125 protein-coding genes and 1 pseudogene (2 of these 126 running past the window's edge) are annotated in these 111738 nt (G+C 65.2%); 65 read left to right on the forward strand and 61 right to left on the reverse strand.

Translation table 11 applies throughout. From position 1 onward, the window contains the following. The 8 genes from MYCSP_RS13560 to MYCSP_RS13595 form a co-directional block, all read left to right on the forward strand. A protein-coding gene (locus MYCSP_RS13560; RefSeq protein ID WP_088413976.1) for an MFS transporter crosses the window boundary here: on the forward strand, window positions 1-428 show its final stretch. 1078 nt of this gene lie to the left of the window's left edge; the window shows 428 of its 1506 coding nt (coding positions 1079-1506); the start codon falls outside the window, past its left edge; its stop codon occupies window positions 426-428. A gap of 47 nt (window positions 429-475) precedes the next feature. After that, window positions 476-1045 (forward strand): GNAT family protein, encoded by a 570-nt coding sequence (locus tag MYCSP_RS13565; RefSeq protein WP_088413978.1) that lies wholly within the window; start codon window positions 476-478, stop codon window positions 1043-1045. Between the two features lie 160 nt (window positions 1046-1205). Beyond that, window positions 1206-3242 carry a DUF2502 domain-containing protein gene (locus tag MYCSP_RS13570; RefSeq protein WP_088415618.1) on the forward strand — a complete coding sequence of 679 codons (2037 nt, stop codon included), beginning with the start codon at window positions 1206-1208 and terminating at the stop codon, window positions 3240-3242. Between the two features lie 56 nt (window positions 3243-3298). Continuing rightward, entirely contained in the window at window positions 3299-3889 is a 591-nt protein-coding gene (locus MYCSP_RS13575; protein WP_083018956.1) for a class I SAM-dependent methyltransferase, read from the forward strand. Window positions 3890-3971: 82 nt separating this feature from the next. Continuing rightward, window positions 3972-4529, forward strand: a complete 558-nt coding sequence (gene mug, locus MYCSP_RS13580) for a G/U mismatch-specific DNA glycosylase (protein WP_088413982.1) — start codon at window positions 3972-3974, stop codon at window positions 4527-4529. A gap of 148 nt (window positions 4530-4677) precedes the next feature. Next, on the forward strand, window positions 4678-8241 hold the full coding sequence (car, locus tag MYCSP_RS13585; RefSeq protein WP_088413984.1) for a carboxylic acid reductase: 3564 nt from the start codon (window positions 4678-4680) through the stop codon (window positions 8239-8241). 52 nt (window positions 8242-8293) lie between these two features. Further along, on the forward strand, window positions 8294-11845 hold the full coding sequence (car, locus tag MYCSP_RS13590) for a carboxylic acid reductase (RefSeq protein ID WP_088413986.1): 3552 nt from the start codon (window positions 8294-8296) through the stop codon (window positions 11843-11845). Between the two features lie 91 nt (window positions 11846-11936). Continuing rightward, window positions 11937-12437, forward strand: coding sequence for a nuclear transport factor 2 family protein (locus tag MYCSP_RS13595; protein WP_088413988.1), 501 nt, complete (start codon window positions 11937-11939; stop codon window positions 12435-12437). Here MYCSP_RS13595 and MYCSP_RS13600 read toward each other — a convergent pair. Further along, entirely contained in the window at window positions 12434-14176 is a 1743-nt protein-coding gene (locus tag MYCSP_RS13600) for an N-acyl-D-amino-acid deacylase family protein (protein WP_088413990.1), read from the reverse strand. The two genes, MYCSP_RS13595 and MYCSP_RS13600, sit on opposite strands and share 4 nt — an antisense overlap. A gap of 117 nt (window positions 14177-14293) precedes the next feature. On the opposite strand from MYCSP_RS13600, the gene MYCSP_RS13605 reads away from it, so the two are divergent. After that, window positions 14294-15052 (forward strand): ferritin-like domain-containing protein, encoded by a 759-nt coding sequence (locus MYCSP_RS13605; protein ID WP_088413992.1) that lies wholly within the window; start codon window positions 14294-14296, stop codon window positions 15050-15052. On the opposite strand, the gene MYCSP_RS13610 is transcribed toward MYCSP_RS13605, so the two are convergent. Together MYCSP_RS13610 and MYCSP_RS13615 are read right to left on the reverse strand one after the other, a co-directional pair. Then, window positions 14991-15311 carry a 2Fe-2S iron-sulfur cluster-binding protein gene (locus MYCSP_RS13610; RefSeq protein WP_083018523.1) on the reverse strand — a complete coding sequence of 107 codons (321 nt, stop codon included), beginning with the start codon at window positions 15309-15311 and terminating at the stop codon, window positions 14991-14993. The genes MYCSP_RS13605 and MYCSP_RS13610 overlap by 62 nt on opposite strands. Then, window positions 15308-16216 carry a metal-dependent hydrolase gene (locus MYCSP_RS13615; protein WP_070910488.1) on the reverse strand — a complete coding sequence of 303 codons (909 nt, stop codon included), beginning with the start codon at window positions 16214-16216 and terminating at the stop codon, window positions 15308-15310. The genes MYCSP_RS13610 and MYCSP_RS13615 overlap by 4 nt, the downstream gene beginning before the upstream one ends. Window positions 16217-16397: 181 nt before the next feature. On the opposite strand from MYCSP_RS13615, the gene MYCSP_RS13620 reads away from it, so the two are divergent. Both MYCSP_RS13620 and MYCSP_RS13625 read left to right on the forward strand, forming a co-directional pair. Beyond that, window positions 16398-17126 carry a TetR/AcrR family transcriptional regulator gene (locus MYCSP_RS13620; RefSeq protein ID WP_083018525.1) on the forward strand — a complete coding sequence of 243 codons (729 nt, stop codon included), beginning with the start codon at window positions 16398-16400 and terminating at the stop codon, window positions 17124-17126. Continuing rightward, entirely contained in the window at window positions 17123-18493 is a 1371-nt protein-coding gene (locus MYCSP_RS13625; RefSeq protein ID WP_088413994.1) for an ABC1 kinase family protein, read from the forward strand. The genes MYCSP_RS13620 and MYCSP_RS13625 overlap by 4 nt, the downstream gene beginning before the upstream one ends. Here the strand turns inward: MYCSP_RS13625 and MYCSP_RS13630 are convergent. Further along, the gene (locus MYCSP_RS13630) at window positions 18490-18921 is read right to left on the reverse strand and encodes an SRPBCC family protein (RefSeq protein ID WP_083018528.1); all 432 of its coding nucleotides are present in this window, start codon (window positions 18919-18921) and stop codon (window positions 18490-18492) included. The two genes, MYCSP_RS13625 and MYCSP_RS13630, sit on opposite strands and share 4 nt — an antisense overlap. Beyond that, a complete protein-coding gene (locus MYCSP_RS13635; protein WP_083018530.1) occupies window positions 18903-19925 on the reverse strand; it encodes an SDR family NAD(P)-dependent oxidoreductase in 1023 nt (340 codons plus the stop codon). The genes MYCSP_RS13630 and MYCSP_RS13635 overlap by 19 nt, the downstream gene beginning before the upstream one ends. 132 nt (window positions 19926-20057) lie before the next feature. Between MYCSP_RS13635 and MYCSP_RS13640 the strand changes: the two genes are divergently transcribed. After that, the gene (locus MYCSP_RS13640) at window positions 20058-20552 is read left to right on the forward strand and encodes a DUF1942 domain-containing protein (protein WP_088413996.1); all 495 of its coding nucleotides are present in this window, start codon (window positions 20058-20060) and stop codon (window positions 20550-20552) included. Window positions 20553-20636: 84 nt separating this feature from the next. Here the strand turns inward: MYCSP_RS13640 and MYCSP_RS13645 are convergent, their stop codons facing one another. Continuing rightward, window positions 20637-21392 carry an FkbM family methyltransferase gene (locus tag MYCSP_RS13645; protein ID WP_088413998.1) on the reverse strand — a complete coding sequence of 252 codons (756 nt, stop codon included), beginning with the start codon at window positions 21390-21392 and terminating at the stop codon, window positions 20637-20639. 64 nt (window positions 21393-21456) lie between these two features. Between MYCSP_RS13645 and MYCSP_RS13650 the strand changes: the two genes are divergently transcribed. Then, window positions 21457-21996, forward strand: coding sequence for a GNAT family N-acetyltransferase (locus MYCSP_RS13650; RefSeq protein WP_083018536.1), 540 nt, complete (start codon window positions 21457-21459; stop codon window positions 21994-21996). On the opposite strand, the gene zapE is transcribed toward MYCSP_RS13650, so the two are convergent. Continuing rightward, window positions 21965-23011 carry a cell division protein ZapE gene (gene zapE / locus MYCSP_RS13655; RefSeq protein WP_070910496.1) on the reverse strand — a complete coding sequence of 349 codons (1047 nt, stop codon included), beginning with the start codon at window positions 23009-23011 and terminating at the stop codon, window positions 21965-21967. The genes MYCSP_RS13650 and zapE overlap by 32 nt on opposite strands. A gap of 33 nt (window positions 23012-23044) precedes the next feature. On the opposite strand from zapE, the gene MYCSP_RS13660 reads away from it, so the two are divergent. From MYCSP_RS13660 to msrB, 4 genes are read left to right on the forward strand one after another with little or no spacing between them, the layout of a single operon-like run. After that, a complete protein-coding gene (locus MYCSP_RS13660; protein ID WP_088414000.1) occupies window positions 23045-23827 on the forward strand; it encodes a pyrimidine reductase family protein in 783 nt (260 codons plus the stop codon). A gap of 28 nt (window positions 23828-23855) precedes the next feature. After that, a complete protein-coding gene (locus MYCSP_RS13665; RefSeq protein WP_083018540.1) occupies window positions 23856-25409 on the forward strand; it encodes an alpha/beta hydrolase in 1554 nt (517 codons plus the stop codon). 46 nt (window positions 25410-25455) lie between these two features. Further along, window positions 25456-26823: a glycosyltransferase family 87 protein gene (locus MYCSP_RS13670; protein WP_083018542.1), complete on the forward strand. Its 1368-nt coding sequence runs from the start codon at window positions 25456-25458 to the stop codon at window positions 26821-26823. Further along, entirely contained in the window at window positions 26780-27169 is a 390-nt protein-coding gene (gene msrB, locus MYCSP_RS13675) for a peptide-methionine (R)-S-oxide reductase MsrB (protein WP_207547382.1), read from the forward strand. Before MYCSP_RS13670 ends, msrB begins: the two co-directional genes overlap by 44 nt. A gap of 75 nt (window positions 27170-27244) precedes the next feature. Here msrB and hemQ read toward each other — a convergent pair whose 3' ends face one another. Genes hemQ through hemE form a run of 3 tightly spaced genes read right to left on the reverse strand, consistent with a single transcriptional unit; the run spans window position 27245 to window position 30406 of the window. Beyond that, window positions 27245-27940: a hydrogen peroxide-dependent heme synthase gene (gene hemQ, locus MYCSP_RS13680; RefSeq protein ID WP_088414002.1), complete on the reverse strand. Its 696-nt coding sequence runs from the start codon at window positions 27938-27940 to the stop codon at window positions 27245-27247. Beyond that, window positions 27933-29294 (reverse strand): protoporphyrinogen oxidase, encoded by a 1362-nt coding sequence (locus tag MYCSP_RS13685; protein WP_088415620.1) that lies wholly within the window; start codon window positions 29292-29294, stop codon window positions 27933-27935. Before MYCSP_RS13685 ends, hemQ begins: the two co-directional genes overlap by 8 nt. A gap of 11 nt (window positions 29295-29305) precedes the next feature. Beyond that, entirely contained in the window at window positions 29306-30406 is a 1101-nt protein-coding gene (hemE, locus tag MYCSP_RS13690; protein ID WP_162266239.1) for a uroporphyrinogen decarboxylase, read from the reverse strand. Between the two features lie 106 nt (window positions 30407-30512). Between hemE and MYCSP_RS13695 the strand changes: the two genes are divergently transcribed. Next, window positions 30513-31049, forward strand: a complete 537-nt coding sequence (locus tag MYCSP_RS13695; protein ID WP_070910762.1) for a DUF3000 domain-containing protein — start codon at window positions 30513-30515, stop codon at window positions 31047-31049. Window positions 31050-31071: 22 nt separating this feature from the next. Then, window positions 31072-32274, forward strand: a complete 1203-nt coding sequence (locus MYCSP_RS13700) for an HRDC domain-containing protein (protein WP_083018547.1) — start codon at window positions 31072-31074, stop codon at window positions 32272-32274. Window positions 32275-32345: 71 nt separating this feature from the next. Here MYCSP_RS13700 and dxs read toward each other — a convergent pair whose 3' ends face one another. From dxs to MYCSP_RS13720, 4 genes are all read right to left on the reverse strand, one after another. Then, window positions 32346-34271: a 1-deoxy-D-xylulose-5-phosphate synthase gene (dxs, locus tag MYCSP_RS13705; RefSeq protein ID WP_070910503.1), complete on the reverse strand. Its 1926-nt coding sequence runs from the start codon at window positions 34269-34271 to the stop codon at window positions 32346-32348. A 21-nt stretch (window positions 34272-34292) separates the two neighbouring features. Next, the gene (gene nhaA, locus MYCSP_RS13710) at window positions 34293-35618 is read right to left on the reverse strand and encodes a Na+/H+ antiporter NhaA (protein WP_088414006.1); all 1326 of its coding nucleotides are present in this window, start codon (window positions 35616-35618) and stop codon (window positions 34293-34295) included. 101 nt (window positions 35619-35719) lie between these two features. Next, window positions 35720-36886: a class I SAM-dependent RNA methyltransferase gene (locus MYCSP_RS13715; RefSeq protein ID WP_083018551.1), complete on the reverse strand. Its 1167-nt coding sequence runs from the start codon at window positions 36884-36886 to the stop codon at window positions 35720-35722. 10 nt (window positions 36887-36896) lie between these two features. Next, window positions 36897-38891, reverse strand: coding sequence for an APC family permease (locus tag MYCSP_RS13720; RefSeq protein WP_207565796.1), 1995 nt, complete (start codon window positions 38889-38891; stop codon window positions 36897-36899). Window positions 38892-39011: 120 nt separating this feature from the next. Here MYCSP_RS13720 and MYCSP_RS13725 point away from each other — a divergent pair, with 120 nt between their 5' ends. Next, the gene (locus MYCSP_RS13725) at window positions 39012-39704 is read left to right on the forward strand and encodes a potassium channel family protein (RefSeq protein ID WP_088414008.1); all 693 of its coding nucleotides are present in this window, start codon (window positions 39012-39014) and stop codon (window positions 39702-39704) included. Then, window positions 39701-40360: a potassium channel family protein gene (locus MYCSP_RS13730; protein ID WP_070910507.1), complete on the forward strand. Its 660-nt coding sequence runs from the start codon at window positions 39701-39703 to the stop codon at window positions 40358-40360. The genes MYCSP_RS13725 and MYCSP_RS13730 overlap by 4 nt, the downstream gene beginning before the upstream one ends. 7 nt (window positions 40361-40367) lie before the next feature. On the opposite strand, the gene MYCSP_RS13735 is transcribed toward MYCSP_RS13730, so the two are convergent. Together MYCSP_RS13735 and MYCSP_RS13740 are read right to left on the reverse strand one after the other, a co-directional pair. Further along, on the reverse strand, window positions 40368-41111 hold the full coding sequence (locus tag MYCSP_RS13735) for a DUF3159 domain-containing protein (RefSeq protein ID WP_083018558.1): 744 nt from the start codon (window positions 41109-41111) through the stop codon (window positions 40368-40370). Continuing rightward, window positions 41112-41483 carry an OB-fold nucleic acid binding domain-containing protein gene (locus MYCSP_RS13740; protein WP_030093774.1) on the reverse strand — a complete coding sequence of 124 codons (372 nt, stop codon included), beginning with the start codon at window positions 41481-41483 and terminating at the stop codon, window positions 41112-41114. It lies immediately after the preceding gene. Between the two features lie 159 nt (window positions 41484-41642). Here MYCSP_RS13740 and MYCSP_RS13750 point away from each other — a divergent pair, with 159 nt between their 5' ends. Next, window positions 41643-42305 carry an alpha/beta hydrolase family protein gene (locus tag MYCSP_RS13750; protein ID WP_088414012.1) on the forward strand — a complete coding sequence of 221 codons (663 nt, stop codon included), beginning with the start codon at window positions 41643-41645 and terminating at the stop codon, window positions 42303-42305. Window position 42306: 1 nt separating this feature from the next. Here the strand turns inward: MYCSP_RS13750 and sigI are convergent, their stop codons facing one another. Further along, the gene (sigI, locus tag MYCSP_RS13755) at window positions 42307-43185 is read right to left on the reverse strand and encodes an RNA polymerase sigma factor SigI (RefSeq protein WP_088414014.1); all 879 of its coding nucleotides are present in this window, start codon (window positions 43183-43185) and stop codon (window positions 42307-42309) included. 143 nt (window positions 43186-43328) lie between these two features. On the opposite strand from sigI, the gene MYCSP_RS13760 reads away from it, so the two are divergent. Together MYCSP_RS13760 and MYCSP_RS13765 are read left to right on the forward strand one after the other, a co-directional pair. After that, complete coding sequence (locus MYCSP_RS13760; RefSeq protein WP_088414016.1) at window positions 43329-44189, forward strand: NmrA family NAD(P)-binding protein; 861 nt, start codon at window positions 43329-43331, stop codon at window positions 44187-44189. Between the two features lie 41 nt (window positions 44190-44230). Further along, window positions 44231-44635, forward strand: a complete 405-nt coding sequence (locus MYCSP_RS13765) for a nitroreductase family deazaflavin-dependent oxidoreductase (protein WP_083018619.1) — start codon at window positions 44231-44233, stop codon at window positions 44633-44635. A 24-nt stretch (window positions 44636-44659) separates the two neighbouring features. On the opposite strand, the gene MYCSP_RS13770 is transcribed toward MYCSP_RS13765, so the two are convergent. Further along, entirely contained in the window at window positions 44660-45409 is a 750-nt protein-coding gene (locus MYCSP_RS13770; protein WP_083018567.1) for a DUF3710 domain-containing protein, read from the reverse strand. Further along, on the reverse strand, window positions 45409-45879 hold the full coding sequence (gene dut, locus MYCSP_RS13775; protein ID WP_165609672.1) for a dUTP diphosphatase: 471 nt from the start codon (window positions 45877-45879) through the stop codon (window positions 45409-45411). The genes MYCSP_RS13770 and dut overlap by 1 nt, the downstream gene beginning before the upstream one ends. Between dut and MYCSP_RS13780 the strand changes: the two genes are divergently transcribed. Then, on the forward strand, window positions 45872-46384 hold the full coding sequence (locus MYCSP_RS13780; RefSeq protein WP_207547375.1) for a DUF3093 domain-containing protein: 513 nt from the start codon (window positions 45872-45874) through the stop codon (window positions 46382-46384). The two genes, dut and MYCSP_RS13780, sit on opposite strands and share 8 nt — an antisense overlap. A gap of 33 nt (window positions 46385-46417) precedes the next feature. On the opposite strand, the gene MYCSP_RS13785 is transcribed toward MYCSP_RS13780, so the two are convergent. Further along, the gene (locus tag MYCSP_RS13785) at window positions 46418-46720 is read right to left on the reverse strand and encodes a DUF4193 domain-containing protein (RefSeq protein WP_005057245.1); all 303 of its coding nucleotides are present in this window, start codon (window positions 46718-46720) and stop codon (window positions 46418-46420) included. Window positions 46721-46921: 201 nt separating this feature from the next. Between MYCSP_RS13785 and cei the strand changes: the two genes are divergently transcribed. Beyond that, window positions 46922-47569 (forward strand): envelope integrity protein Cei, encoded by a 648-nt coding sequence (gene cei, locus MYCSP_RS13790; RefSeq protein WP_070910765.1) that lies wholly within the window; start codon window positions 46922-46924, stop codon window positions 47567-47569. On the opposite strand, the gene MYCSP_RS13795 is transcribed toward cei, so the two are convergent. Further along, the gene (locus MYCSP_RS13795) at window positions 47566-48375 is read right to left on the reverse strand and encodes an inositol monophosphatase family protein (RefSeq protein WP_083018621.1); all 810 of its coding nucleotides are present in this window, start codon (window positions 48373-48375) and stop codon (window positions 47566-47568) included. The two genes, cei and MYCSP_RS13795, sit on opposite strands and share 4 nt — an antisense overlap. Window positions 48376-48534: 159 nt before the next feature. Here MYCSP_RS13795 and ppgK point away from each other — a divergent pair, with 159 nt between their 5' ends. Both ppgK and MYCSP_RS13805 read left to right on the forward strand, forming a co-directional pair. Further along, window positions 48535-49338, forward strand: a complete 804-nt coding sequence (gene ppgK, locus MYCSP_RS13800; protein WP_088414022.1) for a polyphosphate--glucose phosphotransferase — start codon at window positions 48535-48537, stop codon at window positions 49336-49338. A 151-nt stretch (window positions 49339-49489) separates the two neighbouring features. Next, a complete protein-coding gene (locus tag MYCSP_RS13805) occupies window positions 49490-50890 on the forward strand; it encodes an RNA polymerase sigma factor (protein WP_070910514.1) in 1401 nt (466 codons plus the stop codon). Window positions 50891-50973: 83 nt separating this feature from the next. Here MYCSP_RS13805 and MYCSP_RS23150 read toward each other — a convergent pair whose 3' ends face one another. Next, complete coding sequence (locus MYCSP_RS23150; protein WP_070910515.1) at window positions 50974-51168, reverse strand: hypothetical protein; 195 nt, start codon at window positions 51166-51168, stop codon at window positions 50974-50976. Window positions 51169-51349: 181 nt separating this feature from the next. On the opposite strand from MYCSP_RS23150, the gene MYCSP_RS13815 reads away from it, so the two are divergent. The 6 genes and pseudogenes from MYCSP_RS13815 to MYCSP_RS13840 all read left to right on the forward strand — a co-directional run bounded on the left by MYCSP_RS13815 (window position 51350) and on the right by MYCSP_RS13840 (window position 55753). Next, window positions 51350-52288 carry a hypothetical protein gene (locus MYCSP_RS13815; RefSeq protein WP_083018573.1) on the forward strand — a complete coding sequence of 313 codons (939 nt, stop codon included), beginning with the start codon at window positions 51350-51352 and terminating at the stop codon, window positions 52286-52288. A gap of 20 nt (window positions 52289-52308) precedes the next feature. Then, on the forward strand, window positions 52309-52518 hold the full coding sequence (locus MYCSP_RS13820; protein WP_070910767.1) for a hypothetical protein: 210 nt from the start codon (window positions 52309-52311) through the stop codon (window positions 52516-52518). 49 nt (window positions 52519-52567) lie between these two features. Beyond that, window positions 52568-53124, forward strand: a pseudogene (locus MYCSP_RS13825) (methylated-DNA--[protein]-cysteine S-methyltransferase). Between the two features lie 67 nt (window positions 53125-53191). Further along, window positions 53192-53674: a DUF4126 domain-containing protein gene (locus tag MYCSP_RS13830; protein WP_083018574.1), complete on the forward strand. Its 483-nt coding sequence runs from the start codon at window positions 53192-53194 to the stop codon at window positions 53672-53674. Continuing rightward, window positions 53671-55047: an FAD-containing oxidoreductase gene (locus MYCSP_RS13835; protein WP_088414024.1), complete on the forward strand. Its 1377-nt coding sequence runs from the start codon at window positions 53671-53673 to the stop codon at window positions 55045-55047. The genes MYCSP_RS13830 and MYCSP_RS13835 overlap by 4 nt, the downstream gene beginning before the upstream one ends. Window positions 55048-55081: 34 nt before the next feature. Further along, on the forward strand, window positions 55082-55753 hold the full coding sequence (locus MYCSP_RS13840; protein WP_088414026.1) for a VOC family protein: 672 nt from the start codon (window positions 55082-55084) through the stop codon (window positions 55751-55753). Here the strand turns inward: MYCSP_RS13840 and MYCSP_RS13845 are convergent. Then, window positions 55742-56572, reverse strand: a complete 831-nt coding sequence (locus tag MYCSP_RS13845; RefSeq protein WP_088414028.1) for an LLM class F420-dependent oxidoreductase — start codon at window positions 56570-56572, stop codon at window positions 55742-55744. The two genes, MYCSP_RS13840 and MYCSP_RS13845, sit on opposite strands and share 12 nt — an antisense overlap. A 57-nt stretch (window positions 56573-56629) precedes the next feature. Here MYCSP_RS13845 and MYCSP_RS13850 point away from each other — a divergent pair, with 57 nt between their 5' ends. From MYCSP_RS13850 to MYCSP_RS13860, 3 genes are read left to right on the forward strand one after another with little or no spacing between them, the layout of a single operon-like run. Continuing rightward, on the forward strand, window positions 56630-57031 hold the full coding sequence (locus MYCSP_RS13850) for a RidA family protein (protein ID WP_070910522.1): 402 nt from the start codon (window positions 56630-56632) through the stop codon (window positions 57029-57031). A gap of 33 nt (window positions 57032-57064) precedes the next feature. After that, the gene (locus tag MYCSP_RS13855; RefSeq protein WP_083018583.1) at window positions 57065-57793 is read left to right on the forward strand and encodes a FadR/GntR family transcriptional regulator; all 729 of its coding nucleotides are present in this window, start codon (window positions 57065-57067) and stop codon (window positions 57791-57793) included. After that, window positions 57790-58455 (forward strand): sterol desaturase family protein, encoded by a 666-nt coding sequence (locus MYCSP_RS13860; protein ID WP_088414030.1) that lies wholly within the window; start codon window positions 57790-57792, stop codon window positions 58453-58455. The genes MYCSP_RS13855 and MYCSP_RS13860 overlap by 4 nt, the downstream gene beginning before the upstream one ends. Here the strand turns inward: MYCSP_RS13860 and MYCSP_RS23330 are convergent. The 4 genes from MYCSP_RS23330 to MYCSP_RS13880 form a co-directional block, all read right to left on the reverse strand. Further along, a complete protein-coding gene (locus tag MYCSP_RS23330; RefSeq protein ID WP_088414032.1) occupies window positions 58452-58619 on the reverse strand; it encodes a hypothetical protein in 168 nt (55 codons plus the stop codon). The two genes, MYCSP_RS13860 and MYCSP_RS23330, sit on opposite strands and share 4 nt — an antisense overlap. Continuing rightward, a complete protein-coding gene (locus MYCSP_RS13870) occupies window positions 58619-59047 on the reverse strand; it encodes a hypothetical protein (protein ID WP_070910526.1) in 429 nt (142 codons plus the stop codon). Before MYCSP_RS13870 ends, MYCSP_RS23330 begins: the two co-directional genes overlap by 1 nt. Beyond that, the gene (locus MYCSP_RS13875) at window positions 59040-59936 is read right to left on the reverse strand and encodes a DUF692 domain-containing protein (RefSeq protein ID WP_070910527.1); all 897 of its coding nucleotides are present in this window, start codon (window positions 59934-59936) and stop codon (window positions 59040-59042) included. The genes MYCSP_RS13870 and MYCSP_RS13875 overlap by 8 nt, the downstream gene beginning before the upstream one ends. A gap of 62 nt (window positions 59937-59998) precedes the next feature. Then, window positions 59999-60376: a DUF952 domain-containing protein gene (locus tag MYCSP_RS13880; protein ID WP_083018587.1), complete on the reverse strand. Its 378-nt coding sequence runs from the start codon at window positions 60374-60376 to the stop codon at window positions 59999-60001. A 161-nt stretch (window positions 60377-60537) separates the two neighbouring features. On the opposite strand from MYCSP_RS13880, the gene MYCSP_RS13885 reads away from it, so the two are divergent. Both MYCSP_RS13885 and MYCSP_RS13890 read left to right on the forward strand, forming a co-directional pair. Continuing rightward, window positions 60538-60732, forward strand: coding sequence for a DUF7455 domain-containing protein (locus MYCSP_RS13885; protein WP_083018589.1), 195 nt, complete (start codon window positions 60538-60540; stop codon window positions 60730-60732). A 62-nt stretch (window positions 60733-60794) separates the two neighbouring features. Continuing rightward, window positions 60795-61766 (forward strand): YihY/virulence factor BrkB family protein, encoded by a 972-nt coding sequence (locus MYCSP_RS13890; protein ID WP_088414034.1) that lies wholly within the window; start codon window positions 60795-60797, stop codon window positions 61764-61766. On the opposite strand, the gene MYCSP_RS13895 is transcribed toward MYCSP_RS13890, so the two are convergent. Continuing rightward, window positions 61763-61996, reverse strand: coding sequence for a DUF3039 domain-containing protein (locus MYCSP_RS13895; RefSeq protein ID WP_070910531.1), 234 nt, complete (start codon window positions 61994-61996; stop codon window positions 61763-61765). The genes MYCSP_RS13890 and MYCSP_RS13895 overlap by 4 nt on opposite strands. Before the next feature lie 25 nt (window positions 61997-62021). Between MYCSP_RS13895 and MYCSP_RS13900 the strand changes: the two genes are divergently transcribed. The 3 genes from MYCSP_RS13900 to MYCSP_RS13910 all read left to right on the forward strand — a co-directional run bounded on the left by MYCSP_RS13900 (window position 62022) and on the right by MYCSP_RS13910 (window position 64321). Next, a complete protein-coding gene (locus MYCSP_RS13900; protein WP_070910532.1) occupies window positions 62022-62414 on the forward strand; it encodes a DUF3099 domain-containing protein in 393 nt (130 codons plus the stop codon). Between the two features lie 147 nt (window positions 62415-62561). Then, window positions 62562-63533: a sigma-70 family RNA polymerase sigma factor gene (locus MYCSP_RS13905; RefSeq protein WP_005057210.1), complete on the forward strand. Its 972-nt coding sequence runs from the start codon at window positions 62562-62564 to the stop codon at window positions 63531-63533. Between the two features lie 101 nt (window positions 63534-63634). Beyond that, window positions 63635-64321, forward strand: coding sequence for a metal-dependent transcriptional regulator (locus MYCSP_RS13910; RefSeq protein ID WP_083018593.1), 687 nt, complete (start codon window positions 63635-63637; stop codon window positions 64319-64321). Here the strand turns inward: MYCSP_RS13910 and MYCSP_RS13915 are convergent. Then, window positions 64318-65376, reverse strand: coding sequence for a DUF4192 domain-containing protein (locus MYCSP_RS13915; protein WP_088414036.1), 1059 nt, complete (start codon window positions 65374-65376; stop codon window positions 64318-64320). The genes MYCSP_RS13910 and MYCSP_RS13915 overlap by 4 nt on opposite strands. Window positions 65377-65496: 120 nt before the next feature. Next, window positions 65497-66240 carry a hypothetical protein gene (locus tag MYCSP_RS13920; protein WP_162266240.1) on the reverse strand — a complete coding sequence of 248 codons (744 nt, stop codon included), beginning with the start codon at window positions 66238-66240 and terminating at the stop codon, window positions 65497-65499. Window positions 66241-66363: 123 nt separating this feature from the next. On the opposite strand from MYCSP_RS13920, the gene sthA reads away from it, so the two are divergent. The 4 genes from sthA to MYCSP_RS13940 all read left to right on the forward strand — a co-directional run bounded on the left by sthA (window position 66364) and on the right by MYCSP_RS13940 (window position 70847). Then, window positions 66364-67815, forward strand: coding sequence for a Si-specific NAD(P)(+) transhydrogenase (gene sthA / locus MYCSP_RS13925; protein WP_083018599.1), 1452 nt, complete (start codon window positions 66364-66366; stop codon window positions 67813-67815). A gap of 138 nt (window positions 67816-67953) precedes the next feature. Further along, on the forward strand, window positions 67954-68943 hold the full coding sequence (locus MYCSP_RS13930) for a proteasome assembly chaperone family protein (protein WP_083018601.1): 990 nt from the start codon (window positions 67954-67956) through the stop codon (window positions 68941-68943). Between the two features lie 54 nt (window positions 68944-68997). Next, entirely contained in the window at window positions 68998-70080 is a 1083-nt protein-coding gene (locus tag MYCSP_RS13935; protein ID WP_083335861.1) for an alpha/beta fold hydrolase, read from the forward strand. 83 nt (window positions 70081-70163) lie between these two features. Further along, entirely contained in the window at window positions 70164-70847 is a 684-nt protein-coding gene (locus MYCSP_RS13940) for a PhzF family phenazine biosynthesis protein (RefSeq protein ID WP_070910538.1), read from the forward strand. A gap of 27 nt (window positions 70848-70874) precedes the next feature. Here the strand turns inward: MYCSP_RS13940 and nrdR are convergent, their stop codons facing one another. Together nrdR and MYCSP_RS13950 are read right to left on the reverse strand one after the other, a co-directional pair. Next, window positions 70875-71339 (reverse strand): transcriptional regulator NrdR, encoded by a 465-nt coding sequence (gene nrdR / locus MYCSP_RS13945; RefSeq protein ID WP_070910539.1) that lies wholly within the window; start codon window positions 71337-71339, stop codon window positions 70875-70877. A 130-nt stretch (window positions 71340-71469) separates the two neighbouring features. Next, window positions 71470-71973, reverse strand: coding sequence for a LysM peptidoglycan-binding domain-containing protein (locus MYCSP_RS13950; protein ID WP_083018625.1), 504 nt, complete (start codon window positions 71971-71973; stop codon window positions 71470-71472). 228 nt (window positions 71974-72201) lie between these two features. On the opposite strand from MYCSP_RS13950, the gene lexA reads away from it, so the two are divergent. Next, window positions 72202-72876 (forward strand): transcriptional repressor LexA, encoded by a 675-nt coding sequence (gene lexA / locus MYCSP_RS13955; RefSeq protein ID WP_070910540.1) that lies wholly within the window; start codon window positions 72202-72204, stop codon window positions 72874-72876. Here the strand turns inward: lexA and MYCSP_RS13960 are convergent. Next, window positions 72873-73406 carry a GNAT family N-acetyltransferase gene (locus MYCSP_RS13960; RefSeq protein WP_088414040.1) on the reverse strand — a complete coding sequence of 178 codons (534 nt, stop codon included), beginning with the start codon at window positions 73404-73406 and terminating at the stop codon, window positions 72873-72875. The two genes, lexA and MYCSP_RS13960, sit on opposite strands and share 4 nt — an antisense overlap. A gap of 6 nt (window positions 73407-73412) precedes the next feature. After that, window positions 73413-74567, reverse strand: coding sequence for an acyl-CoA dehydrogenase family protein (locus tag MYCSP_RS13965; protein ID WP_070910770.1), 1155 nt, complete (start codon window positions 74565-74567; stop codon window positions 73413-73415). A gap of 110 nt (window positions 74568-74677) precedes the next feature. On the opposite strand from MYCSP_RS13965, the gene MYCSP_RS13970 reads away from it, so the two are divergent. Next, window positions 74678-77002: a molybdopterin guanine dinucleotide-containing S/N-oxide reductase gene (locus tag MYCSP_RS13970; protein ID WP_083018605.1), complete on the forward strand. Its 2325-nt coding sequence runs from the start codon at window positions 74678-74680 to the stop codon at window positions 77000-77002. Here the strand turns inward: MYCSP_RS13970 and hflX are convergent. Genes hflX through MYCSP_RS13995 form a run of 5 tightly spaced genes read right to left on the reverse strand, consistent with a single transcriptional unit; the run spans window position 76999 to window position 81295 of the window. Further along, complete coding sequence (gene hflX, locus MYCSP_RS13975; RefSeq protein WP_088414042.1) at window positions 76999-78393, reverse strand: GTPase HflX; 1395 nt, start codon at window positions 78391-78393, stop codon at window positions 76999-77001. The genes MYCSP_RS13970 and hflX overlap by 4 nt on opposite strands. 46 nt (window positions 78394-78439) lie before the next feature. Next, on the reverse strand, window positions 78440-79318 hold the full coding sequence (gene dapF, locus MYCSP_RS13980; protein ID WP_070910544.1) for a diaminopimelate epimerase: 879 nt from the start codon (window positions 79316-79318) through the stop codon (window positions 78440-78442). Then, a complete protein-coding gene (gene miaA, locus MYCSP_RS13985; RefSeq protein ID WP_088414044.1) occupies window positions 79315-80244 on the reverse strand; it encodes a tRNA (adenosine(37)-N6)-dimethylallyltransferase MiaA in 930 nt (309 codons plus the stop codon). The genes dapF and miaA overlap by 4 nt, the downstream gene beginning before the upstream one ends. Further along, the gene (locus tag MYCSP_RS13990; protein ID WP_083018611.1) at window positions 80244-80915 is read right to left on the reverse strand and encodes a class III extradiol ring-cleavage dioxygenase family protein; all 672 of its coding nucleotides are present in this window, start codon (window positions 80913-80915) and stop codon (window positions 80244-80246) included. Before MYCSP_RS13990 ends, miaA begins: the two co-directional genes overlap by 1 nt. Beyond that, complete coding sequence (locus tag MYCSP_RS13995) at window positions 80912-81295, reverse strand: DMT family transporter (protein WP_088414046.1); 384 nt, start codon at window positions 81293-81295, stop codon at window positions 80912-80914. The genes MYCSP_RS13990 and MYCSP_RS13995 overlap by 4 nt, the downstream gene beginning before the upstream one ends. A gap of 242 nt (window positions 81296-81537) precedes the next feature. Here MYCSP_RS13995 and MYCSP_RS14000 point away from each other — a divergent pair, with 242 nt between their 5' ends. Beyond that, entirely contained in the window at window positions 81538-82800 is a 1263-nt protein-coding gene (locus MYCSP_RS14000) for a DUF349 domain-containing protein (protein ID WP_083020073.1), read from the forward strand. Here the strand turns inward: MYCSP_RS14000 and MYCSP_RS14005 are convergent, their stop codons facing one another. From MYCSP_RS14005 to MYCSP_RS14020, 4 genes are read right to left on the reverse strand one after another with little or no spacing between them, the layout of a single operon-like run. Next, complete coding sequence (locus tag MYCSP_RS14005) at window positions 82801-83403, reverse strand: Rv2732c family membrane protein (protein ID WP_070910549.1); 603 nt, start codon at window positions 83401-83403, stop codon at window positions 82801-82803. After that, window positions 83400-84923 carry a tRNA (N6-isopentenyl adenosine(37)-C2)-methylthiotransferase MiaB gene (gene miaB, locus MYCSP_RS14010; RefSeq protein WP_088415622.1) on the reverse strand — a complete coding sequence of 508 codons (1524 nt, stop codon included), beginning with the start codon at window positions 84921-84923 and terminating at the stop codon, window positions 83400-83402. The genes MYCSP_RS14005 and miaB overlap by 4 nt, the downstream gene beginning before the upstream one ends. A gap of 23 nt (window positions 84924-84946) precedes the next feature. Next, entirely contained in the window at window positions 84947-85375 is a 429-nt protein-coding gene (locus tag MYCSP_RS14015) for a hypothetical protein (protein WP_083020075.1), read from the reverse strand. Further along, window positions 85339-85806, reverse strand: a complete 468-nt coding sequence (locus tag MYCSP_RS14020) for a hypothetical protein (RefSeq protein WP_162266367.1) — start codon at window positions 85804-85806, stop codon at window positions 85339-85341. Before MYCSP_RS14020 ends, MYCSP_RS14015 begins: the two co-directional genes overlap by 37 nt. A gap of 182 nt (window positions 85807-85988) precedes the next feature. Here MYCSP_RS14020 and gluA point away from each other — a divergent pair, with 182 nt between their 5' ends. From gluA to MYCSP_RS14040, 4 genes are read left to right on the forward strand one after another with little or no spacing between them, the layout of a single operon-like run. After that, on the forward strand, window positions 85989-86717 hold the full coding sequence (gene gluA, locus MYCSP_RS14025; RefSeq protein WP_070910552.1) for a glutamate ABC transporter ATP-binding protein GluA: 729 nt from the start codon (window positions 85989-85991) through the stop codon (window positions 86715-86717). After that, window positions 86717-87703 (forward strand): glutamate ABC transporter substrate-binding protein, encoded by a 987-nt coding sequence (locus tag MYCSP_RS14030; RefSeq protein WP_088414048.1) that lies wholly within the window; start codon window positions 86717-86719, stop codon window positions 87701-87703. The genes gluA and MYCSP_RS14030 overlap by 1 nt, the downstream gene beginning before the upstream one ends. Continuing rightward, window positions 87700-88383: an amino acid ABC transporter permease gene (locus tag MYCSP_RS14035; RefSeq protein ID WP_070910554.1), complete on the forward strand. Its 684-nt coding sequence runs from the start codon at window positions 87700-87702 to the stop codon at window positions 88381-88383. The genes MYCSP_RS14030 and MYCSP_RS14035 overlap by 4 nt, the downstream gene beginning before the upstream one ends. Then, window positions 88380-89321: an amino acid ABC transporter permease gene (locus MYCSP_RS14040; protein WP_083020079.1), complete on the forward strand. Its 942-nt coding sequence runs from the start codon at window positions 88380-88382 to the stop codon at window positions 89319-89321. Before MYCSP_RS14035 ends, MYCSP_RS14040 begins: the two co-directional genes overlap by 4 nt. Here MYCSP_RS14040 and MYCSP_RS14045 read toward each other — a convergent pair whose 3' ends face one another. From MYCSP_RS14045 to MYCSP_RS14055, 3 genes are read right to left on the reverse strand one after another with little or no spacing between them, the layout of a single operon-like run. Then, a complete protein-coding gene (locus MYCSP_RS14045; RefSeq protein WP_088414050.1) occupies window positions 89322-89774 on the reverse strand; it encodes a nuclear transport factor 2 family protein in 453 nt (150 codons plus the stop codon). 14 nt (window positions 89775-89788) lie between these two features. After that, window positions 89789-90676: a pyridoxamine 5'-phosphate oxidase family protein gene (locus MYCSP_RS14050; RefSeq protein WP_088414052.1), complete on the reverse strand. Its 888-nt coding sequence runs from the start codon at window positions 90674-90676 to the stop codon at window positions 89789-89791. Between the two features lies 1 nt (window position 90677). Next, entirely contained in the window at window positions 90678-91139 is a 462-nt protein-coding gene (locus tag MYCSP_RS14055) for a VOC family protein (RefSeq protein ID WP_088414054.1), read from the reverse strand. Between the two features lie 145 nt (window positions 91140-91284). Here MYCSP_RS14055 and MYCSP_RS14060 point away from each other — a divergent pair, with 145 nt between their 5' ends. Beyond that, complete coding sequence (locus MYCSP_RS14060; RefSeq protein ID WP_088414056.1) at window positions 91285-91803, forward strand: CGNR zinc finger domain-containing protein; 519 nt, start codon at window positions 91285-91287, stop codon at window positions 91801-91803. 94 nt (window positions 91804-91897) lie between these two features. Next, a complete protein-coding gene (locus MYCSP_RS14065) occupies window positions 91898-92281 on the forward strand; it encodes a hypothetical protein (RefSeq protein ID WP_088414058.1) in 384 nt (127 codons plus the stop codon). A 12-nt stretch (window positions 92282-92293) separates the two neighbouring features. Here MYCSP_RS14065 and recX read toward each other — a convergent pair whose 3' ends face one another. From recX to MYCSP_RS14085, 4 genes are all read right to left on the reverse strand, one after another. Beyond that, window positions 92294-92908, reverse strand: coding sequence for a recombination regulator RecX (recX, locus tag MYCSP_RS14070; RefSeq protein ID WP_088414060.1), 615 nt, complete (start codon window positions 92906-92908; stop codon window positions 92294-92296). Next, entirely contained in the window at window positions 92874-93914 is a 1041-nt protein-coding gene (gene recA / locus MYCSP_RS14075; protein WP_005057169.1) for a recombinase RecA, read from the reverse strand. Before recA ends, recX begins: the two co-directional genes overlap by 35 nt. 180 nt (window positions 93915-94094) lie before the next feature. Continuing rightward, window positions 94095-94289, reverse strand: a complete 195-nt coding sequence (locus MYCSP_RS14080; RefSeq protein WP_070910561.1) for a DUF3046 domain-containing protein — start codon at window positions 94287-94289, stop codon at window positions 94095-94097. Window positions 94290-94293: 4 nt separating this feature from the next. After that, window positions 94294-95451, reverse strand: coding sequence for a glycosyltransferase (locus MYCSP_RS14085; protein WP_088414062.1), 1158 nt, complete (start codon window positions 95449-95451; stop codon window positions 94294-94296). A gap of 41 nt (window positions 95452-95492) precedes the next feature. On the opposite strand from MYCSP_RS14085, the gene MYCSP_RS14090 reads away from it, so the two are divergent. Beyond that, window positions 95493-95936, forward strand: a complete 444-nt coding sequence (locus MYCSP_RS14090) for a limonene-1,2-epoxide hydrolase family protein (RefSeq protein ID WP_070910563.1) — start codon at window positions 95493-95495, stop codon at window positions 95934-95936. 101 nt (window positions 95937-96037) lie between these two features. Beyond that, window positions 96038-96472 (forward strand): limonene-1,2-epoxide hydrolase family protein, encoded by a 435-nt coding sequence (locus MYCSP_RS14095; protein WP_088414064.1) that lies wholly within the window; start codon window positions 96038-96040, stop codon window positions 96470-96472. Between the two features lie 4 nt (window positions 96473-96476). Here the strand turns inward: MYCSP_RS14095 and MYCSP_RS14100 are convergent, their stop codons facing one another. The 5 genes from MYCSP_RS14100 to MYCSP_RS14120 form a co-directional block, all read right to left on the reverse strand. Further along, on the reverse strand, window positions 96477-96644 hold the full coding sequence (locus tag MYCSP_RS14100; protein ID WP_070910565.1) for a hypothetical protein: 168 nt from the start codon (window positions 96642-96644) through the stop codon (window positions 96477-96479). A gap of 102 nt (window positions 96645-96746) precedes the next feature. Next, on the reverse strand, window positions 96747-97574 hold the full coding sequence (gene pspM / locus MYCSP_RS14105; RefSeq protein WP_070910772.1) for a phage shock envelope stress response protein PspM: 828 nt from the start codon (window positions 97572-97574) through the stop codon (window positions 96747-96749). A gap of 173 nt (window positions 97575-97747) precedes the next feature. Continuing rightward, a complete protein-coding gene (pspA, locus tag MYCSP_RS14110) occupies window positions 97748-98557 on the reverse strand; it encodes a phage shock protein PspA (RefSeq protein ID WP_083015667.1) in 810 nt (269 codons plus the stop codon). A 131-nt stretch (window positions 98558-98688) separates the two neighbouring features. Beyond that, a complete protein-coding gene (gene clgR / locus MYCSP_RS14115) occupies window positions 98689-99018 on the reverse strand; it encodes a transcriptional regulator ClgR (protein WP_070910773.1) in 330 nt (109 codons plus the stop codon). Between the two features lie 134 nt (window positions 99019-99152). Then, window positions 99153-99776, reverse strand: coding sequence for a TetR/AcrR family transcriptional regulator (locus MYCSP_RS14120; protein ID WP_070910567.1), 624 nt, complete (start codon window positions 99774-99776; stop codon window positions 99153-99155). A 110-nt stretch (window positions 99777-99886) separates the two neighbouring features. Between MYCSP_RS14120 and MYCSP_RS14125 the strand changes: the two genes are divergently transcribed. Beyond that, window positions 99887-100867 carry an esterase family protein gene (locus tag MYCSP_RS14125; protein ID WP_088414066.1) on the forward strand — a complete coding sequence of 327 codons (981 nt, stop codon included), beginning with the start codon at window positions 99887-99889 and terminating at the stop codon, window positions 100865-100867. Between the two features lie 29 nt (window positions 100868-100896). Here MYCSP_RS14125 and pgsA read toward each other — a convergent pair whose 3' ends face one another. Beyond that, window positions 100897-101496, reverse strand: a complete 600-nt coding sequence (gene pgsA / locus MYCSP_RS14130) for a CDP-diacylglycerol--glycerol-3-phosphate 3-phosphatidyltransferase (protein ID WP_088414068.1) — start codon at window positions 101494-101496, stop codon at window positions 100897-100899. Between the two features lie 42 nt (window positions 101497-101538). Between pgsA and MYCSP_RS14135 the strand changes: the two genes are divergently transcribed. Together MYCSP_RS14135 and MYCSP_RS14140 are read left to right on the forward strand one after the other, a co-directional pair. Beyond that, complete coding sequence (locus MYCSP_RS14135; RefSeq protein WP_070910570.1) at window positions 101539-102075, forward strand: amino-acid N-acetyltransferase; 537 nt, start codon at window positions 101539-101541, stop codon at window positions 102073-102075. 41 nt (window positions 102076-102116) lie between these two features. Continuing rightward, complete coding sequence (locus tag MYCSP_RS14140; RefSeq protein ID WP_070910571.1) at window positions 102117-102773, forward strand: carboxymuconolactone decarboxylase family protein; 657 nt, start codon at window positions 102117-102119, stop codon at window positions 102771-102773. On the opposite strand, the gene MYCSP_RS14145 is transcribed toward MYCSP_RS14140, so the two are convergent. Beyond that, window positions 102770-105271 carry an FtsK/SpoIIIE family DNA translocase gene (locus MYCSP_RS14145; protein ID WP_088414070.1) on the reverse strand — a complete coding sequence of 834 codons (2502 nt, stop codon included), beginning with the start codon at window positions 105269-105271 and terminating at the stop codon, window positions 102770-102772. The two genes, MYCSP_RS14140 and MYCSP_RS14145, sit on opposite strands and share 4 nt — an antisense overlap. 128 nt (window positions 105272-105399) lie before the next feature. Beyond that, entirely contained in the window at window positions 105400-105942 is a 543-nt protein-coding gene (locus tag MYCSP_RS14150) for a hypothetical protein (RefSeq protein WP_083015684.1), read from the reverse strand. Between the two features lie 149 nt (window positions 105943-106091). Between MYCSP_RS14150 and MYCSP_RS14155 the strand changes: the two genes are divergently transcribed. Continuing rightward, window positions 106092-107456 (forward strand): oxygenase MpaB family protein, encoded by a 1365-nt coding sequence (locus tag MYCSP_RS14155; protein WP_070910574.1) that lies wholly within the window; start codon window positions 106092-106094, stop codon window positions 107454-107456. Here MYCSP_RS14155 and MYCSP_RS14160 read toward each other — a convergent pair. Then, window positions 107453-107962 carry a hypothetical protein gene (locus MYCSP_RS14160; protein ID WP_088414072.1) on the reverse strand — a complete coding sequence of 170 codons (510 nt, stop codon included), beginning with the start codon at window positions 107960-107962 and terminating at the stop codon, window positions 107453-107455. The two genes, MYCSP_RS14155 and MYCSP_RS14160, sit on opposite strands and share 4 nt — an antisense overlap. 168 nt (window positions 107963-108130) lie before the next feature. Between MYCSP_RS14160 and MYCSP_RS14165 the strand changes: the two genes are divergently transcribed. Continuing rightward, a complete protein-coding gene (locus tag MYCSP_RS14165; RefSeq protein ID WP_083015691.1) occupies window positions 108131-108697 on the forward strand; it encodes a TetR/AcrR family transcriptional regulator in 567 nt (188 codons plus the stop codon). On the opposite strand, the gene MYCSP_RS14170 is transcribed toward MYCSP_RS14165, so the two are convergent. After that, window positions 108657-109238 carry a hypothetical protein gene (locus MYCSP_RS14170; RefSeq protein ID WP_070910577.1) on the reverse strand — a complete coding sequence of 194 codons (582 nt, stop codon included), beginning with the start codon at window positions 109236-109238 and terminating at the stop codon, window positions 108657-108659. The two genes, MYCSP_RS14165 and MYCSP_RS14170, sit on opposite strands and share 41 nt — an antisense overlap. A gap of 101 nt (window positions 109239-109339) precedes the next feature. On the opposite strand from MYCSP_RS14170, the gene MYCSP_RS14175 reads away from it, so the two are divergent. From MYCSP_RS14175 to MYCSP_RS14185, 3 genes are read left to right on the forward strand one after another with little or no spacing between them, the layout of a single operon-like run. Then, a complete protein-coding gene (locus MYCSP_RS14175; RefSeq protein ID WP_070910578.1) occupies window positions 109340-109651 on the forward strand; it encodes a putative quinol monooxygenase in 312 nt (103 codons plus the stop codon). Between the two features lies 1 nt (window position 109652). Then, on the forward strand, window positions 109653-110471 hold the full coding sequence (locus MYCSP_RS14180; RefSeq protein ID WP_088414074.1) for a mycofactocin-coupled SDR family oxidoreductase: 819 nt from the start codon (window positions 109653-109655) through the stop codon (window positions 110469-110471). Window positions 110472-110474: 3 nt separating this feature from the next. Then, entirely contained in the window at window positions 110475-111350 is an 876-nt protein-coding gene (locus MYCSP_RS14185) for an SAM-dependent methyltransferase (protein WP_088414076.1), read from the forward strand. Here MYCSP_RS14185 and MYCSP_RS14190 read toward each other — a convergent pair. After that, window positions 111347-111738 carry the 3' end of a ribonuclease J gene (locus tag MYCSP_RS14190; RefSeq protein ID WP_083015702.1) on the reverse strand. 1300 nt of this gene lie beyond the right edge of the window, so the window shows 392 of its 1692 coding nt (coding positions 1301-1692); its start codon lies off the right edge, out of view; its stop codon occupies window positions 111347-111349. The genes MYCSP_RS14185 and MYCSP_RS14190 overlap by 4 nt on opposite strands.

The following is a 111738-nucleotide window of genomic DNA, read 5'->3' on the forward strand; positions in this document are numbered from 1 at the left end:
TACTGCTCGCGCTGGGCCCGCACGGACCGGTCGGGGTGTACATCGCGGCAACGGTGATCGTCGGTGCCGGGGCGGGGGTCATGTTCACCTTCGTCTCAGCCGTCGCGCTGGGCGCGGCCCCCAACGAACGGGCCGGTCAGGCCACAGGCATCTCGGAGATGAGCTTTGAGCTCGGCACAGCCTTCGGGCTGGCGCTGTTCGGTGCGCTCGCCTCCGCGATCTTCACCGCACGCACCCATGTGCACGAGACGCTGGGGCAGGCCATGGCCCGCGCCAAGGACATGGGCGGCGAAGCGGGTGCCACCGCGGCCGATCTGGCCCGGATCGGATGGACCGACGGCATCCATGCCGTGGCTGGGACCTCGACGCTGCTCCTGGTGGCCACCGCCATCGCGGCCGCCGTGGTGATGCGGCCCCCGAAGGAGTAACCCGGCCCTGTCGGGAACCTTCGGCGCCCCGGGCTCGTAGAACACGTATGACCCGCGAGATCCGAGACATCGACTCCACCAATGAGGCCGTTGCCCACCGCGTGATCGCCACGGCATTCGCCCAGGACCCCGTGGTCCGGTGGGTGAACGCCGATCCACGCCGTGACGTCGCGATATTCCGTGGGATATCACTGGCCCTGCACGGCTCCGGCCAAGGCGAGTACCTGCTCTACGAAGACGGTGTGGCGGTCGGAGCCGCACATTGGGATCCCCCGAGCTGGGAGCCGCCGGCCGCACAAAAGATGCGGGCCATCCCGCTGCTGCTCGGCGCGCTACGGCTGGGCGTCGTGCGCGGAGTCGCCCTGGCACGCGCCGCCGCGGCAGTTCGCCCTACCCACCCGCACTGGTATCTGGCGACCATCGGCGCCGCGGTTCCCGGCACGGGCATCGGTTCCGAACTCCTCAAGCACCAGATCGATCAGATCGAGGGGCCCGCGTACCTGGAGAGCTCCAACATTCGCAACAACCCGCTCTACGAACGCTTCGGGTTCAAGGTTGTCGACGAGATCAGACCCTTGTCCGACGGTCCCACGCTGTGGGCGATGTACCGGGACTGATTGCGCCGCAACGTCGCTGATGGCAGACCTGCCGGATTGCCGAGAATCGGTAACGACCGCGACTACGCTGGCGATGGAATACCTAGAGTTCGGTGTGTATTAGTGCTGATAGTTGTTCCCGCCCGGCATGGCGGGAGCGCCGGTAGTACAGAAGGTTGAGATGACGACTGTTCCGCCTCCCGTCGACGAGGACACGGCGATGCGGATTTGGGAGCTTCCCGAGGAGAATCCCGAACCGCCCGCACGGTGGAGCAAGTACGTGCCCGGCGAGTCACAGCTGCGTGCAGCGGCCTTCGGCACGCTGGTCGGCCTCCTGGTCGCGGTGATTCTCGGCGCGGCCTATGGCGCACAGCCCGGCGGCTCGCTGTGGGCATTGGATCGCACAGTCTTCCCCACCCACGCCCAAGACGTGGCGGTGCGTGCGGTGGTCTCTCAGCTCAAGAAGGCTCAGGACATCCTGGGCAACGGTAAGCAGCCCACACCCGATCAGCTCACCGAGGCCAGGACCTCACTCAACGAGGCCAAGCGAGGACTGGAATTCGTCTCAGCCTCCGACGAGCGCACCTCGCTGCAGAATCTTTATCTGCAACTTACCCAGCAGCTGCGTCAATACACTCCCGAGCAGGCCCAGCAGCTGCCCGCGCTGCCCGCTCCCGCGGGGGTGAACACCGACGCGAATCTGGCCGCCAACGTCGGACCCGCCGCACCGGCATCGACGCCGCCGAGCTGGGGTTATGCCGCCGCGGCCAGTGCGCCGGTCCCCCAACCCCAGTCGTACTCGGTGCCCCCGCCGCCCGGCATTCCGGTCGACCCGGTCGCCGACTGGCCTGCTCCCGTCGCGCCACCGCTGACACCCAACCTGCTCGACCTGGGCGGGTATGACCCTTCGTGGTCGCTGCTCTATGGGTACAACGTCCTGGACTGGTTCAACTGGGGGCTCTCCGGTTTCAACCGGTACGGATACGACTTCATGGGCTTCGACCGCTGGGGCTACGACCGCTGGGGCTACGACCGCTGGGGCTACGATCGCTGGGGCTACAACTGGGATGGCTACAACTGGTCCGGATACAACCGCGACGGCCGGGATCGCGATGGCCGCAACGAGTGGGGCCAGTTCCGCGACGAAGATCCCCGCGACCAGGGTTGGTACGACCGGTATCACCCGTACCGGCAGTACTACGAGTGGAAGTTCCAGAACACCAACCCGGTGTTCAGCCGAAGCCTCTGGGACCAAACGCACGGAATCGATCCGGCCCAGTACCGCGACTGGAACCTGAATCGCAACTGGGACAACCCTTTAGAGCGCGACTGGTCACCCGTGGTCCGCGTTGCCGACCGCCCGGCCCTGGCCGAGCCCGTCGTGAACCTGGACGCATCTCTGGCTCAGTTCATCGCCGCCGACAAGTCGGCCCGCCCCGCGGACGACCTCATCAAGGACCTGTCGACCAAGTCCGTCCGAAACTTCAGCAAGGAACTCGCAACTCCGGACCCGGCACCCGAAAAGCTTCCCGCGCCGGGATCTCCCGTCGACGTAAAGCCTTCCGCACCACCGGTGTTGACGGTGCCGGCCCCGACGGTGCCGCCCAAGCAAGTACCCGAGGATTTCACGCCTCCGTCGCTGCCCACCGTCCCGCCGCTGACGCCGTCTCCTTCCACAGAGCCGCGCGCGACGTCCAGCACCTCAAGTCCGGTTCCGTCCACAGAGCCGTCGCACGTGCCGGCGCCGACGTCCGGGCCTCCGACCAATGCCACCACGAGCGCTCCCGCACCCGAGCCCACCTCGGTCGCCCCGGCACCCACGCCGAAGGACGAGACATCCGCGCCGGTGACGACACCGTCGGCACCGACTCACGAGACCCCGGTGACGCCTACTCCACGGCAGACGATCACCACGCCACCGTCGGAGACCGTCGAGCCCTCCGCCGCGCCCGAACCGACCAAACAGCGGAGCACACCGACGTACGAGGCCCCGACCTCCGAAGCACCCGCGCCGCGCGCGACAGTGGAGCCGGCCCCCGCCGAGACGCCGGCGAAGCAGGCGCCCGTGGAGCGTGAGACAGCCCCGTCACGTGCCTCGGCGCCGGAGCCGACTCGTGAAGCGCCGGCGCGGGAAGCGCCTACCTACAGCACTCCCGTCCAGGCGCCGAGCATGGGCGGTGGCAACAGCGGCGGAAGCGGCGGTGGGGGCCGTCACTAGCGAGGACCCCACCGCACGGTCGGTAAGGGTAGCCTTAGTTCATGCCTACGACATGGATGGACACCGTGGTACACCAGGTGCGTCGGGTCGGCGACTTTCCGTTTCCGCACCAGGCGGCATTCGTTCTCGACAATCCGATTCATCGAAAGTTCGTCAATCCCGCCGGCGTTGCCGAGCGGCTGGCCCTGCGAGGCGACGAGCGCGTATTGGAAATCGGCCCCGGCCCGGGAATCTTCAGCGCACAGATCGCGCCGCGGATACCGTCCGGACACCTGGACCTGTTCGACGTGCAGCCGGAGATGCTCGAGAAGGTAAAACGTAAGCTGGACCGGGCCGGGTATCGCAACGCCGGATTTCATTCGGGTGATGCCAGCAATGGACTCCCGTTCCCGGATAACACCTTTGATGTCGCATTTCTCGCCAGCGTGATCGGCGAGGTGCCCGACAAGGCGGCGTGCATCAGGTCGCTGGGACAGGTGCTCAAACCCGGCGGGCGGCTGATCTTCCAGGAGATCTTCCTGGATCCGGATCGTCTGGGAGTCTCCGAACTGCGCGCCCTCGTCGAACCGGAGGGTTTCGTGTTCGCATCGGCGACCGGCAGCCGCTGGCGCGACATCGTGGAGTTCACCCGAGCCGACACGAACTAGGGTTGCCCCTCGGGTCAACCGAGGAACAACTTCACCTCCCTTCACGGTTGAGAGAATCATCCACAGAGGGAGGCATTCGGTCATGCGCGAGTACACAACTGTCGCCAGCGCCATTGCCGGACAAGGGTCGTCGTACTCACCAGACCTGCTTGGCGCTGGGCTCGATGTGGTCTTCTGCGGAATCAATCCCGCCGCCACCGCCGCCGTGGACGGCCACAATTTTTCGAATCCCAGCAACCGCTTCTGGGAAGTGCTGTACAGGTCGGGCTTCACCACTGTGCGTTTGCGGCCCGAAGACGAACGCCAGCTGTTGACCTACGGCTGCGGGATCACCGCCGTCGTGATGCGCCCGACAGCCCGCGCCACCGACATACCGACCACCGAGTTCCGGTTGTCTCGCGAAGGCTTCGAACGCAAGATCCGTCAGTTCGAACCCCGCGTGGTCGCGTTTCTGGGCAAGCGCGCGCTAGCCGCGATGCTCGATGACCCACACATCGCGTTTGGACGGCAGGCCGCCGGCTTCGCCGGGGCAACCAGTTGGGTGCTACCCAACCCCAGTGGACTCAACCGGCGCTTCACGCTCGATGCGCTCGTGTCCTCGTATTCGCAGTTGCGCGAGAGCCTGGTCGACGGCCGTTGACGGCGGCCGTGATCAGCGCAATTCTTGAATTTGCATCCCAAATAACGGGAGGTCGATTGTGAGGAATACCATATCGGGATATATCGTTAGTTTAGGTAATCTACTTTTCAGACTTCCTGAGAACACCCCTGTTGATTCGAGGCTGCCCATGACCGTGACCCATGACATCGACCCGCAGCAAGAGCAGCTGGCCCGTCGTATCGAGAACCTCCGCGACAGCGATCCCCAATTCCGCGCGACCCAACCCGATCCCGCGGTAGCCGAACAGGTCTTGCGCCCCGGCCTGCATCTTTCCGAAGCCATCGCGACGTTGATGACCGGATACGCCGAGCGCCCCGCGCTGGGAGAACGTGCGCGCGAGTTGGTCACCGACCACGACGGTCGCACCGTCCTGCGACTGCTCCCCCGTTTCGACACCGTCACATACGGCGAATTATGGTCCCGCACAACATCTGTTGCCGCATCCTGGCACCACGACCCGGCCCATCCCGTCAAGAGCGGCGACTTGGTCGCGACCCTGGGATTCACCAGCATCGACTACACCGTGCTGGATCTTGCGATCATGATCCTCGGGGGCGTCGCGGTGCCGTTGCAGACCAGTGCACCCGCCTCCCAGTGGACCACCATTCTCGCCGAGGCCGAACCCAACACCCTGGCGGTCAGCATCGAATTGATTGGCACCGCACTGGAATCCGTGCTTGCCACCCCAACGGTCAAGCAGGTCGTCGTATTCGACTACACCCCCGAGGTAGATGAGCAGCGCGAGGCGTTCGAGGCCGCCGGTGCACGGCTCGCGGGAACCGGAATCGCCATCGAGACACTCGATTCCGTCGTCACCCGCGGCGCGGAGCTTCCCGCCGCACCGCTCTACGCACCGTCCGCGGGCGATGATCCGCTGGCGCTGCTCATTTACACCTCGGGCAGCACCGGTGCGCCGAAGGGCGCGATGCACAGCGAAAACATCGTGCGCCGCTGGTGGATTCGCGAAGACGTCATGGCCGGAACCGAGAACCTACCCATGATCGGCCTGAACTTCATGCCGATGAGCCACATCATGGGTCGCGGCACCCTCACCGCCACCCTGTCCACCGGTGGACTCGGGTACTTCGCCGCATCGAGCGACATGTCAACGCTTTTCGAGGACATGGAGCTGATCCGTCCCACCGCACTCGCTCTGGTCCCCCGCGTCTGCGACATGGTCTTCCAACGGTTCCAGACCGAGGTGGACCGTCGCCTCGCCGGCGGCCAGGCCGCCGATGCGCAGGCCGTGGCCGCACAGGTAAAGGCCGAGATCCGCGACAACCTCTTCGGTGGCCGCGTGCTGGCGGTCATGGTGGGCTCAGCGCCGCTGTCCGAAGAGCTGGGCGAATTCATCGAATCCTGCTTCGAGTTGCACCTGACCGATGGCTACGGGTCCACCGAGGCCGGCATGGTGTTCCGCGACGGCATCGTGCAGCGACCACCGGTCAACGACTACAAGCTCGTCGATGTGCCCGAACTCGGCTACTTCTCCACCGACAAGCCGCACCCGCGCGGTGAACTGCTCCTGAAGACCGACGGCATGTTCCTCGGTTACTACAAGCGCCCCGAGGTAACCGCCGGCGTCTTCGACGAGAACGGCTACTACATGACCGGCGACATCGTCGCCGAGCTGGCTCCCGACAACATCCAGATCATCGATCGCCGCAACAACGTCCTCAAGCTCTCTCAGGGCGAGTTCGTCGCGGTCGCCACGTTGGAGGCCGAATACGCCAACAGTCCTGTGGTGCATCAGATTTACGTGTACGGCAGCAGTGAGCGGTCCTACCTGCTGGCCGTGGTGGTGCCCACACCGGAGGCCGTGGCCGCCGCGAAGGGCGACGAGGCGGCACTCAAGGCGACCCTGGCCGACTCGCTGCAGGACATCGCCAAGGAGATCCAGCTGCAGTCCTATGAGGTCCCCCGCGACTTCATCATCGAGCCGCAGCCGTTCACCCAAGGCAACGGTCTGCTGACCGGCATCGCCAAGCTGGCACGGCCGAATCTCAAGGCGCACTACGGTGAACGGCTGGAGCAGATGTACGCCGACATCGCCGAGCAGCAGGCTGCCGAGCTTCGGGCGTTGCACGGAGTGGACCCGGACAAGCCCGCGCTGGAAACGGTACTCAAGGCGGCGCAGGCCCTGCTCGGCGTCTCGTCGGCCGAACTGGCCTCGGACGCTCATTTCACCGATCTGGGCGGCGATTCCCTGTCCGCACTGTCCTTCTCGGACCTGCTGCGTGACATCTTCGCGGTCGAGGTGCCCGTCGGCGTGATCGTCAGCGCCGCCAACGACCTCGGCGGTGTCGCGAAATTCATTGATGAACAACGTCATTCGGGCGGCACACGGCCGACCGCCGAGACAGTGCACGGCGCCGGACACACCGAGATCCGTGCCAACGACCTGACCCTGGACAAGTTCATCGACGAGGCCACCCTGCATGCGGCACCGTCGCTTCCGAAGGCCGTCGGGATCCCACACACCGTCCTGCTCACCGGGTCCAACGGCTACCTGGGCCACTACCTGGCACTGGAATGGCTTGAACGCCTGGACAAGACAGACGGCAAGCTGATCGTCATCGTCCGCGGTAAGAATGCCGAGGCCGCCTACCGCCGACTGGAGGAAGCCTTCGACACCGGCGACACGCAGCTGTTGGCGCACTTCCGGTCGCTGGCCGGCAAGCACCTCGAAGTACTGGCCGGCGATATCGGCGACCCCAACCTGGGCCTGGATGCCGACACCTGGCAGCACCTGGCCGACACCGTCGACGTCATCGTGCATCCCGCGGCCCTGGTCAACCACGTACTGCCCTACAGCCAGCTGTTCGGACCGAATGTCGTCGGCACCGCCGAGATCATCAAGCTGGCCATCACCACCAAGATCAAGCCGGTCACCTACCTGTCCACGGTCGCGGTCGCGGCATATGTCGATCCGACAACATTCGACGAAGAGTCCGATATCCGGCTCATCAGCGCGGTGCGTCCGGTGGACGAGCTGTACGCGAACGGCTACGGCAACAGCAAGTGGGCCGGTGAGGTGCTACTGCGCGAAGCACATGACCTGTGCGGTCTGCCCGTGGCCGTCTTCCGCTCCGACATGATCCTGGCCCACAGCCGCTACACCGGACAGCTCAACGTCCCCGACCAGTTCACCCGACTGATCCTGAGCCTCATCGCCACCGGCATCGCACCCGGCTCGTTCTACCAAGCACACGCCACCGGCGAACGCCCGCGTGCGCACTACGACGGATTACCGGGTGACTTCACCGCCGAGGCGATCACCACCCTGGGCACACAGGTACCCGAAGGGAGCGAGGGGTTTGTGACGTATGACTGCGTGAACCCGCACGCCGATGGGATCTCACTGGACAACTTCGTCGACTGGCTCATCGACGCCGGCTACCCCATCCAGCGCATCGACAACTACACCGAATGGTTCAACCGCTTCGACACCGCCATCCGCGGCCTCCCCGAAAAGCAAAAACAGCACTCCCTACTACCGCTACTGCACGCCTTCGAGCAGCCCTCCGGTGCCGAAGACCACGGCGTCGTCCCGGCCAAGCGCTTCCAGCACGCGGTGCAGGTCGCCAAGATCGGTCCGGCCGACCAGAGCGGCAATACCGACATTCCTCATCTGTCGGAGGAACTGATCGTCAAGTACGCCAAGGACCTGGAACAGCTGGGTCTGCTGTAGGTCCGGCTGAGCCCGCCGGCTTACAGAATCCACGGTTTCGTAAGCTGCCGATATGACGATCGACGCCACCGCTGACAACACCAAGGAAGCACGTCGTCAGCGGTTGGGAGAACGCGTCAGGCGTCTCTTCACCGAGGATGCTCAGTTCCGAGCCGCCAAACCCGATACCGGGGTGGATGCTGCCGTCGCCGTGCCCGGCCTGCGGCTCGCGCAGGTGGTCGCCACGATCATGGACGGGTACGCCGACCGTCCTGCACTCGGGCACCGCGCCCAGGAGCTCATCACCGATGGCAGCGGTCGCTCGTCGCTGCGTCCGCTGCCCGAGTTCGAGACCGTCACTTACGGAGAGCTGTGGGGCATGGCCCGCGCGCTGGCCTCCGCCTGGTATCACGATCCACACGCACCGATCCGGACCGGCGACTTCGTGGCGATGCTCGGCTTCACGAGCGTCGACTACACCGCCGTCGACCTCGCCTGCATCCATCTGGGTGCGGTGGCGGTACCGCTGCAGACCAGCGCGCCCGCATCGAACTGGACCGCGATTCTGGCCGAATCAGAACCCTCGGTGCTGGCGGTCAGCGCCGAGTTGCTGGATGCGGCAATCGAGTCGGTGGTGGCCACACCGTCGCTGCGGCACGTCACCGTCTTCGACTATCACGCCGGCGTCGACGCGCAACGCGAGAGCATCGAATCGGCGCAGCGTCGGATCGACGAGGCCGGCCTACCCATCGCCGTCCACGTGATGTCGGCGGTGATCGGGCACGGCCGCGCACTCCCGGATGCCCCGCTGTTCACCGCCGAGGAGGGCACCGACCCCTTGGCACTGGTGATCTACACCTCGGGAAGCACCGGCACCCCGAAGGGAGCCACCTACACCGAGAAGATGGTTGCCAAACCGTGGCTGCGCGCCGATACGCTCAGCTCCAAGGCCGAAATTCCTTTGATCAACCTGAATTTCATGCCGATGAGCCATGTGATGGGCCGCGGCAGCCTGGTCACCGCGCTGGCCTGCGGGGGCCTGGCCTACTTCGCGGCATCCAGCGACATGTCCACTCTGTTCGAGGACATCACCCTGACCCGGCCCACGGTGGTGACGCTCGTTCCCCGGGTATGCGACATGCTCTTTCAGCGTTACCGCAATGAGGTCGAACGCCGAGCCGCGGTGGATCCGACAGCCGATCCGGCCGCTCTCGATGCCGAGGTCAAGTCCGACATCCGCGAGAACCTTTTCGGCGGGCGTGTTTTGACGATCGTCTGCGGCTCAGCCCCGCTCTCCGAAGAGCTGGCCGCCTTCATCGAATCCTGCCTGGATGCCCGCATCACCGATGGTTACGGGTCCACCGAGGCCGGAGTCATCGTGCGCAACGGCCGGATTCAACGCCCACCGGTCATCGACTACAAGCTCGTGGACGTGCCCGAACTCGGCTACTTCTCCACCGACAAACCACACCCGCGCGGTGAGCTGCTGGTGAAGGCGGAGTCGGTGTTCGGCGGTTACTTCAAGCGGCCAGATGTCACGGCCGACGTGTTCGATCCCGACGGGTACTACAAGACCGGAGATATCGTCGCCGAGCTCGAACCCGACAAGATCCAGATCGTGGACCGGCGCAACAACGTGATCAAGCTGTCACAGGGCGAGTTCGTAGCGATCGCCAACCTGGAAGCCGAATACGCCAATAGTCCATTGGTGCAACAAATCTGCGTCTACGGCAGTGGCGAGCGCTCCTATCTGCTGGCCGTGGTCGTACCGACTGCCGAGGCATACGAACAAGGCCAGGGCAACGACGAGCTGCTCAAGCGTCTGATCGCCGAGTCGCTCCAGCAGGTGGCACGCGAGGCCGAACTGCAGCCCTACGAGGTACCCCGCGATTTCCTGATCGAGCCCGAACCGTTCACGGCTGCCAACGGTCTGTTGACCGGCATCGCCAAGCTGGCGCGACCCAAGTTGCACGAGAAGTACGGTGCCCGCCTGGAGCAGATGTACTCCGACATCGCGACCGCCCAGGCTCTTGAACTGCAGGCGCTGCATTCCGCGGGGCACGAGGGCAAGCCCGTTCTGGAGACGGTACAGCGTGCGGTGACGGCACTCTTGGGACTGTCGGCGGCCGAGGTGAGTCCGGACGCACACTTCATCGATCTGGGTGGCGATTCACTATCTGCCCTTGCCTTTTCGGATCTGCTGCGCGACATCTTCGCCGTCGAGATTCCGGTCGGCGACATCGTCAGCGCGGCCAACGATCTGACCGGTATCGCCCGCATCGTCGAGACGCGTCGCGACTCGGGCTCGACCCACTCTCTACCCACCGCCGACTCTGTGCACGGCGCAGGGCACACCGAGATCGGCGCTGCCGACCTGACCTTGGACAAGTTCATCGACGAGGCCACCTTGCACGCCGCGCCGACGGTTCCCCGGGCAGTCGGTATCCCACACACCGTCCTGCTCACCGGGTCCAACGGCTACCTGGGGCGATTCCTTGCCCTGGAATGGCTTGAGCGCCTGGGTAAAACCGGTGGCAAGCTGATCGCCATCGTCCGCGGTAAGAATGCCGAGGCCGCCTACCGCCGCTTGGAAGAGGCCTTCGACAGCGGCGACGCCGAGTTGCTGGCGTACTTCCGGTCGCTGGCCGACAAGCACCTCGAAGTCATTCCCGGGGACATCGGCGACTCCAACCTGGGCCTGGATGCCGACACCTGGCAGCACCTGGCCGACACCGTCGACGTCATCGTGCATCCCGCGGCCCTGGTCAACCACGTACTGCCCTACAGCCAGCTGTTCGGACCGAATGTCGTCGGCACCGCCGAGATCATCAAGCTGGCCATCACCACCAAGATCAAGCCGGTCACCTACCTGTCCACGGTCGCCGTGGCAATCTCGGTGGACCCCAAGGTGTTCGACGAGGACTCGGATATCCGCACCATCAGCGCGGTGCGCCCCCTCGACGAGGGATACGCCAACGGATACGGCAACGCGAAGTGGGCCGGTGAGGTGCTGCTGCGCGAAGCACACGATCTGTGCGGTCTGCCCGTGGCCGTCTTCCGCTCCGACATGATCCTGGCCCACAGCCGCTACACCGGACAGCTCAACGTCCCCGACCAGTTCACCCGACTGATCCTTAGCCTCATCGCCACCGGCATCGCACCCGGCTCGTTCTACCAAGCACACGCCACCGGCGAACGCCCACTCGCCCACTATGACGGCCTGCCTGCGGATTTCACGGCGTCGGCCATCACCGCCCTCGGGCCCATCGAGGGGTTCCACACCTACGATTCGGTGAACCCGCATGCCGATGGGATCTCACTGGACAACTTCGTCGACTGGCTCATCGACGCCGGCTACCCCATCCAGCGCATCGACAACTACACCGAATGGTTCAACCGCTTCGACACCGCCATCCGCGGCCTCCCTGAAACGCAAAAACAGCACTCCCTGCTACCGCTACTGCACGCGTACCGCTATCCGCAGCACGCGCACAACGGTGCCTTCCTGCCCGCGGTCAGGTTTCGCGAAGGCGTCCACACCGCTCAGAACACCGACATCCCTCATCTCACCCGTGATCTCATCGTCAAATACGCGACAGATCTCCGGCAACTCGGACTGCTCTAGTCGCACGAATTTCTGTGCCCTGCTTTCAATTCCGCGCCAATACCGGTAAAAGCACGGATTCGGGTGTGGGCCCGGTGTTAGTGTCCCCGGCATGGGACAGTGGTCGCGCGACGAACTGCAGAACATGTTCGATCACCACCTTCGGGTGGTCGACGAAATAGGCCCCAAGGGTGATTGGGCCAAATACGCCGACCTGTTCTCCGAGAACGCCACCTACATCGAACCGACATACGGCACCTTCGAGGGCCGCGAGTCCATTCGAGAATCGATGGTCAAGACGATGTCGGAGTTCCCCGGCGCGGAGATGCCGCACTACTTCCCCAATTGGCATGTCGTCGACGAGGAGCACGGCTGGATCATCTGCGAGCTGGTCAACAGAATGAAGGACCCTGGTGACGGAAGCATCTGGGAGGCAACCAATATCAGCATCTTCCGTTACGCCGGCGACAACCAATGGGCCAATGAGGAGGACGTGTACAACCCGATGCAGTTCATGATGGCCATCCAGGGTTACGTGCAGCGCAGCAGTGAGCTGGGCTCGCTGTCTCCCTTGGCCGAGACCTTCGGGAAGAACATGGGGTGGCTCGGCTAGCTCGCCGCCAGGAATCGGCCCGCCTTGACCGTGCTGCCGAACCCCTCGATGAAGGTGCCGTAGGAATACACCGGCTGCCCACCCACGATCGTGGCCGCGATCGCGTTGTCATTGCGGCACACCTGCCGAGACACCCCGAATTCCTCCATGTACTGCTCGTGGTACTCCTCCAGCGAATCATCAAGGCCCGCCGGGTCGATCACGGCAATGTCCGCGGTGTCACCTACCCGGAGCCGTCCGGCGTCCAGGCCATACCATTCGCCTAGCTCACCGGTGAGCCGGTGCACCGCGGCTTCCAGCGGCATGAACGGCTTACCGGCCTCGGCAGCCTCTTTGACGCGTTTGAGTAGCCGCAGCCCCGCGTTGTAGAAGGACATGTTGCGTAGGTGGGCGCCGGAGTCGTTGTTACCCAACTGGAAATGCCGGTACTTGATGGCCTCGTTGAGCACGTCGGTGCGGTCGTTGGCAATGGTCGTGTGCCAACGCACCTTTCCGGGGTACTCGGACACCAGATCGAGGAAGGCGTCGACGGGCTGCACCCCGCGCGCATCGGCCACCTGGCCGAAGGACTTCCCGACCACCGATTGGTCTGGGCAGCCGACGATCTCGGTGTCATACATGTCGCGGTTCCAGGCCACCACGCCGTACTTCTGGGCCATCTCCTTGCGGAACCGCCGCCGATACCCCTCGTCCTTGATCAGGTCGACCCGCTGGAGCTGATCGCGGATGTCCAATGCCGCGGTACCGGAGGCGAATTCTTCGAAGATGACCAGATCCATGCCGTCGGAGTACAGATGAAAGGGCACCGCCAGCAGCTGGAAGTTCACCTGGGAACGCAACAGCGGGTTCAAGCCACCGGTCGCCGCCTTGAGAAGCTTGATAACCGAGCGGTTGCTCTTGAGATCGAAGGCAGCCAGCAACGTGGTCTTGAGCGAGCGTCGCCAGGGCCGCGCACCGCTGAGCAGAAAATGCATCACCGTCTCGGGCCGCTTCTCGACATCGAGGTTCGACTGCACCACGGCGCCGCGCCTGCGCACCACGTCGTAGAGGGCTCCGTATTCACGCCACGTCGCATAGGTGGACGGCAACTGGCGTCCCGCGAATCGCGTCCCCTCAAGCTTGGAGAAACGCAGCCGATCGGTGGACAGGCCCGCGAATCCCGCGTCCAGAGCATCGGCCACCATGGCACGCATCCGGGACAGCTCCTCGGATGTGGGGCGCTCGTCGTAATCGGTCGCACGCGCCAGGCCCATGACGGCGGCACGGATATCGGAATGCCCGATCAGCGTTGCGACGTTGGCGCCCAATGGAAGTGACTCGATGACTCGACGGTAACCCCGTGGCCCGTCCCAGTCCTTGTGTTCTTTGAGGGCCGAGTGGACCGCGTCCCACGGCAGGGCCTCCACGCGGGCGAACAGATCGGCCACATCCTCCGGGTCCGCGTACACCGCAGACATCGAGCAGTTGCCGTAGATGACCGAGGTGACGCCGTGACGCACCGATTCCCCGAGGCCGGGACTGACAAGGATCTCGGCGTCGTAGTGGGTGTGCACGTCGACCAGGCCGGGGACGACCCATTTGCCGTCGGCGTCGATGACCTCGTCGGCATCGGCAGGTGAGAGACCGGGCGCCATGGCCACCACCTTGCCGTCGCGGATCCCGACATCCACGGCTTGTCCGGGTGCTCCCGTCCCGTCGAATACCAGGCCGCCGCGCACGAGCAGGTCAAATGTCGCCATAGTCGATACACCTCATCCGATCAGCAGATACTCAGCTTATCGCTGCCTGTTGGTACCTGTTTTCACGGCCCATCTGCACCTTCACAGGTACTTCACAACTGATTGCTACCGTGCGGCATGAACTGGGTCGACCATTTCGAGGAGAACCGCCGGCGCAACCGCGAGATCGATGCCGCGATCGACTGGCGCACCGACACCACGCTGTCACCGCACACCGCGCGGATCATCGGGCACTCCCTGCAGCGCTTCGAGATCGGCGAGCGCGGCGACGGCGATGTGCTGCTTGGCAAGGCACGCATCGGCGACCCCCACTATGCGCGAGCACTCGAACTGTTCGTGGCCGAAGAACAGCAGCACGCCCGGCTACTGAGCCGAAGCCTGGAGCACCTCGGTGTGCCCCCGTTGGCACACCATTGGTCCAACGCGGTATTCGTCTCGGCGCGCCGGATGTCCTCGCTGCGATGGGAGGTCATGGTGCTGGCCGTGGCCGAGGTCGTCGCACTGAGCTACTACGCCGCGATGTCTCGGTGCGGCGATCGTGCCGTCGAATCGATGTCGCGGCGGATACTCGACGACGAACACCACCATGTGGCCTTCCAGATCGACTCCCTGAGCAAGGGATTCGAGTCCACACCCAAGGCCATGATCGCGCTGCTGCGCACGTGCTGGCTGGTCCTGGCCACCGGGGCCACCGCCGCGGTCACGCTGGATCACGGTGCGGCCCTGCGGGCCTGCGGATGGACCCGGGCACGGTTCGTCCGTGACGCCTGGCGCAACTTCCGGCGGGTGTCGCCCGAAGCCTTTCCCGTGCGGATCAACCGTCGAAGAAGATCTCCACTCGATCCGATTCCGGCAACGTCTGGCACGCCAGCGTGAACCCCTCGGCGATCTCGCTGTCGATCAGAGACTCGTTCATCAGCATGCGCGTCTGACCCGACCTCACCGAACAGATACAGGTGGCGCAGGCCGACTCCCGGCACACATAGGGCGCGTCGATCCCCGCGTCGAGAAGCACGTCGAGCAGCTTCTTACCCGCCGGCCAATCCAGAACATGTGTGCTGCCGTAGATTTCGACTTCCAGCACCGTGTTGCCGACGGCGCCGCTGCTGGTTACCCGGATGGCCTCGGCTGTCACTGGCCCACCGCGCGACGGCCAGGCAGGCGATCATTCAGCTCGCCCTCGGTGCCGAAGAGGATGCCCTGCCACTTCTCGAGCAGCTCTTCGGTGTCGATGTCGTTGGGGTGGAATCCGGGGCGCATGTATTCGGCGATATCGCGCATCAGCCCCTTCACCAACGGTCCTCGGTACACGTCGATCGTCTGACGCAGCACCGCCAACGGCTTCCAGCCACTGGGATCCGTGAGGATCGACGCCAACACCGCGAGCGTCATCAGGGGCAGCGTGCCCGCCCAGATCAGCGACATCACGCCGATGCGCACCGACTCGGGGCCACCCACCGCGCGATACACGTCGAAGGCGACCGACTTGTGCTCCATCTCTTCCATGGCATGCCAGTTCAGGAGGTGGTGAATCTCCTCGGACATCGGAATCGCTTGTAGTTCAGCACTGGAGAGCACCCGCTGGGCGAGCACCGCGGTGTAATGCTCGGCGGCCGCCGTCATCGCCAGATGCGCGATCTTCGGCGCGCGCTTCTCCAGCGCGATGACCAGCTTCTCGCGCCGGCTCCCCTCTTCGAAGTTCATGATCCGGACCAGGGGGTAGCCCATGTCGACGATCTTCTCGTTGAGCTTGCGGTGCTCACGGCCATGCATGGCCTCCTGGCCGATGAAGCCCGCGACGCGCTTCTTGAGTACCGGGTCGGTGATCTGGTCGGAGTAGTTGCGTACCGACCTGATGAAGGACTCCTCGCCGGGAGGAAACGCACCGGAAAGGAGCGACACCAGGTGACTGAAGACGATGTCGCCCTCGACATAGTGCTTCTTCATGGGGGCCGGCTCACCGAACCGGAAGTTCATCCGGCGGACCTTGGGCAGTGCCTGGGCTGCGACTCCCGGTCGCCCCTGCTCGACAACAGCCATGACGGAACTCCTTCCTTAGACGTCCTCATTGACGTCTGACCTGGCAATTCATTAGTAGTACTCCGAGTACTACTGCTAGTATCCATACCGTACGGCGTGAGCACAATAGGCAGCAGCAGTGTGTCGCCCGAACCGAAGAGCCAGAGGCCGGGCACACGTACCATCACTGGTGATGAGAGGCGTGGAGAGTGTGAGCACAGCCATCGCGTCGAAAGCCGCCCCGGTACCCGCGAGACGTGGCGACCGGCGCAAGGTTGCCCGAGAAGAGTTGTTGGATGCCGCGTTTCGCGCCATCGACAGTCTGGGCGCCACGGTCAGTATGGACGATATCGCCCGAGAGGCAGGTGTCGCGAAACCGAAGTTGTACCGCTACTTCGAGGACAAGGCCGACCTGCACAGCGCCATCCTGGAACGCGTGCAGGACCTGGTGTGGAACGCGGCCACGACGCGTATCAACCTGTTGACCGACTCGGCCCGCGACTTGGTCCAGCACGGCGCCACCGAGTACGCGCAGATGATCTCGGATCACCCGAATGTGTTGCGCTTCATCGTGCACGGCCACTTCGTCAACTCCACTGACGGCACGGAACGGCTGGTGGAGACCGCACAGCAGATGACGCACGACATGGCCGAGATACTGTCGAACGCGATCGATGACGACACGGTCGACATCGACGACGCCGACCTGGCGATCAGCTCGGCGGCCGGCGCCATCGGCACCGCCACCGAATGGTTCCTGGGCCCCAATCTGCTGCGCGCCGAGCCGATGTCCATCGACAAGTTCGTGGAGTACCTGACCACCGTGCTGTCCGGACTCGCTGCATCGATTGCCGAGTTCAACGGACTGACCCTCGATCCTGATCAGCCCCTGCACCTGGCATTCACAAGTACACGCGGCGGAGTCTCATGACCGACCGCATCCCCCTGGCACGCATCACCCGTGGCCGCGCGCTGGGCAAGCTGGCTGCCGGCCAAGCCGTGCGCACCGCAAGCAACCGGCTCTCCATGATCGGACGATCCGAGCAGGCACGTGAGCTCCTGGCGGAACGATCGACACTGCAGGCCGCCGATCAGCTCGTGACCGTGCTGGGCAGCCTCAAGGGTTCGGCGATGAAGCTCGGCCAATTGCTCTCGATGCTCGAAGTCGACATGGTGCCGGAAGCTCACCGCGAACGCTTCCGCCAGAAGCTGGCCCGGTTGCGCGATCAGGCGCCACGCGAACCGTTTTCGGTGATGCGCCCGATCATCGAATCCAACCTGGGAAAGCTGAGCAAAAACTTCAGCGACTTCGACGAAACCCCTGTCGCCGCCGCGTCCATCGGGCAGGTCTACCGAGCCGTCCTGAAGGACGGATGCAAGGTCGCCGTCAAAGTCAAGTACCCCGGAGTGGACGAAGCGGTGCGCGCGGATATGCAGAACCTGGCCCTCTTCACCAAGTTCTGGCGCAAAGCGCTACCCACGCTGTCCAATTCGGCATTCATGGACGAGATCTCCATGAACTTGGAAAGCGAGCTTGACTACCCCCGCGAAGCGCGTACCCAACACGAGATCGCCGAACGCTATCGGGGACATCCGTTTATCGTCATTCCCGACTGCATACCGGAACTGTGCACCTCACAGATCCTGGTGACAGAATTCCTAGACGGCGAATCCTTCCCCTACATGCAGACGCTCGCCGACGAAGAACGTAACCGTATCGGAGAGCTCATCTTCCGCTTCTACATCGGCTCGCTGTTCCAGGACAACGACTTCTGCGGAGACCCTCACCCGGGCAACATCTTGCGCACCTCCGACGGCACCGTCGGATTCGTGGATTTCGGGTTGTACAACCGGATGAACCCCGAACATGTGGAGTTCGAACGGCAGATCATGCGTGCCGCCACCGAGGAGCGCGCCGAAGACATGTACAAGGCGATGGTCGGTCGCGGGATCATCGATCCCCACGCCGACGTCACCCCTCAGGACTGTCTGGAGTACTGCCACGCAGCGTCGGGCTGGAACTTGGTCGACGAAGAAATGACCATCACTCCGGAAATTGCCTCCAGTGCAATGATTCTCGCGGTCGACCCACGGTCCAGCGAGTTCTCGGGCATGCGCCGCCAAAACCTGCCGCCGGAACACATCTTCTCGCGCCGCGCCGATTTCTACACCTTTGGCGTCCTGGGTCAGCTCAACGTCACCGGCAACTGGCATCGCATCGCCCGCGAATGGATCTACGGCGAGCCACCCGCCACCGAGATCGGACAAGCTATCGCGCAGTGGCGCGCCTCCCGCTAGCGCAGCAGTCCGTCGATGGCGCGGCCGAACATCCATTGCCCGCCGACCTCGGTCAAGCGGTCGAAAATGCGCGGCACACCGCGGACACTCACATCTTCGGTCCACACCACACGCGAGCCGGCGCCCTGCTGGTGCACCTCGATCTCGGCCCATCCCAGGATCAGCTGCCCCGTCTTCTCCAACCGGCAACGACCGGGATCACCACCCCGTGGCGGCTCCCACCCAGTGATAGTCATCGGGTCGTCAAAACCGATGTTCCCCAATCTCGTTCGGCCGACAAACGTGGTCCCGACACCCGCAGGCGAGGCGCTGGTCACGAAGACCCTCGTCAGCGGAATGTGCTCGCTGTGTCGCGGCCAGTCGGTGATCCGCGCAAACGCCTCGTCGGCGGGCAGCGGGCTGACGCGCTCTATTCGGAGAAGGGCCATAAGCCAAACAGTTTCGAGGGCGCCTGCTGAGCACGCAAGGCGACGATGGTGTCCGCCAGGGTTTCCCGCGGATCGCGATAGGTGACGCCGAGCTCGCGCTCACTCGGGGTGTCGTCCGAGGCAGGCATCTGCGTGTAGTACTGCATGCCCGCCTCGGTCACCGGAGTACCCAGTGGCACGTAGCGGCCGATCTGATCCATCACCGTGCCCGCCGCGCGCAGCACCGAGTCCGGCACCGGAACGGCCAGCACGGTACTGCCGGCGGTATCGGTCAGCAGATCCACCAAATCGTCGACCTCCAGCCGGTGACCGCCCGCGGTATAGCGCCGCGGGCCACGCCCCGGCGCCAACAACGCGGCATGCAGGACGGCGAGGTCGCGGACATCGACCACCAACCATGCCGCGCTGCGTCCCGGCACCGACCTCGTCAACAGCGCCCAGCGCACGCCCTCGGCGGCCTCACCGAATTGATCGCCGACGGGTGGCCCCAACACCATGCCCGGATAGGTGATGGTGACCGGCGCGCCGGAGTCCTGCAATTCGCGCACGTACAGCTCGACCCGCGCCTTCGACTGACCGTATCCGTCGCTGCCACCGGCCGCGGGCAAGCCTGCTTCGAACGTTGCCAGGCCCGGCCGGAACAGCGCGGTGATGCTCGAAACGTGCACGAGCGGATCGAGACCCCGGTCAACCGCCGTGCCGAGCACGTTGCGGGTCCCCTCGAGGTTGATGGCCATCATCCGGTCGGCCTCTTTGGGGTCGGTGCTGACCATGGCGGCGCTGTGCAGCACCGCGTCGCACCCGTCGAGCGCGGCCTCGACCGAGCCCCGATCGGTGATATCGCCGACGGCATAGTCGGACACGTCGACGCCGAGAGTCGCCACCGTGGTGTGCAGGCGCGCTTCCTTACGCACCAGAAAACGGACCTGATGCCCGGCGTCGGCGATAGCCTTCGCGGTCCAACCGCCCACGAATCCGGTACCGCCGGTGACCAATACGCGCATTCTTCACGTCCCCTCCGGCTCGGCGGCCCGTACCAATCAGGACATCGTAGGTCGTCAGAGCCACCAGTCCGGGCGAATGCCCAAGAGCCGATGCGCCACCGGCCCCCGCACCGCGTGTGCCAAGATCGCTGGGTGCGTCTACGCCCTGCCCTCCAGCTCATCGCCGTTCTCGCCGCCATCGCCATGACCTTGGCGCCGGTGGCGTCCGCGCAGCCCGACCGCATCACCCCGATCGGGCACATCGGCGAGACGCTGCACTTCGACTACGGCACGATCGGCGCCGATGTCACCGTGCACAACATCGAGCCCACTGGCGTGCCGGCCGGCATGGCTCCCCCGCGCGGCATCATCTGGAAGGCCAACGTCACCATCCGGCCCACCAAGGTGCCCAATGCGTACGCGCTGTTGATGGCACTCAAGCTCGGCGGTATCTCACCGGAGACCGGGGATGCCTATGAGCCGCAGCGCACCGATGAGCCAGACGACCTGAACTACGCGCTGCGCAATGCGCCGCAGGGCTCCACCGTGAGCGGTGCCGTCTACTGGGACGTCTACCGGGGACCGGTGCGCCACATCGTGCTGCGGTCGGCCCAGACCCAGGTCCACCTGGCCCAGTGGGACCTGTAGTTCTTCAGTTCTCCCCGCGAGCAGACGTATAAGCCCCCGCACGTCCGGCGTGTCGGGGGCTTATACGTCTGCTCGGCAGAAAAATCAGCCGGGCTGGAACAGGTAGTTGCGGAAGGTCTCGGTGACCTTATCCACGGGCCGCCAGGAATCGGCGCTCCACACCGACATCCGGTAGTCCCGCGCCGCGAACCACGCGACGATGTCCTCGGCCGTACGCCCGAAGCGCTCCATGTGGCGGTCCTCGACCTCCAGCATCATCGCGGGACGGGTCCGCTCGATGGTCTTCTCACCGCTGACCAGCACGTCGAGCTCGGCGCCCTCGACGTCGATCTTCACGAAGTCGATCCGCGTGATGTTCAGGCGTTCACAGAACCCGTCGAAGCTCTCGGTGTCCACGACCACTCGGATGTGCTCGTCGAACTCGGCGTTGGAACCCAGCCCGTCGGCCCCGGCGTCGACGAAGGACCGCCCGGTGATGGGCTTGCCGTTGCGCAGCGGAACACTCATGACCTGCTCGCCGATGCTGGTGCCGAGCGCGACGGCGTGGCGGCGCACATTCTGTGCGCTGCGCAGGCCCAGCGCCGCCGAGGAGGTGGCATGTGCGAACCGCAGCGGCTCCAGGCTGTAGACCAGACCATCGGCGCCCACCAGGCGCGCCAGCTCCGCGGTGTAGAAGCCTGCGGCCGCACCGACGTCGATGCATACGTCACCCGGCTTGACCACCTGTGCGATGCCCACCAGTTCGCTTTCCACCCACGGGGTGGTGCGGGCCAGTGTGCGCAGGCCCTGCCCCACCACCGCGTCACGAATCTCGCCAAAGGCCGTCACGCGCCGCGTCATGTGGTGCTCCTCCTGTAGGTCGCAAGGGTCTGGAACCGGGCCAAGTATAGGTAGCCTGCCGATCATGCCGATTCAGGTCAGCGTCGCGACGGTCGCCGACAGCGCCGAAGTCGCGGCAGTCGCCGCCCGGACCTTCCCGCTCGCATGTCCCCCGTCCTCGACGCCGCAGGATATCGCGGCGTTCATCGCGACCAATCTCACCGCGATCCAGTTCGACGAATACATCCGCGACAACCGGGTGTTGGTGGCACGCCAGGACGATGCGCCGATTGTCGGGTACGCGATGCTGGTCGACGGCGTCGCCGACGATCCCGATGTGCAGCGCGCGGTGACGCTGCGGCCCGCCATGCAGCTCTCCAAGATGTACGTGCTGCCCGAATTCCACCAAGCCGGGGTGGCGGCCGCGTTGATGACCGCGGCCCTCACCGAGGCCGCCACACTCGGGGCAACCGGAGTGTGGCTGGGCGTCAACCAGGAAAACGAACGCGCACAACGCTTTTACGCCAAACACGGCTTCAGCCGCAGCGGCACCAAGACCTTTCAGGTGGGCGAGCGCCTGGAAAACGACTACGTCATGCAGTGTTCGGTAGCGGCGCCGCGCTGAGCGCCAGCAGCCGCGAGGTGGCACGCAGGTACTTCTTGCGGAAGCCGCCGGCGACCATCTCGTCGTCGAAGATGGTGTCCAGCTTCGCCCCCGAGGCCTGCACGGGGATACCGGCGTCGTAGAGGCGGTCGGTCAGGGCCACGATCCGCAGCGCCACCGCCTGATCGTGCACCTGCTCTACCCCCGCAACGAAGACGGCGGACACGCCTTCGATCAGCGTCAGATAGCGCGACGGATGCATGCTTGCCAGGTGTCGGCACAGATCCTCGAACTGGTCGAAGGTGGCGCCGTCGATCGAGGCCGCCAGCTCGCGAAGCTGCTCATCGGTGTGCGGTTCCGGGGCCGGCGGCAGGTCACGGTGCCGGTAGTCGGGGCCCTCGACGCGCACCGTGTTGAAGATCGCCGACAACGCGGCGATCTCACGCAGGAAGTCCTGCGCGGCGAAGCGGCCCTCGCCGAGCTGCTCGGGCAACGTGTTGGAGGTGGCGGCGATCGACACTCCGCGCGCGACCAGCTCCGAGAGCAGCCGGGACACCAGTGTGGTGTTGCCCGGGTCGTCCAGTTCGAACTCGTCGATGCACACCACCGTGTAATCGGCGAGCAGCTCAATGCACTCCAGGAAGCCGAAAACTCCAGCCACCTGAGTCAGCTCACCGAAGCTCGCGAACGCCTTCGGGCCGGGCACGGTGTGATAGATCGACGCCAACAGGTGGGTCTTGCCGACACCGAAGCCGCCGTCGAGGTAGATACCCACTCCGGGCAGCACCTCGCGCTTACCGAACAGCTTCTTCTTGCCCGCGCGACGGGTCGTCGCCTCCTGCGCGAAGGCGCGGCAAGATTCCACGGCCGCCGCCTGCGTCGGCTCGTTGGGGTCCGGCCGGTAGGAGTCGAAGCTCACCGAGGTGAAGGTCGGCGGCGGCACCAGCTGGGCGATCAGCCGCTCGTTGGAGACGGTGGGGTGCCGGTCGGCAAGGTGCTGAAGGGACAAAGTGGCACCGGATTGCGGATCAGTCACACGGGCAGCGTAACGGCGTGCTGAGATCTCTTTGTGGCCGACAGTGACGGTGAACAGGCGATTCGGGACCCGGCTGGGATGCAGCTCACACAGCTGACAACCGGGGTATCGGTGGATTCCGGTGAGCTGGCCGATCTCTATGACTACCCGTCGAGCGACGGACTCTATTTGCGCGCCAACATGATTGGCAGCTTGGATGGTGCCGCGACGATGACCGGATTGTCGGGCGGACTCGGCAACGACGGCGACCGGGCGGTGTTCGCGGCGATGCGGGCAAATGCCGATGTGATTCTCGTCGGATCGGGCACCGTGCGCGCCGAGCGCTACCACGGGGCACATCTGACGGTAGGTCTGCGCCAGCGCCGCCAGGCCCGCGGACAGGGTGAGGTTCCGGTAATTGCCGTGGTCACAGGCTCGGGTGCGGTAGATCCGAGCACTCCCCTGTTCAACGAATCGGAGGTTGCACCCCTCGTCGTGACCTCCGCCCCGGGCGCGGCGAACGTCGCGTCCCGCGTGCCGGGTGCACAGGTTCTGGTGGCCGACGCCGGCGGAAAGATCGACCTGCCCGCCGCGCTGGCGACGCTGCATGGCCGGGGCCTGTCCCGGGTGCTGTGTGAGGGAGGCCCGTCCCTACTCGGCGCCCTGCTGTCAGCACAACTCGTCGACGAGCTGTGCCTGACCACCGCACCCACCACCGTGGGCGGCGCCGGGTCTCGCATCGCGTCGAGCCACTCCGAAGTGCTCACCGCGTGGCGACGGGTGTTGCTGCTGGGCGATGCCGACGGCTACCTGTTCACGCGGCACGTACGGGCTTAGCCAACATTCACCCGATACTGTGGTCGGCATGCGTGCACGGCTGACGGGGGCGATGGCGGTTGCCCTGCTGCTGACGGGGGTGACGGCTGGGTGCGCCCCCGGCCCCTCGGCGGGACCGCATTTCGCGATGGACGAGGGCCACGGAAATGCCGGCCCCTCCGTGGCACCGCCACCGAGCGGCCCCCCGTCGATCGACAAGCCCAAGGTCGACCTGTCCTGGCAGGACTGCACTCGTGACGTGCTCGCCAGCGCCAACATCACCACCTCGCCGACGTTCAGCCTCGAGTGTGCCGAATACAAGGCTCCGCTGGACCCGATCAACGGCGCGCCAGGCAGCGTGACGCTGGGCGCGGTGCGTGCCAAGACCTCGCAGACCCCCGCCGATGCCGGCCCGCTGGTCTTCACCACAGGGTCCGATCTGCCGTCCTCGGTTCAGCTGGCGACGTGGCTCAACGGCCCGGGAGCCGAGGTGCTCAAGCAGCGCCCCGTGGTGGCCGTCGACCGCCGCGGTATCGGCCGATCCGACGCCATCACGTGCCGCGACACCTGGGACATGCGGGACATGCGAGATCAGGCGCAGAACCGCGGTGGCGATGACCCGGTCGCGAGCCTGGGCAAGATCGTCGAGACGGCCACGACCAACTGCACCGACACCATCTCCCCCGGCGACTCCGCCTACAACGACGCGCATGCCGCCGAGGATCTGGAGGCGCTGCGCGCCCAATGGGATGTGCCGAATCTGGCGCTGCTCGGCATCGGCAGCGGTGCCCGGGTTGCCCTGGCCTACGCCGGATCCCATCCCAACAAGGTGGCCCGGCTGATGCTCGATTCTCCGGTGGCCGCCGATATCGCCGCGGAGGCCGCAGCCGAGCAGCGGCTCAAGGGCCAGCAGTCGGCATTCGACGCCTTCGCCGCGCAGTGCCTCGCCAACAACTGCCCGCTGGGGCCCGATCCCGCCGGGGCCGTGGGCGACTTGTTGAACCGAGCACAAAACGGCGGCCTTCCGTGGTCTCGGGCGACGGTCGTCAGGGCGATCACCACGGCATTGGCGTATCCGGTCGGCGACGGCACGGCCGTCGTGCAGAACCTTGCGAACGCGCTCAACGCGGCGCGCGGTCCCGACAGCGCCGCGCTCACCCCGCTGGTCGACCGGGCCAATGCGCTGCGCGATTCCGACGGCCAGTTCGTCAACTCCTGCAGCGACGCGCTGGCCCGCCCCACCCCCGACCGGGTGCGCGAGCTGGTGGTGGCCTGGGGCAAGCAGTACCCGCTGTTCGGTCGCACCTCCGCCCTGGAATTGGTGAACTGTCTGCAGTGGCCCAGCGGCTCCAAGCCGAACCCACCGCAGGACCTGAAGATCAACGTGCTGATCCTCGGCGGGCAACACGATCCGATCTCCGGCAGCGAGGGCGTCTCGGCGACCGCCGCGGTGATCATCAACGCCAAGGCGGCCAGCAAGCGCGTCATGTGGCAGGGCATCGGCCACGGCGCCATCGTCTACACCCCGTGCGCACAGCCGCCCGCCCTGGCATACCTCAACGACGGAAAGCTCCCGGAGACCGACACGTTCTGCCCGGCCTAGTCGTCCTTACCGGAGCCGCGCCGGGCGCTCAGGGTACGGTGCCTGCGTGGTGTCAGTCGATACGTTCGTTACGGGCTTCAAGAACTCGTTGAAACCTCCGACCGCACCGCGATCGGTTTCGGCCATCCTGCGATCGGCGCTGTGGCCCCTGGCCATCATGGCGGTGATCCACCGCAGCTACGTACTGGGCACCAACGGTTACATCACCGACGATTTCGGGCCCGTCTACCGCGCCGTCATCGCCTTCAAACGGCAGCAGCCGGTGTACGCCGAGAACTTCAACTACGTCGACCCGCATTACCTCTACCCGCCGGGCGGCACCCTGCTGCTCTCCCCGTTCGGGTACCTGCCGGTGGATGCGTCGCGGTACTGGTTCATCACCATCAACACCATCGCGATCGTGATCGCGGCCTACTTCCTGCTGCGGCTGTTCAACTTCACGCTGGCCTCGGTGGCCGCACCCGCGCTGTTGCTGGCCATGTTCTGCACCGAAAGCGTCACCAACACCCTGGTTTTCACCAACATCAACGGCGTGGTGCTGCTGCTGGAGGTGCTGTTCTTCCGCTGGCTGCTGGACGGGAACAAGAATTCGCAGTGGTGGGCCGGAGTCGCCATCGGCCTGACGCTGGTGGTCAAGCCTCTGCTGGCGCCACTGTTGCTGCTACCGCTGCTCAACCGGCAGTGGCGAGTGTTGGCAACCGCCTTCGGGATTCCGCTGTTGTTCAACGTCGTGGCCGTCTTCGGCCCCGCCAAGATCGGGCCCTTCAAGGTGCGGGTGGTCGACCCGGGCAACTTCGTGCACCGCACCGTCAAATACATGCTGGAGCCGCGCGACTACTTCAACTCCTCGATCCAGGGCAACGGTCTGTACTACGGGTTGCCGACTCCCCTGATCTGGAGTCTGCGCGGCGCGTTCCTGGTGATCGCGCTGGTGAGCATCTGGCTGCTGTACAAGCACTACCGCCAGCGCGACCCCAAGTTCTGGGCGCTGACCACCGGCGGCGTCGTGCTGACCGCGTCGTTCCTACTGCTGGGCCTGGGACAGGGCTACTACTCGATGGCACTGTTCCCGTTCGTCATGACGATCGTGCTGCCCAACTCGGTGCTGCGGAACTGGCCCGCCTGGCTGGCGATCTACGGGTTCTTCTCCATGGACCGCTGGCTGCTGGGCCATTGGCCCACCACGGGCCGTGCCCTGGAGTACCTGAAGATCACCTACGGATGGTGCCTGCTGCTGATCGTCGTGATGATGGTGCTGGTGCTTCGGTACCGGGATGCCAAGGCCGCTGGCACACTGGATCAGGGGCTAGACCCCGACTGGATGCGCGAAAAGGCACAGACTGAGGAGCCGTCCGATGAGCGAGCCGAAGGTGAATCTGACCGACGAGCAGTGGCGCGAGCGACTGACTCCTGACGAGTTCGCGGTGCTGCGTCGTGCCGGCACCGAGCGGCCGTTCGTCGGCGAGTACACCGACACCAAGACCGAGGGCGTATACGCCTGCCGGGCGTGTGGTGCCGAGCTGTTCCGCAGCACCGAGAAGTTCGAATCCCATTGCGGGTGGCCGTCGTTCTTCGATCCGGCCGATTCGGATGCGGTGATCCTGAAGCCCGACGATTCGCTCGGCATGCGGCGCGTCGAGGTGATCTGCGCCAACTGCCACAGCCACCTGGGGCACGTATTCGAGGGCGAGGGATACCCCACGCCGACAGACCAGCGGTACTGCATCAATTCCATCTCGCTGACGCTGCAGCCGTCCTAGTAAGCCGACACGCCGCATTGGGGCGTATTCGTATCGCACGTGGACGCCACGAGACGGCGTGTCGGCGCAATGGGTCTACGGCAGACGGGCGACGAGTTCCTCGGGCGAGATGCGCGGGCCGGTGAAGAACGGCGTCTCCTCACGCACATGCAGCCGCGCCTCGGTGGCGCGCAGGTCGCGCATCAGGTCCACGATGCGGTACAGCTCCGGCGCCTCGAACGCCAGCAGCCACTCGTAGTCGCCGAGCGCGAACGCCGGCACGGTGTTGGCGCGCACGTCCTTGTAGGCACGCGCGGCGATCCCGTGATCGGCGAGCATCTTGCGCCGCTCCTCGTCAGGCAGCAGGTACCAATCATAGGACCGCACAAAGGGATACACGCAGATGTAGGCGCCGGGTTCCTCCCCCGCGAGGAAGGCCGGGATGTGGCTCTTGTTGAACTCGGCGGGCCGGTGCAGGGCCGCGTTGCTCCACACCGGAGTGCTGGCCCGGCCCAGTACGGTGGTGCGCCGAAAGTCGCTGTACAGCGCCTGCAGCTTCTCGATGGATTCGGCGTGCGACCAGATCATGAAGTCGGCATCGGCACGCAGACCGGCCACGTCGTAGATGCCGCGCACCACGACGCCGTCGTCCTCGTGCCGCTTGATCAGGGTGGCCACCTCGTCGGCGACACCGTCGCGGTCTTCGCCCAAGCCCCCGTCGCGCAGCTGGAACACCGAGAACATCAGGTAGCGGATGGTGGAGTTCAGGGTGTCGAAATCGAGGCTAGCCATGCCCCCATCGTGCCACGCTGTCCCGCGCGGCCTGAGAGGCGGCGGCCACACAAGCCGGCACCCCGATGCCGTCCAGGTAGGAGCCCGCCACCGCTATTCCCGGCGGCAACTCGGCGCGCAGTGCCTGCACCACCTCGGCGTGGCCGGGGCCGTACTGCGGCATGGCGTCGATCCAGCGCGCCACCGCCGTATCCATGGGGGCGACGGAAACGCCGAGCACCGTCTCCAGGTCGGCGACGGCCCAGTGCCGCAGCTGCTCGTCGCTGGTGGCCCGCGCCACGGTGTCGCCGAAGCGTCCATAGGACAACCGGACCACCTGGGTACTCCGCCCGCGCAATCCCCACTTGCTGGTCGAGAACGTTATGGCCTTGGTATGCAAGGCTTCTCCCGATGCGACGAGTACGCCGGAGTTGGCGGGGATCGGGGCGTCGCCGGGCAGTGTCAGGGCCACGACCACCGAGGAGGCCACCGGAATGGTCCGCGCCGCGGCCGCCGACTGCGGTGCCACCACATCCAGAATGTCGGCCGCGCGGGGTGCGGGCACCGCGACGACGACGGCGTCCGCGCGATCGGAGGTGCCGTCACCGACGACGGTCCAGCCGTCTCCATCACGCTCGACACCGGTGACCGCGAGCCGCCGGTGTTCGGCGCCGCTGCGCCGCCAGAGTTCCTCCACCAGCACCGTGTAACCGCCGTCGATGGCACCGAAGATGCCGGTGGCCGAGATCGGCGGCAATGCCTGCCGGGCCGCGGCCAGCAGGCTGCCCGCCCCCTCGTCGAGAGCCTTGGCGATACCGGGCGCCGCCGTGCGCAGACCCGTCGTGGCGGCCGAGCCCGCGTACACGCCACCGAGCAGCGGGTCCACCAGCCGCGCGACCACCTGCGGGCCAAACCGCAACGAGACCAGGTCGGCGACCGTGGGCTCGGCTCCGATGGTCCAGTGCATATCGCGCTGGGGCTCACTCTCGATGCGCGCGACAGTCTCCTCGTCGACGAGACCGACAACCGAGGACGCGGAGGCCGGGATGCCGTTGACGGTTCGCGTGGGTAGCGGATGCAGGCTGCCACCGGCGTAGACGAGAGGCCGCGCCCCGGTGGTCTCCAGCGTGCGATCCGCCAGCCCCAATTCGTTCAACAGGTCCAGCACCTCGGGACGCCGGGTGATGAAGGCCTCGGCCCCGATGTCGACTCGGTGCTCGCCCAGGCTGATGGTGCGAAGAATCCCGCCCAGCTGCGCGGCGGGGTCGTACACGGTGAGGCGAACCTTCTCGCCGAGCTCACAGCGCAGCCGATACGCAGCCGTCAGACCCGAAATACCGCCCCCCACAATGGCTATGGAGGAGATATCGGCCACGCCCGCGGAGCTCACAAGGAGTGCACCAACGCCACCGCATCGGTGAGGACCGCCGGATCGGTATCCGGCAGCACGCCGTGGCCCAGGTTGAAGATGTGCCCGGCAGCACCGTCGGCCACCGCCTGGCGCCCCTCGGCGACGATGCGGCGCACCTCGCTCTCCACCACCGGCCACCCGGCCAGGAGCACCGCCGGATCGAGATTGCCCTGCAAGGCCTTACCGGGTCCGACCCTGCCCGCGGCGACGTTCAACGGGGTGCGCCAGTCCACACCGACCACGGTGGCGCCCGCCTGCCCCATCGCACCCAGCAGCTCGGCGGTGCCAACCCCGAAGTGCGTCATGGGCACACCGGCGCCCGCGAACTCATCGAAAATTCTTGTGCTGTGCGGTAATACGGCCGAGCGATAGTCGGCCAGCGACAGTGCACCCGCCCAGGAATCGAACAGCTGCAGCGCGTCCACGCCGGCGTCCAGCTGTGCACGCAGAAACGCGATGGTGATATCGGTCAGCGCGGTCATCAACGCATGCCACGTCTGCGGATCGCCCAGCAGCAGGGCCTTGGTGCGCTGGTGGTGTCGGCTGGGGCCGCCCTCCACCAAATAGGAGGCCAGGGTGAAGGGGGCGCCCGCGAAACCGATCAGCGGGGTCTGTCCGAGCTCCCTCACCAGCAGTCGCACCGCCGCGCTGACGGCCTCGACCTGACCGGGCTCCAGACGCGGCAGCACCGTGACATCGGCGGTGGTGCGCACCGGTTTGGCGATCACGGGGCCGACATCGGGAACGATGTCCAGGTCGATGCCGGCGGCCTTCAGCGGGACCACGATGTCCGAGAACAAGATGGCGGCGTCCACCTGGTGCCGACGGATCGGCTGCATGGTGATCTCGCAAACCAGTTCAGGGTTGAAACAAGCGTCCAGCATGGCGTGATCGGCACGCACCGCGCGGTACTCGGGTAGCGAACGCCCGGCCTGCCGCATGAACCACACCGGCGGGCGGCTGGGGGTCTTACCCGCGGCAGCAGCCAGGTAGGGAGAAAGCGGCAGGTCGCGGCGGGTTTTTGCCTCCGTCGCGCTATCTTCGTTCAATCCGGTCATCACCGCCCATGCTGCCATGGCAACCCTGCACGGCGCGCCTGCGGGAGCATGTCGGCCCGGCGCGCTACCGTCCATTGCTGTGACGTCTGCCGAACCAGCCCCGTTCCGCGCGGCGGTCGACGCGATGAACTCCGTGACCGCGCGTCCGGAAATCGAGCTGGGCACTATCCGTCCCCCACAGCGGCTGGCGCCGTTCAGCTATGCACTCGGCGCGGAGATCAAGCACCGCGACGTCGATAACGTGCCCGAACAATCCGAGGGCGACGCGTTCGGCAGGCTAATCCTGTTGCACGACCCCGACGGTGATGAGGCATGGAACGGAACCATGCGGCTGGTGGCCTACATCCAGGCCGATCTGGATGCTTCCGAGGCCGTCGACCCGTTGCTGCCGGAGGTTGCCTGGAGCTGGCTCGTGGACGCGCTCAATACGCGCACCGCGGATGTGACAGCGCTGGGCGGAACCGTCACCGCAACCACCTCGGTCCGCTACGGCGATATCGCCGGTCCTGGGCGTGCCCACCAGCTGGAGCTGCGCGCATCCTGGACCGCTACCGGCACCGACATCGGTACCCATGTCGAGGCGTTCTGCGAAGTGTTGGAGCATGCCGCGGGCCTGCCGCCAGTGGGTGTGACGGATCTGGGGTCGCGCCACCGCGCCTAGCGCATACGCTGCTGACTCAGATATGGACACAGACTCCGAGCTTCCCGAACCAACACCGCTGCTGCGCCCCGCCGAAGGGGTGCCGCCGATCACCGCGTCGACAGATGAGATCCGCGCGGCTGCACGACGTTTAGCCTCCGGCACCGGCGCTTTTGCGGTCGATGCCGAGCGAGCCTCGGGGTTCCGTTACTCCAATCGGGCCTATTTGATCCAGATCCGGCGCCGTGGCGCGGGGACGGTGCTGCTGGACCCGACGAATGTTCCGGACGCTCTCGGACCGATCGTGGAGGCCTTGAGCGCCGACGAATGGATCCTGCACGCCGCCGACCAGGATCTGCCATGCCTGGCCGAGCTGGAGATGAGGCCACCGTCGCTCTACGACACCGAATTGGCCGGGCGCCTCGCCGGATTCGAGAAGGTGAATCTCGCGGCGATGGTGCACCGACTGCTGGGCCTGGGCCTGGCCAAGGGACATGGCGCCGCCGACTGGTCCAAACGTCCGCTGCCGGACGATTGGCTCAACTATGCGGCGCTGGATGTCGAAGTGCTCGTCGAACTGCGTGAGAAGATCGCCGAAGTGCTTGCCGAACAAGACAAGACCGAATGGGCGCGGCAGGAGTTCGAGTACCTTGCGCACACACCGGCCTCGGCCACCCGACGGGACAACTGGCGCCGCACCTCCGGCATCCACAAGATCCGCAAGCCCGGACAGCTGGCCGCTGTCCGCGAATTATGGCTCAGCCGTGATGAATTGGCCCGCGCACGAGATGTAGCCCCCGGACGGACGCTACCCGATTCGGCGATCGTCGAAGCGGCGCTGGCCGACCCCAAGTCCCGCGCCGAACTGATCGCCCTCCCCGTCTTCGGTGGCCCCCGGCAGAAGCAGCAGGCCGATCGGTGGCTGGCGGCGCTGGCCAAGGCGCGCAGCGGTACGGCCGCACCGCCGGTCAACGAACCGACCACTGGACCTCCACCGGTGTCGCGATGGTCGCGGCGCAAGCCCGAGGCCTATGCCCGCCTGGAAGCGGCACGGGCGGCCCTATCGGCGCTCTCCGAGCAGATCACGGTTCCCGTGGAGAACATCGTCACCCCGGAGATCGTGCGGCGAATCTGCTGGGATTGGACCGGAAACGGCGACGTTGACGAACTGCTGGCCGGCCATGGCGCACGTCCGTGGCAGCGGGAGCTTACCGTGCCGATCCTGGCCGCCGCGCTGGCCGAGTAACCCGCCGACACGCCGTGTTCTGCGACCGGTACTCGCGAAACCCGTCGTAAACCGTAGCTTTCGATCGAGGGTTAGTCGACCTGCTGCGTCGCCGGGTTCACGGTGCTGTCCCCGATCTCGCGGCTCATCGCGGCCACCCATCCGGTGATCTTGCGGGCGATGTGCTGATCGGTCAGACCAAGCTGCTCAAGGACCTGCCCGCGCGACGCGTGCTCCAGGAACTGCTGCGGCACACCGATATCCCGGCTCGGAATGTCCACATCTGCATCCTGCATCGCCGCGGTCACCGCACTGCCGGCGCCGCCGTGCACGCCACTGTCTTCCAGGGTCACCACCAGGCGATGCTGGCGGGCCAGCTCCACCACATGCTCGGGCACCGGCAGCACCCAGCGCGGGTCGACGACGGTCACACCGATCCCCTGCTTGCCAAGCCGCTCGGCGGTCGCCAGGGCCGTCGAGGCGAACGAGCCGACCGCCACCAACAGCACATCGGCGTGCAAGCCGCTGAGCGGCCGCGCCAGAATGTCGACCCCGTCGCGCCGCTCTACCGCCGGGATATCCTCGCCGACTTCGCCTTTCGGGAAGCGCAGCGCGGTCGGACCATCCTCGACGGCCAGCGCCTCGGTCAGCTCTTCACGCAGCCGCGAGGCATCGCGCGGCGCGGCGACGCGCATTCCGGGCACCACGTTCAGAATCGACAGGTCCCACATACCATTGTGGCTGGCCCCGTCGCTCCCGGTGATCCCCGCCCGGTCCAGCACGAAAGTCACCGGGAGCTTGTGCAGCGCGACGTCCATCATCACCTGATCGAACGCGCGGTTCAGGAACGTGGAGTAGATCGCCACCACCGGATGCAGCCCGCCCATCGCGAGCCCGGCCGCGGAGGTGACGGCATGCTGCTCGGCGATACCGACGTCGAACAGCCGATCGGGGAAACGCTCACCGAACTTGCTGAGCCCGGTGGGGCCCGGCATGGCCGCGGTGATCGCCACGATGTTGCGATGCTCGCTGGCCACGTCGATGAGGGCATCGGAGAACACCGATGTCCAGCCCGGGGCCGAAGCCTTGATGGAACGACCGGTTTTCGGGTCGATGACACCGGTGGAGTGCATCTGCTCGGCCTCGTCGTCCTCGGCCGGGCCGTACCCCATGCCCTTGCGGGTGATCACGTGCACGATCACCGGGCCGCCATAGCCGCGGGCGCGCCGCAGGGCGTCCTCCACCGCGTGCTCGTCGTGACCGTCAACGGGCCCAACGTATTTCAGCCCCAGGTCGGTGAACATGACCTGTGGCGACACCGCGTCCTTGACCCCCACTTTGAGGCTGTGCATCAAGGCGTATGCCAGCGGCCCCACCACCGGCATGCCGCGCAGCAGCTTCTTGCTCTCGTCCAGAACCTTCTCGTACGACGGAGTGAGCCGCAGTCCGGCCAGGTGCGAGGCGAGGCCACCGATGGTCGGCGCATAACTGCGCCCGTTGTCGTTGACGACGATGATGATGCGCCGATGCTCCTCGGCGGCAATGTTGTTCAGGGCCTCCCAGCACATGCCACCGGTGAGCGCACCGTCACCGACAACCGCGACAACATGCCGGCGCCGTTGCCCGGTCAACTCGAATGCCTTGGCCAGTCCGTCCGCGTAGGACAGCGCAGTCGAGGCGTGGCTCGATTCCACCCAGTCGTGTTCGCTCTCGGCGCGGGACGGGTACCCCGACAGACCGTCCTTCTGGCGCAGTGTGTCGAAATCTCCGGAGCGGCCGGTGAGGATCTTGTGCACGTACGCCTGATGCCCGGTGTCGAAGATGATCGGGTCGTACGGCGACTCGAAGACACGATGCAGGGCCAGCGTCAGCTCGACGACACCCAGATTGGGCCCGAGATGGCCGCCGGTCGCGGCGACCTTATGGATCAGGAACTCACGGATCTCGTCAGCGAGTAAGTCCAGTTCTCGCTTCGAGAGACCCTGCAGGTCACCCGGCCCCCTGATGTCGTCAAGCATCTGGCCAGTCTACGCAGCAATTCAGATTCGGTCGCTTGGAGCAGAGCCAAAAACATCCGGCACTCCGTCGTGGTCGGCATCGAGGCTCTCTTTAGCCTCGATGCGCCGGTACGCCCGGTTCCGCAACCGCAGCACCACCGAGGCCACCGCCGCCGACGTCAACGAGCCCGTCAGCACACCCACCTTGACGTGAGACGCGGTTTCCGCGCCCAACCCGGATGTCGCCGACTCCGCGGCTCCAAACGCCAGTTCGCCGATGAGCAGGGAGACCGTGAAGCCGATCCCGGCGAGCAATGCCACCCCGGCGATATCGAGCCAACTCAGGTCGTCGTCGAGGCTGGCCCTGGTGAACCGTGCCAGCAGGTAGGTGGTGAGGAAGACTCCGACCGGTTTGCCGACCAGCAGGCCCAGGACCACCCCCAGCGCCACCGGGTCGAGCAGCGCCTGGCCCAGCCCCGTGAAGCCGCCCAGGGTCACGCCTGCGGCGAAGAAGGCGAACACCGGAACCGCGACACCGGCCGACAGCGGCCGCAGGCGATGCTCGAATCGTTCGGCCATCCCGTGCACATCGGTGCGGCCGTCGCGCCGCAGGACGGGAACGGCGAATCCCAACAGCACCCCCGCCACGGTGGCGTGCACACCCGAGGCGTGCACCAGCGCCCAGGTGGCCACCGCCAGCGGCACCAACAACCACCATTCCCGTCGGCGGCGCTGCACCGCCAGCGCGAACAGCCCGAGTGGGATCAATGCCAGCCCCAGCGGCCCCCAGTGCAGCTCATCGGTGTAGAAGACGGCGATGACGATGACCGCCAGCAGATCGTCCACCACCGCAAGGGTGAGCAGGAAGGTACGCAGTGCCGAGGGAAGGTGGGTTGAAATCACGGCGAGCACGGCGAGCGCGAAGGCGATGTCGGTGGCCGTGGGGATCGCCCACCCTCGCATCGCGGCCCCTTCACCGGACGCGTTGACCGCGAGATAGACCGCGGCCGGGACGAGCATGCCGCCCACCGCCGCGACGATCGGCAACGCGGCTCGGCCCGGGTCCCGCAGGTCGCCCGCCACGAATTCGCGTTTGAGTTCCACACCCACGACGAAGAAGAAGATCGCGAGCAATCCATCGGTGGCCCAGCCCGCCAGCGTCAAGTTCAGATGCAGCCGCTCCGGCCCGAGCGTGATGGCCCCCAACCGGTAGTACCAGGAGCTCCACGGCGAATTGGCCCAGAGCAGTGCCGCCAGGGCCGCCACCACCAAGAGCACGCCGCCGACGGTTTCCTTGCGCAGAATCTCGGCGACGCGCGACGACTCCGCCCACGATCCGCGGGTGAAGACGCGCTGGCTGAGTCGCATGAGTCGGTGTCCGTTCCTTTTCCGGCAGGGTCAAGTACCGCCGACCAGACTTCCCGGCACACCTGGGGTCACTTTATAAGATCTTTACGCTCGCCGCCGTCTCACCGGGTGAGCAGCGCGAAGCTTTCGATGTGATGCGTCAGCGGGAAGGCGTCGAACACCCGTAGCTCACGCACCTGGTATCCACGCTGCAGATACAGACCCACGTCACGCGCGAATGCCGCTGCCTCACAACCGATATGGATAACCCTTGGAACGTTGGCCGCGGCGATCTTCTCGATGATCTCGCGGCCGGCACCCGCCCGGGGCGGGTCCAGCACCGCGACATCGGCCTCTCCCAAGTCGCGCATCGCGTTGCGCACCGATCCACAGATCATGGTGATCTGACGCAGATCCCCCAACGCACCCTTGGCGCTGCGAAACGCGGGCCGCGATGTGTCGACGCTCACGACGCTTCCGGTACGGCCCACGGCTTCTCCCAGCGCCGCGGCGAAAACCCCGACACCGCCGTACAAATCCCACGCGCGCATGCCCGGCTCCAGTTCGGACCATTCGGAGACCAGTCGGCTGTAGGTGTTCGCGGCGTCACGGTGCGCCTGCCAGAACGCGGTAACCGGTACCAGCCAGTGCCGGTCCCCCACCTTCTGCACCGCGACGTCCTCGCCCTCGACAATCGTGCGTCCGCGCAACACATGTCGGCGTCCCTGATCGTCTATCACGGCGTGCAGCGGACCTTCGGAACCTAGTTCGGGTTCGTCCAGTCCATCGAGCAACCCCGGCACCACCTGCGCGCAGCGCAGATCGGTCACCAACTCGTCACTGTGATACCGATGGAAACCCGGCCGACCCAAGGCGTCGACGTCCAGACGTACCCGGGTACGCCAACCGGTGGGATCGCCGGTTCCGATCGGCTCGGCGGCGCCCTGCCACTCATACTTGCCCAGCCGTGCCAACTGCTGACTCACCACGTCGCCCTTGAGCTCCCGTAGATACGCGGGATCGACGAAAGATAAATCACAGCAGCCAGACTCGCCGCTGCCGTGGGCGATGGGACACAGCGGATCGATGCGGTGCGGTGAGGGATCAAGCACCTCGATCGCCGACCCATGCCAGAAGCTGGCCTGCCGATCGTCGGTGATCTGGACACGCACCCGCTCGCCGGGCAGCGCATATCGGACGAAAATGACGCGCCCGTCGTGCCGGGCCACCACACTGCCCCCGTTCGCAGGTCCACCGGTCTGGACCTCCAGGATGTCGCCAACCGTCATCGACGAACCATCACGCGTCGAACCCGCGCCGCGAGTCACCCGGCGCGAACTGCCCGTCGAGCTCGCGGCGGCGTTCAGACGAATCGAGTTGCCAAGGAACGGATGTGACCATGACATTGGGAACGAACAGCAGACGTCCCTTGAGCCGCAGCGCACTCTGGTTGTGCAGCACCTGCTCCCACCAATGTCCCACCACGTACTCGGGGATGAATATACAGACGACGGTGCGCGGCGCTTCCTTGCTGATGCGCTTCACGTAATCGAGTATGGGCCGGGTGATTTCGCGATACGGCGAGGCGATCACCTTCAGCGGTGTGCTGATATCGCTTGTCTCCCATTCCCGGACAAGCTCGCGGGTATCCCGGTCGTCGACGCTGACGGTCACCGCTTCCAGCACGTCGGGACGGGTGGCCCGGGCATATGCGAGGGCGCGCAGCGTCGGCTGATGCACCTTGGAGACGAGCACGACGGCGTGGGTGCGGCTGGGCAGCACCACTTCTCCCTCGTGGTTGTCCAGCTCGCGGGCCACTGTGTTGTAGTGCTTGTGAATCATCTTCATGAGCACGAACAGCAGGCCCATCGCCAAGATCGCGATCCATGCTCCGGCAAGGAATTTGGTCACGAGGACGACCAACAGCACCGTGCCGGTCATGATGAAGCCGATGGTGTTGATGATGCGCGAGCGGATCATCTTGCCGCGTACCGCCGGGTCGGTCTCGGTGGTGAGCAGCCGAGTCCAGTGCCGCACCATGCCGATCTGGCTGAGGGTGAAGGACACGAAGACACCGACGATGTACAACTGGATGAGGGCGGTCACCTCGGCCTTGAAGGCCACCACGAACAGGATCGCAACGGCGGACAGGAAGATGATGCCGTTGGAGAACGCCAACCGGTCGCCGCGGGTGTGCAGCTGCCGGGGCAGGTAGCGGTCCTGCGCCAGAATCGATCCGAGCACCGGGAAGCCGTTGAAGGCGGTGTTCGCGGCCAGCACCAGGATGAGGGCGGTCACCACGGTGATGAAGAGGAAGCCGATCTTGAAGTCTCCGAACACTGCCTCGGCCAGCTGCGCGACCAGGGTCTTCTGGTGATAATCGGCGGGGGCACCCACCAGCTGCTGGGCCGGATCTTCGGCGATCTTCGCGCCGGTGCGCTCGGCCAGCAGGATGATGCCCATGAACAGCGTGATGGCTATGCCGCCCAGGAGCAGCAGCGTGGTGGCCGCGTTGCGTGACTTCGGTTTCCGGAAAGCGGGCACACCGTTGCTGATCGCTTCCACACCGGTCAGCGCGGCACAACCCGACGAGAAGGCCCGCGCGACAAGGAAGACCAGCGCGAAGCCCATGATGCCGGTGCCTTCGCCATGCATTTCGAAGGACGCCGATTCCGCCTTCAGCGGGGTGCCGAGCACGTAGATCTGGAACAGCCCCCAGCCCAGCATGAGATACATGCCGATCATGAAGGCGTATGTGGGAATCGCGAACGCGGCACCCGATTCGCGCACACCACGCAGATTCATCGACATCAGGATCACGATGGCGACGACCGCGAACGTCACTTTGTGCTGGGCGACAAGCGGAATCGCCGAGCCGATGTTGGACATCGCGGATGACATGGAAACCGCAACGGTCAACACGTAGTCCACCAGCAGCGCGCTGCCCACGGTCAGACCCGCGGTGGGCCCGAGATTGGTGGTGACCACCTCGTAGTCGCCGCCGCCGGAGGGATAGGCGTGCACGTTCTGCCGATAACTGGCGACCACCACCATCATCACCGCGGCGACGGCGAGGCCGATCCAGGGCGTCATCGCATAGGCGGACATTCCCGCGACGGAGAGCACCAGGAAGATTTCCTCGGGCGCATATGCCACCGAGGACAGCGCGTCGGAGGCGAAAACCGGCAGCGCGATGCGCTTCGGCAGCAGGGTATGGCCAAGACTGTCACTGCGAAACGGTCGGCCGATTACCAGGCGCCGAGCCGCCGTAGACAGCTTGGAAAGCGTAGACACGAACGCCAACATTAGGCCACGCGAGCAATCGCGGTACGGTCTCACTTGACATCGCTGTGTCTGGTGCCGTGACGCGGCGTCTAACTATTGCGACGAAGCCGTATCCAGAAAGGTCAACCGGTGCGAGTAGTGGTGATGGGCTGCGGGCGCGTGGGCGCCGCGCTGGCCGGCGGCCTGGCCAGGATCGGCCATGAGGTGGCGATCATCGACAAGGAAGCCTCGGCGTTCAACCGGCTCGGTCCCGAATTCAGTGGCGAACGCATCGTCGGCATGGGTTTTGACCGAGACGTCCTGCTGCGTGCCGGGATCGAGCGGGCACAGGCCTTTGCGGCGGTCTCCTCCGGTGACAACTCGAACATCATCTCGGCCCGGGCGGCTCGGGAGACCTTCGGTGTCGAGCGGGTGGTGGCCCGTATCTACGACGCGAAGCGCGCCGCCGTCTACGAGCGGCTCGGCATTCCCACCGTCGCGACGGTGCCGTGGACCACCGATCGCCTGCTGCACGCTCTTACGCGCGAAAGCGACACCACCAAATGGCGTGACCCCTCCGGCTCGGTTGTGGTCACCGAGCTGGCGCTGCACGAAGATTGGATCGGCAAGCGCATCACCGCGCTGGAGGCCGCCACCGGCGCCCGGGCCGCCTTCATCATCCGATTCGGCACCGGTGTGCTCCCCGACGCCAAGACGGTGATCCAGGACAGCGACGAGGTGTACGTCTCCGCGGTGTCGGGACGAGCCGCCGAGGCCATGGCCATCGCGGCACAGCCTCCCGGTGAGGACGCCGACGACGATCACACCGGGGGTGCCCGATGAAGGTCGCCATCGGAGGAGCCGGTGCCGTCGGGCGTTCGATCGCCCGCGAGCTCATCGAGAGCCGTCACGAGGTCACCCTGCTGGAACGCAACCCCGAGCACATCGATCCGGAGGCGGTACCCGAGGCGCAGTGGCGTCTGGGCGACGCCTGTGAGATCAGCCTGTTGGAGGCCGAGGAGCTGCACACCTTTGATGTGGTGATCGCGGCGACCGGTGACGACAAGGCCAACCTGGTGCTGAGTCTGCTGGCCAAAACCGAGTTCGCGGTCGCGCGTGTCGTGGCCCGGGTGAACGATCCCCGCAACGAGTGGCTGTTCGACGATGCCTGGGGCGTGGACGTCGCGGTGTCGACACCCCGAATGCTGGCATCCCTGGTCGAGGAGGCCGTCGCGGTGGGCGACGTGGTGCGGCTCATGGAGTTCCGCAAGGGACAAGCGAACCTGGTGGAGATCACACTGCCAGACGACACCCCGTGGGGCGGTAAGCCGGTGCGCAAGCTCGAACTCCCCCGCGACGCGGTACTGGTGGCGATCCTGCGCGGATCGCGCGTCATCGCGGCGCAGCCCGACGAACCGCTTGAGGGCGGCGACGAGCTGATCCTGGTGGCCACCGCCGATATCGAGGACGAGCTACACCGGGCCGTGCTGCCCGAGTAATCCGTGGTTAGGCGGTCGGCTCCGGCTCGGGCGCTTGTTCGGTGTGACGGCGCACATAGCGGATCACCAGCAGGGTGACCAGTGCACCGACGGCCGTCAGCGGCCAGCCCATCGCGATCTTGGCACCACCGAGCCAGGCCGTGTTGCCGGCCAGATAGAGCCACTCTTGCACGATGAATCGGACGGCGAACAACAGGATCCACGCCACCGTCGCGATATCGAAGGCCGTCAAGATGCGCCGATTGCCGCGCCACGACATGTCGCCCCCGGTGGCCCAGCTGTACGCGTAGCCGACTATCGGGCGGCGGATGATGACCGACACCAGGAACACGGTGCCCCAGAAGAAGTTGGCCCAGATGCCAATGAGGAAGTAGCCCTTGGCCTCTCCGAGCAGATACGCGATCAGCGCGCTGATACCGACGCTGATGAATCCCGATATCGCCGGCTGCAGCGACTCATGCCGCACCAGTCGCCAGATCAGGACCAGCGTTGCGGCCGCCAGGGCCGCGACGATCGCGGGGATCAGCGAGGAGATGCTGACCGCGACGACGAACACGATCACCGGAATCGACGAGTAGACGACGCCCTGCCATCCCCCGGCCTGATGCCACATCTCGTGCAGCGGAGAACTTCCCGGCTCTTCGGGTTTGGTGCCGGGCACGCTGAATCTCAGCTGCGGGCCGTCCGCGGTGTCCGAACCGACATGCGCGCCGCCCGAGCCGTCGGGCTCGTGCGATGGGGTCTCTGGCACTTAGCGCTGGATTTCGTAGTACGGGTTGTGAATCACCTTGCCGCCGTTCTCGAGCTTGCCCAGGCGACCGCGAACCAGCAGGGTGCGGCCCGACTCGATACCGGGGATGCGGCGCTGGCCCAGCCAGACGAGGGTCACGGTGTCGGTGCCGTCGAACAGCTCGGCCTTCACGCCGGCCACACAGCCCTTGGAATTGGTCTCCACGGTGCGCAACGTGCCGCACATGGTGACTTCTTGGCCGCGTTGACAATCAATGACGCGCTGAGCACCGGTGGCGGCGGCGTCGTCACCGATTTTCTCGGCGTCTACTTGCTCCAGGTCCTCTGTCAGTCGACGGGTAAGTCGACGCAGATAACCGCCGGTGGTAGCCACTTCCAGTCCTGGCCTCTCAACATGCCCGATCGTTTGATCCGTGCATCCGCCACCGTAGACCTTTGCGCGCCCCGATGCCAGGCGACCCCCTGGGTCTCCCGGACACCGGGCAAGATCAGGTGCGTGACCTTAGAACTTGATGGCCACACGGCTATTCTCATGCCCGGCACGGGCTCCGACGACAACTTCGTCAGCAGGGCCTTCGGGCCCGCCCTCGCCGCGGCGGGGGCCACCCTGATTGCCGTGCGCCCAGAACCGAACGACCTGGTCAACGGCTATGTACGGGCGCTCGACCGGGCCGCCCTGCGCGGTCCCATCGTGGTCGGCGGAGTATCGATCGGCACCGCGGTGGCGCTGACATGGGCCTTGCAGAACCCCGGGGCGACGGTGGCCGTGCTGGCGACGATGCCCGCGTGGACCGGGGCACCGGAGAACTCGCCTGCCTCGGTGTCGGCCCGGGTGACCGCCGAATCCCTGCGGACCGACGGATTGGCAGCGGTGACCGCCGCCATGCAGGCCAGCAGCCCCGGCTGGCTGGCCGCCGAGCTCACCCGATCATGGGCCGTCCAGTGGCCGGGCCTCCCCCGTGCCATGCAAGAGGTTTCCGCGTTCGTGAATCCCTCCGCCGACGACATCCGCGGACTGACCGTGCCCTTGGCCCTGGCCGCGGCCACCGACGATCCGATCCATCCGCTCACGGTGGCCCAGGATTGGGCGAACTGGGCGCCGCGTGCGGCGTTGCGCACTTTCAGCCTGGATCAGCTGGGCGCCGACCCGACCTGTCTGGGGCGGGCGTGTGTCGGCGCGCTGAGCGACATCTGAGTCACAGCCCGCGTGCGGCAGGGTCGGCGGTTGCCTCGATCTTGAGCACCAGACCATCGCGCACCGTGAGGGTGACCACCGCGAAGAGCCTGCGCTGCGCGAAGGCCAACAGGACCGGCTGCCCGAACGGCCCGCCCACCAACGTGGCACCGTGACCGAGGTACATCAGCAGGTTGGTGGCGACATCCGTGCGTCCACGGTTGACCTGCGGCGGCGGTGCGGGATCGCCGATAACGGTGCCCACTCCCCAGACGCCGGGGTCCAGCACCGCCATCAACCCGGTGAGGTCTCCGTTGGCGCATGCGGTGACGAACTTTTCGATCAGCCGTTGATGCTCGGCACCGGTGACAGCTCCGGCCCGCGATGCGGACTGCTGAAACCGGGCGCGCGCACGCCGCGCGAGTTGGCGGCAGGTCCCCACCGGACGACCCACCGTCGAGGCGATCTCTTCGAACGGAACCCCGAACACGTCGTGTAGAACGAACGCCACGCGCTCGCCGGGGCTCAGCGAGCGAAGCACCTCAAAGAGGGCACCGCGCACCTCGTCATCCAGGGTGACCCGGTCGGCGGGATCCGCGCTTGCCGATCCATGCAGCGGCACAGCAGATTCCACCATCGGTGCGGCGCCAGCCTGCTCGCGGCGCATCCGCGCCGAGCGCAACTGATCCAGGCACAACCGGCCCGTCACCACCGACAGCCAGGCGCGCGGTTCATCGATCTGTTCGTCGTCGGCGCGTGCCAGCCGCACGAACGCCTCTTGGGCCGCGTCTTCGGCGTCCCCGACATCCCCGAGCATCTGATAGGCCAGGTTGACCAGGTACGGATAGTGGTCACGCCAGGCCGCGGTCACCAGCGCGTCGTGGGTGGACGAGGAGCTCATGTCACTACGACGATTCCGTGGCCCCGAAAGTTACCGATCCGGGCGGTAACCTGCGTAACTTTCCGTGCCCGCGCCCCGTCGTAGTCATGTGGGCCCAAGACCCAGATGAAACCATCCGAACCTCCCGAATTGGAGTACCCGACATGACAATTCTCGTCACCGGCGCAACAGGCAACGTGGGCCGTCCTCTTGTCGATCTACTGGCCGCGGCGGGGGCCGAGGTCCGCGCGGTCACCCGGCATCCAGAACATGCGAGCTTTCCACCACAGGTCACCTCCGTTGCGTCGGCCCGGGCCGGGCTGGACGGCGCCACGGCCGTCTTCCTGAATTCGCGCGCATTGGGAGAAGATCTCGACGATTTTGTGAATCATGCCGCACACGTTGGCGTTACACGCCTGGTTGCACTCTCGGCCATCAACTGCGAGGACGACTTCTCCCGTCAACCGTCCCGCTTCCGCGGTGACCGCAACAAGGAGGTGGAGCAGCGCGCCGTCGATTCCGGGCTGCAGTGGGTGAGCCTGCGTCCGACGGTCTTCGCCTCCAACTTCCTGGGCATGTGGGGCGCGCAGCTCCAGGCGGGCGATGTCATCCGCGGACCGCACGCAGCAGCGTCGGCCGCTCCGATCGCCGACAGCGACATCGCCGAGGTCGCGGCCCGGGCCCTGCTCACCGACGAGCTCCTCGGCCAGCGCATCCCGCTGACCGGCCCGCAGGCTTTCACCAACGCCGACCTGGCCGCAGTGCTCGGCGACGTCCTGGGCAGGCCACTGGAATACCAGCAGGTCTCCGATGACCTCGTGCGCCAGCACTTCGGCCGCCTGGGATTTCCCGTCGAGTTCGCCGACGCGTATCTGGCGATGCAGGCGGCCACCGTCACCGAGCCGGCCGTCGTCACCCACGAAGTAGATCGGATACTCGGACGCCCCGCCGAGACGTTTGCATCCTGGGCCAACAGGTTCCGGACCCGATTCACTCCCGCCGAGTTCGCGGCGCAGAAGGGATGACGACCGTGACCAGCACACAACCACCACGGTGGCTCAAACCGATGAACAAGCTGGTGCGGGCATTTCACCGCCTCGGCGTCCCCACCGGCCCGGCCATGGTGCTCACCGTCCCCGGCAGAAAAACCGGCCAACCACGCCCCACGCCGATCACCCCCTTCGAGATGGATGGTCACCTTTTCGCCGTCGGCGGCTACCCGGGCTCGGACTGGGCCCGGAACGCAACCGCCGCCGGCGCCGGAACGCTCACCCGACGACGTCGTGTCCAGCACGTCAGGATCAGCACCGTGCCTCCTGAGACGGCCCGGCGTGCACTGCGGGAATTCGCACTGCAAGTCCCGGTGGGCGTGCGGTTCGCCAAGAGCGCGGGGCTGGTGCGCCACGGCACCCCGGAAGAGTTCGAGGCCCTGGCGGGAACGTTGTCGGTCCTTCGGTTCGACCCGGATTAGATCCCGGAGGTCGGTCCGCCGGACCTAGCCGCCGGTGATGGTGGAACGCAGCTGCTGCATGGCCGACCCGGAGACGCTGCGGCGGGCCACGGGCGTCGGATCATCCTGCGGATCGGGTTCCGCCACGACGGCCTCGGCCTCCGCCTGGGCCATCGCCTGCGCCTGTGCCTGCTGCAACTGCTCCAGCATCGGTTCCGGCAGGGCGACCGGCAGCGGGGTCCGCACCGGGTACGGGCTGTCATCGCGCCGCACGACGGTATCGGCCACCGCCTCGCGCGCCTCCTCGGCCAGGGCGTCGAAGGTTTCGGCCGGGCCCTGCAGCACGCAACGGATCATCCAGCGGTAGCCGTCCACGCCGATGAAGCGCACGGAGCCGCCCTCGGCGACTCCCACGACCTCACGACCCCACGGACCGTCGGCAATGGAGACCTCGGCGGCTTCCTTGCGCAGCGACTCAGCCAGCTCGCCGGCGATCTCGCGCCAGAGACCGGCAGATTTCGGAGCCGCGTAGGCGGCCACCGAGTAACGCCCGTTGGGCGTCAGCACAAAGACCGCACCGGGAGCACCCGCCGCGGTCAGCTCGACCTGAATCTGCCCGGTTTCGGGCACCGGGATGAGCACCGAACCCAGATCCAAACGCCCGACTCCGGCGTCCTCGGCACTGTCGAAGTCCTCGATTTCATATGGGCCGTCAAACGTTTCGTCTGATCCCGACGCGGAGGCGTCCGCCGCGTCGTCCAGGTCGTTGAGACCACCACTGCGGTGTAAAGCCATCACAAACTCGCATGTCCGCCGCTGGATCCGTACCCACCCGCACCGCGGGTGGTCACGGCCAGACCGGCCTCGTCAAAGGAATCCACCTCAACCAGCTCGGGCAGTTCGACCTGCTGAACCAGCAATTGCGCGATCCGGTCGCCACGGGCAATGACGATCGGGACCTCGGGATCCAGGTTAATCAGGTTGACCTTCACCTCGCCACGATATCCGGCATCGATCGTGCCGGGGCTGTTGACGATCGAAAGTCCCACGCGTGCAGCCAAACCCGACCGCGGATGCACCAAGCCGACCATCCCCGAGGGGATGGCCACGGCAATACCGGTGCCCACCAGCGTCCGGCGGCCGGGTTCGATCACCACGTCCTCGGCACTGTAGAGATCGACCCCCGCGTCGTCGGCATGCGCACGGGACGGCAGGGGAAGCTCTCGATCGAGGCGAACAATCGCCAATCTCGTAGGTGTGGGCACGATCGCCCAGACTACCCTTGGCCGCGTGATGGCCTCCCCCAGCAACACGACCGATGTCCGCTACCTCGAGCGGCTGTGGGTTCCATGGTGGTGGGCGCTGCCCGGCTTCGGCGCGGCAACGCTGCTCGGGCTGGAGATCAACCAGAGCATGCGTCAGCTTCCCGCCTGGGTGCCCTACCCGATCCTCTTCGCGATCGTGGCGGGAGTCTTGTTGTGGTTCAGCAGAATTCGCGTGGAGGTCACCACCGGAGCGGACGGCACCGCCGAGTTGCGCGCCGGATCGGCACATCTGCCGGTGAGTGTCATCGCCAAGTCCGCGGCGATTCCTGCCACCGCGAAAAGCGCGGCGCTGGGCCGCCAATTGGATCCGGCGGCCTTCGTCGTGCACCGGGCATGGATCGGCCCGATGGTTCTGGTGGTCCTCGACGACCCGGATGATCCGACCCCGTACTGGCTGGTGAGCAGCCGCCACCCCGATCGGGTGTTAGCGGCCCTCCGGAGCTAGTCGGCGGCTAGGCCGCCCGACCCGCACGGCCCCTTAGGCCGCGCAGTCGGTGCAGATCAGCTGACCGTTCTTCTCACTGGCCAGCCGGCTGCGATGATGCACCAGGAAGCAGCTCGAACAGGTGAACTCGTCGGCCTGCTTCGGGATAACCCGCACCGAAAGTTCCTCGCCGGACAGGTCGGCACCTGGTAGCTCGAACGATTCGGCGGTTTCCGCCTCATCGACATCGACCACCGCCGACTGTGCTTCGTTACGACGAGCCTTGAGCTCCTCTAACGAGTCCTCTGACACATCGTCGGCGTCGGATCGCCTCGGAGCGTCGTAGTCGGTAGCCATGCGTCCATCCCCTTATCAACATCTCGTCATCAAGCTTCTGCATAGGCGCAGCAAGGCTTTGTACCAGGCTGAAACGGACACCACAAACTATTAGTGCCCGTATCGCGTCGGATCTTTGTGTGATTTACATCACACAGTAGTGGACACCTCGTCTATTTCGCTGTCTGTCGCCCGGAAGTCCGCTGGCCTAGAGTGCCATCCGTGGTCGCAGACATCACCGAGGGCACCTCAGTAGACAAGTACGGGCGCCCGTTCCGCCGCCGGAACTATTTGCCAGCATTGATCCTCGGGGTCGCCTTGCTGGCCGTCACCGTTTTCGTCTGGGCCTCGGCGCTCACCCGGGAAGCGCCGGTCAAGGAGGCGACCGCATGCAATCCGCCCGCGCAACAGACCGAGCCCGGATCCGGAACCATCGGTAAGCCGGTGTCGCGGTCCGCCCTGACGGGAACCAATCCTGCAGCCCTCAACGACGTCAAGGTGCGCGTGCTCAACGCCAATGGCCAGGCCGGTCAGGCCGGTGACGTGTCGGCCGCCCTGCGCGACCTCGGATTCCCCGCGCCGACCGCCGACAACGACCCCTTCTACCCCAGCGGGTCCCGCCTGAACTGCGTCGGCCAGATCCGATTCGGGGAGTCCGGGTACGCCAACGCCATGACGTTGTCGCTGGTGGCGCCATGCGTCGAGTTCGTCGAGGACAAGCGGTCCGACGATTCCGTGGACCTGGCCCTCGGCAGCGAGTTCACCGAACTGGCCGCCGGGAACGCCGTCACCTCGGCGCTGAACAGCCTCCGATCCGGCAATCAGACCAGCACGGATTTGATCACCCGGGCGCGGCAGAGCACCTGCTAGCCGGGAATCGGCGCCATCGCGCCGATCTCCGTCAGGAGCTGCCCGAATTCGTCGGCGATTCCGGGTGCCATGGCCGCGATGAGCCTGCCGTCAGGGCTGCGGGCGTCCGCGCCGGGCAGCACCACCACCGCGCCCGCCTCACGCGCGATGAGTTCGCCCGCAGCCCAGTCCCACGGCCCCAGCCCGTGCTCGTACTGCGCGTCGACGCGGCCCTCGGCCACCCCGCACAGATCCAGGGCCGCCGACCCGATGCGGCGCACGTCCCGCACCCGGGGCAGCAGCTGCGCCACCAGTTGCGCTTGGCGTTCGCGCCGCACGGTCGAGTACGCGAACCCCGTGGCCACCAAGGCAAGCCGTGTGTCGCTCACCGGATTGCACGCCAGCGGCCGCTGCAACCCATTGGCCTCACGCACGGTCGCACCGGCGCCTGAGGCCGCCGAGAAGACCCGGTCAGCGGCGACATCGGCCACTGCACCCGCCACCGTCTGCCCGTCCACCTGAGCCGCCACCGACACCGCGTACGCGGGGATGCCGTAGACGAAGTTGACCGTGCCGTCGATGGGATCGATGACCCAGCGCACCTCGGAGGAGCCCGTCTCGCCCTCTTCCTCCCCCAGGACCCCGTCCCCGGGGCGCAGTGAGGCCAGCCGGCGCCGCACCAGCCGTTCGCAGTCGGTGTCGACGAGTGTCACCGGATCCGTCTCGGAGCTCTTGGTGCGTACGGACACCGTCCAATCCACGGTGGCGCGACGATGTCGGACGAACTCGGCGGCCTCCGACGCCACCCGCACCGCCACCGAACGCAACGCTCCCGCATCGATTCCCACGCGTCTATCGCAGCACAGCCGACAGCGACACGCGCGGCGTGCCCGCGGGCATTAGGGTGTCACTCGCAATCAGTGTGTTCCGGCTGTGTTCGCTGCCCATGTGCGCCAGCCGTGTAGACCCAGGGCCAAGGAGCGCCGATGACCGCCACCGATTCCGGACCGGCCACCCCCGCAACGGGAGCCGATGATGCCCAGCAGCGTGGATTCGGCATCGACGTCGGCGGCAGCGGGATCAAGGGCGCGATCGTGGACCTGACGACCGGCGAGATGATCGGCGAGCGGATCAAGTACCCCACCCCTCAGCCCGCCACGCCCAAGGCCGTGGCCGAGACCATCGCCACAGTCGTGCGCGATTTCTCCTGGACGGGCCCCGTCGGCGTGACATACCCGGGCGTGATCGTGCGCGGCGAGGCACGCACCGCCGCGAACGTCGACAAGTCCTGGTTGGGCGTCAACGTCCACGACATCATCAGCGCCGAACTGAACGGTCAAACCGTCGCGGTGCTCAACGATGCCGACGCCGCCGGGCTGGCCGAGGACCGCTACGGCGCGGGCAAGGACCAGTCGGGCGTGGTCGTCCTGCTGACGTTCGGAACCGGTATCGGGTCGGCCGTCCTGCATGACGGAATCCTGTTGCCCAATACGGAGTTCGGTCATATCGAGGTCGACGGCATGGAAGCCGAGCACCGCGCCGCGTCGTCGGTGAAGGAAAAGAACGACTGGAGCTACAAGCAGTGGGCGCCCGAGGTCACCAAGGTCCTGGAGGCCGTGGAGAACGCGCTGTGGCCCGACCTGTTCATCGTGGGCGGCGGCATCAGCCGCAAGGCCGACAAATGGGTGCCGCTACTGACCAACCGCACCCCCGTGGTTGCCGCTGCACTGCAGAACAGCGCGGGGATCGCGGGCGCGGCGATGGCCGCACACGCTGGCGTTTCGCCTTAGCTTTTTCACAGGTTCTGCACTCTTGTCGTTACAATGGCATTCAGCAGCCGCACACAGGACCCCCGAGCTCGCGGCGAACACCAAAAGACAGCCAAGATTCTCGATTTTGCATGCCCATGCCGGTCGATGAAGTAGCCAGGAAAGGGCGTACGTGGCAGCCACGAAAGCAGCTCCGGTGAAGCAGACCACCGCCGCAACACCTTCGAAGACCACCGCCACCAAGGCAGCCCCCGCCAAGAAGGCGCCCGCCAAGGCCGCGCCGGCCAAGAAGGCGCCCGCGAAGAAGGCACCGGCCAAGGCCACCGCCACCAAGGCCGCGCCGGCCAAGAAGGCGCCCGCGAAGAAGGCACCCGCCAAGAAGGCCGCAGCCAAGGCCACCGATCCCGCTCTCGAGCCACAGGGCACCGCCGAGGACGCCGAGCTCGAGCCCGGCGACGATCTGGACACCGACCTCGCCGACGACGCCGACATCGAGGCCGACCTGGCCGAAGCCGCCGCCGAACCGGAGCCCGAGGCGGAAGCCGAGAGTGACGACGAGCCGTCTGAGAAGGACAAGGCGTCCGGCGATTTCGTCTGGGACGAGGAAGAGTCCGAGGCGCTGCGGCAGGCCCGTAAGGACGCCGAGCTCACCGCGTCCGCCGACTCGGTGCGTGCGTACCTCAAGCAGATCGGCAAGGTCGCGCTGCTCAACGCCGAAGAGGAAGTCGAGCTGGCCAAGCGCATCGAGGCCGGCCTCTACGCCACCCAGATCGTCACCGAGCTGACCGAGAAGGGCGAGAAGCTTCCCGCCGCGCAGCGCCGCGACATGATGTGGATCTGCCGTGACGGAGACCGCGCCAAGAACCACCTGCTGGAAGCCAACCTGCGTCTGGTGGTGTCGCTGGCCAAGCGCTACACCGGCCGTGGCATGGCCTTCCTGGACCTCATCCAGGAAGGCAACCTGGGTCTGATCCGTGCGGTCGAGAAGTTCGACTACACAAAGGGTTACAAGTTCTCGACGTACGCCACCTGGTGGATCCGTCAGGCCATTACCCGCGCGATGGCCGACCAGGCCCGCACCATCCGTATCCCGGTGCACATGGTCGAGGTCATCAACAAGCTCGGCCGCATCCAGCGTGAGCTGCTCCAGGACCTGGGCCGTGAGCCCACGCCCGAAGAGCTGGCCAAGGAAATGGACATCACGCCGGAGAAGGTGCTGGAGATCCAGCAGTACGCGCGTGAGCCGATCTCCCTGGACCAGACCATCGGCGACGAGGGTGACTCGCAGCTCGGTGACTTCATCGAGGATTCCGAGGCCGTGGTTGCCGTCGACGCGGTGTCCTTCACCCTGCTACAAGATCAGCTGCAGTCGGTGCTGGAGACGCTCTCCGAGCGCGAGGCCGGCGTGGTGCGTCTGCGCTTCGGTCTCACCGACGGCCAGCCGCGCACGCTCGACGAGATCGGCCAGGTGTACGGGGTCACCCGTGAGCGCATCCGGCAGATCGAGTCCAAGACCATGTCGAAGCTGCGCCACCCCAGCCGCTCGCAGGTCCTGCGCGACTACCTCGACTAGCAGGTCGGCCGCGTCGTCCTTGAGTTCTGGAAAGCACTCGGGGACGATGCCGGATCTTTGGACCGCAGCTCGGCGAACAGTTCTCATCTAGGCGGCAAGGCCCACAACGGTTTCCCGAGATTCTCCGGCTTGAGCAAGGCCTTGTCACCGCCCACTCCGTTGAATATTTGGCGTACCCATACCTGGCCGGTGGCCGTGTCGAGGACGGCGATGGTCGATGTGGCGTCAGTCCCACACGACGAGATCTGAAATCTGCCGATCTCGGGAATCTCAGACATGGTGCACCTCTCACTCTCGCGGATATGTAGCGAGAACTCTGCACCCGGATGTCCTTCCAGGCAATGAACCGACGGGTAGGCGCGAATCAAGTAGCCCGCTACGCATGTCGAGCTGACCTGCTCAGCCACAGCATGGTTCCACCCCGGTGACCGTCATCGGGCTGGAATCGAAGGACACACCATGACCGCAACACTCGAGAAAGAAGTGACCGCACCGCCACCCCTGGACGGTGAGGTCGCCGATCGGCGCAGCAAGTTTCGCAAGCTGACCGCCGAGACCACCAAGGACCCCTACGCAGAACGGGCCTTCCTTGCCTCGAAGCTGGCTGTGCTGCAATCGCATCCGAAGCTCTCGGCGGCCACCCGCCGCGAGGGCGAGGCAACGCTGGCCGAGGCCGCCGGGGTGGCGGACATCGCCGAACTGGCCTCGGAGATCACCCCGCCACCGGGGGGCGTCGGCTACGGCATGTTCTACACGAACAGCTTTCGCACCCGCTTCGCCCGCGGCACCTCGTTCTACTACGAGATCGTCTGCCCACATCAGCCCGGCGGGAACGTGGCCGACTATCTGTACCTGACCGCCACCAACCGGGCGCAAAAAGGTGTCGAGGCATTCGTGTCGTACCACGCGCAGGACATCGCACGCTTCAAGGTGTTCGACTGGGCGCGCTCGGATCACTGGCAGACCGACATCCCGTTCGCGAATCTGACGTCGTACCTGCGCAGCACCTCGTCACACGGCTGGGGCCTGCAGACGCTGCTCGTGTGGAATCAGTCGTTCGAAATCGCGCCGAACCGGTGGCGCAACGAGGTGCTGCTGCACAACCGTGCGGCCAACCGCTGGGATCTGGTGTACCGCTTCGACTACCAATCATCCACCGCCGAACAGACGTCGGGCTGGGTGGGCAGCTGGGGACCCATCGTCGAGACGTTCCAGAACAGCTACGCGAACACCCGCTGGCTCGGATTCCTCAACACCATGCTGGTGGGCCGCGATGCGGCAGGCAACTGGGGGCAGTGGGCGCTGCTGCGCGCGGCCGACTCGACCATACGCAATGACGGACATGGGTTCTCGCCACTGTTCTTGGATCCGAACTATTCGTTCGTGGTCAAAAGTTGACCGGACAGGAGCAGTCGTTCATGAGCAATGAGGGATCTCCTCCCCCTCCTGGCACCGGCCCCGTGGCCGACCGGCGCCAGGAGTTCGAAGAGCTCAGCCGCCGGCACCGGGAGGGTGCGAATGAGCGCGCGTACATCGAGCACAAGATCGAGATCGTCACGAGCGATCCCCATCTGAGCGCCGAGGAGAAGGCCGCCGCGATCGCGGAGCTGAGGCGCGCGCTGGAGTGACGGTCACGACACCCCAGAGCACGGACCCACCGGCGACACCGTCCTGTCGGTGGGTCCGGCCATACTGACAGCGTGAGCACTGTCGGCCACTGCTTCTTCCACACCGCCATTGGCAATTGCGCCATCGCGTGGAGCGACAAGGGCATCGTCGCGTTGCAGCTGCCCGAGCACGACGACGCGGCAACCCTGGCCCGTATCCGGCGTCCCGCGGGAAGCGACCTGGCGCCGCCGCCGTTCGTATCCGAGGCGATCGACGGTGTCCGGCGTGTGCTCGCCGGCGAGGACGACGATCTTCGGTGGGTTCTCCTGGATCTGGACGACATCACCGATTTCGATCGCGAGGTGTACGCGGCAACCAGGGCCATCGGCCCCGGCAAGACCCGTAGCTACGGCGAGGTGGCGGCAACCGTCGGTGCGCCGGGTGCGGCCCAGGCCGTCGGACAGTCATTGGGGCGCAATCCGATTCCGCTGCTTGTCCCCTGTCACCGGGTACTGGCGGCCGATCACAGCCTGCACGGCTTCTCCGCGTACGGCGGCGTCGTGACCAAACGCGAACTACTCAAGCTCGAACACGCCCCCGGTTTCGACGACCCCACCCTGTTCTGACGCGCGGGCCGCGCCACGGGTCTACGCTCTAGCGCAGCAAGATCCGGCTGACGCATCGGGAGAACCCATGACCGGTTTGTATGTAGCTGCACTTCTCATCGGAATCGTCGCGGGCCTGCGCGCGATGACACCCCTTGCGGTGTTGAGCTGGGCGGCATTCGCCAAATGCCTTCTGGTGGACGGTACCTGGGCATCATTTCTGGCCAGTCTGATCGTCGCCATCGTCGCCACGGTGCTGGCCGTCGGTGAGATCGTCAACGACAAACTGCCCAAGACGCCGAGCCGCAAGGCACCGCCCGCCTTCGCGGCGCGCGTAGTGCTCGGGGCCTTCTACGGTGCGGTGTTCGGCACCCTGGCCGATGGCACCTCCCCCGGGCTCATCATCGGTCTGCTGCTCGGGGCGATCGGTGCGGTGATCGGCACGCTCGGCGGCGCCTGGGCGCGTGGCAAGCTGGCCGGGGCATTCGGCAAGGATCTGCCCGCGGCGCTCACCGAGGACGCGGTCACCGTCGCGGCCGCCGTGGCCATCACCCTGGCACTCGCCACGTGAGCACACACTTTGACGCCGTGGTTGTGGGCGCCGGACAGGCCGGCCCCTCCCTGGCCGCCCGTCTGCGCGGCGCCGGGATGACCGTGGCGATCGTGGAGCGGCACCTGTTCGGCGGTACCTGCGTGAACACGGGGTGCCGCCCCACCAAGGCACTGGTCGCCAGCGCCCACGCCGCCCACATGGCACGCGACGCCGCCCGGTGGGGCGTGGTCGTCGACGGGTCTGTGGGCATGGACATGGCCCGGGTGCGGGAACGCAAGGATTCGGTGATCTTGCCCTCGCGCAACGGCGGCGAGAAGTGGCTCAAGGACCTTGGCTGCGTCATCTATCACGAGCACGCGCGCTTCATCTCCCCCACCGAGCTCGCCGTCGGCGACGAGATCATCTCCACTGAAAGAGTTTTTCTGAACGTGGGCGGCCGGGCGGTGGTACCGGACTGGCCCGGTGTCGACGATGTCCCGTTGTTCACCAATAGCTCGCTCATCGAGTACGACGCAATCCCCGAACATCTCATCGTGATCGGCGGCAGTTACGTGGGACTGGAGTTCGCCCAGATCTACCGCCGTTTCGGCAGCAGGGTCACGGTGGTGCACCGCGGACAGCGGCTGGTGGAACGTGAGGACCCCGATGCGTCGGCGATCATCCAGGAGGTCCTGGAACGCGAAGGGATCTCCTTCCGGCTCAACGCCTCCTGCATCAGCCTGTCGCGCCTGGACAGTGGGGTGGGCGTCGGTGTCGACTGCACCCAGGGCGCCCCCGAGGTGGCCGGATCGCACGTTCTCGTGGCGGTGGGCCGTCGGCCCAACACCGACGACCTGGGTCTGGAAAACACCGGGGTGGTCACCGACGACCGCGGGTACATCACGGTCGACGATCAGCTGCAGACCAACGTGCCGGGCATTTGGGCACTCGGCGACTGCAACGGCCGCGGGGCCTTCACCCACACCTCGTACAACGACTTCGAGATCGTCGCCGCCAACCTGCTCGACGACGATCCCCGCCGGGTCACCGACAGGCTGCCCTGTTACGCGCTGTACACCGATCCTCCGCTGGGCCGGGTCGGCATGACCGAGACGCAGGCGCGCGCTTCGGGACGCTCCGTTCTGGTCGGCCGCAAGCCGATGAGCCAGGTCGGCCGCGCCATCGAGAAGGGCGAAACCGACGGTTATATGCAGGTTTTGGTCGACGCCGAGACTGATCTCATTCTGGGCGCGACGATCCTCGGGGTGGGCGGCGATGAGGTGGTGCACTGCCTGCTCGACACCATGCAGTACGGCGTTCCCGCACGGCAACTACAGCGCACTGTGCATATTCATCCGACCGTCGCAGAGTTCTTACCGACCGTTTTGGGGGAGCTCCAGCCGCTCGCTTGACCTCAAGAACACTTGAGCTCGTAGCGTCGGGGACATGAGGATTCACGATGTGCGGATCACCGCTACCGATGTCCCCGGCGCCGCGCGCTTCTACTCCGAAACCCTGGAATTGCCAGTACAACTAGATCGTGACAGCGCCACGGTTCACATCGGGGACAGCACACTGACCATGGTTACCGGCCCGGCATATCACGGCGCACATCACATTGCCTTCACCATCCCCGCGGGAAGCCTGGCGGCTGCCAAGCAGTGGCTCTCGCAGCGCGTGACGCTGCAGACCGACGGTCAATGGCACGACGAATTCGACTGTGCGCCCAACTGGCAGGCGCGCAGCATCTATTTCGCCGGTCCCGACGACGCAGTGCTCGAACTCATCGAACGCAACATCCTGGACAACCGGATCAACCATCCCTTCGGGGTCGTCGACATCCGGTCTCTGAGCGAGGTCGGCTTCGGGGTTTCCGACGTGCTGCAGACGCAAGAGCTCCTGCGTGACAAGCTCGGGCTGCTGCCGTTCGGGGAGCCGACTCCGGGATTCGGCCCGGTAGGCGATCACGACGGATTGTTCATCCTGGTGCCCTCGGACGTCACCTGGCGCCCCGAGCATCGGGTACCGCCGGCCGCCGCACCTACAGTCGTCACCGCGGACGTTCCCACCGCGGTGGAGATCGGCGAGCACTACGTGCTTCAACCGTTAGGAGCGTGAGTCCCGCCAGGCCAGTGGTGCGTCGAGCACCGACAGGTCATAGTCGTTGTCGGCGTCGATCCCGACGGTGAACAGCCTCGCACCCACCTGGGCGTAGGCGTCCGCCTCGGCGGCGGTGAGCCCGCGCTCTGGATCGAGTCCCCAACTGGTGGAACGTTCGATCTCGTTGTGGTCGCGGCCGATTCGTTCGGCCTCGGCGATCAGGATGTCGTTCTTGCGCCGGTAGGTGTCGATGTCGCCGAACGCATGCCAGATGTGGGCATGGCGGGCCACCAAGGGAATGGTGCGCTTCTCACCGCCGCCGCCGATCAGGATCGGGATGGGACGCACCGGTTGGGGCAACAGCTGAGCCAACCGGTTCTCGATCCGCACGAGGCTTTCCTCGAACAGGTCGAACCGCGAACCCGCCGTCCCGAACTCATACCCGTAGGTGGTGTAGTCCCTTTCGTACCAACCGGCGCCGACCCCGAGAATCACCCGGCCATCGCTGATGTGGTCGACGGTGCGCGCCATGTCGGCCAGCAGATCGGGATTGCGATAACCCACGCCCGTGACCAGCAGCCCGATCTCTGCGCGCGAGGTGATCTCGGCCCACGACCCCAGAGCCGTCCAGCCCTCGAAGTTGTTGACGTCGGGCTGTACCGGGTCGAGCACCACCCCGTTGCTGCCTATGGTGCCTGCGGGCCAGTGGAAGTGGTCGTAGCCGAAGATCACATCCGCGCCCTTGTCCTCGGCGCGGAGCACGGCATCGCGCCATTGCTTGTAGTTCTGGGCCTTGGCGGGCCGCAGCTGAATGCCAATGCGAATGCGTTCCGTCACATCGCAGTCCAATTATTCGATCGCCTCCGGTATTCCCCGCCGCTTACGCTCACCGCCATGAAACGCGTCAAGATCTCGTCGGGCGGTGAATGGGAAGCGACCGTCGGATACTCGCGAGCGGTGCGGGTGGGCAGCCATATCGCCGTGGCCGGTACCACCGCGGCGCGCCCGGGCCAACCCCCGATCGGGGGCGCTGACATCGCCGAACAGACCCGAGAGGCGCTGCGTCGAATCGGATCGGCGCTCAATCAGGTGGGCGCCTCCTTGGGCGACGTGGTGCGCACCCGCATCTTCGTCACCGATATCGAGCGGTGGCGTGAAGTCGGTTCGGCTCACGGCGAGTTCTTCGGAGACATCCGTCCCGCGGCCACCATGGTCGAAGTGTCGGCGCTCATCGATCCCGCGCTATTGGTGGAAATCGAGGCAGACGCCATCATCGGTAATTGGTCAGACCACTAGACCTCTTACCAATCGTGGTGCTACGGTGACGGCATGGCACTGCAGCCGATCGCCCGTCAGTCGATACCCGACGAGATATTCAGCCAGCTCGCGGCCCAAGTCCTCACCGGCGACCGCACGCCCGGCGACACATTGCCCAGCGAGCGAGCACTCGCCGAGGCCCTCGGGGTATCGCGCACCGCAGTGCGCGAAGCGCTGGGCCGCCTGGAACGCTCCGGCTTGATCCACATCCGCCAAGGCGGATCGACGGTGATCCGCGACTACCGCAGCGATGCAGGTTTCGACGTGCTCCCGCTGCTGCTCGCCTATGGCGGAGACGTGGACCGTCGCACCCTGGCCAGCGTCATCGAGGCCCGCGCCATCATCGGCCCCCAGGTCGCGCGATTGGCCGCGCAGCGGGCTCACCAAAGCCCCGGCGTCGCCGACCGGTTGCGCGCCATGACCGCCACGCTGGAATCGGAAAACGATCCACTGCAACGGATGTGGCAGGCGCTCGGATTCTGGGAGCTGGTCATCGACACCGCCGACTCGATCGCCTTCCGGCTGGTGTTCAACACCATGCGCGATTCATATGTGCGGGCATTGGATGTGCTCGTGAACGTCATGGCGGCCGAGGTCGGTGACATCGGCCATTACCGCGCGCTCGCCGATGCCGTCGCGGCGGCAGATCCCGATGCCGCGCAAGACGCCGCTGCCGAGATGCTCGCCTTGGGCACCAAGGCCTTTGACGACCTCCTACGCGAGATGGAGAAAGAGAAATGACCCGCACTGCCACTCGCAAGGGCATGACCCTGCGCGACGCTCTTGTCGAGTTCGTCAAACATCCCACCCCATGGATGTTGGTCGTGTGGTCCGCTGCGTTGCTCGGCGCTCGAATCACCTTGGGCGGCTGGACAATCGCCGACGCCATCACACCTATCGTGCTGGTGGCCATCTCGCCCATCGCCGAATGGCTGATTCACGTCGGCATCCTGCACTGGCGTCCACGCTCGGTCGGACCGGTGAAGATCGACTCCCGACTGGCGCGCGATCACCGCCTACATCACCAGGACCCGCGAGACATCCCGCTGGTCTTCATCCCCTTGCCGAGCCTGGTCGTGGTGATCGCGGGATTGACCGCGATCGGAATATTTGCTTTCCCGCGCACCGGACTTGGTCTCACCTTCGCGCTGACCATCGCCCTGTTCCTGGTGTTCTACGAGTGGACGCACTACCTCGTCCACACCGACTACAAGCCGCGTCACGCGATCTACCGCGCAGTGTGGAAGAACCACCGCTATCACCATTTCAAGAACGAGAACTACTGGTTCACCGTCACCAGTTCGGGAACAGCCGACCGGCTGCTCGGAACCTACCCGGACCCTCAGCAGGTGCAGTCGTCACCGACTGTGCGAGACCTGCACGCGCCCAGCATCACCGGCTAGCTTCCGGAATCTGGCCCATGGCTGGCGCCCGAGTAGCCGCTCTGTTGATGGTCCGGTCCGCCGACATGATTGCGCGGCCTACTACCGGAATTGGTTGCCACAAAGAAGCCCAGCCCCGCGATAAGCAGGACAATCACCGCCACGACGACGATGACGGCGGTCATCACACCTCGGCCCGCTCCGGACGTAATGCGAAGTAACGCAACTTCTTCCCGAAGGCGATCTGGAGTTCGCGGCGACCGCCGCGGCGCACCAGGGCTATACGCCGCAGGCCCTCGGCGACCTCACGATCCAGCACCCAGTCGCGCAGACGCGGCAGCTCGTAGGTGTACTCGCGGAATTCCTTGGCATCGCACAGCACACAGCACTGCATGGAGTGCAACCGCGCGTACTGCTCGAATTCAAACTCCCAGTTAGGCATTTCGTCGAGCCACGGCACCGCCTTGGCGACGTCGTAGCGCCGCTTGACCCGCAACTGCTCGCCCGCCGTCAGCGCCGTGTATTCATCGAATCCGGACGGCGCATTGCCGGCCAGCAGATCCGACAGCACCGAGAGTTGACGACGCCGTAGCGTCTCGCGGTTGTCAAGCATGAACGACACCCGCCTTGATCGCCTGGCGGACCACGGAAAGGTCCGCGCTGACGCTGGCTTCGTCGATCGACCCGTCGCGCTCGATCAGCACGCCCAGGCCGCGCCCTGCGGTGAGCACCACGAGCTCGGTGAGCAGATCAGCCACCGGATCGATGATGTTGTCGGCGTGGGTATCCCAGTACAGATTGCCCTCGAAGCGGCCGCCCGCGATGTGGACGTACGCGACGCGCTCGAGGGGAAAACGACGCAGCAGCGCGACGGGATCGGTGCCGGAAGCCACCGCCGTCGCGTACAGATTGGGAACATCGAGCACCAACCAACAGCCGGTGCGTCGAGACAGTTCACGCAGGTAGTCGGGCTCGCTGAGCTCATTTTCGGGCCATTGCAAGGTGGTGGCCACATTTTCCAGGGCCAGCGGCACACCGAGGTCGTCCTGAACTCGGGACACATTGTCTACCAACACGTCCAGCGCCAGCGTGGTGCGCGGAGGAGCCACCAGGTGCCCCGCCTCAAGCACGCCGCTGCTGCGACCGCTCTCAAAACCTGCCCGCACGAAAGCGACGTGCTCGCTGACCATCGGAGCGTCGAGTTCCGCAGCGAGGGCGGCCAGGTGCTTGACGCGCTTGGCGTCGGGCAGGTCGGCTCCGGCAAGACCCAGCGACACCCCGTGCGGCACGACGACGGTCCCCGACTCACGAAGGCGCGTCAGTTCGGCGGGTAGCTGTCCGGGGCGAAAGTTCTCGGCGACGATCTCGGTGAAGGCGAGGTTCAGGGTGTCGTCCGTGACGGCCCCACGATTGAACATCGCAGCAAGCTCCGGGCGCCACGAGGCGCCAACCGCGGGCTCGTCGGCCAGCACGGTCTTAAGCGGGTGATTTGAAGAGGCCACCGCGGTTACCCCCTTATCTCAAGACCGACGAACTAGGCCAGTCTAGCTACCACGTTGATAGCTTAGGAAGTGCTTGGTGCCAGCGGCTCAAAATATCCGTCCGATCCCGGCCGGAAATTCGCCACAGAGGTAACTGCGGCTATCGGCAGCGGTCCGTACAAGTGAGGGAACAGCATCGATTCGGGGTCGCTGGGCACACCCGGTTCCCAACGTACCGGAGAGTCAAGCAGATTCAGGGCAACAGACAATACGACCAGATCACACCTTCCGCGATACAAGCGGTTGGCCGGAAGGTGAATCTGGTACGGCGCGGAGAGATGAATGAAGCCCGTTTCAGCCAGTGACGTGGGCCGATGCTCCCCCTGCGCCCGAGCCGACGCCCACTCCTGGGCGGAACAGATGTGAAGAAGTTCGGCGTCATCCGTAGGCATCGACTGCATCACACCAGCCTGCCTCAGCCCTGTAACACCCCGAGCGTGAGCCGCGACACACCGGACACACATGGGGAACAACCGAAACCCCCCAAACGTCTGACAAAGTACATACATAGGCGCCGAGCGGTTCACCGGACCGCAAAGCTCAGGAGAGATACGGAGGAGCCATGAACGCAACTCTGACCAGTCCAGAGCTGACGAAGGCTGACCGCTGCGATCGTTGCGGAGCGGCTGCCCGAGTTCGCGCCACACTCCCGTCGGGAGCCGAGCTGCTTTTTTGCCAGCATCACGCCAATGAGCACTCCGAGAAGCTGAACGCCATGTCTGCCGTGCTGGTCATCAGCGGGCCCGTCGAGGATTAGTCACCGCGGTTTCACCCCCGGTAACCACCGCTGACAGTCCCATCAGGAATGCTGGTGTGGCCATGAGTGAGAAGCCGCGCCATGTCTCGATGGGTCGGGACGTCTTACACGTCATTCGCAGAACCGCCGTAAAGAGTTGGGACGACTCGATTTTCGCGCAGTCTGCCCAAGCCGCGTTTTGGCAGGTGTTGTCGCTACCGCCACTGCTTTTGGGCATCTTGGGAAGCCTGACGTTCGTCGGGCCGCTGTTCGGTCCCGACACGCTGCCCGAGATCCAAGAGCGCCTACTGCGGGTGGCCAACAGCGTGTTCAGCAAGAGTGTGGTCGCCGAGATCATCGAACCGACGATCATCGACATCATGCGCGATGGGCGCGGCGAGGTGGTGTCCATCGGATTCGTCATCTCGCTGTGGGCGGGGTCGTCGGCGATATCGAGCTTCGTGGACTCCGTCGTGGAGGCCCATGACCAGACACCGTTGCGCCACCCCGTTCGTCAGCGGTTCTTTGCGCTGGGACTGTATGTCGCCGCGTTGGCGATGGCCGTGGTGACATTGCCGGTGATCGCGCTGGGGCCCAAACGCATCGCCGAGGTGGTCCCCGACTCGTGGAACGCACTGCTGCGGTACGGCTACTTCCCACTGTTGGGTATCGCGCTGGTGGCTCTGGTGACGCTGTTGTACCGGGTATCCCTACCCAGACCGCTTCCTTCGCACCGGCTTTTGATCGGAGCGCTGCTGGCAGTCACGTTCTTCGTCATCGCCAGCCTCACGCTGCGGTTCTACCTGAACTGGATCACCCGGACCGGATACACCTACGGCGCGCTGGCCACCCCGATCGCGTTCCTGCTGTTCGCCTTCATGCTCGGATTCGCAATCGTGCTCGGCGCCGAGCTCAATGCCGCCATCGAGGAGAACTGGCCGGCCGGGGCGACACACGCCCGCCAGCTACGGGAATGGCTGAGCCCCCAAAATGGCCAGAACGGTGCCACCGAGGGGGCAGCGGACGCTCCCGCAGACTCCCCGGAGGGCTGTTAGTCCCTCTTCATCATTTCGTAGATGCGCTTGCAGTCGGGGCACACCGGCGAGCCGGGCTTGGCCGACCGGGTCACCGGAAAGACCTCACCGCACAGAGCCACGACGTGGTTTCCCATGACCGCGCTTTCGACGATCTTGTCCTTCTTGACGTAGTGGAAGACCTTCGGCGTATCGCTATCAGTGGTTTCGTCGACGGTGGTGTCCGGACGCTCGATCGTCTGCGTGTCCATTCCTACATTGTGACATTGTGGAGATATGAGAAAAGAGCTGTCGTTCGATGACGACGGCCGTCCAGTACTCATCACAGCGGCCGCGGTCTCGGTAGAGGACCAGCATCGAGCTAGGGTGCGCCGCTATCTGACGCTGATGGCGTTCCGCATCCCCGCTCTCCTGGGCGCCGCTTGGGCCTACAGCGTGTGGCACAACGGATGGATCTCGCTGGCCATCTTGGCCGCGTCGATCCCGCTGCCGTGGATGGCCGTGTTGATCGCCAACGACCGGCCGGCCCGCAAGGCCGAGGAGCCGCGTCGTTACGGCCCCCAGACGCAGCACCACGCGCTGTTCCCCACCGCCGAGCGCAGAGCCATCGATCCCGCTTCCTCGCCGCAACGGCAGGTCCCGCCGGAAGGCTCTGCTGACCCGTCTTAGGGACAGCTATGTCAATTCTCAGGACATTCTCAGCTGCATCCGACGAATCCGCAGGTCAGTGACAGCGCCATTCGGGAACCTCAGGAACTTTCTGGGCCTACCGGGCGTTGCAACACATGAGACTTACGGATCAACTAGGAGGCAGCGATGGCAAACGCCACGACCCGTCCGGCCCGCACTACTGAGTCCGAGGATCTGGACGCCCAGAGTCCAGCCGCCGACCTTGTTCGGGTGTATCTGAACGGCATCGGCAAGACTGCTCTGCTTACGGCGGAGGACGAAGTCGAGCTGGCCAAACGGATCGAGGCGGGGCTGTACGCCCAGCACCTTCTGGACACGAAGAAACGGCTCGGCGAGGCCCGCAAGAAGGATCTGGCGGTCATCGTGCGTGAGGGCAACGCGGCGCGCAGCCACCTGCTGGAGGCGAACCTGCGTTTGGTCGTCTCGCTCGCCAAGCGCTACACGGGCCGCGGGATGCCGCTGCTGGACCTGATCCAGGAGGGCAACCTGGGCTTGATCCGTGCGATGGAGAAGTTCGACTACGCCAAGGGCTTCAAGTTCTCCACCTACGCAACCTGGTGGATCCGTCAGGCCATCACCCGCGGCATGGCAGATCAGAGCCGCACCATCCGCCTGCCCGTGCACCTGGTGGAGCAGGTGAACAAGCTGGCGCGCATCAAGCGCGAACTGCACCAGCGGCTCGGCCGGGAGGCCAGCGACGAGGAACTGGCCGAGGAGTCCGGCATTCCCGTGGAGAAGATCGGCGACCTGCTGGACCACAGCCGGGATCCGGTGAGCCTGGACATGCCTGTGGGTACCGACGAGGAAGCACCGCTCGGTGACTTCATCGAAGACACCGAGGCCATGTCGGCGGAGAATGCCGTCATTGCCGAGCTGCTGCACTCGGACGTGCGCAGCGTGCTGGCCACGCTGGACGAACGCGAACAGCAGGTCATCCGGCTCCGGTACGGACTCGATGACGGCCAGGCGCGGACGCTGGATCAGATCGGCAAGCTGTTCGGGCTGTCCCGCGAGCGGGTGCGCCAGATCGAGCGGGAGGTCATGGCAAAGCTGCGCCACGGCGACCGTGCGGAGCGCCTGCGTTCGTACGCGAGCTAGCTGACCTACTACCCTGCCCTCGGGGCGCTGCGTTATGGAAGCGCAGCGCCCCGATTTGCGTTGTAGATCGGTAGACTGAGCACGACCGTAAGGGGCGAGTAGTGAACGATCTTGTCGATACGACAGAGATGTATCTGCGCACGATCTACGACCTTGAGGAAGAGGGCGTGGTGCCGCTGCGTGCTCGCATCGCCGAAAGGCTGGAGCAGAGTGGCCCGACCGTCAGCCAAACGGTGGCCCGCATGGAGCGCGACGGCCTACTGAACGTCGCCGGCGACCGCCACCTGGAGCTCACCGACAAGGGCCGCGCGCTCGCGGTATCGGTCATGCGCAAGCATCGGCTGGCCGAGTGCCTTTTGGTGGACATCATCGGACTTCCGTGGGAAGACGTGCACGCCGAGGCATGCCGCTGGGAGCACGTGATGAGCGAAGACGTCGAGCGTCGCTTGCTCACAGTGCTCAACAACCCCACCACCTCACCGTTCGGCAACCCGATCCCCGGCCTGTCCGAGCTGGGTGTGCCCGCAGACAGGTCCGAGACCGCCAGCGCGGTGCGTCTCACCGAGATCCCGTCGGGATCTCAGGTCGCCGTGGTGGTGCGCCGACTGGCCGAACACGTGCAGGCCGACACCGATCTGCTGTCCCGCCTCAAGGACGCCGGTGTCGTACCGAACGCACGCGTGACCGTGGAACCCTCCCCCGACGGCGTCATCATCATCATTCCCGGTCATGAAAGCGTCGAGCTGACGCACGAGATGGCCCATGCCGTCATGGTCGAGAAGGTCTAACACACGCGTCCGGATTGCCGGATGTTCCTGGGCGGCAGGTTGATCCCCAGCTCGTGAGCAAGCCGGAATCCGGTATCGGCCAGCGTACGGATCTCGTCGGGCCGCATACCGGTGTGCAGCGCTGACATGAGCAATTGCCCCAAGCGATGGTCGGGGTGGACCGCGAGCGCGCTATCCAGAGCGACACCCGCCAGCGGACCGTCGCCGCGCACATAGGCACTGAAACCCAGTAGCACCAACGTCTCCGCGCGCCAAGGCGCCGGCAGCAGTCGACTCAGCGCCAGCCACAGCCTTTCCACGTCGTCGGCCAGCACGCCGACCGCCAACGCGCACACCGTGTCCCGCACACGCACGACCGCGAGGGAGCGAGCGATCGCGAGCAGGTCCCGGTTCGAGAGCGGCTGGGATTCTGCCGTCCGGCAGGCTGCCCACATCACGCGGTTCACCGCGCGCCGGTCCGCCGACGCCTGATCGCCCTGTCGTCGGGACGGGCGCCGCAAGGAGTCTGCCAGCGCGGCGGAGCGGCGAGTGTCGGTGGGCGCGATCAACGCCACGAGATCCTCCCGGCGGCGATGCACGGTCCTGCCCGCCAGCACCGCGGCCGCCGTCAGCGGTGAGCACTGCGGATCGTCGATGGGGCCGCCCGCACCGCATCCGTCGTAGCAGCGCCACCACCCGCCGGGGGCGACACGGTCCGCCGCGTGTCCGGCGATCAACGAGATCCCCTGGCGATCAAGATGTTTGGCCAACCGGCCGATGATCTCACCGGCTGCCCGCTCGTCGAGACTCGCGCTGATCACCACGGCGATCACCGCGTCGGCCGGGCCCGGAGCCAGAACCTCGGCCAGCGCCGCGAACGCCGCGCTCTCGGGGTGGTCCAGGTCATCGAGATCCCTGCGCAGAATCGCCTCGACCAACCCGTTGGCAAGGGTGACGATCACCAGAGAATCTTCGGGGACGAACCCCAGCATCGCCGGTAGCGCGGCGATCAGCGCCGAGGGCCGGTTCAAGCGGAAATCGGGGCGACCGGGAGGCCCGGGAATCAGTGATGTCATGCCCGCACCCTGACGGCAAGGACCGTCACCTCCCCCAACGCGCGCTGGGCTTATGGACGACGCCCGAAGTTCTGTGGATGCAACCGCGATTGTGGACAAGTCCGTCGACCACGCCAAGCGTCAGCGGAAGTTGTCGTGCACCTTGAGTACTGCGGCGGTGAACGCCTGATCCAGGAGCACAGCGTCGGGCTCGATGCCCTGAAAAGTCATGTATGTGGCCTGAATTCGAATATCGGCGATCTGCGCGATGAGCGACAGGGTCGTCTGCGTGCCGCTGCCCGTTCCGGCCGGCGACACGGTCTGATTGACCGCGACCGAGTCATCGGCATTGATGGGCGGAGCGACCGCCTGCGAGGCCGTGACCGTGCTCTGAGTCTGATCGGGACCGCTGAAGGTGAACGAGCCGCACCGCTCCAACTGAGTCTTGTACGTGGCAAGTGGCTGCGGCACCCGCAGCACGGCGACCGTAATGGTCGAATTGTCGGAGGCATTGGTACCCACCGCCACCGCCGCATCCTGCGGCACCGCTGGAAGAGGCGGTGGTGCGCAGGTGGCCGGGGCGACGGTCGCCTGCTCGGGCACACCCCGCATATCGCGAAGTGCCAGGCCGGCCGCGTTCGGGTCCAACGTGCTGGCCGGATACTGGTGCGGGAAATCCGCCGGCGCCAGCAGTAGCGGCGCCACCGGGCCCGTTGGCGCCCGCGGCGGTGCTGGCGTGGTGGTCAGCGGGGACGACGCGCCGCCCGATGACTGCACGGCAGATCCCTCGATCGCCCGCGAGCATGCGGGCGCCGACAAACACGCGGCCGCGCAGCAACCAGCCACAACAATCGTCGCCAGCAGCCGCGATGCCGTCACGCTCACATGCTGCCATCGGCACCGGCCGGGCCTTAGGAGGCGCGCGCGAGATTCGACAGGGACAAGTGTTCATGTCACCGTGACACGGACGGCATGCACGATTAGGCGAATCGGCGTATGAGTACACCCATGACCAACGGTCTTCGCGCAAGCGGCTCATCCCCGGCAGCAGATACCCCCAAATACGACCTCGTCGTCATCGGATCGGGCCCCGGCGGCCAGAAGGCGGCCATCGCCGCGGCCAAGCTGGGCAAGACGGTGGCAGTGGTCGAACGCGACAACATGCTCGGTGGGGTCTGCACCAACACCGGGACCATCCCGTCCAAGACGCTGCGCGAGGCGGTGCTGTACCTGACCGGTATGAACCAGCGCGAGCTCTACGGCGCGAGCTATCGGGTGAAGGCCAACATCACCCCGGAGGACCTACTGGCCCGCACCGAGCACGTCATCCGCAAGGAGATCGAGGTGGTGCGCGCGCAGTTGCAGCGCAACCGCATCGACTTGATCAGCGGCATCGGGCGATTCGCCGATGAGCACACCGTCATCGTCGAGGAACCGTCGCGTGGAGAACGCACCACCCTGCGCGCGGATTACGCCGTCATCGCCACCGGCACCAACCCTGCCCGTCCCTCGGGTGTGGCCTTCGACGAGAAGCGTGTCCTGGATTCAGACGGCATCTTGAATCTGCGTTTCATCCCGGGGTCGATGGTGGTGGTCGGCGCCGGTGTCATCGGCATCGAATACGCGTCGATGTTCGCCGCGCTCGGCACCAAGGTGACCGTGGTGGAGAAACGCGACTCGATGCTCGACTTCTGCGACCCGGAAGTCGTTGAGGCCCTTCGCTTTCACCTACGCGACCTGGCGGTGACGTTCCGATTCGGCGAAGAGGTCACCACCGTCGCGGTCAACGACACCGGAACCATGACCACGCTGGCCAGTGGCAAGCAGATTCCCGCCGACACCGTCATGTACTCCGCGGGACGGCAGGGCCAAACTGACCAGCTCGACCTCGCCAAGGCCGGCCTGGAGGCCGACAACCGCGGCCGGATCTGGGTCGACGCGAACTTCCAGACCAAGGTCGACCACATCTATGCGGTGGGCGACGTCATCGGATTCCCGGCGCTGGCTGCCACCTCGATGGATCAGGGGCGCTTGGCGGCGTACCACGCATTCGGCGAGCCTTCCAAGGGCATGACCGACCTGCAGCCGATCGGTATCTACTCGATCCCCGAGGTGTCCTATGTCGGCGCCACCGAGGTTGAACTCACCAAGAACGCCATTCCGTACGAGGTGGGTGTCTCGCGGTACCGCGAGCTGGCACGCGGCCAGATAGCCGGGGATTCCTACGGAATGCTCAAGCTGCTGGTGTCCACCGAGGACCTCAAGCTGCTCGGGGTACACATCTTCGGCTCCGATGCCACCGACCTGGTTCACATCGGGCAGGCGGTGATGGGCTGCGGCGGCACGGTCGAATACCTGGTCGACGCGGTTTTCAACTATCCGACGTTCTCCGAGGCGTACAAGGTGGCCGCCCTCGATGTGATGAACAAGATTCGTGCACTGAATCAGTTCAAGGCCTGAGGGATTTCGCGCTCGGCGAATACCTGCCGCACCCGGAATTCGCATGCCGCCCGGGCCGTTGAGGGCATAGATACATTCGCCGTTTGCCTGCCGGTAAGGGACACTGGTAGGTAGAGAGCGCGAAGGGAGGCGAAAGCGATGACTAGCGACGACGGAGACCAGCAGCCGTACCGGCCGGATCAGAGCGGCATGTACGAGTTGGAATTCCCGGGCCCACAACTGGCGGCTGCCGATGGGCGCGGCCCCGTTTTGGTGCACGCATTGCAGGGTTTCTCCGACTCCGGCCACGCCGTGAAGCTTGCTGCAGCACACCTGCGCACGACGCTTGAGAGCGAGTTGGTGGCGTCCTTCGCGATCGACGATCTGCTCGACTACCGGTCGCGCCGGCCGGTGATGACGTTCAAGAGTGATCACTTCACCGAGTACGCCACGCCGGAGCTCAACCTGTACGCACTCAAGGACACCAAGGGCACGCCCTTCCTGCTGCTGGCGGGCCTCGAACCGGATCTGAAGTGGGAGCGATTCGTCAACGCCATCCGGCTGCTCGCCGAGCAGCTCGGCGTGCGCAAGACCATCGGCCTGGGCGCGATTCCCATGGCGGTTCCACATACCCGCCCCATCACCCTGACCGCGCACGGAAACGACCGCAAAACGCTGGAGGAGCACCCCGGTTGGATCGATGAGGTTCAAGTGCCGGGCAGTGCGTCCAACCTGTTGGAGTTCCGCCTTGCCCAGCACGGACACGACGTGGTCGGCTTCGCCGTTCACGTCCCGCATTATCTGGCGCAGACCGATTACCCGGAGGCCTCTCAGCGACTGCTGGAGGAAGTGGCCAGGACGGGTGACCTGGATCTTCCCCTGCAGGAGCTCACCGAGGCCGCCGCCAAGGTGCGCAATCAGATCAATGAGCAGGTAGAGGGCAGCGAGGAAGTTGCCCAGGTGGTCCACGCGCTGGAACGCCAGTACGACGCCTTTGTCGCGGCCCAGGAGAACCGTTCATTGCTGGCACGGGACGAGGAACTACCCAGCGGTGATGAGTTGGCCGGGGAGTTCGAGCGATTCCTCGCTGAACAGGCCAAGTTCGGCGAGGACCCGTCAGGGCCATCGCCGGAAGGGCCCATTCTTTAGCCCGGTTATGCGCTCGCCGCGCCAAATTTGCGGCGAAGGGTCAAAATACTTGACATGAATCCTCCGCCGCGCCTCCTGCGTCCGGTGCCGGATACGGAGCGCGTCGACGAACTCGTGGACGGCGACGACACCGAATCCGCCGCCGAGGTACCGACCCGTCCGCGGATGGAGTTCCGCACCATCCACGGCTACCGGCGTGCGTTCCGGATCGCCGGATCGGGGCCTGCCCTGCTGCTCATCCACGGAATCGGCGACAACTCCGCAACGTGGGACAGCGTGCACGCGCAGCTCGCCGAACATTTCACCGTGATCGCCCCGGACCTGCTGGGACACGGTCAGTCGGACAAGCCCCGCGCCGACTACTCGGTGGCGGCCTACGCCAACGGCATGCGAGACCTGCTGGCGGTGCTGGACATCGAGAAGGTCACCGTCGTCGGGCATTCGCTGGGCGGCGGCGTCGCGATGCAATTCACCTACCAGTTCCCCCACCTGGTCGAACGACTCATCCTGGTGGCACCGGGCGGGGTGACCAAGGACGTCAACATCGTATTGCGTTGTGCGTCATTGCCCTTCATCGGTGACACACTCGGGCTGTTGCGGCTACCGCTGGCCATGCCCATGATCCGCTTGGGCGGCGCGGTAGCGCGCGCAACATTCGGACGGGCGGGAATGGCGCGCGATATCCCCGATGTGCTGCGGGTTCTCGCCGACCTACCCGAGCCCAAGGCGTCGGCCGCGTTCACCCGGACATTGCGCGCCGTGGTGGATTGGCGCGGGCAGGTGGTCACCATGCTCGACCGATGTTATCTGACCGAATCTGTTCCCGTGCAGTTGATTTGGGGTAGCGATGACCTGGTCATCCCGGTCAGCCACGGCCACCTCGCCCATGCCGCGATGCCCGGTGCAACGCTGGAGATCTTCGACCGGTCCGGGCATTTCCCGTTCCATGACGACCCCGAGCGATTCATCGGCGTTGTTCGCCAATTCATCGCCTCGACCGATCCCGCCGAGTACAACGAGGACGAACTGCGCCGACTGCTGCGCACCGGTGTCACCGAACATGCCATCAGCGGGGCCGCCCGTACTCGCATGGCGGTACTCGATGCCATGGGTACGGACGAACGCAGCGCCACCTGACCCGAGAGCGCAAGAGCGGTCGAAGATTTGCGCAGCTCCCGGGTACCTGAGTGCACAATGCGGACGCGACGTAGAGTCGAGGAATGAGCGTTGATGTCGCGGTTGTTCGCGTATTCACCGACGAGACAGGCAACTTCGGCAATCCCCTGGGGATAGTCGACGCCGCCGACGTCGCCCCGGCGGACCGCCAGGAGATTGCCACCCGGTTAGGTTTCAGCGAAACCGTGTTCGTGGATCTGCCTGCCGAAGGATCCAATACGGCGCATCTTCGGATTTTCACTCCCGCCGCCGAACTCCCCTTCGCCGGGCATCCGACGGTGGGGCTGGCCTGGTGGCTTCGCGAACGCGGGACGCCGGTCAATACCCTCCAGGTCCCGGCCGGTGTGCTCCAAGTGAGCTACGACGACCGCACCTGGATACGCGCCCGATCCGATTGGGCTCCCGAAACCGATTTCCACGAGGCAGACTCCCCCGCCGATGTGGAGGCGGCCGACCCTGCCGACTACGCGGACGAACTGCTGCATTGCGTGTGGGCTTGGCAAGACCGCAATGCGAACCTGGTGCGATCGCGGGTCTTCGCGTCCGATCTGGGTGTCAGCGAGGACGAAGCGACCGGGTCCGTGGCGGCACGTATGACCGACTTGTTGAGCCGGGATCTGATCATCAATCAGGGCAAGGGATCGCAAATTGTCACGCAATGGAGCGCCGAGGGCTGGGTGACGATCGGGGGCCATGTCGTGGCCGATCAGTCGCTCACGCTGGACTAGCACCCCAGTCAGGTGCCGCCGCACAGGTCAGGACGGCGTAGGTGCGTCCCGGTGGGCTCTCAGTGCGGCGATCTCGCGTTCGAAGTCCTCCGCGGAGCTGAACCCGCGGTACACCGACGCGAAACGCAGGTAGGCGACCTCATCCAGGTCACGTAGCGGGCCGAGAATCGCCAGGCCCACCTCATTGCTGGGAATCTCCGGGGATCCCGCCGCACGGACGGCGTCTTCGACCTGTTGGGCGAGCAGATTCAGCGCGTCATCGTCGACGTCGCGGCCCTGACAGGCCCGCCGCACACCCTTGATGACCTTGTCGCGACTGAATGGTTCGGTGACGCCGCTGCGCTTGACAACGGCCAACACAGCGGTCTCCACGGTGGTGAAACGACGGCCACACTCCGGGCAGGATCGCCGACGGCGTATCGCCTGACCCTCGTCAGCCTCACGAGAATCGACAACGCGCGAGTCTGGATGACGGCAGAACGGACAGTGCATTACTGCTCCTTCGCCGGTTCTGGACTCGATGTCATTGGTCCGGGTGGGCTGCCGCACGGCGCAACGCGCCCAGACCGGTGTCGAGGATACCCGTGCTCCCGCACGTTCGAAGGTCACGTCCGTGCGCCGATCAGCCGACCGGGGAAACCAACGTCTGACCGGCTTGCACTGTCGCCGAGTCGAGTTCATTGAGTTCACGGATCTTGGACACGACCGCCGAGCGCGGTGCGTCCGGCGCGACACGCGAGGCGACGTCCGCCAACGTCTCTCCGGGAGCGACCTGGACCACCGCCACGCGATCGGGCACACCAGGTCCGCCCAGCCCGGCAGCACTGACCTGGCCGAGCATGAGCAGCCACATCGTGGCGACCGCGGCACCCACCGCGACGATGACGGTGGCCTTCAGGCTCACCGGGCGACGACCGTGCACCGCCGTCGAGACGCGAACTCCGGTGCCCCGGTAGGCCACCGGACGGCCGGCCGGCCTCCGATAGGCGACGGTGCGCACCGGCAGCGCCCGGCGCTGGGTCAGCGGATACTCCGCGCTGTATGCGCGTGGCTGCGGGGCGTATGCGCGTGGCGCGTAGTCGCCGGCGTGGGAACTGCGTGACGTGGTGAGAACATTGGTGCCCATCTGCATGCCCTTCCTGTCTGTCGATCGGTTGGCCCGTTCGCTCTTGTGTTCGAATGTACTCGATCATGTGTTCGATGTCCGAACATGTGATCGATTTGTAGCATCCGACACCGACAAGTGGCTCCGACCAGCGGTGATGCGGTATTCAGCAGGCTCATCCGCGACATTTCGCGACACGCATCGAACACATGTTTGATAAATACCGTCGACAGGTCTAGATTCGGGCGCATGAGCGATACACCCAGCAAGGGAGCCGCCACCGGTTCACTGACCGAGCGCCAGCGGACCATCCTGGAGGTCATCCGCGCATCGGTGAATGAACGGGGCTACCCCCCGAGCATCCGCGAAATCGGAGACGCCGTCGGGCTCACCTCCACCTCATCGGTCGCCCATCAACTACGCACTCTCGAACAGAAGGGCTTCCTGCGGCGCGATCCGAATCGTCCACGCGCCGTTGATGTTCGAGGACTCGACGAATCCCACGGCCAGTCGGCCACCACCGATGTGATCGGCTCGGGCGATCTGCCGGAGCCCACGTTCGTGCCCGTCCTGGGGCGCATCGCCGCAGGTGGCCCCATCCTGGCCGAAGAGGCCGTCGAGGATGTGTTCCCACTCCCCCGCGAACTCGTCGGCGAGGGATCGTTGTTCCTGCTCAGGGTGGTCGGCGAATCGATGGTGGACGCCGCGATCTGCGATGGCGACTGGGTGGTGGTCCGCCAGCAGAACGTCGCAGACAACGGCGATATCGTGGCGGCGATGATCGACGGCGAAGCCACCGTCAAGACATTCAAACGAACGGCGGGTCAGGTCTGGCTGATGCCGCACAACCCGCTGTTCGAGCCGATCCCCGGCAACAACGCCGCCATCCTCGGCAAGGTCGTCACCGTCATTCGCAAGGTTTAGGCCGCCCCGGGCGGTCGCCCGGGGACAGAATCGTCGTCCGAGGACGTCAAGAACAGCTGCAAATGCGCCACATCATGCCAGCTGCCCAGCTTGTAGCCGATCCGCCGGTAGAGCGCGACCTGCTCGAATCCCATTGACCGGTGTAGTTTTTCACTCGCGGCGTTGGGTACTACGACGACGGCCAACACCGTGCGGTAACCCAGATCGCGCAGCCGGTCCAGCAATGCCGCGTACAACTGCCGTCCTGCCCCGCGCTGTCGACGCGCACCGTCGACGTAGACGCTGACTTCGCACGCCCACTGGTAGGCGATCCGTGACTTCCACGGCACCGCATAGGCGTATCCGAGTATCTCCGCGCCGTCCTCGGCGACAAGCCAGGCATGCCGGTGGGCCGCCGTCTGGATGCGTTCGGCAAGAACGACATCCGACGGCGGCACCTCCTCGAACGAGATGGCAGTATCGGTCACATACGGCGCGTAGATCGCCGCGCACGCGGCCGCATCGGCGGCCGTCGCGTCACGAATATGCACCGACGATCAGAGCGAACGCCCGATGATCTCCTTCATGATCTCGGTGGTTCCGCCGTAGATGGTCTGGATACGGGAGTCCATGTACGCCCGGGCAACCGGGTACTCGCGCATGAAGCCGTAACCGCCGTGCAGCTGCAGGCAGCGGTCGATCAGGTGGACCTGCTTCTCCGTGCTGTACCACTTGGCCATCGCGGCCTGCTCGACGCTCAGCTCTTCCTTGTTGAGCAGCGAGATGAACTCGTCGACCATGACCCGGATGATCGTCGCGTCGGTCGCGAGCTCGGCGAGCAGGAATCGGCTGTTCTGGAAGCTCTTGATGGGCTTGCCGAATGCCTTGCGCTCGGTCGTGTACGCGATGGTCTCCTCGAGCACCGACTCCATCGCGGCGGCAGCCATGACGGCGATCGACATGCGCTCCTGCGGCAGGTTCTTCATCAGGTAGATGAAGCCCTGGCCCTCTTCGCCCAGCAGGTTGGCCGCGGGCACCCGGACGTCGGTGAACGACAGCTCGGCGGTGTCCTGAGCATCCAGGCCGACCTTGTCGAGCTTGCGGCCGCGCTCGAAGCCCTCCATGCCGCGTTCCACGACGATGAGCGAGAAGCCCAGCGCGCCCTTTTCCGGGTCGGTCTGCGCAACCACGATCACCAGGTCGGCGTTGATGCCGTTGGTGATAAAGGTCTTTGAGCCATTGAGAATGTAATGATCGCCGTCCTTGACAGCGCGGGTCTTGATGCCCTGCAGGTCGCTGCCGGTGCCGGGCTCGGTCATGGCGATGGCCGAAATCAGCTCACCGGAACAGAAGCCGGGGAACCAGCGGGCCTTCTGCTCGTCGTTGGCCAGGTCCCGGAAGTACGGGCCGGCGACATCGTTGTGCAGGCTGAATCCGACGCCGGTGTGGCGTCCCTTGGTCACCTCTTCGGTGATGATCGTGTTGTAGCGGAAATCGATAAGACCACCGCCGCCGAACTCCTCGGGCATATCGGTGCCCAGGAAGCCCTGTTTGCCAGCCTCGACCCAGAGTGCGCGGTCGACGATCTTGTTCTTCTCCCACTCCTCCTTGTACGGCTCGGCATGCCGATCCAGGAAGGTCTTGAACGACTCGCGGAACAGTTCGTGCTCGGGTTCGAAAATGGTGCGTTTGAACTTAACGGCGCCGGCCATGATCACCTTCCGGTTTGGATTTACGTACTTGGCAGAATGTATACCAACCCACTGGTCGGTCGGTACTCGCCTACCTGGTTTCGACGGACAGAAAGCCTAGAGTCATTTGGATGACCAGGCCTGCGTTTTCTGCTCTTCACGCACGCGGTTCATCGCGACTTTCGCACACCCACTGGGGTGCCTTCACTCCCGAGGTTCACGACGGAGAAGTGGTCGGCGTCACACCCCTCGCGACCGATCAGGACCCTTCCCCACTGCTGCAGAACATCCCCGGCTCGATCCGGCACCAAGCCCGGGTAACCGGGCCATCAGTCCGCCGCGGATGGTTGCGCGACGGGCCCGGCCCCAGCACCGCCCGCGGCTCGGACGAGTACGTGGAGGTGTCCTGGGACGAGCTCACCGAACTGCTGGCCGATGAACTGCGACGCATCGTCGACACCTACGGCAATACGGCCATCTATGGCGGCTCGTACGGCTGGGCCAGCGCAGGGCGCTTTCACCACGCCCAGAGCCAGGTGCACCGATTTCTGAAATTACTTGGTGGCTACACCTTTTCACGTCACTCCTACAGCCTGGGCGCGACCGGGGTCATCATGCCGCATGTCATCGGAACTCACGACGGACTGTTCAAGAGGTCGACCTCCTGGGACGTCATCGTCGAGAACACCGATCTGCTGGTGTCGTTCGGTGGAATCGCGCTGAAGAACACGGGCGTCAACCATGGGGGCACCACCGCACACCCGGCACGCGATGCCCTCAACAGGTTTCGCGACCGGGGTGGGCGCATCGTCTCGTTCAGCCCGCTACGCGATGACATCGATGGCGACTGCGAATGGCACGCCCCGGTTCCCGGGACCGACGTCGCGATCATGCTCGCGCTGGCACATGTGCTGGCCGTGGAGGGGCTCGCAGATCTGACCTTCTTGAGCAGCTACTGCACCGGCTACGAGCGGTTTGAACGCTATCTACTGGGCGTCGACGACGGCGTACCCAAGAGCCCGGAGTGGGCGGCACACATCAGTGGCCTGGACGCGGCCGAGCTGCGTACCTTGGCGCGCCGGATGGCGGCGGGACGCACGCTGGTGACGGTCAGCTGGTCCCTACAGCGGGTGCGCCATGGTGAGCAGGCACCCTGGATGGGACTCACCTTGGCCGCGATGCTCGGTCAGATCGGGCTTCCCGGAGGCGGTTTCGGCCATGGCTATGGCTCGATGAACGAGCCCGGGCTGGCCCCCGTCAGCTGCCGGCTGCCGACCTTCCCGCAGGGCCCCAACCCCGTCGAGACGTTCATCCCGGTGGCTGCCATCAGCGAGCTGCTGCTGCGCCCGGGCGAGACGCTGGCCTACAACGGTCAAACGCTCACCCTGCCCGACATCAAGTGCGTCTATTGGGCGGGCGGGAATCCCTTTCACCACCACCAGAACCTGCCCCGGCTGCGTCGCGGCCTGGCGCGTGTCGACACCGTCGTGGTGCACGATCCGGTCTGGACGGCGATGGCCAAGCACGCCGACATCGTGGTGCCGTCCACCACCAGCCTCGAACGCGACGACTTCTCCGGCAGCCGCAATGACCCGCTGTTGGTGGCGATGAAGGCTGCCGCACCGCCCTATGCCAACTCTCGCGACGACTACACGACATTCTCGGCGCTGGCTGACAGGCTCGGTTTCGGCGAGCGATTCAGCGAAGGGCGCACCTCCGCCGAGTGGTTGCGCCACATCTACGCCGAATGGGCAGGCACCCTGAACTTCCCGGTGCCCTCCTTCGACGAATTCTGGGACAGCGGCTATCTGAAGCTGCCGACCGATCAGGGTCTGACACTGCTCTCGGACTTCCGGGAGAACCCCGAGGCGCACCCGCTACACACCCCCAGCGGGCGAATCGAGATCTTCTCGGCGACCATCGACCAGTTCGGATACGCCGACTGCGGCGGCCATCCACGCTGGTATGAACCCACCGAATGGCTCAACGGGCAACGTGCCGAGCACTTTCCACTACACCTGATCGCCAATCAGCCGCGAACCAGGCTGCACAGCCAACTCGACTTCGGCGGCACCAGCCAGGCATCGAAGGTGCAGGGCCGCGAACCTCTCCGCATGCACCCGCAGGATGCGGCCGCTCGTGGCATCTCCGATGGCGACGTGGTGCGGGTGTTCAACGACCGCGGCAGCTGCCTGGCGGGGGCGGTTCTCGACGAAGGGCTACGACGCCGGGTGGTGCAGCTCTCGACCGGGGCGTGGTTCGATCCCGTCGACCCATCTGATTTCGATTCGCCCTGCGCACATGGAAACCCGAATGTCCTGACCGACGACTCGGGCACCTCGTCCCTGGCGCAGGGATGCACCGGTCAGCACGTGTTGGTACAAATCGAGCGGTTCGAGGGCACACCCCCACCGGTGCGGGCGCACGTCCCGCCACGGTTCGCTGCCCACGACTAGAGCGCGGTCAGGACCGCGGCAAGCGCCCGCGGAACCCGGCCCACCACCCGTGTGCCATCCGCCAGATGCTCGGTGGATTGCACCTGGCCCTCGGTGTGGATTCGGGCAACCAGATCCCCACGCTCGTAGGGGATCACCACGTCGACGGGCACGTCTCCACGGGGCACCGCCTCGGCGATGGCCTCGCGCAGCGCGGCGACCCCGTCACCGGTGTGCGCCGACACGAACAACGCCTTGGGTAATGCACGACGCAGCTGCGCCAATGCCAAGTCACCCGCCGCATCGATCTTGTTGATCACCAACAACTCCGGCGCCGCAGACGCATCATGATCGGCGACGACCTCGCCAATCACCTTGCGCACCGCCTCGATCTGGGCCAGCGGCGCCAGGTCTGAGCCATCCACCACGTGCACGAGCAGGTCCGCGTCGGCCACTTCTTCCAGGGTCGACCGGAAGGCCTCGACCAGCTGGGTGGGCAGGTGCCGCACAAAACCGACGGTGTCCGTGATGACGAATTCGCGTCCGTCGTCGAATGTTCCGCGCCGTGTGGTCGGCTCAAGCGTTGCGAACAACGCATCTTGAACCAGAACTCCCGCGCCTGTGATCGCGTTCAGCAGACTCGACTTGCCCGCATTCGTGTATCCCACGATCGCCACCGACGGGGTATCGCTTTCCAGGCGACGGCTGCGCTTGGTGTCGCGAACCGTCTTCATGTCACGGATTTCGCGGCGCAGCTTGGACATGCGTTCGCGGATTCGGCGCCGATCGGTCTCGATCTTTGTCTCACCGGGGCCTCGGGTACCCACGCCGCCACCAGCGCCACCGGCACGGCCACCGGCTTGGCGGGACATCGATTCACCCCAGCCGCGCAACCGCGGCAACATGTATTCCATCTGCGCCAGCGACACTTGCGCCTTGCCTTCGCGGCTGGTGGCGTGCTGGGCGAAGATGTCCAGGATCAACGCGGTGCGGTCGATGACCTTGACCTTGACCGCCTTCTCCAGGGCCACCAACTGCGCCGGGCTCAGCTCACCATCGCAGATCACGGTATCGGCGCCGGTGGCCAGGACGATCTCGCGCAGCTCGATCGCCTTGCCGGAGCCGATGTACGTTGCCGGATCGGGCTTTTGACGGCGCTGAATCAGTCCTTCAAGCACTTCGGAGCCGGCCGTCTCGGCGAGCGCGGCCAGTTCGGCCATGCTGGCCTCGGCCTCCTGTGAGGTCCCATCGGTCCATACGCCCACCAGCACAACCCGTTCCAGACGCAGCTGCCGGTATTCGACCTCGGTGACGTCGGCGAGTTCGGTGGACAGCCCCGCCACACGTTTGAGTGCGGCGCGGTCTTCCAGCGCGAGTTCGCCGTCGGTGGGCGTCAGATAGGTGGTGGGCATATCAGTTGCCGATGGTCCCATCCGACGGTCCTCGATCGCATCCGAATTATCCGCAGGCGCCAATGCCACCCCACCACTCGTCGGAGATCTCGCCGTCGGCGAGCAGCATGGAAGGCCCCCGCAGGAAGCTGGACTCACCGGTGACCGTTACCCGCACCTGTCCGCCGGGGATGTTGACGACGAGCTCGCCGGTTTCCTGCCCCAGATGACGCAGACCCGCATACGCCGCTGCCACGGTTCCCGTACCGCAGGAACGGGTTTCACCGACGCCGCGTTCGTGAACGCGCATGTACACCGCACCGTCGGCCGGTGCGGTCAGCACCTCGACGTTGGTCCCGTCGGGAAACAGCCCCTCGTCGAAGGTGACCGGAGCACCCACATCGAGCATGCGCAGTTGTTCGGTGCTCAGATCCGGGTCCACACAGGCCAGGTGCGGATTGCCCACGTCGATGGCCAGACCGGAGAATCGCCGGCCGCCGACGGTCGCCTCGCCCGAGCCGAACTCCTTCACCGGGCCCATGTCGACGGTGATGTCAGCCGTGAGCTGGCTCCAGGAGTTGATGCGCACCGGCCTTGGCCCGGCCAGGGAGGCGACCACGAACTCGTCGCGGTGTTCCAGCCCCACCGACCGCAGATAGTGGGCGAACACCCGGACGCCGTTGCCGCACATTTCGGCGATCGATCCGTCGGCGTTGCGGTAGTCCATGAACCAGTCTTCGATGCTCACCCCGGCGGGTTTCTCGGTCAGAACTGCGCCCTCAAGGGCGGCGCCCACGGTGGTGACGCGCAGCACGCCGTCTGCGCCGAGCCCCCGTTGCCGGTCGCACAGCGCCTGGACGGCGGGCACCGATAGGTCCCGCTTGATGTGGACATCTGGCAGCACCACGAAATCGTTCTGAGTGCCGTGGCCCTTGGTGAACTTCACGTATTCGAGGATAGGCGCCAGCGCGACTCGATTTCTCCACAGAGGCCGGCATCACCCGCGCGGCCCCCGGCCAGCCATGCGACGCGGTGGTCACGACCGAACCACGAACGCTGGCGGCGCACATAACGCCGCGTGCCGATGAAGGTCAGTTCGCGTGCCTGCGCCAGCTTATCGGCTCCTGCCCCGGCATCGAGCGCGGCGATCACCTGTGCGTATCCGATGGCCCGTGATGCCGTGACGCCCTTACGCAACCCCGCGTCCAGAAGATTGCGGACCTCCGCGACAAACCCCTGCTCGAACATCAGATCCGTGCGCAGCGCAATCCGCTCGTCGAGTTTCTCTGTCTCCCAATCCAATCCGACGATCATGGTGTCCCAGCGCGGCGCTCCGATGGTCGGCGCCGACGCTGCGAAGGGCTGGCCGGTGAGCTCGATCACCTCCAGGGCGCGCACCGTACGGCGTCCGTCGGTGGGCAAGATGATCGCCGCGGCGGCCGGATCGCGTGCGGCGAGTTCGGCGTGCAACGCGGCGACCCCGATCTGCGCCAGCCGCTGCTCCCAGCGCGCACGCACCTGCGCATCCGTCGCGGGGAATGTCCAATCATCAAGCAAGGCTTGGATGTACATCATCGAGCCACCCACGATCACCGGCACATGTCCGCGTGCCCGGATGTCCTCGATGGTCGCGACGGCCTGTTGTTGATAGGTGGCGACCGTGGCGGTCTCGGTGATATCGAGCACGTCGAGCATGTGATGCGGGATGCCCCGCCGCTCGGCCTGCGGCACCTTGGCCGTTCCGATGTCCATGCCGCGGTAGAGCTGCATGGCGTCGGCGTTCACGATCTCCCCACCCAAACGCTCGGCGAGATCCAGCGCGAGCGCCGACTTGCCCGTGGCGGTGGGGCCGATGACGGCGATGGGCCGCATCACCGCACCCGCCAGGTGCCGACGAAGTACCCGACTCCGTAGGGAGACCCGCGATACAAGCACTGGGCGTCTACGGCATCTGTGCCCACAAGTCCGGCTAGTGCCTGATAGGCAGCGCCCCCGGTGATGATGTCCGGTACCTCGTGCAACGAGGCCACATCCCCCTGCCCGAGCGCGTCGGTGAGCGCCAGTTGCATCCCTTCGGCTTCGGGCCGGTAGCCGCCGGGCGCCTTGTCGGTGAGGGTGTTGGCGCCGTCGGCGATCACCAGCACGCCCGGGGGCGTGGGCCACGCCCCGATCTCGCGACGCAACTCCCGTCCGAACGCGCCGGCGTCTCCTTCGGCGGCGTCCAGAAGACGTACCTCGACCTCTTCGGCGCCCACACGAGCACGCAGCCACCCGGCAATCAGCACCGGCAGCGGAAGCTCCGCACCCTCCTCGGCCGCATTCGAGAGCGACACATGCACGTCAACGCCGTACCCGGCGAACGTCCCCGCCACCTCTGGGCCGTACCGGCCGATCCCCACTCCTATGGCGATCCAGCGTGCGGGCAAGCCGCTTACCGCCGCCGTCGCGGCATCGCGCAGATCGGCAGTTTCCTCGGCTGCCGTCCCGCCCAGCTCGGGCACGAGCAGCGGGGTCGACGGGCAGATCGCAATCGCCAGACTCACGCCACTACACCCCCGCGGGTGGCCCCGGCCTGCGCGGCTCCGGCGAGCAAGATCGCCGCACCCCACTGATATCGGCTGACCCTACGCTTGGACCATCGTGACTCGATGACCAGCGCAAAAAGCAGCGAGGAGACCATCAGCGTCTGCACCAGGATCACCGAACCCTGCCCCAGCGCGGCAGCCTGCAGGCCGAATCCGACCATGCTGATCAACGTCCCGAGCCACCATGGCCAATTGCGCAGCAAGGTGGTGATGGGCCCCAGCGCGCCGACATCCTCAGCGGCAACGGCGTGCGCCATGCGCTGGTGGATGACATCTCCGAATGCGACGCACGCGGCGGCCCCGATGGCGAGTGCCGACGTGATATCCGCATCGGACATCACGGCCTCCTCGCGGGATCATCTGGCATATGTTCGCCCGTGCGGCGATGACACCTGTTTGAATGAACGGTGTAGTGAGCTTAGGGCGCCGTGTTGCGCGGCAACAATTGTAGGAAGAGGTTTCGATGCCGGATCAGTCACCACAGCACGACAGTGTTGCTCCCGCCCCCCAGCCCGGAGTTGCTCCCGCCCCCCAGCCCGGAGCCGCCCCCATCCCCCGGCCCGGGCCGAAACCTCATCCGATGCCGCGACGTCCTGCGGCATCGGCACCCGCCCCTGCGGCCCATCACGTCGATCCACACAAGTTCGGCCGCGTCGATGACGACGGCACCGTGTGGCTGATCACCTCGGCCGGCGAGCGTCAGATCGGGTCCTGGCAGGCCGGTGACGCCGACGCGGCATATGCGCATTTCGGCCGTCGGTTCGAGGATCTGGAGACCGAGATCCAGCTGCTGGAGCTGCGGCTCGGGTCCGGATCGGGCGACGCGCGCAAGATCAAGGCGGCGGCCGAGCACTTGGCGCAGACGCTGCCGACCGCGGCGGTGCTCGGCGATGTGGACTCTCTGTCCGCACGGCTGTCGGCGCTGCAGGAGTCCGCGGACACTCAGGCCGCAGCGGCACGCGCCCAGCGCGATGAGGCCCGGTCGGCGAGCATCTCCCGCAAGGAAGAACTCGCCGCCGAGGCCGAGGAGCTGGCCGCCAATTCCACGCAGTGGAAGGCCGCGGGAGATCGAATCCGGGCCATTCTCGACGAGTGGAAGTCCATCCATGGTGTCGACCGCAAGACCGACGACGCACTGTGGAAGCGGTATTCGACGGCACGTGAGACCTTCAACCGTCGCCGCGGCGCGCATTTCGCCGAGTTGGACCGCGAACGCGCCGGAGCCCGGGAAAAGAAGGAAGACCTTTGCAAGCGGGCCGAGGCGCTCTCGGACTCGACCGATTGGGGTGCCACCGCCGCGGCGTTCCGGAACCTGCTCAACGACTGGAAGGCCGCAGGGCGGGCGCCCAGGGAGACCGACGACAACCTGTGGCACCGCTTCAAGGCCGCTCAGGACAAGTTCTTCTCGGCCCGCAACGCCGAATCCGCTTCGCGTGATGCCGAATTCGTGGCCAACGCCGATGCCAAGCGCGCATTGCTGGTAGAGGCCGAGAAGATCGACCCGGATGCCGACGTGGATGGTGCGCGAGCAGCCTTGCGCGCCATCGGCGACAAGTGGGACGCGATTGGCAAGGTTCCGCGCGAGCAGCAGGCCGATCTGGAGCGGCGGTTGCGTGCTGTGGAGAAGAAGGTGCGCGAGGCCGGCGAATCCGGCTGGGGTGACCCCGAGGCGGAAGCACGTGCCGAGCAGTTCCGGGACCGTGCGCGCCAGTTCGAAGAGCAGGCCGCCAAGGCAGATGCCGCAGGCAAGACCAAGGATGCCGAGAAGGCACGGGCCAGCGCCAAGCAGTGGCAAGAATGGGCCGATGCGGCAGTGGCAGCGGTCAAGAGCCGATCGCGCTAGTTACTTGCCCTGGTCCTCGTCGTCCTCGAAGGCGTCGTCGAGGAAGGTGCGCTGATCACGCTTAGCGGCCTCGCGGCGCTCCTGCTCGGCGGCCAGCTGCACCGCGGTGCGTGACCACACCACACGCGCCCAGTGGAAGGTCAGCAGAATGACGGCGATCCAGGCGATCACCAACCCGATGCCCGGGCCGGGATGTCCCGTTCCGGCGGTCTGCCGCGTCCAAATTGCCAGCATGCCAATGACACTGGCAACAAACGAGCCTGCCAGCGCGATCCAGGACAGCACCCAGCGGCGCGTCAACAGCGCCAGCATGGAGAACCCGACACCGAACACCATGGCGAGCCACACAAAGATCCGGGACGGCACCCGCACCGATTCCTGATCGGCAATCGCCCCGTTGACCAGAACGTCGAATCCCCTGGCGTGGCCGGTGTGCGGCAACACAAAGGTGAGCAGCAGCGCGAAGACCAGCACGGCCACCACCATCGCCCGGGCACCCGGATCGATTTCGCCGGCGACCTTCTTTTCGGCCGCGTCGATATCCTTGTGAAACGCGGCGAACTCCTCGAATTCGGCGTCTTTCCCGGATTCGGAGTCACTCATAGCCCGCACCCTGCAACCTCAATCTGCTCTGTCTTGGGCGCCCCGATCGCGGGCATTCCCAAGCCAATTCCCGGTGTACTCGGCTTCTTGCCGGATTCGTGTGCGTCGCCGGCACGGGTGCGCCGGTGACTCAGCACTCCCCCGTCGGCGATCAGGTGATGCGGTGCGGCACCGGTGACCTCGACACCGATGACATCGCCCGGGCGCAATTCCCCGTCGACGTGCCCCTGCGGTCGGAAGTGGACCAGACGACCGTCGCGAGCGCGCCCGCTCATCCGGGCGGTCTCGCCGTCCTTGCGGCCCTCCCCGGTCGCGATCAGCACCTCGATGATGCGACCGATCTGCTTCTGGTTCTCCTCCAGGGTGATGGACTCCTGCAGCGCGATGAGCCGTTCGTAGCGTTCCTGCACAACGGCTTTGGGCAGCTGGCCGGGAAGCTCCGCGGCCGGGGTGCCCGGCCGGATCGAGTACTGGAACGTGAAGGCACTGGAAAAGCGTGCGCGGCGGACCACCTCAAGGGTCTGCTGGAAATCCTCTTCGGTCTCACCCGGGAAACCGACGATGATGTCGGTGGTGATCGCGGCCTCGGGCATGGCCGACCGCACGTTGTCGATGATCGACAAGAAACGCTCGGACCGGTAGGAACGGCGCATCGCCTTGAGAATTCGGTCCGAACCCGATTGCAGCGGCATGTGCAGCTGCGGACACACATTCGGGGTCTGCGCCATCGCCTCGATGACATCGTCGGTGAACTCGGCGGGATGCGGCGAGGTGAATCGCACGCGTTCCAAGCCTTCGATGCGACCGCAGGCGCGCAGCAGCTCCGCGAAAGCGCCACGATCACGGCCGATCTCGGGATCGGCGAAGTTGACGCCGTAGGCGTTGACGTTCTGCCCGAGCAGCGTCACCTCCAGCACACCTTGGTCCACCAGCGCCTGCACCTCGGCCAGAATGTCGCCGGGGCGCCGGTCGATCTCCTTGCCGCGCAGGGAGGGAACGATGCAGAAGGTGCAGGTGTTGTTGCAGCCCACCGAGATCGACACCCAGGCGGCGTAGGCCGATTCACGGGTCGCGGGGAGCGCCGACGGAAAGTGCTCCAGCGCCTCGACGATCTCGACTTGGGCCTCGTTGTTGTGGCGCGCGCGTTCCAGCAGCGCGGGCAGCGAACCGATGTTGTGGGTACCGAAGACCACGTCGACCCACGGCGCCTTGGAGAGCATGCCTTCGCGGTCCTTCTGCGCAAGGCACCCGCCGACGGCGATCTGCATGTTCGGGTTGGCGGCCTTGCGGGGCGCCAGATGGCTGATGTTTCCGTACAGCTTGTTATCGGCGTTCTCACGCACGGCGCAGGTGTTGAAGATGACGATGTCGGCGTCGGTGCCGTCAGGCGCCTTGACGTATCCGGCCGCATCCAGGAGGCCCGACACCCGCTCGGAGTCGTGCACATTCATCTGGCAGCCGTAGGTGCGGACCTGGTACGTCCGGACCGCCGAATCCTCGGAAGTCACGGAACTGGTCACCGACTTATGGTACGTGCCCGCGCTCAGGCGGATTTCCGGACGGATGGACGACGCCTCCACCATTCGTCGGCATCACAGGAGTACTGCTGAATCCCATGTAGGCAAAAGCCCAAGTACACCCAGTTCATGGCATCCGCCGGGTCGGCCAGCAGACTAGGCAGCGCCAGGAAGAAGACGCCAAATACGTACAAACCCACCACCGACCAGAAAACCGCTGAACGTGGATATCCGGTTTGAGTCGGCGGTTGCGCGTGGAAAAGATCACGCCACGTGAGCATGGTCATTGCCCCGGCGATCAGCGCGATGACCGCAATAATCCACTGCCACCATGAAGCGCCGTGTACGACCGCGATGACGAAAGCACCGAGCCAAAACACTCCGGCAGAAAGATCGAGAGCCACCCGCCAGCGCTTCTTCACCGCACCCGCTCCGGAACGCGCCAGCCCTGCCACCAATCGTCGATGCTGCAGATGGCATTCACGGCCAACCACATCCACCAGCCGGCCCCTATCCACGATTCCGGGAGCGTCGGCTCTGTAAATACGCCGCCAACAGCTAGCAGGACGACGCCCGCGAGCAACGCGATGACAATCGCGAACGAGACATCTCGTCGGGGACGCGGCCGCTCAAGAATCTCACTGTCCCGCAGGTGCCGCCCCGCGTCGACCGTCACCTGGCTGGACGGCGTGACTAAACGCATTAGCGAGCTGGGCAACATGCACACCCCGAAGGCCAGCCCGAAACTTGCCAAAACCCAGCCCCACGAGGTTGCCCCATTTATCACCGCGACCGGAAAAGATACGATGAACAGAACCGATGCCAGTACTCGCGCGAGCGCATTGATTCGCGGACCTTCATAGGAAGGTCGTCGTCGCGTGCGCATGACTTCAGTATTACAGATGTTTGCTGGAGTCAGCATCGTGAGGTGCCTGCTCAGCAGCCCTCCGATATGCGGGCCGATTCGTTCCATGCTGCAAAGGTGAGAGAAACCCGTATTGTCTGACCATGCCGGTGAGCACCGACACGTCAACGAGCGGAGACAAAGCCTCCGCAACAAGCACCCCGATGATCTCCCTTGAGCATGTCGACAAGCATTTCGGTGACTTGCACGTCCTCAAGGACATCACCCTGGAGATCCCCCGCGGCCAGGTCGTCGTCATCCTCGGACCGTCCGGTTCGGGCAAGTCGACACTGTGTCGCACCATCAACCGTCTCGAACCCATCGACACCGGAACCATCCGGATCGACGGCAACGTGCTGCCCGAGGAGGGCCGCGCACTGGCGAACCTGCGCGCCGAGGTCGGAATGGTCTTCCAGTCATTCAACCTGTTCTCACACAAGACGATCTTGGACAACGTGACGCTGGCGCCGATCAAGGTACGCAAGCACGACAAGGAAACGGCCCGCAAGCGCGCGATCGAGTTACTCGAACGTGTCGGCATCGCCAGCCAGAAGGACAAATACCCGGCTCAGCTATCCGGCGGGCAGCAGCAGCGCGTCGCCATCGCGCGCTCACTGGCCATGGGCCCAAAGGTCATGCTGTTCGACGAGCCCACCTCGGCGCTCGACCCCGAAATGGTCAACGAGGTTCTCGACGTCATGGTCTCGTTGGCCAAAGAGGGCATGACAATGCTGGTGGTCACCCATGAGATGGGGTTCGCACGCAAGGCGGCCGACCGGATCATCTTCATGGCCGACGGCGCGATCGTCGAGGACTCCGACCCGGAGAGCTTCTTCACCAACCCGAAGTCTGACCGTGCCAAGGATTTCCTCGGAAAGATCCTCGGGCACTGATGCAACGGCACACCGCGCTGGTGGTGGCTCTGGCCATGGTCGCCACACTGGTCAGTTCCTGCGGCAGCACCGAACCACGGCAGCTGCTCGGGTCGATCAGGGGCGGCACCGTCATCCTCGGCACCAAATTCGACCAGCCCGGGGTGGGCTTGCAACACCCCGACAAGAAGATGAGCGGATTCGACGTCAAGATCTCCGAGTACGTCGTGAACGCCATCGCCGATGAGCTCGGCGTCAAGCATCCGACCATCCGCTGGTATGAGACCCCTTCGGCGCAGCGCGAACAACTGATCGACAACGGCACGGTCGACATGATCGCCGGGAGCTACTCGATCAACTACAGCCGCGCCCAAAAGGTGTCGTTCGCCGGCCCGTATCTCATTACCTACCAAGGCCTCCTGGTGCGCAAGGCGGACGACTCGCTGACCAAGTTGGACGACCTGAACCGCGGCAAGAAGCTGTGTTCGGTGTCCGGATCGACTCCCGCGCAGAACGTCAAGAACCTGCTGACCGGTACCCAGTTGCAAGAGTTCGACTCGTACTCCTCGTGTGTCGAAGCGTTACGACGCGGCAAGGTCGACGCCCTCACCACCGATGAGACGATCTTGGCCGGCTATGCCAAGCGATACGAGGGCGAGTTCAAGCTGATCCAGATGAACTACGAGCTCAGCAAGCCGATGTGCATCGGAAAACCCAAGAAGCAGAAGAAGAACGGCGACCCGTTCTCTAGGGAAGTCTACGGGATCGGCCTGGCCAAGGGTGACACCGCGGCCATCGAGGCCATAGACCGAGCACTGGACAAGATGATCGCCACGGGAGTCTGGGATTCGGATCTGCGGGAAGCACTCGGCGACAGCACAATCGATGACTGGGAAAGGCGCGCGGCAGGCGGCACCTACGGACTCAAGCCCGACCCCTCGTTGGCCGCGGTCGAGAAGATCACCGGTACCAAGCCTATTGCCGATAAGGCGTGTGAGGCCGCGTGAACGCGCTGTGGGCGAACATGGGGCCACAGTTGTGGCCCGCATTCTGGACGACTCTCAAACTGACATTCTTCTCGGCTGTCGGCGCTCTGATATGGGGCACAATCCTCGCCGAATTGCGGGTCTCGCCGGTGCCGATCATGCGGATCTTCGGGACCTGGTACGTCAACCTGGTCCGGAACACACCGCTGACTCTGATCATTCTGTTCTGTTCGGTGGGCCTCTATCAGAATCTCGGTATCGCATTGGCGCCCGAGAACTCCAACTTCATCAAAAACAACAACTTCTGGCTCTCGGTTCTCGGGTTCTCCTTGTACACAGCAACTTTCGTGTGTGAAACGCTGCGCTCGGGCTTCAACACCGTTCCGCTGGGCCAGGCCGAGGCCGCCCGGTCCCTCGGATTGCCGTTCTGGAGGGTCTTGGCCCTCATCGTGTTGCCGCAGGCAATGCGATCAGTGCTGGCCCCGATGGGCAGCGTGCTGATCGCGCTGGTGAAGAACACCTCGATCGCCTCCGCGATCGGTGTGGCCGAGGCCGCGCTGTTGATGCGGTCGGAGATCGAGCTCTTCGCCGATCAGATCGTGTGGATCTTCCTGATCATCGCGGCGGGATACATGGTGATCACGTTGACGATCGGGCTCACCTTCGGATACTTCGCGAAGCGGTTGGCGGTGAAGCGATGACCGGCAGCGCCACCGTCATGTACGACGCACCCGGTCCGAAGGCCCGTGCGCTGCATCGAATCATCGCCGTCGGGTTCACCGTGGTGGTGGCCGCCGTAGCGGCCTGGGTGATCTGGACTCTGGTCGCCAACGAACAGCTCACCGCCGAAAAGTGGTCACCGTTCCTGCATCTTGATACGTGGACCACGTACATCCTGCCCGGCCTGGTGGGCACCATCACTTCGGCGGCGTTGTCGATCGTCTTCGCGTTGGTGCTCGGCGCGGTGCTCGGCATTGGACGACTCTCCGAGCACCGTGCCGTGCGCTGGATTTCCAGCGCACTCGTCGAATTCTTCCGCGCCATCCCGGTACTGATCCTGATGGTGTTCTCGTACTACCTGTACGGCCAGCAGGCCGTGTTCCCCTCCGAGTACCTGGCATTTGCCGCCGTGGTGACCGGCTTGTCGCTGTACAACGGTTCGGTCATCGCCGAGATTCTGCGGTCGGGCATCCAGTCGCTACCCAAGGGACAGTCCGAGGCCGCGGTGGCGCTGGGCATGCGCAAGTCACAGATGATGCGACTGATCCTGCTCCCCCAGTCGATCGCCGCGATGCTGCCGGCACTCATCTCGCAGATGGTCATCGCGTTGAAGGACTCGGCGCTGGGCTATGCCTTCGGTTACATCGAGGTGGTGCGTTCGGGTATCCGCTCGGCGTCCTACTACGGCAACTATCTTCCCGCGCTCGTCGTGGTCGCGATCATCATGATCGTCATCAACTTCGCACTGTCCTCGCTGGCCACCAACATCGAACGGCAGCTGCGTGAGGGCCGAAAGAAGAAGAGCCTCTTGGAGGTTCCGCACGCTCAGCCCGAGCCCGGGTTGGTCACCAAAGATCTGCTGGAGACGCGCGGTGTGGACCCCGCACACAAGGATCTGCGCCAGGACTACGGCGAGTAGTCAGCGGATCGGCAGCGGTGACTCGTCACCATCGGGGCGCGGACCGAAGAGCCGGCGTTCCACCTCATCGATCGGGGTGTCGTTGATGCTGGCTTCCCTCCGGGACATCAAACCCTCGGCGGTGAACTCCCACAGCTCGTTGCCGTAGCTGCGCCACCACTGGCCGGATTCGTCGTGCCACTCGTACTGGAAGCGCACGGCCATCCGGTTCTCGCGGAAGCCCCAGAGTTCCTTGCGCAGCGCGTACCCGTTTTCCTTGGCCCACTTACGGGTGAGGAAGGCGACGATCTCGGCGTGCCCGGTGATGAACTCTTCGCGATTGCGCCACACCGAGTCCTCGGTATAGGCGGCGGCAACACTCTCCGGATCGCGGGTGTTCCAGGCATTCTCGGCGGCGCGCACCTTCTGGCGAGCGGAGTCGATGTCGAATGGCGGCAGCGGTGGACGCATGATGTGTCTTTCCTTGTCTACACAGACGGGTTGGCGGGTGAGGGTTCAGCTTCTCCCCATCGCAGGGGGCTGGCATTGGGGGTCTCGACGACCTCGTCGATGGTGAAGTCGACCGAGCATTGTGCGCCCGGGGCAAAGGTGTCTTCATTCCAATTCAGGCGCGCGGTTCCGGTGAGTTGCAACGCCGATCCGTTGTGCCAGTCAGGGATCAGCAGACCACATCGGGGATCGACATGCAGATTCCCCAACGTCATGAACATCGAGTTGCCCAGGTAATCGGGCCAGCGCAGCAGGTTCGGTGAAAGCACCTGCAGAAAGCCGGGATTGCCACCCCGGTGTGACGCATCGGCATTGCCCTCGCCGTCGGCAGTGCCGATGATGAACGTGTCGGCCGCTGAAACCGTCAGCCGTTGTTCGACATTCAGCGCAATACCCCGACGCGGATCTACCGGCAGGCCGGGTCCGACACCGACTACATCGCGCCGCGCAATGTACTTGGGGCAGTTGGAATACACCTGGTCGGTGGTGACAATCAGGCCCTGCTCCGCCGGCCTCGCCGTGCCGTTGACGCGCATCCGGCGGCGGCGCTGCGGTTGCAGTGCGATCAAACCGACCTTGCGCTCCGATTGCAGCGGCACCGCCAGCGGATCACCGCAGACCGGTACTCCCTCGATCGCGATGATGCGGGTGCTTGTGGCGTGCGCGAAGCCGGGGGGACCAACGATCTGACCAGCCCACATCCGCCCGTCGTCGTCATGCGCTGATACGAACACCATGGGTTGAGCGGCCAGGAAGGCCGCCGCAACCTCGGGTATCTCCGAGGAGATGATCCGTCCGACACGAATGGCGCTGTCGGACTGACCCATTCGACGCTGGACGGCCAGTTCCCCGGCGTGATAATTCATCTCAGAAGAACCCGCATGTCGGCGCGTCACCCGATGGCGCCGCGTGGTGGTCCACGCCCGTCGCCGCGAACACCTCAAGACGGATGCCATCGGGATCGCTGAAGAAGATCCCACCAGAGGTGGCGCCCTCCCCGTGCGCGACAACTCCGTCGTGTACGAACACTGTCGACAGTTCCTTCAAGATTGCCTCCACCTGCTGCACCTGCTCTACGGAATCCACTTGGAACGACAAATGGTGCAAGCCGGGCGTGGCACTCGAGAATTCCCCGCTGCTCTGTTCCCACAGGGTGAGCACGGGCCCGCTGTCGAATCCGAGGAATGCGAATCGCTGCGCGCCGTCCGCGCTCAGCACCAATTCGTCGAATCCGAACGCCCGACGGTAAAAGGCGACCGACTTCTCCAGATCGCTGACGTTCAGCCCGATGTGACCGGTGACCACGCGAGGTGCGATAGCAGTGCTCATGGATGAAACCTTTCTAACCTATAATTTTTGTTGACTGGTTATACCGTAGGCGCGTACGTCAACCCTTGTCAACCGTCTATCTTGTTTTGGGGGTTAGAATCTGTGTCACACACTCCCCCTCGAAGGAGGCAGCTAACCTCAGGCCATGGCCGATCCACGACCCCACCTCGGCGAACCGCTCGCACTGGACCTACTGAACACCCGGTGGATGAGTGGCGATGGGCTGCAGGATCTGCTCACCGATGTCGAGGGTTTGCATATCTGGTTGCGCACCAACAACCTTCACGATCGATGCGGCGCCGACGAGCAGACGCGAGAGGCGCTGCTCGCCGCACGCGATGCCATCTATCGCGCGGTGAAGGAGGCCCAGCTCGACGACATCAATACCCTGCTGTCCCGCGGCGCGATCCGCCGCTCCCTGACCGACGACGGGCCGCGCGACACCGCCGAGGTTCCCGAATCGTGCTGGCTCCCCGGCTGGCTCGCGGCCGACAATCTGCTGGCCCTATTGGCCGAGTCCCCCGACCGCATCAAACAGTGCGCGCACCCACAGTGCGTGTTGTTCTTCTACGACACGTCCAAGAACGGTGCCCGACGGTGGCACTCCATGGCGACATGCGGAAACAGGGCGAAGGCGGCTCGGCACTACGCCAAGAACACGTGAGAGAACTTCACAGCCGCATCACAGGTTAGATTCTTACTCAACTATCACAATCGAAGTATTACGTAACAGGTATCACTTCGTTACCATAATCATCATGCGAAACATCGTATTGACCGTCGGCGTGTCTGCCGTTTTTGGAGCGGCATGCACGGGAGCAGCCCTTACGAGTGCGCCGGTGGCCTACGGAGCTCCGTTGAACTTCGACTGCCTGCAGGTCGCGACACCGGTCGGCATGAACCTGACCTGCGTGAACCCCACTCCGTTCACTATGGACGCACATTTCAAGGGGAACTGCGGTCCGCTCCCGATGCTCAATGAGGACACTGAGATCGGGCCATTCAAGACGATCTCGCGCCAGGTGCCGTGCCTGCCGGGCGTGCAATCACCGTCGGCCGAAGCCTCGATGAGCATGCGATCCAACGCGCCAGACGAAGGTGCCCCGCCACCGGATGCTCCAGCACGCCCGTTCGGCCTGTAAGCGGAATAGCGGTCACCCGACGTTGCGGCGCTCCGCTTCCGAGGCCAGGGCGATCTTCACCACGTCGTAAGCCAGGGATTGACCGTATCCGCGGCGCGCCAACATGGCGACCAATCGTCGTGCGGCCCTGCCCCCTCCGTCATCCAGGTTCTCGGTCCTCAGCTTCTTCGCGACGAGCTCCTCGGCGCGCGACCGTTCGGAGTCTGCGTCGATCTGCGCGAGCGCAGCAGCTGCGTTCTCGGCCGAGACCCCCTTGGTCCGCAGCTCCGCGGCCAAGGCGCGCTTACCTTTTCCGGAGTATGTGTGCCGGGACCTCACCCATTGGGTCGCGAAGTCGGCGTCATTGATCAGCCCGGCGGCGGCCAGCCGGTCCATGACTCGGCCGGAAACCTCATCGGGGTACCCGCGCCGCACCAGCCTTTCGGTCAGCTCGGCGCGGGTACGCGCCCGACTTGTCAACAGGCGAAGGCAATATGACCACGCCTGCTCGTCCCGCGAGTCAACCGGTTCACACGTCGGGGCTTCGGGGACCGACGCGATCCGGGCTCGCAGATCGTCAAGGGTTCCTTGTGAACCCGGTGGAGAAATCGAGTTAGAAATCGACTGGGGCCGGGACGACTTCGTCATCGGTCAACACCGCTCCGATACCAAGCTTTTCCTTGATCTTCTTCTCGATCTCGTTGGCGACATCGACGTTCTCCAGCAGGAAGTTACGAGCATTCTCCTTGCCCTGCCCCAGCTGCTCACCTTCGTAGGTGAACCAGGAGCCGGACTTACGGATGAAGCCCTGTTCCACACCCATGTCGATAAGCGAGCCCTCCTTCGAGATGCCCTTGCCGTAGAGGATGTCGAACTCGGCCTGCTTGAACGGCGGTGACACCTTGTTCTTGACAACCTTGACGCGAGTGCGGTTACCCACCGCGTCGGTGCCGTCCTTGAGGGTCTCGATGCGGCGCACATCCAGACGCACCGAGGAGTAGAACTTCAAAGCCTTACCACCGGTGGTGGTTTCGGGCGAGCCGAACATCACGCCGATCTTCTCGCGCAGCTGGTTGATGAAGATCGCGGTGGTGCCCGAGTTGTTGAGCGCACCGGTCATCTTGCGCAGCGCCTGGCTCATCAGGCGGGCCTGCAGACCGACATGGCTATCACCCATCTCGCCCTCGATTTCGGCGCGCGGTACCAGCGCGGCCACCGAGTCGATGACGATGAGGTCGATCGCCCCGGAGCGCACCAGCATGTCGGCGATCTCCAGCGCCTGTTCACCGGTATCGGGCTGCGACACCAGCAGCGAGTCGGTGTCGACGCCGAGCTTCTTGGCGTACTCCGGATCGAGGGCGTGCTCGGCGTCGATGAAGGCCGCGATGCCGCCGGCACGTTGCGCATTGGCAACCGCGTGCAGCGCCACGGTGGTCTTACCCGAGGATTCCGGACCGTAGATCTCGATGACACGGCCACGGGGCAGACCGCCGATACCGAGCGCCACGTCCAGCGCGATGGATCCGGTCGGGATCACGGAGATGGGCTGGCGCACCTCGTCGCCGAGCCGCATGACCGAACCCTTACCGAAGCTCTTGTCGATTTGTGCGAGCGCGAGCTCGAGAGCCTTCTCGCGATCCGGTGCCTGCGCCATGGTGTTCTCCGTTTCGTGGTCGTGTTCGAAGATCTGGTCTTCGATCGGTTGAGGCAGACGCTAGAACAGCCCACTGACAAGTGGCTGACCTGCGCAAACCATCGCGCGAACATTCACAACACTAGGCCGAACATCTGTTCGAATCAAGCAGGCGCGCCGGTACGGCGTGTCACCGCGCCGTCACCACAGATCGCGCGGGACATCGAAGTCTGCACACAGTGCCCGCCATACATCCCGCGGTTCCACCCCGTCTTCGACAGCCTGTGACGCCGTGCGCCCACCCAGGGCCGTCAGGACGTGATCGACCAGCACCGACGAGCCGTAGACCGCACCGAATCGACCGGTGACAAGCTCGTGAAACTCCGTCAGACGCACACCGTCACCTTAGAGCCGCCATCGCGTCCTGGCACACCCGTACCGCATCCTCGACATCGACGGCGCCCTCGGCAGCCCGGCGAGCGGCTTCTGCGTACCGTTGCTCCCCCAGCACGCTGCCGATGGCCGTGGCCAGAGAGTCCCGGTTGAGCGGCCGCACCAACTCGGCACTTCCTTGTCGCACAACACGATTCGCCAGTTCCCACTGGTCTCCCCCGCCGGGTACTACCACCACCGGAACCCCGGCCAACAGCGCTTTGCTCAAAAAGCCATGTCCCCCACCACAAATCGCCAAGTCAGCTCCGGCCAGCAACAGATCCTGACGTGCCAGACCCGCAATCGCCCAGGCGGGCAAGCCCGACGCGGGCGGGTCCAGCGCGGAGATGACCACGCGCGCACCGGCGGATTCCAGTGCCTGTACCGCCAGTTCGGTCATCCCCTCGGCTCCGGTGAAAGCCGTCGAGGGCGCGATCACGACCACCGGACCCGAACCCGAAGGCGGCTGCAGCACAGCATCAGTGGGCTCCCAATGCAGCGGACCCACCACAACCGCCTCGGCCGGCCAATCGGGGCGCGGCACCTCAAGCGCGGGCAGTGTCGCGATCAAGCGGCGCACAGGACCCGGATCACGAGCGGGCAGTCCGATTTCCACCCGCACCTGCGAACGCTGCCTCAGTCCCTCGTCGATCGACCTTTGTGTGAGCCAGCGCATCACCCCGTCGCGCAGCCTGCCCCGCACACCCACGCCGGGGGCCAGGCCACTGCCCAACGGCGGCAAACCTTTTGACGGTAGGTACAGCGGATGTGGATTCAGCTCCACCCACGGCACCCCAAGCAGTTCGGCAGCCATGCCGCCGCAGGCGGTGATCACATCGGAGACGATCAGATCCGGCGCCAGTTCCCTGAGCTGATCCAGATTGGCCACCGCCATATGGGCGGCCCGCTGATGAATTTTGGCGCCGGAGTCTTGGTCGTCGTCAGCAACTCGGGGCTGCAGCCCCAAAAGCTCTACCGACTCCAGCCCCACCGCACGGGCCTGGTCAAGCCATCGTGTTCCCGTCAACAACACCGGATCATGCCCGGCAGCGGCGAATTTCAGGCATAGCGCGATGGCGGGAAAGGCATGCCCGGGATCGGGACCGGCGACCACGGCAACACGCACGGCCCTACCCTGCCACAGCGATTCGGGCTACGTTGAAACGCATGACCGATACCACGCTGGAACGCTCCACCCTGACCCCAGCCGAGACCGTCACCCGCTTCCTGGAGGCCGCCCAGAACGGCGACACCGAGTTCGCCGAAAAAGTCCTGGACGAGAACCTCGTCTACCAAAACGTGGGCCTGCCCACCATCTACGGACGGCGTGCCGCGCTGAAGGTCTTCGAACCGCTCAAGCGGCCCGGCTTCGGGTTCGAAGTGCAGATCCATCGCACGACCACCAACGGGAACACCGTGATGAACGAGCGCCACGATGCGATCGTCCTGGGCCCGCTGCGCCTGCAGTTCTGGGTGTGCGGGGTCTTCGAGGTCTCCGAGGAGGGCACCATCACCCTGTGGCGCGACTACTTCGACATGTTCGACATGTTCAAGGCGACGCTGCGAGGTCTGGTGGGCATTCCGCTGCCCGCGCTGCGGCCGAGTTTCTGACCGCTACGCGGTCTACGAATCGGTCCAACCCGCCTTGGGCTGCAGCCCGATATCTGGCCCGCGCCCTTCTCTGAGCTGCGGCGTGTGCCTACCGTTGTCCCATGACGGATACGCTCGCCCCCACCCGCCCCATCGAGATCGTCGAGGAATTCTGGGACGCCATGCGCCGCAGCGACCTCGCGGCCCTCAATCTGCTGCTCGATGACGACGTGCGCTGGGAGAATGTCGGCCTGCCCACGGTCCGGGGGCACGCGACGGTGATGCGTGCGTTGTCCTCGCTGAACCTGCCCGGCGCCGGTTTCGACGTCAAGATCCACCGGATCACCGCCAATGGCAACACCGTGATGACCGAGCGCACCGATGTCGTCATCGTGGGCCCACTGCACATCGCGTTCTGGGCGTGTGGAGTCACCGAGGTGTCCGCCGACGGCAAGCTCACGCTCTGGCGCGACTACGCCGACGTCTGGAACATCACCAAGGGCTTGGCACGCGGCGTCCTCGGGATCCTCGTGCCGGCCCTGCGCCCGAAGCTCTGAGCCTTCACGACAACGGCGTCTTGTCGCTTTCCGTCACCGCGCGATAGAGCAGCACCCCGCCCAGGATCAGCACACCGACCACCAGCATCGGGACCACGAGCTTGAAGATGGCACCCACCACCAGGAATGCCAGCCACACGACCAGCAGTACGCCGATGATCTTCCACAACACAGGTACCCACCGTTCTCTCGACTTGCCGCGATAGAACAAGCCTGGCAGGGCAATTGGTGCCTGAGGAAGCCTGAACGCCGAAGATCAGGGAAAGATCAGGGATTACCCTGACAGCTGGCCGAGCTCGTCGAGCGCACCCGCCCACCCGGTGAGGCGATCGGTGGCCGACACCAGATCATCGAAGAGCGGGCCACGCGACATCGGCGATGCGATCACGGCGCCGCCGTTACCCGCCGACACCAACTGCGCTGCCGCGGTGACCAATTCGTTGTACTGACGGACACCCGTGTCGAGCTGCGCGGTGAACGCATTGATGGTCGGTTGCAGGTACTCGCGTGTGTGCGGCGCCTCGGCCGCCGCCCGCTCCATGGACACGACTTCCTTGGCGGTAGCGGCCATCACATACGCGGCGCGGTTGGCGGCCGAAAGAACCTGCCGCCCTTCACTGTCCGGAATCATGCTGCCGCGCTCCACCACACCGAGCAGCGAGAAGAGTGAACGCTCGGCCGCGTCCAGGGCCGCCATCGGCGGACGCGCCGCCGATGCGAAAGGCGGCAGCCTGCGCTCCACCCCCGGCCGCGGTGGCGGCAACGGCTCTGCCTTGAGGAAGCGGTACCGCACGAACAGATAGGTCGCCGGAATCGCACAACCGGCCGTCAGGAGCGCGGGGATGATCAGCAGCCAAGGCGGCGCGCCGGTGGTCGCCAGCACGGTGGTGACCAGCAGTCCGGCCACACATGCCAGCGCCCAGCGGATGCTCCACCGCTTGGCCCGCAGCCGCTTTCGCAGCAGCTTCTCGCGCTTGTCGGACATCGCACGCATGCGCGCGGCGAGCTCCTCACCGAGATCGTTGACATTGCTCACCACACGGCGCAACAGCTGATCCCAGCCTCCTTGCGCCGCGGCGCGGCGGGGCGGCTGAGGGGTCATGTTCACATTGTGCCCGAAAATCCGGCGGTCGCCGAGTGCGAATGCAGATCAAACAAACCCGCCGAGCGCGAACCCTGGGGCTTACACTCGGCGGATTGCATCGCCAGCGAGATGACATTCACGCTGGTATTTCTCCAAAAATCACCGCATGAATGTCATCTCGACGACAGGGGCTACTGCTGGCCCAGCGGGTTGGCCGGGTTGGCCTGCTCGGGCGCCGTTGCAGGCGCGGGAGTCGCGGTGCCTCCGGCAGGCAGGGCCTCACCCTTCATGGAAGCGCGGATCTGCTCCAGGCGTGAATGTCCGGCCATCTGCACGCTGGCCTGCTGCACCTCGATCATGCGGCCCTGCACCGAGTTCTGTGCCAGCTCGGCCTGGCCGAGGGCGTTGGCGTAGCGACGCTCGATCTTGTCGCGCACCTCGTCCAGGCTCGGGGTGTTACCGGGCGCGGCCAGCTCACTCATCGACCGCAGCGAGGCGGACACCTGCTCCTGCATCTTGGCCTGCTCCAGTTGGCTCAACAGCTTGGTGCGCTCGGCGATGCGCTGCTGCAACATCATCGCGTTCTGCTCCACGGCCTTCTTGGCCTGGGCGGCGGCGGCAAGTGCCTGATCGTGCAGCGCCTTGAGATCCTCGACGCTCTGCTCGGCGGTGACCAGCTGGGCGGCGAAGGCCTCGGCGGCATTGTTGTACTCGGTCGCCTTGGCGGCATCGCCCGCGCCGGTGGCCTGATCGGCCAAGGTCAGAGCCTGGCGCACGTTGACCTGAAGCTTCTCGACGTCGGCGAGCTGACGGTTGAGCCGCATCTCCAGCTGACGCTGATTCCCGATGACCGAGGCGGCCTGCTGCGAGAGCGCCTGATGGTTCCGCTGCGCCTCCTCGATGGCCTGCTGTATCTGCACCTTCGGGTCTGCGTTCTCGTCGATCTTCGCGTTGAACAGTGCCATCAGGTACTTCCACGCCTTGACGAACGGGTTAGCCATGAGATCGATCCGCCTTCTGCTTGGATGCCGGTGGTCGTCGCTACCTACGACTGCGTGGGTCTCAACTTATCTGTTGCGTGCCAATCCCCACACCCCCTATAGGGCGCGAAACAATGCGACCGCCACAGTAGTTAGGCGGCCGCCATTGCGCGAACCTGGGGAATGACCACCTTGGTGGCGACGTCGATCCCACTGAGCGAACCGGCGGGCGCAGCCACGGGAGCCTCACGATGCGCAAGCCTCTCGCTGACCTCGGACAACACCTGCGACAGCGGGACCTCGAGTGCGCCGCAGATGGCTGCCAAGAGCTCACTGGAGGCTTCCTTGCGACCGCGTTCGACCTCGGACAGATATCCCAGGCTGACACGCGCAGAGTCCGACACCTCGCGCAGCGTCTTGCCCTGCCCGGAGCGAGCGCTCCGCAGGGTGTCGCCGATGGCTTCTCGAAGCAACAACGCCATGTCCTTCTCCTTTGCGTCCTGAACGTCGGCGTCCATACCGCGTGTTAGTTGAGTCTGCCTTGCTCAACGTTGCCACGCAGCGTGAGGTTCCCGCTGAGTTCACACGGATTTTGACTCGTGCGCCACACCTGGGTCTAGCGTCTCGCGACCGACGCCGACGCCGCATGTTTGAGGTCCGGCGCGGACAACGCCGCCGCGGTGACCACAATCAGTTCGTCGATCATTCGCTGCCGGTCGGGTTCGGACGGGATCTCCTCGTGGAGATACAGGGCCGCCGCCGCGAAGAGCAACCGGATTCGCAATGCGAGAGTTTCGCGAGGCTGGTGCGGCAACGCAGTGGCCAGGGCATCGACCAGCCGCTCGATACCCGGCCTCAGAACCTCCCTGCCTGCCTGAAGCAACCGATCGTTGCCCTCCAGACGCGGTTTGACCAGGAGCTCGATGAACAGCGGCGCGATGTGGGGCTCCATACCCAACAGCGGCACCGTGTAGGCCCGCACCAGATCCTCCACGGTGTACTCGCCGCTGGCCGTCACCTCATCGATACGCCGAATCCGTTCGGCGGCAAGGGGGCTCATGGATCGCTCCAAGAGCGCGTACAACAAGCCGTCTTTCCCGCCGAAGGTGTAGTTGACGGCTCCCACGTTCATCCCCGCCGCAGTGGTCACGTTGCGCACAGACAGACCGCTTACCCCGTGCTGAAGCAAGACCTGCTCGGCGGCATCCAGTAGCTGCGTGCGGGTATCGCGCTGTGACATGACCCTCATTCAAACACAGTTGCAACTGCGATCCGGTCCCATTAGCCTCACTGCCAAACATTGTTTGAATCAGTGTTAGAAACAACGTTTGACCAACGTGAGGAACCTCGATGAACAATCTTTTCCGGGCATGCCGTTCCACCACGCGCAATCTGAGCGCGTCGATTGCGGTGGCCGCCGTCGCCGTGGGTCTGATGGGTGCATCCGGTAGCGCCGCCGTGGCCAACGCCTTCTCGCGGCCCGGCCTGCCGGTCGAATATCTCGAGGTGCCCTCGCCGTCGATGGGCCGCGACATCAAGGTGGAGTTCCAGGGCGGCGGGCCCAAGGCCGTCTATCTGCTGGACGGGCAGCGGGCACGAGAAGACTGGAACGGTTGGGACATCGAGACGTCCGCGTTCGAGTGGTACTACCAATCAGGGGTGTCCCTGGTGATGCCCGTCGGCGGCCAGTCCAGTAACTACACGGACTGGTACAAGCCGGCCAAGGGCAAGGATGGCGTCTGGACCTACAAATGGGAGACCTTCCTCACCAACGAGCTGCCCGGGTGGTTGGCCACCAACAGAGGGGTCTCCACCACCGGCAATGCGGTGGTGGGCCTGTCGATGGCCGGGCCCTCGGCGCTCACGCTCGCGGTTTACCACCCCCAGCAGTTCATCTACGCCGGCGCGCTGTCGGCGCCGCTGCACATCTCGGCCAACAAATGGCAGATCGGCATCTCGATGGCCGACGCCGGCGGCTTCAACTCCGCGGACATGTGGGGACCCGAGGACGACCCCGCGTGGAGCCGCAACGACCCATATCTGCATATCGACAAGCTCATCGCCAATAACACCCGACTCTGGATCTACTGCGGTAGTGGTGATGCGACAGATCTCGACAAGGACCGCAACGGCTTCGAAACCTTCTCCGGCGGCGTCATCGAAGGCCAGGTGATCGGCGCCAGCAAGGAATTTGCCGACGCCTACACCGCCGCGGGGGGCACCAATGCCCACATCGACTTCCCCAAGGGCGGCATTCACAACTGGACCTACTGGGGACAGCAACTCCTGGCCATGAAACCGGACTTGGTCGCGTATCTACAGAACCACTAACGGATCCTGCTGCGGGCTTCGGCCCCGTGTCAGGGGGTTTTCGGCCGAGGGCGCAGCGCCTGCACCAGGTAATCGATGCCGGTGATGACGGTGAGGGCCACCGCCAGCCCCATCAGGACCACGGCAGCGGTGTGCCAGTACCCGGTCAAGGGCAGCAGATAGCCGGCGATCGCCAGCGACTGCACCATGGTTTTGAGCTTGCCGCCCCGGTTCGCGGGAATCACACCGTGACGGAGCACGGAGAAGCGCAGCACCGTGATTCCGATCTCGCGTACCAGGATGACCGCGGTTACCCACCACGCAAGGTCGCCGAGCACGCTCAGGCCGACCAGCGCCGCGCCGATGAGTGCCTTGTCGGCGATCGGGTCGGCGAGCTGGCCGAACGGGGTGACCAGCCCATAGCGGCGGGCCAGTACCCCGTCGTAGCGATCGGTGGCGATGGCCAACGCGAACACGCCGAAAGCGGCAATGCGCCATGAGGTTTGGTGCCCACCCTCGGTGAACAGAACGACGACGAACACCGGTACCAACACGATGCGCAGCACCGTCAGAATGTTGGCAATGTTCAGCACCGGCACCGGCGCAGCCGAAGCCGCGGAATCGGGCTGGGTTTCCGGTGGCATCGGCACGTCAAACACCCTATCTGTTCTAGGGCTGGCTACTGTTCACGCATGAGCGCTGAAGGTACCTCCGGCATCTCGACTAACACGGCCCCCGCAGTGTCCGTCCGTCGTGCCCGTACCTCCGATGTGCCCGGTATCAAGACACTCGTCGACGTCTATGCGGGCCGCATCCTGTTGGAGAAGAACCTGGTGACGCTCTATGAGGCCGTCCAGGAGTTCTGGGTCGCCGAACTGGATGGGGAGATCGTCGGCTGCGGCGCCCTACACGTGCTGTGGTCCGATCTCGGCGAGGTGCGCACCATCGCGGTGCACCCCCGGCTCAAGGGCGCCGGCGTGGGTCATGCGCTGGTCAGCCGGCTGCTGGACGTGGCCCGGGAGCTTGAGCTCAAGAGGGTGTTCGTGCTGACATTCGAGGTCGACTTCTTCACCAAACACGGGTTCCGCGAGATCGACGGCACCCCGGTGACCGCCGAGGTGTACGAGGAGATGTGCCGCTCGTACGACACCGGTGTGGCCGAGTTCCTCGATCTGAGCTACGTGAAGCCGAACACCTTGGGTAACACCCGGATGCTCGTACATCTCTGAAACGCCGCCTTCACGGCAGGGCGGTCGGTCATGATCGAGGCATGCCACGACTGCGCCAGGTTTCCCGCGCCGAAACCGATGATCGACTTGTCCATCGCATGTACGACCAGATCTTCGGCGACCGCGACCCGGTCACCGACCCGGGAACCACCACGGGCACACCCGGCGACTGGTGGACGGTGTTCGCGCTCGTGCCCGAAGCCCTCAAGCACTCCGTTCAGGGTTTCGCGTTCTACCGCAGTCCCGATCGCAAGCTCGACCCGGTGTTGCGCGAGCTCGGCCAGACCCGCGCGGGTTGGGCGCGCCGCAGCCAGTTCGTCTTCTCTCAGCACTGCAAGTCGTGTCGCATGGTCGGAATGACCGAGGAGATGATCGCTGCCATCCCATCCTGGAGCACCGCTGACTGCTTCACCCCGGTGCAACGTGCCGTGCTGGCCTACACCGATTGTCTGGTGCTCGACGGTGGCCGTGTTCCCGACGGGGTGTTCGCCGCGCTGAAGGCGCATCTGTCCGACGAGGAGATCCTGGAACTCACCTACATCACCGCCATGTACGAAATGCACGCGGTGATGAGCACGGCACTGCGCTTGGAGTGGGACAACCGCGATGAGCCGATCGTGGAGATCGCCGCACCCGAGGGATTCACGTCCTTCGATGTGGGCGACGCCATCGCCCTGCGGCGAGACGAAAACGCCTAGAAGTCTTCGGGGACTCCGCCGTCGTCCTCGTCCTCGTCGTCGGATCCCCCGCCGCCACGGATGGAGGCCATCACTCCGGCGAGGTCCTCGGGCTTGACCATCACCTCACGCGCCTTGGAACCCTCACTGGGGCCGACGATTCCGCGTGTCTCCATCAGGTCCATGAGCCGGCCTGCCTTGGCGAAGCCGACGCGCAGCTTGCGCTGCAGCATCGAGGTCGAGCCGAATTGGCTCGACACCACCAGCTCGACGGCCTGCAAGAAGGCGTCCATGTCGTCACCGATGTCGGGGTCGACATCCTCCTTGCCCGGCCCCGCGGACCCAACCTTGGTGGTGGTGACGCCCTCGGTGTACTCGGGCTCAGCCTGTTCCTTGCACGCGGCGACGACGGCGGAGATCTCCTCATCGGTGATGAACGCGCCCTGCATGCGGATGGGCCGCCCCGCGCCCATGGGCAAGAACAGTCCGTCACCCATACCGATGAGCTTCTCAGCACCTGGCTGATCCAAGATGACGCGGCTGTCGGTCAGCGATGACGTCATAAAGGCAAGGCGCGAGGGAACATTCGTCTTGATGAGACCGGTGACCACGTCCACCGACGGGCGCTGGGTGGCAAGCACCAGGTGGATACCGGCCGCGCGGGCCTTCTGGGTGATGCGCACGATGGCTTCCTCGACATCACGCGGCGCGGTCATCATGAGGTCGGCGAGCTCGTCGACCACCGCCAGAATGAAGGGGTACGGGCGATACTCACGCTGGCTGCCCAGTGGCGTGGTGATCTCTCCGGAGCGCACCTTGGCATTGAAATCGTTGATGTGTCGGACCTTGCTGGCCTGCATATCCTGGTAACGCTGTTCCATCTCCTCGACCAGCCAGGCCAGTGCCGAGGCCGCCTTCTTCGGCGAGGTGATGATCGGCGTGATCAGGTGCGGGATGCCTTCATAGGGCGTCAGTTCCACCATCTTCGGGTCGATCAGGATCATCCTGACCTCCTCCGGCGTAGCCCGCGCCAGCAGCGAGACCAGCATGGAGTTGACGAAGCTCGACTTGCCCGAGCCGGTGGAACCGGCGACCAACAGGTGAGGCATCTTGGACAGGTTGGCCGAGATGAAGTCGCCCTCGATGTCCTTACCGAGGCCCACGACCAGCGGGTGGTGATCGCGGCGGGTTTCGGGGGCGGTCAGCACGTCGGCCAGACGCACCATCTCCCGGTCGGTGTTGGGCACCTCGATACCCACCGCCGACTTGCCCGGGATCGGGGCGAGCAGACGAACACTGTCGGTGGCCACCGCGTAGGCGATATTGCGTTGCAGGGCGGTGATTTTCTCCACCTTCACGCCGGGGCCGAGTTCGACCTCATAGCGGGTGACGGTGGGGCCGCGGTTGAATCCGGTGACCGCGGCATCGACCTTGAACTGCTCGAGAACCCCGGTGATGGCGGCGATCATGTCGTCGTTGGCCGAACTGCTCTCCTTCGGCGGATCTCCCGCGATGAGCAGGTCCAGCGACGGCAAGGTGTAGGGGCCCTCGATCACCCGATCGACAACGGGCATCTGCGCTTTCGGCTTGGCCTTCTTGGTCGACTTGACCACCGGTGCCGGCTTGGGCGCGGGCGGGGCAGGCGCCTCGGCGATCGCCGCCGCTTCGTCCTCAAGCGGGTAGTTGTCCATCGGGGTGGCACCACGCGTGAATTCGCGTGTCGCCTCGTAGTCGTCTTCGGGCTCGGTGTCGTCGTAGTCGTCGTAGTCCTCGTCGTCCCATTCTTCGTCCCATTCTTCGTAGTCCCTGGGCGCGAACATGTTCCGAAGGGTCTCTGGGACGTCGCGGATCGTGGTGCCGGTCAACAACAGCACGCCGAAGACGATCGCCATTACGAGCAGTGGCGCGGCGATCCATGCGGTCAGCCCCTGTGCGAGCGGTCCACCGATCACAAAGCCGACGAATCCACCTGCGGCGGCACGGCCCTCGGCGGAATCGGGAGATCCCGCGAACAGGTGCCACAGGCCCAGTATCGGCAGCGCGACCATGGCGAAGCCCAGCAGTAGGCGTGGACGTTCTTCCGGGTTGGGCTCGGTGCGCATCAGGAACACCGCGATCACCAGCGCGATGATCGGCACCAGGGCGACACCGGAGCCGACCACCGCACGGAAGGCATCGTCAATCCAGCCACCTACCGGCTTGGCGGCGTGGAACCAGGAACTCGCCCCCACCACGAACGCCACGCCCAGCAACGCCAATGCGATGCCGTCGCGTCGATGGCCATGCTCGATGTCGTGCGCGCGGCCCACCGACCGGAACAAGGATCCGACACCGTGCGCGCAGGCATGCCATCCCGCTCGCGCTCCGCGGCCCAGCGCGATCAGCGGCGTCGTCCAGTGCTGGTTACGACGCTGATTGCGTCGGCGCTGTGCCGGACGACGGGTCGGCGCGGTGTTGCGCGACCGGGGTCCCGACTTGGTGTTCCGGCCACGCGAACGGCTGACAGTCTTACTCGCCATGGGCGACAGCCTAGTCGCAACAGCCACATCTGCACCATCTGCAACACGGGCAAAACCGCTAGTAAGCAAATGTTTTGTCACCTACGCGAGGCCGCCCCGAGACAGTCTCGTGACCTGAGAAACCTGCCCTAGCGTTCTGGCCGCGGCTTGGTCTCGCCCAGCCAGGACTGATTCGCCGCGATGTAGAACTGGTCGCCGTTGAAACTGCTGGCCGAATGCCCCCGGAAGCAGTAGACACCCTCGTCCTTGGTGACGGCGCATTTGACGGCCCGGTAATTGAAGTAGTTACCCGGCGTGAGGACCGGCGGACGCGTCGCGGGCGTGAACAGCCGCTCGTTGGTCGTGTCGAAATGCGCACGCCAGTCCCCCGGGAACCACGCCACCTGATCGGTGCCGGCAGGCGCCCCCGGGAACGAACCGTTGCAGCCGAAACTTCCGTCGATCCAGACCGCACAGTTGAGCCCGCGAGGCGTCGAGAACCAGGCCCCGTCGGTGTCATCGCGCAGGAACTGCTCGAAATCCGCCTGCCTGAACTTGGTGATGTTGTTGACATCGGGATAGGGATTGGGATCCCCCGTGATGTCCGGGTCGGCCGTCGCGACGCCGAGCGATCCGACCATCAGTCCCAGCGCCAGCGCGGTGACGCCCAGCATCCGCGTGAAAAGCCGCACTCCGACCTCCCCGATTATTTCCGTGGTTAACCAGTCAGCAAAATAGCGATGCCGAGTGTACGGAGGTATCGAAGTGAGCGGGCCGAAACAGACCAGACACTTGACAATCACTGTTGCCAACATGGCCTGATGCTCGCTAGCCTTTCCTCATGAATGGCAATGGAGCCTTGTCGACAGTCGGCACGCACCCCAATGACTACTACTGGCGGGCCGGCATGGAACTGCGACCCGCGCCTCCCCGCCTGCGATTCGACACGATGTGGACCCAGTCGCGCAGGCACATCCTGGAACCGTGGATGGACTTCCACGAGATCCCTACCGAGACCCCACGCACCCGGCTGCTCGCCGATCACCTCTGGCAGGGCGATGAACTGATGGATGCCGTCGTGGACCGCATCCGCAAGATGCCTGCCCGCCAGGGCCGGGCGATGCTCAACCAGGCCCTGGACCACGGCATCGAGTCCATCGAGAACCCGCCTGCCGAGTTTCTCGCGCTGTTCGAGCAGCTCGACAATCCACCCGAGTGGTACGACCCCGAACTCTGGGAGCGCGGGCGGCAACTATGGAACGACTCCTCACTGGCGGCCAAGTTCGGCATGGGCTTCGGTGACACCTTCGGCACCTTTGTCGGCGACGAGGTCGCCTACGCCACCGGGGCCACCGGCAGGTTCGTCAACGACACCCTGCGCCGTAATCTCGAAACCACGGCGTGGTTCCGAAAGATGACCTATCGCGGTGCCCTGGAACGTTTTTCACAACCCTTCAAAGACACCGTGCGGGTACGTCTCATGCACGCGCAAGTACGTGCCGGGCTTCGACGGTCCTGGGGTGACGAACAATTCGCACATCACGGAAATCCGATCTCCAATTCCATGATGATGGGCGCGGCGATGACCTTCGGCCTAATCCCACCGCTCATCGATCACCAGCATGGGCGCGCCCGCACCCCGGCAGATCTGCAAGCCGCCGTCATGTACTGGGCATACATCGCCTATGTCTTCGGTGTTGCCGAGGAACTCATTCCGAAATCGGTGGCCGAGGGAATGGAGACGATGGACTACATGGTCGCCTACGCCGGCGGCCCGTCGGAATGGACCGACACCATGATGAGTGCGGCATTCGGCTTCGTGGACAAGGGAATTGCCGGGCGGATCGGGCGATTCGTCTTCACTCCGGTGCTTGGCGTCGCCGCCTACTACGGCGGCGAAGACCTGGTCCGTGCACTGGTACGCGCCACTCCCCTGCGCGACGTGCGGCTGCAACCGTGGACCGCACTCACCGGAATGGCCGTCCACCTCAACGTCCAGTTTCGCCGGTTGACCGACAAGCTGCCCGGCGCGCAACGCCGTGCACAACAACGCAATGGCGAACTGCTGTGGTGGTCGGCGATGGTGATCAACCAGGCCTTGGCCAAGTTGGGCGGAATGACCGACACGTCCTACACCCACCACGATGCGACGGCGGCGACACCGGCCGGATGTCCGGTGCCGCACGCCCCGCACATCAGTGCCTAGCTCTCGTTGCCCAACCAGGTCTTGCCTGGAGTGACGAGAAAACGGGCACCCGAGTAGCCACCCTTACCGGAACCCGCTCCGGCGCAGTACAGATGATTCTCAGGCGTTGTCGCGCAACGAACATTGCGATACTCGACGTAGTTGTTGGCCGGAAGGACCCGCTGCGTCTCTCCGGACGTAAATCGAATCTGCTCGGTGTTGTCGAAATGCGCGGACCCCTCACCGGAGAACCACCCCACCTGATTGGTACCAGCCGGAGCTCCCGGGATAGCCCCGTTGCAGCCGAAGCTGCCGTCATCCCAAATGCCGCAGCTCAACCCGGATGTGGAGGAGAACCACACGCCGGGCTTATCGGCGATCCGGAACCCCTCGAAATCGAGCTTCGCGTACTTACTGGTGTCCGGGTAGGGGTCCTTCTGTGGATCTGCCGCGGCAGGCAAAGCCGCTCCCACCGATATCGCCATACTGGCCACCGCACCCGCGATCGCAAACAATTTACGCGACATAATTTACCTCTCCCCTGTTTCCTAATAACGCCCCATGGCATATGTCATATGCAGTCGTACCCCGGAAAATGATACACACAGTAGTTAACTAGAGCTTTCAGTCATGCACAATCAGCTACCTTTCAGGATTCCTCCCCGCGTCTCCATAGGTTCATCTATGGTTATTCCATGACCGAGAAGGTCTCGCGCGGGGACTACTTCAAAGCCGCATTCGAGCTGCTGGCCACCGGCGGCAAACCGGCGCTGACCACGACCGCGGTATGCCGTCGCCTAGGCGTCACCACCGGGTCTCTCTACCACCACTTCGGTAGCGGGGCAGAGTTTTACAAGGCCGTCATCGACCACTGGGAAAACGAGGTCACTCCGGCGCAGCGCAGGCGCGCCGACGCAGTGTCCGATCCCCGGGAACGCCTCGCGGTACTCGAACAGCTGGCCCGCGACGCCGACCATGAGGCGGAAAAGGCCATCCGAGCCTGGGCCAGCACCGATCGTCATGTCGCCGCAGCGATGCAGCGGGTGGACCAGGTCAGACACAGGCACCTGACCAAGAGTTACGTAGATGCCGGGTTTGCCCCTGACCGCGCGGATACCCTGGCCCGCATCGGATTCAGCATTCTTGTGGGCGCGCAACAAATCGGCACTCGCGTGGACCGCAGGCGGCTCAATGCCGCACTCGACGAGTACTCCGTCTGGATCAACTCGTGGGTGCCTGCGGAGGCTGCCACTTCCCGGTGATCTTGGCGTACCGGGATATCAGCACAAGTGCCTCATCGGTGAAGAGTTCGCGCGGGAAGAGCTCGCGCAGCTGCCCACGCCCTGCCGCGATGATCCCCACCACCTGAGCGTTGACCACCACACTCTGCAGTTCCGAATAGTCACGCACAATCATCGACCGTGGCGTCAAAAATGATTGGCCCAGAAGTTGATTCGAGGTGGGCCGATAGGTCCAGTACGTGAACTGCGACGCGTCGAACTCGCATCGCTGCACGGTGCCGATGGGAATTGTGTGGATGTTCGCCCGGGTACGCGAACGCACCAGCCAGGTGGCCCACGCCACGATCGCCGCGAAGATCACAAAGACCACACAGGCCGCGATGGGCCCCCAGATCAGAGCGGCATATCCGATGTAGGCGACGATAATCGCCACAAGGAACCACGCCCCCTTGGACCACGAGAGGGTCCGCAGGCCACCGGAGATGAGTCGCTCCCGCACGTCTTCGGTGATGACAACCTCGCTACGGATCGGCAATCCGCCGACCGGCCCTGGATCGGTCATATCCCTCCCTCGATACCGCGCACAGCGTATCGGCAGCTGGCCACCGACGCCGGCTTCGGTACGGTGGAAATCGATCCACCCCCAACGACGAGAGGTGTTCCATGCCCACTGTGGTGGCGTTCCTGTATCCCCAGCCCGACAAGCGCGACGAGGTTCGTGCCGCGCTGCTGGAAACGATTCCCCTGGTTCACGACGAACCTGGCTGCGGTCTCTACACCCTGCACGAAGCGCAGGATCGATTCGTCTTCGTGGAGTCCTGGGCCAGCGGCGAGGCATTGGCCGAACACGCGAAGGCACCCGCGGTCACCGCCATGTTCGGCAAAGTGGGCCCGCTGCTGAGCCAGCCGCCGGAAATCGTTGTCGCCGAGCCTGTCCCTGCGGGCGACCCTGCCAAGGGTGACTTGGTCCACTGAGATGGGAAAGCTGGACGGCAAGGTCGCTTTCATCACCGGTGCCGCCCGCGGCCAGGGTCGTGCACATGCGATCAAGCTGGCCTCCGAGGGCGCCAGCATCATCGCAGTGGACATCTGCTCGCAGATCCCTTCGGTGGAGTACCCGATGGCCACCGCCGAAGACCTCGACCTCACCGTCAAAGAGGTCGATGCCCTGGGCCGCGCCATCTCCGCGCACGAGACCGATGTGCGCAACCGGGAGGCATTGCAGGCGGCGTACGACGCAGGGGTGCAAGCACTCGGACCCGTCGACATCGTGATCGCGAACGCCGGAATCGCCACCCTGACCCCCGAATGTGGAGATGACGGCTGGCGTGACGTGCTCGACGTCAACCTCACCGGCGTCTATCACACGGTCGAGGTGGCACGGCCGTCCATGGTGGAGCGCGGCGCAGGCGGATCAATCGTGCTCACCAGCTCGGTGGCCGGGCTGACCGGCATGGTGATGGACAACCCCGGAGGGCTCGCGTACACCGCAGCCAAGCACGCGCTGGTGGGGCTGATGCGCAGCTACGCCAACATGCTGGCGCCGAACAACATCCGGGTCAACACCATCCACCCCTCCGGTGTCGCAACACCGATGCTGATCAATCCGGTGACCGAGAAGCTGTTCGCCGAAGGAGCACCGGAAGGCATGTCCGACACGGGCAATGCCTTGCCGGTGGTCCTGATGGAACCCGAGGACATGGCCAATGCGGTGGCGTGGCTGGTGTCCGAGGACGCGCGGTATGTCACAGGCATCGCACTGCCTGTCGACGCCGGATTCACCAACAGGCGTTAAACAGTGGCACGGACGAACCCCGCAGCCCAGACCGCGTACGGCCCCATGGCCATCGCGGCAATCGAGCAGCACGAGCGACCCGAGTCTCGCATCGTCCACGACGAACTGGCGGCCCGAATCCTCCCTGCCGGTCTGCGGTGGTTTGTCCGTGTCACCGCGTGGTCTGCGCTGCGGAACCTGCTGATCACGCTGGCCGAGAAGAGCGGCCAGGGCGCCTGGTCAATTTTCGTGTGCCGCAAGCGCTATATAGACGACCAAATCGCCTCCTGCGCCGGCACATTCGATTCCGTTGTCGATCTGGGCGCCGGCATGGACACCCGTGGATGTCGATTGGCCCGGACCTCACCGATCCCGGTGTTCGAGGTCGACCAGCCGGTGAACGCCGCCGCCAAGCGGCGCGCCATACACACGGCAGTGGGCGCGATACCGGCGTCGGTGCATCTGGTCCCCGTCGATTTCCAGCAGGACGATCTTCCCGAAAAGCTGCGCCGAGCAGGTCACGACATGACCGCGCGCACCTTCTTCATCTGGGAAGGCGTCACACAATACATCGCCGAGCCCGCGGTCCGGTCGACACTGTCCTGCCTCAGCGCGGCGGCGCCGGGCAGTCGCCTCATCTTTACCTATGTCCAACCCGATTTCATCGACGGCTCGAACTTGTATGGAAACTCGATGCTGTACAGAAGATTTCGAGTGCGCAACCAGGTATGGATGTTCGGCCTGTCGCCGGGTGCGGTAGCGCCCCTGCTCGCCGAGTACGGCTGGCGGGTGATTGAAGATGTCAGCGGGCCCGAGTTCCAGGACCGCTATCTGACACCGGCCGGCCGCCGGCTCTCGATCACCCAGCTGGAACGGACCGTACTCGCCGAAAAGACCTAGTCGACGGTGAGCACGGTCGGCACGATCATCGGCTGTCGCCGATAGGTCTCGCCGACCCACTTGCCCACTACGCGCCGCACGGACTGCGCGATGCGACCCGTATCGGTGACCGACTGTTCGGCAAGCGAATTCAACTCGGAGATCACCATCTCTGTGACCGGATCGAGCGCCTTGGCGTCGTCTGAGAATCCACGCGAGAACAACTCGGGCCTGCCGACCGGACGTCCATTGCTGCGCACCACGACGGTGACGGCGATGAATCCACCGTTGCCCAGAACCAGACGTTCACCGACGGTGGCATCGGAAACATCCCCGTCGACGAGGCCGTGGACGAACATCTTGCCCACCGGAACCCGCCCGGATATACGGGCACGCTCGTTGTGCAGAT

It is taken from the genome of Mycobacteroides saopaulense (genome assembly GCF_001456355.1).
Taxonomy (GTDB): Bacteria; Actinomycetota; Actinomycetes; order Mycobacteriales; family Mycobacteriaceae; genus Mycobacterium; species Mycobacterium saopaulense.

Coding starts and splice junctions, on each gene's coding strand:
- MYCSP_RS13565 (WP_088413978.1), top strand. CDS start 476: ATGACCCGCGAGATCCGAGACATCGACTCCACCAATGAGGCCGTTGCC.
- MYCSP_RS13570 (WP_088415618.1), top strand. CDS start 1,206: ATGACGACTGTTCCGCCTCCCGTCGACGAGGACACGGCGATGCGGATT.
- MYCSP_RS13575 (WP_083018956.1), top strand. CDS start 3,299: ATGGACACCGTGGTACACCAGGTGCGTCGGGTCGGCGACTTTCCGTTT.
- mug (WP_088413982.1), top strand. CDS start 3,972: ATGCGCGAGTACACAACTGTCGCCAGCGCCATTGCCGGACAAGGGTCG.
- car (WP_088413984.1), top strand. CDS start 4,678: ATGACCGTGACCCATGACATCGACCCGCAGCAAGAGCAGCTGGCCCGT.
- car (WP_088413986.1), top strand. CDS start 8,294: ATGACGATCGACGCCACCGCTGACAACACCAAGGAAGCACGTCGTCAG.
- MYCSP_RS13595 (WP_088413988.1), top strand. CDS start 11,937: ATGGGACAGTGGTCGCGCGACGAACTGCAGAACATGTTCGATCACCAC.
- MYCSP_RS13600 (WP_088413990.1), bottom strand. CDS start 14,176: ATGGCGACATTTGACCTGCTCGTGCGCGGCGGCCTGGTATTCGACGGG.
- MYCSP_RS13605 (WP_088413992.1), top strand. CDS start 14,294: ATGAACTGGGTCGACCATTTCGAGGAGAACCGCCGGCGCAACCGCGAG.
- MYCSP_RS13615 (WP_070910488.1), bottom strand. CDS start 16,216: ATGGCTGTTGTCGAGCAGGGGCGACCGGGAGTCGCAGCCCAGGCACTG.
- MYCSP_RS13625 (WP_088413994.1), top strand. CDS start 17,123: ATGACCGACCGCATCCCCCTGGCACGCATCACCCGTGGCCGCGCGCTG.
- MYCSP_RS13630 (WP_083018528.1), bottom strand. CDS start 18,921: ATGGCCCTTCTCCGAATAGAGCGCGTCAGCCCGCTGCCCGCCGACGAG.
- MYCSP_RS13635 (WP_083018530.1), bottom strand. CDS start 19,925: ATGCGCGTATTGGTCACCGGCGGTACCGGATTCGTGGGCGGTTGGACC.
- MYCSP_RS13645 (WP_088413998.1), bottom strand. CDS start 21,392: ATGACGCGGCGCGTGACGGCCTTTGGCGAGATTCGTGACGCGGTGGTG.
- MYCSP_RS13650 (WP_083018536.1), top strand. CDS start 21,457: ATGCCGATTCAGGTCAGCGTCGCGACGGTCGCCGACAGCGCCGAAGTC.
- MYCSP_RS13665 (WP_083018540.1), top strand. CDS start 23,856: ATGCGTGCACGGCTGACGGGGGCGATGGCGGTTGCCCTGCTGCTGACG.
- hemQ (WP_088414002.1), bottom strand. CDS start 27,940: ATGGCTAGCCTCGATTTCGACACCCTGAACTCCACCATCCGCTACCTG.
- hemE (WP_162266239.1), bottom strand. CDS start 30,406: ATGGCAGCATGGGCGGTGATGACCGGATTGAACGAAGATAGCGCGACG.
- MYCSP_RS13695 (WP_070910762.1), top strand. CDS start 30,513: ATGAACTCCGTGACCGCGCGTCCGGAAATCGAGCTGGGCACTATCCGT.
- MYCSP_RS13700 (WP_083018547.1), top strand. CDS start 31,072: ATGGACACAGACTCCGAGCTTCCCGAACCAACACCGCTGCTGCGCCCC.
- dxs (WP_070910503.1), bottom strand. CDS start 34,271: ATGCTTGACGACATCAGGGGGCCGGGTGACCTGCAGGGTCTCTCGAAG.
- nhaA (WP_088414006.1), bottom strand. CDS start 35,618: ATGCGACTCAGCCAGCGCGTCTTCACCCGCGGATCGTGGGCGGAGTCG.
- MYCSP_RS13715 (WP_083018551.1), bottom strand. CDS start 36,886: ATGACGGTTGGCGACATCCTGGAGGTCCAGACCGGTGGACCTGCGAAC.
- MYCSP_RS13730 (WP_070910507.1), top strand. CDS start 39,701: ATGAAGGTCGCCATCGGAGGAGCCGGTGCCGTCGGGCGTTCGATCGCC.
- MYCSP_RS13750 (WP_088414012.1), top strand. CDS start 41,643: ATGCCCGGCACGGGCTCCGACGACAACTTCGTCAGCAGGGCCTTCGGG.
- sigI (WP_088414014.1), bottom strand. CDS start 43,185: ATGAGCTCCTCGTCCACCCACGACGCGCTGGTGACCGCGGCCTGGCGT.
- MYCSP_RS13760 (WP_088414016.1), top strand. CDS start 43,329: ATGACAATTCTCGTCACCGGCGCAACAGGCAACGTGGGCCGTCCTCTT.
- MYCSP_RS13765 (WP_083018619.1), top strand. CDS start 44,231: ATGAACAAGCTGGTGCGGGCATTTCACCGCCTCGGCGTCCCCACCGGC.
- MYCSP_RS13770 (WP_083018567.1), bottom strand. CDS start 45,409: ATGGCTTTACACCGCAGTGGTGGTCTCAACGACCTGGACGACGCGGCG.
- MYCSP_RS13785 (WP_005057245.1), bottom strand. CDS start 46,720: ATGGCTACCGACTACGACGCTCCGAGGCGATCCGACGCCGACGATGTG.
- ppgK (WP_088414022.1), top strand. CDS start 48,535: ATGACCGCCACCGATTCCGGACCGGCCACCCCCGCAACGGGAGCCGAT.
- MYCSP_RS23150 (WP_070910515.1), bottom strand. CDS start 51,168: ATGTCTGAGATTCCCGAGATCGGCAGATTTCAGATCTCGTCGTGTGGG.
- MYCSP_RS13815 (WP_083018573.1), top strand. CDS start 51,350: ATGACCGCAACACTCGAGAAAGAAGTGACCGCACCGCCACCCCTGGAC.
- MYCSP_RS13820 (WP_070910767.1), top strand. CDS start 52,309: ATGAGCAATGAGGGATCTCCTCCCCCTCCTGGCACCGGCCCCGTGGCC.
- MYCSP_RS13830 (WP_083018574.1), top strand. CDS start 53,192: ATGACCGGTTTGTATGTAGCTGCACTTCTCATCGGAATCGTCGCGGGC.
- MYCSP_RS13840 (WP_088414026.1), top strand. CDS start 55,082: ATGAGGATTCACGATGTGCGGATCACCGCTACCGATGTCCCCGGCGCC.
- MYCSP_RS13850 (WP_070910522.1), top strand. CDS start 56,630: ATGAAACGCGTCAAGATCTCGTCGGGCGGTGAATGGGAAGCGACCGTC.
- MYCSP_RS13855 (WP_083018583.1), top strand. CDS start 57,065: ATGGCACTGCAGCCGATCGCCCGTCAGTCGATACCCGACGAGATATTC.
- MYCSP_RS13860 (WP_088414030.1), top strand. CDS start 57,790: ATGACCCGCACTGCCACTCGCAAGGGCATGACCCTGCGCGACGCTCTT.
- MYCSP_RS23330 (WP_088414032.1), bottom strand. CDS start 58,619: ATGACCGCCGTCATCGTCGTCGTGGCGGTGATTGTCCTGCTTATCGCG.
- MYCSP_RS13870 (WP_070910526.1), bottom strand. CDS start 59,047: ATGCTTGACAACCGCGAGACGCTACGGCGTCGTCAACTCTCGGTGCTG.
- MYCSP_RS13880 (WP_083018587.1), bottom strand. CDS start 60,376: ATGCAGTCGATGCCTACGGATGACGCCGAACTTCTTCACATCTGTTCC.
- MYCSP_RS13885 (WP_083018589.1), top strand. CDS start 60,538: ATGAACGCAACTCTGACCAGTCCAGAGCTGACGAAGGCTGACCGCTGC.
- MYCSP_RS13890 (WP_088414034.1), top strand. CDS start 60,795: ATGAGTGAGAAGCCGCGCCATGTCTCGATGGGTCGGGACGTCTTACAC.
- MYCSP_RS13895 (WP_070910531.1), bottom strand. CDS start 61,996: ATGGACACGCAGACGATCGAGCGTCCGGACACCACCGTCGACGAAACC.
- MYCSP_RS13900 (WP_070910532.1), top strand. CDS start 62,022: ATGAGAAAAGAGCTGTCGTTCGATGACGACGGCCGTCCAGTACTCATC.
- MYCSP_RS13905 (WP_005057210.1), top strand. CDS start 62,562: ATGGCAAACGCCACGACCCGTCCGGCCCGCACTACTGAGTCCGAGGAT.
- MYCSP_RS13915 (WP_088414036.1), bottom strand. CDS start 65,376: ATGACATCACTGATTCCCGGGCCTCCCGGTCGCCCCGATTTCCGCTTG.
- sthA (WP_083018599.1), top strand. CDS start 66,364: ATGACCAACGGTCTTCGCGCAAGCGGCTCATCCCCGGCAGCAGATACC.
- MYCSP_RS13930 (WP_083018601.1), top strand. CDS start 67,954: ATGACTAGCGACGACGGAGACCAGCAGCCGTACCGGCCGGATCAGAGC.
- MYCSP_RS13935 (WP_083335861.1), top strand. CDS start 68,998: ATGAATCCTCCGCCGCGCCTCCTGCGTCCGGTGCCGGATACGGAGCGC.
- MYCSP_RS13940 (WP_070910538.1), top strand. CDS start 70,164: ATGAGCGTTGATGTCGCGGTTGTTCGCGTATTCACCGACGAGACAGGC.
- nrdR (WP_070910539.1), bottom strand. CDS start 71,339: ATGCACTGTCCGTTCTGCCGTCATCCAGACTCGCGCGTTGTCGATTCT.
- MYCSP_RS13950 (WP_083018625.1), bottom strand. CDS start 71,973: ATGGGCACCAATGTTCTCACCACGTCACGCAGTTCCCACGCCGGCGAC.
- lexA (WP_070910540.1), top strand. CDS start 72,202: ATGAGCGATACACCCAGCAAGGGAGCCGCCACCGGTTCACTGACCGAG.
- MYCSP_RS13965 (WP_070910770.1), bottom strand. CDS start 74,567: ATGGCCGGCGCCGTTAAGTTCAAACGCACCATTTTCGAACCCGAGCAC.
- MYCSP_RS13970 (WP_083018605.1), top strand. CDS start 74,678: ATGACCAGGCCTGCGTTTTCTGCTCTTCACGCACGCGGTTCATCGCGA.
- hflX (WP_088414042.1), bottom strand. CDS start 78,393: ATGCCCACCACCTATCTGACGCCCACCGACGGCGAACTCGCGCTGGAA.
- miaA (WP_088414044.1), bottom strand. CDS start 80,244: ATGCGGCCCATCGCCGTCATCGGCCCCACCGCCACGGGCAAGTCGGCG.
- MYCSP_RS13995 (WP_088414046.1), bottom strand. CDS start 81,295: ATGTCCGATGCGGATATCACGTCGGCACTCGCCATCGGGGCCGCCGCG.
- MYCSP_RS14000 (WP_083020073.1), top strand. CDS start 81,538: ATGCCGCGACGTCCTGCGGCATCGGCACCCGCCCCTGCGGCCCATCAC.
- MYCSP_RS14005 (WP_070910549.1), bottom strand. CDS start 83,403: ATGAGTGACTCCGAATCCGGGAAAGACGCCGAATTCGAGGAGTTCGCC.
- MYCSP_RS14020 (WP_162266367.1), bottom strand. CDS start 85,806: ATGCGCACGCGACGACGACCTTCCTATGAAGGTCCGCGAATCAATGCG.
- gluA (WP_070910552.1), top strand. CDS start 85,989: ATGATCTCCCTTGAGCATGTCGACAAGCATTTCGGTGACTTGCACGTC.
- MYCSP_RS14030 (WP_088414048.1), top strand. CDS start 86,717: ATGCAACGGCACACCGCGCTGGTGGTGGCTCTGGCCATGGTCGCCACA.
- MYCSP_RS14040 (WP_083020079.1), top strand. CDS start 88,380: ATGACCGGCAGCGCCACCGTCATGTACGACGCACCCGGTCCGAAGGCC.
- MYCSP_RS14050 (WP_088414052.1), bottom strand. CDS start 90,676: ATGAATTATCACGCCGGGGAACTGGCCGTCCAGCGTCGAATGGGTCAG.
- MYCSP_RS14055 (WP_088414054.1), bottom strand. CDS start 91,139: ATGAGCACTGCTATCGCACCTCGCGTGGTCACCGGTCACATCGGGCTG.
- MYCSP_RS14060 (WP_088414056.1), top strand. CDS start 91,285: ATGGCCGATCCACGACCCCACCTCGGCGAACCGCTCGCACTGGACCTA.
- MYCSP_RS14065 (WP_088414058.1), top strand. CDS start 91,898: ATGCGAAACATCGTATTGACCGTCGGCGTGTCTGCCGTTTTTGGAGCG.
- recX (WP_088414060.1), bottom strand. CDS start 92,908: ATGACGAAGTCGTCCCGGCCCCAGTCGATTTCTAACTCGATTTCTCCA.
- recA (WP_005057169.1), bottom strand. CDS start 93,914: ATGGCGCAGGCACCGGATCGCGAGAAGGCTCTCGAGCTCGCGCTCGCA.
- MYCSP_RS14090 (WP_070910563.1), top strand. CDS start 95,493: ATGACCGATACCACGCTGGAACGCTCCACCCTGACCCCAGCCGAGACC.
- MYCSP_RS14095 (WP_088414064.1), top strand. CDS start 96,038: ATGACGGATACGCTCGCCCCCACCCGCCCCATCGAGATCGTCGAGGAA.
- pspM (WP_070910772.1), bottom strand. CDS start 97,574: ATGACCCCTCAGCCGCCCCGCCGCGCCGCGGCGCAAGGAGGCTGGGAT.
- pspA (WP_083015667.1), bottom strand. CDS start 98,557: ATGGCTAACCCGTTCGTCAAGGCGTGGAAGTACCTGATGGCACTGTTC.
- clgR (WP_070910773.1), bottom strand. CDS start 99,018: ATGGCGTTGTTGCTTCGAGAAGCCATCGGCGACACCCTGCGGAGCGCT.
- MYCSP_RS14120 (WP_070910567.1), bottom strand. CDS start 99,776: ATGTCACAGCGCGATACCCGCACGCAGCTACTGGATGCCGCCGAGCAG.
- MYCSP_RS14125 (WP_088414066.1), top strand. CDS start 99,887: ATGAACAATCTTTTCCGGGCATGCCGTTCCACCACGCGCAATCTGAGC.
- MYCSP_RS14135 (WP_070910570.1), top strand. CDS start 101,539: ATGAGCGCTGAAGGTACCTCCGGCATCTCGACTAACACGGCCCCCGCA.
- MYCSP_RS14140 (WP_070910571.1), top strand. CDS start 102,117: ATGCCACGACTGCGCCAGGTTTCCCGCGCCGAAACCGATGATCGACTT.
- MYCSP_RS14145 (WP_088414070.1), bottom strand. CDS start 105,271: ATGGCGAGTAAGACTGTCAGCCGTTCGCGTGGCCGGAACACCAAGTCG.
- MYCSP_RS14155 (WP_070910574.1), top strand. CDS start 106,092: ATGAATGGCAATGGAGCCTTGTCGACAGTCGGCACGCACCCCAATGAC.
- MYCSP_RS14160 (WP_088414072.1), bottom strand. CDS start 107,962: ATGTCGCGTAAATTGTTTGCGATCGCGGGTGCGGTGGCCAGTATGGCG.
- MYCSP_RS14165 (WP_083015691.1), top strand. CDS start 108,131: ATGACCGAGAAGGTCTCGCGCGGGGACTACTTCAAAGCCGCATTCGAG.
- MYCSP_RS14170 (WP_070910577.1), bottom strand. CDS start 109,238: ATGACCGATCCAGGGCCGGTCGGCGGATTGCCGATCCGTAGCGAGGTT.
- MYCSP_RS14175 (WP_070910578.1), top strand. CDS start 109,340: ATGCCCACTGTGGTGGCGTTCCTGTATCCCCAGCCCGACAAGCGCGAC.
- MYCSP_RS14180 (WP_088414074.1), top strand. CDS start 109,653: ATGGGAAAGCTGGACGGCAAGGTCGCTTTCATCACCGGTGCCGCCCGC.